Consider the following 115,028-nt stretch of genomic DNA (forward strand, 5'->3'; position numbering starts at 1 on the left):
GGTGCGCGGGGGCGGCGGTGTTTGTCTTTGTTTTTTTTTGTGGGGGGGGGGGGGGGGGGGGGGGGGGGGGGGGGCGCCCCCCCCCCCCCCCCCCCCGCCCCCCCCCCCGCTTCCCACGCCGGTCCTCTGAATCGTTCCTAGCGCCCTGCCGAACCGGCACGAGCAGGCGCCGTCCGCGTCGTTTCCGGCTGCGGGAGGGTCTGGTACCGCCGTGCCGCGGCATCCTGTCGCGCGCGGTAGAGCTGCTGCTCGCTCCGGTCGGTGGCGTCGAGCTGGTTGCGCAGGGTCGGATCGGTGGTGTTGGCGCGCTGCCTGTCGACATTGCCCTGGCGCAGTTGCTCGCGCAGCGCGTTCTGGTTCTGCCGATCCTGCAACTGCTGCCGGTCGACCTGCCGTTGCCACTGCTGGCTCGGGCTGGGCGTGGTGATCACGATCGGTCTGGGGCGCGGAGGCGGCGCGGTTTTCGCGGGCTGGGTCTGCGCGAGCGCCAGCGCGGGAAGCGCGACGGTGAGGAGACCCAGCAAGATGTTGCGTGATGAATTGGTCATCGGACTCGTCCATCATGGAAGGATTGTCTGTCTGAAACCCTACGTCCCCGCCCATGAACGCCACGTTGTCCCGCTGGAGCCTGCTGTTCACGCTGCTCCTCCTTCCGCTGGCCGGTTGCGCGCTGCGCGAGGCCGCGCCCGATGCGCGCCACGCCGTGCTGCTGGTCTCGATCGACGCCTTCCGCGCCGACTATGTCGAACGTGGACTCACGCCCCATCTCGCCGCATTGGCCCGCGACGGCGCGACCGCGGCGTACATGCTGCCGTCCTTCCCGTCGCTGACCTTCCCGAACCACTACACGCTCGTGACGGGCCGGGTGCCGGACCGCAACGGCATCGTGAACAACACGATGTGGGATCCCGCACTGGGCAAGTTCAGCCTGGGCAACCGGGACGCCACGAGTGACGGCCGCTGGTGGGCCCAGGCCGAGCCGATCTGGGTCACGGCACAGAAGCACGGCCTGCGCACGGCGACCATGTTCTGGCCGGGCACCGAAGCGGAGATCCATGGCGCGCGGCCCGACCACTGGATCCCGTTCGACGATTCGCTGACAGCACGGCAGCGCGTCGACAAGCTGCTCGCATGGATCGACCTGCCTGGCCCGCGCCCCCTCTTCGACACGCTGTATTTCGACGACGTCGACCATGCGGGTCACGAGTTCGGCCCCGACTCCAAGCAAGTGGACGAGGCATTACGGCGAGTCGACGACGCTCTCGGTTACCTCGTCGAGCAGCTGCGCCGGCGCGGGCTCTACGACGCGACGAACCTCGTCATCGTCTCCGACCACGGCATGGCCGACGTGCCGCGCGGGAACATCGTCTTCGCCGACGAGGAAACCGACCTCGACGCGCTGGATGCCATCTCCTACGGCGTGATGGCCACCTTCAACGCGAAGCAAGGCGTCGATGGCTCTCGGGCGGTTGCGCGCCTGTTGGGCCCGCACGCGCACATGCGCTGCTATCGCAAGGAGGCGCTGCCGGCCCGCCTGGACTATGGCAAGAACCCGCGCGTGCCGGCCTACCTGTGCCTCGCCGAAACGGGCTGGTCGATCACCAGCCATGAGGTCCTCGCGAAGCGCACCATGCCCATGTCGCGCGGCGAGCACGGCTACGACAACCTGGACCCGGCCATGCGCGCGCTGTTCGTGGCCCGCGGCCCGGACATCGGCCGCGGGGTCCGCATCGCGCCGTTCCCCAACGTGGACGTCTACCCCCTCCTGGCCCACCTGCTAGGCCTGCGGCCGCTGCCGAACGACGGCAACCTCGGCGACGTGAAGGGCGTGTTACGCGCGCCGGGCACGTCCGCGTCGTCCGCCGGCCAATTCCCGTAGAATCGCGGCATGCGCCAGATCTATACATCGCCCCGCCAGGACAACATCGACCGTATCGTCGCCCTGCTCACCGAGCACGGCATCGAGACGACGGTGACGAACCGCTCGAGTTGGAACCGTCCCACGTACCAGCGTTTCAGCTACTCGCAGCGCAATGACGACCGCGATGCCTGGCCGCAGGTCTGGGTGAAGGGCGCCGACGATTTCCCGAAAGCCCGCGCCTTGCTCAAGGATATCGGCATCGAGCCGGTGGTCCGCTTCCAGGAAGAACTGCAGCTGCACCGCCAGCCGGATCGCCGCGCGCCGGCGCAACGCACGGCCTCGCGCGTGCGCCTCATGGTGCTGGCCATCGTCGCCGGCGTCATGCTGGTGGTCGTGCTCAGGGCTACCCAGGTGCTTTGAATGGACGGCGCTCGCGCAGTCCATTCGCCGGCCCACATCGTCCTCCGCGAGTCCACGCGCGCCGCGCATGAAGCGGCGGAGGCGTCACCGCTCATGGTGCGGCTGCTGTCGGGGGATCTCGACGAGGGTGGCTATCGTCGCTTGCTCGACTTGCAACAGGCGTTGTTCCTCGAGTGGGAGAACCAGCGCGGTTCATGGTTGGCAGGCGCCGTCGCGAACGCCGGCTGGCGTTACGTGTCACGCGCGCAGTGCCTGGCGACCGACATCGGCAACTTCGGCAAGGCGCCCGGCCTGGTGCGGGAGCCGGCGCTAGCCATCGACGGCGAACAGGCTGCCTGGGGCGAGTTGTATGTCATCGAAGGCTCGGCCCTGGGCGGCCGATTGATCGTGAAGCGCCTCCGCGAACGGTTCCCGTCCCTTCCCCATCACTTCTATGCCATTGGCGAGAGCGACACGGGCTCGTGGCGCCGGTTCCAGGCCGTGCTCGATCGCGAGCTGGCCGGACCGGACGCGCTCCAGGCCGCCGTCGATGGCGCGCTGCGCATGTTCGCGCGCTTTCAACAAACTCTAAAGGACGATGCCGCGCATGGCTGAGCTTCCCGACCTTACCGCCTGCGATCGCGAGCCGATCCACATCCCCGGCTCGATCCAGCCGCACGGCGCCTTGCTTGTCGTGGACGCCACGACGCAGGCGATCCTGCAGGTCAGCGAAAACATCGGTGACATCATCGGGATCGACGTCGAAACGGTCCTCGACGCACCGTTGCACGAGGTGATCGATTTCCCCGGCAGCCTGTTCGGCGCGGAACGCCCGGCGCACAGCGCGTGGATGCCTGTGGATTTTCCCCACGCCCGCAAGACGAAGGCCTGGCATGCCGCCGTGCACGCGTACGAAACGCGCTGGCTGATCGAGATCGAGCCGCGCGAGACGTCATTCGACGACGATCCCGCGCGAGTCGCCCACGAGCTGGCGCTCCGGCTGGAGCACGATCCCAACGCGGAACGCGCCGGCGCGCGCATCGCGCGCACGATCCGCAGCCTGCTCGGCTACGACCGCGTCATGGTCTATCGCTTCGATCGCGATTGGCACGGCGAAATCATCGCGGAAGCGCGACGCGACGACCTGGAAGGCTACCTGGGCATGCACTACCCGGCCACGGATATTCCGGCCCAGGCACGCGCCCTGTACCTGCGCAACCGCGTGCGCCAGATCAGCGATTGCAAGTACGTGCCGGCGCGTATCCTGCCCGCGTACGATCCGGTCACCGCCGAAGCGACCGATCTCAGCGATGTCTCGTTGCGCAGCGTATCGCCCGTCCATCTGGAATACCTTGGCAACATGGGTGTCACCGCATCCCTCGTGGCCTCGATCATCGTGGACGGCACCCTATGGGGCCTCATCTCGTGTCACCACTACAGCCCCTTCTTCACTGACCACCGCATGCGCGAAGCCGCGGATGCGATCGCTCGTGCGTTCGCGGCGCGCGTCGCCGCGATCGAGGAGCTGGCGGAGATCGAGGTCGAGAGCACCCTGCTGACCGTGCGCGAGAAGTTGATCACGGCGTTCAACGAGAGCGACCGTATCGATCCGGACCTGCTGGCCCGATTGGCACCCGAATTGCTCGACGTGGTCGATGCCGACGGCGTCGCCATCTTCGCGGGCGACCGTGTCGTGCGGCATGGTCAGGTCCCCGACGAGGTGGCCCTGCGCCGTATCCGCGACGCCGCCACGGGACAGGGCAAGAACAGGGACAGTGTGCTGCACACGGACCGAATCGGCGCATGGGACGAGGAGCTTGCCGACCCGTCCATCGCGGAACTGGCCGCCGGCGTCATCTTCATGCCGCTGTGGCCCGATTCGTGGGATGCGGTGATGTGGACGCGCGCGGAACAAGTGCGCCAGGTACGCTGGGGCGGCAATCCCTCGCTGGCGAAGCTGGAGACCATTCCCGGCGCGCGACTGTCGCCGCGGCAGAGCTTCGAGGCGTGGCAGGAAACGGTGCGCGGTCGCTCGCGGCCCTGGTCGCGCCTGCACATCGCATCGGCACGGGAGCTGGGCGAACTGATCGAGCGATCGACCCGTGGAACCGGCCCGTAACGCCGCGGTGACGCGACGCGCGCAGGAGCGCTATAACATCGGGTCATGACCGACCGCGTCCGCCTCTTCCAGACCTTGCCGCACACCTGCGGCTACTTCGCCGAGCGGACGGCGCAGAACCTCGTGGTCGACCCCGGTGCGCCGCACCTCGACAGGCTTTACGGGCCTGCGCTGGCGAAGGGCTTCCGCCGCGCGGGTGGACACCTTTACCTCCCGCAGTGCACGGCCTGCCAGGCGTGCGTGCCCTGCCGCATCGACGTCGACAACTTCACCCCCGACCGCGGTCAGCGCCGCTGCCTGAAGCGCAACACCGATCTCACGGTGAGCGAGCAGATGCCGGGTTTCACGCACGAGCGGCACGCGCTCTACCAGCGCTACCTGCACGCGCGCCATAGCGGCGGCGGCATGGATGCGGCGGACGCGGAGGATTTCCAGCGCTTCCTCGCCGCGCCGTGGAGTCCCACGCTGTTCCTCGAGTTCCGCGAGGGCCGGCGGCTACTGGGTGTCGCCGTGACCGATATCGCCCTGGCGGGACTTTCGGCCGTCTATACGTTCTTCGATCCGGACGAAGACGCGCGCAGCCTCGGCACGTTCGGCATCCTGCAACAGGTGGAACTGGCCCGACGTCGCGGGGTGCCGTACCTCTATCTCGGATTCTGGATCGCCGGCCACCCGAAGATGGATTACAAGCGGCGCTTCAAGCCGCTTGAAATACGGCGGCACGGGCGTTGGATCCCGATGCCTTAAAGAAGCTCGCCAACCTTCAGGACTTCGCCCAACGCGCAATCACCGCGTGCAGCGCGTCGATGCCGTCGAAGAGTGCCGCGGGGCCGGGCTGGAGGATGATCGGCGACTTGATCTCGTGCAATTCCCCGTCGCGCACGGCGGGAACGTCGGCCCATCCGGGGCGTGCGGCGACGTGCTCGGGGCGGAAGCGCTTGCCGCACCACGAGCCGAAGACGATGTCCGGCGCGCGGCGCACCACCTCCATCGGATCGGCAAGGATGCGCTGCTTCGCCAGCGGCTCCTCCAGCAGTTCCGGAAAGACGTCGTCGCCGCCGGCGATGCGCACCAGTTCGCCTACCCAGCGGATGCCGGTGATGAGCGGCTCGTCCCATTCCTCGAAGTACACGCGCGGGCGCCGCGGCAACGCCGCGGCCTGTGCGGCGACCTGCGCCAGGTGTGCTTCGGCGCGACGCGCGAGGTCCTCGGCCTTCGCCGTCGCGCCGACCATGGCACCGAGGCGACGGATATACGCCACGATGCCATCGACGCTGCGGTGGTTGCTGATCCACACTTCCACGCCGGCGCGGATGAGTTCCTGCGCGATGTCGGCCTGCAAGTCGGAGAAGCCGATGGCGAGGTCGGGCTTCAGGTCGAGGATCTGGCCTATCTTCGCACTGGTGAACGCGGAGACTTTCGGCTTTTCCTTCCGCGCCCGCGGCGGCCGCACGGTGAAGCCGGAAATGCCGACGATGCGATGTTCCTCGCCGATGGCATAGAGGACTTCGGTCGGTTCTTCGGTAAGGCAGACGATGCGCTGCGGATAAGCGTCGGACATCAATGACCCGAAATAGTGACGGTGATCTTGCGTTGGTGCGCTTCGTGCCGATGCTCGTACAGGAACACGCCCTGCCAGGTGCCGAGGAGCGGCTTGCCGCCATGCACCGGCAGTGAAAGCGACACCCCGGTCAGCACCGAACGCACGTGGGCCGGCATATCGTCGGGCCCTTCGTCGCGATGCCGGAACAACGGGTCGCCATCGGGGACGAGTCGCGCGAAGAAGCGCTCGAGGTCGGCCACCACCATGGGATCGGCGTTCTCGCCCACGAGCAGCGACGCGCTGGTGTGCTGCACGAAGACGTGCGCGATGCCGGTGCCGACACCGCTTGCCACGACCGCCTCCGCGATGCGGTCGGTGATTTCACTGAGCGAGCGCCCGCGCGTGTGCACGGTGAAGGTGGTCTGCGCGACATGCTGGACGGGCTGGGCTCGGCTCATGGTCGACTCCTCGGTCGCTATGGATAAAGCAGGCGGCTCGACCAGCGTGTACCGTCCGCCGCGTGCACGATGCGTTCATGCAGGCGGAACGTCGCGCCGTACCAGAACTCCACGCGGTCAGGCTCCACGAGGTAGCCGCCCCAATGCGGCGGCCGGGGCACATCGCGGCCGGCGAACTCCTTCTCGAAGTGCGCCACGCGACCCTCGAACGTCTGCCGGTCCGGCAGCTCCTCGCTTTGCTTCGACGCCCAGGCGCCGATCTGGCTGCCACGGGGCCGTGTGGCGAAATACGCGTCGGATTCGTCGGCGGACGTCTTCGTGGCACGGCCTTCGAAACGCACCTGGATACCGTCGCGCAGCAGCTTCCAGTGGAAACACAACGCCACAGCGGCGTGCTGGGCGATTTCCTGCGCCTTGGCGCTTTCGTAGTTGGTGAAGAAGCGCAGCCCCTTCTCGTCCACGGCCTTGAGCAGCACGATGCGCGAGTGGACGCGGCCGCCGGCATCGACCGTCGACAGGTTCATCGCAGTGGGTTCGTTGTCGCCGCTGGCTTTCGCCTCGTCGAGCAGGGTGCGGAAGGTATCGAGGATCAGTGGGGTGAGCATGATGCGGCTATGCTGTCGGCCATGGAATCCACCGATGCTAGCACGCTGGCCACGACCGTCCTCGCCCGTTTCGGCTCCGCCGTCCAGCGGGCGGAACACCCTTTCGTGCTCGGCATCTCGGGCCTCCAGGGCAGCGGCAAGAGCACGCTGGCGCGCGGCCTCATCGACGTGGCGCGCGAGCGTGGCTGGGGTGCCGTTTCCTTGTCCATCGACGATGTGTATCTGACCCGGGTGGAACGCGAGGCGCTCGCCGTCAACCTGCACCCCCTCCTCCGCACCCGCGGCGTGCCGGGCACGCACGACCTCGCCCTGCTCGCGTCCACGCTCGATGCGCTGACCAAGGCTTCGCCGGAGAGGCCGGTACGCATCCCACGTTTCGACAAGAGCCGGGACGACCGGTACGACGCGGCACTCTGGCCCGCGATCGGCGAACCGCCGAAGCTGGTCGTCCTGGAGGGATGGTGCGTCGGCGTGGAACCGGCCACCGATCCGCACAAATTGTCCGAGCCGGTCAACGCGCTGGAACGGGACGAAGATGCGGACGGCCGCTGGCGACGGTAGGTCGATGTACGTCTGGCCGAGTATCGACCCATCTGGGAACGCCTCGATGCGCTGGTGCTGTTGCGCGCGCCGTCATGGGACGTCGTGGCGAGATGGCGGGACGAGGCCGAAGAGCCTTTGCGGGAGCACGGCGAGCCTGCCGCGATGGATGGACCGGCGTTGTCGCGCTTCCTGCAGCATTACGAGCGGATCAGCCGGCGAGCTTTGGCGACGCTAGACGCGAAGGCGGATCTGATCGTCGCCCTCGACGAGCATCGGCGCCCCTCAACCCTGTAGGAGCCGCGATAGCAGCTCCTACAAGGGAAGCAGGGCGGCGTAGCCGTCCCGCGCATCGGGCCACGCGCAGCGGAAGCCCGCGGCGCGCAGCCGCGCATTGGAGAGGCGCTTGTTGCCCACGCCCGCCGGGCCGGGCCCGTCCGGTGGCAATGGCGCGCCGATCAACCGCGCCAGGTGGTCGTAGAGGGCGTCGATCGGCAGCGGCGTATGGTCGACGCCGACATAGATGGCCTGCGGATCCTGCATATCCAACAGGAAGGCGAGCGCCGCCGCCGCGTCGTCGACGTGGATGCGGTTCGCATAGACCGGCTGGCCACGGGGAACCGCGGCCTTCCCCTCACGCAATCGCTCGAACAGTTGCGCGCGTCCCGGGCCGTAGAGCCCCGCGAGTCGCAGGGAAACGCCACCCACGCCACGTGAAGCGAGCAGGCGCTCCGCCTCGAGCAGGAGGCGTCCATTGAAACCCGGCGGTTCTGGCGGCGTGTCTTCATCGACCCAGCCGCCGCCGTGCTCGCCGTACACGGCTGACGAGGAGACGAAGAGCGTTCGCGCTGGCGGCGACGGCAGCGCGTCCAGCAGGTTCGCCAGGCCGTCGACGAAGACCGCGCGATACGCGGCCTCGTCTCGAGCGTCGGGTGTCGGCGAGAAGACCAATGCGTCGACGGCGGGCAAGCCAGCGAGCGTACCTGGCCGCGTGAGGTCGCCGCGGAGCCAGGCGATGCCGTCGCCGGGGGTGCCTTCGCCACGGCGCAAGGCGAAGACCTTGCGCCCCTCCGCGACCAGGCGGCGCGCCACCCGCGTGCCGACGTCTCCGGCACCGGCTACCAGGACGGTTCGAGAACGAGGCATATGATCAGCGCTTCCTGGTGTCATGACGATGCGACATTGGATCGGAGTGCCCCTATCATGAGCGCGATGAATCCTTCGCCCAACCTGTTCCTGGTCGGCCCCACGGGCGCCGGCAAGACCTCGATCGGACACCGCCTCGCGGCGCACTACGGCCTGCGTTTCGTCGACCTCGACGTCGAGATCGAGGCCCGTTGCGGCACCACGATCGCCGAGCTCTTCGCGAGCGAAGGCGAGGCGGGGTTCCGGGCGCGGGAATGCGCGCACCTCGACGAGTTTAGCCTTCGCGAGGGCATCGTGCTCGCCACCGGTGCGGGTGCGGTGCTCGATCCGGGCAACCGCGAGGCACTGATGTCGCGCGGTACCGTGCTCATGCTTCGCGTGGATGTGGACGAGCAGCTCGACCGCCTGCGCCACGACACCGTGCGACCCATGCTCGCCGGGGGCGATCGCCGTGAACGGCTCGCGTCACTGGCCGACGGTCGCAACCACCTGTACGAAGAGATCGCGGACCTGATCTTCCGCGGCCGCCACGAAAGCGTCGACGATGCCGTTCCCCGCGTCGTCGCGCTCCTCGACCGCCACTGGAAACGCACCTGATGGAAACCCTGCACGTCGACCTCGGGGGTCGCAGCTACCCGATCTGGATCGGCCCCGGCCTCCTGCGCGACAGCGCTCGCTGGCGCGCCCTCATCCGCGGCAGACACGTACTCGTGGTGAGCAACAGCACGGTGGCGCCGTTGTACCTCGACACGCTTGCGCAGGGCCTCGACGGATTGCGCTGGTCGTCCTTCCTCCTGGAAGACGGCGAGGCGCACAAGACCTTCGCGAACGTCGGCCGTGTACTCGAGGCGCTGGGCGAGCTCGGCGCGACGCGGGACGCCTGCGTGATCGCCCTCGGCGGCGGCGTCGTCGGCGACCTGGCGGGTTTCGCCGCCGCCTGCTGGATGCGCGGCATCGACTTCATCCAGGTACCGACCACGCTGCTGTCGATGGTCGATTCCTCGGTCGGCGGCAAGACGGGCGTGAACCTGCCGGTCGGCAAGAACCTGGCTGGCGCCTTCCACCAGCCGCGCGCCGTGGTGTCCGACATCGCCGTCCTGGACACGCTGCCGCAACGCGAATACCGCGCGGGCATGGCGGAGATCGTCAAGGGCGCCGCCATCGGCGATCCCGCCTTCTTCGCCTGGCTGGAAGCGAACGCCGATGCGCTCGCCGCGCGCGAACAGGCGCCCCTCATTGAAGCGATCGCGCGCAAGTGCGCGTACAAGGCGGGCGTGGTTTCGCGCGACGAAACCGAGCAGGGAGAGCGTGCCCTGCTCAACCTCGGCCACACCTTCGGCCATGCCATCGAGACCGCGGGCCATTACCGCGAACTGCTGCACGGGGAAGCCGTGGCCATCGGCATGGTGCTGGCCGCCAGGCTATCCGCGCGCCTCGGCATGTCGAGCGACGAAGACACCGGGCGCCTTGTCGCCCTCCTCCAGCGCCTCGGGCTGCCCACCGAACCGTCGAAGGCGCACGCGCCCGGCCGGCTCCTGGAACTGATGCGCCTGGACAAGAAGAACAGCGCCGGCACCCAGCGCCTCATCCTCTGGCGCGGCATCGGCAAGGCGGAAATCGTTTCCAACGTGCCGGACGACGATGTCCTCGGTGTCCTACAATGATCGGCCCTGCGCCTGTCACGGATCGCTGATGCGGATCTACCTGCAAACCATGCCCGAAGCGGGGGCGGAGTCGCCCCGCTACGTCCAGATCACGCTGGAGCAGGACCTGCTCGGCGGCTGGACCCTGTACCGCGAGAGCGGCGTGCAGGGCGGCAAGGCCATGCTCAAGCGCGAGGTCTTCGTCGACCGCGACGCCGCGCTGGCCGCGTTCACCAAGGCGCGCGACGCCCAGATCAAGAAAGGCTTCAAAGTCATGTTCAGCCAGGGACAGGAGTCGGCGCATGGCCGCTGAGCTTCGCAACGACCGCTTCCTGCGCGCCCTGCGCCGCGAACCCACCGACACCACGCCGATCTGGGTGATGCGCCAGGCCGGCCGCTACCTGCCGGAATATCGCGCCACGCGGGGGCGGGCCGGCAGCTTCATGGGGCTCGCGACGCATCCCGAATACGCCTGCGAGGTCACGCTGCAGCCGCTGGAGCGCTTCGAGCTCGATGCCGCCATCCTGTTCTCGGACATCCTCACGATTCCCGACGCGATGGGTCTGGGCCTCTCGTTCGAGCAGGGCGAGGGTCCGCGCTTCGCACGACCGCTGCGCGATGCCGCCGCCATCGAGGCGCTCGCCGTGCCGGACATGGATCGCGAGTTGCGCTACGTGATGGACGCGGTCCGCCTGATCCGCCAGGAGCTGGACGGACGCGTTCCGTTGATCGGCTTCTCGGGCAGCCCGTGGACGCTCGCCTGCTACATGGTGGAAGGCGAAGGCTCGCGCGATTTCGCGCGGGTGAAGGCGCTGGCCTGGGACCAGCCCGCCCTCGCCCATCGCCTGCTCGACACGGTGGCGCGGTCCGTCGCCGCTTATCTCATCGCACAGGCCCATGCCGGCGCGCAGGCACTGATGGTGTTCGACACATGGGGCGGGCTGTTGGGGCCGACCCCGTTCCGCGAGTTCTCGCTGCGCACCATGGCGCAGGTGGTCGACGCGCTGAAGGCCGACCCGGCCAGCCGCGACTTACCGGTGATCCTGTTCTCCAAGGGCGCGGGCGGCCAGCTCGAAGCGCTCGCGGACACTGGCTGTGCCGGCCTCGGCGTCGACTGGACGCTGGACATCGGTGAAGCCCGCCGCCGCGTGGGCGATCGCGTGGCGCTACAAGGCAACCTCGACCCGGCGGTGCTGCGGGCATCGCCGGAGGTCGTGGCGCGCGAAGCGCGCGCGGTGCTGGACGCCTTCGGCAACCACCCCGGGCACGTGTTCAACCTGGGCCACGGCATCACGCCCGAGGTGGACCCGGACAACGTGAAGGTGCTGGTGGATACCGTGCACGCGCACGGACGGGCGATCCGGACAGCCTGAGGACACCCATCGCCGACAGGGTCGGCGATTCGGCTACTCAGAAGCGGTTGGGCCCCGCGATGTGGCACTTCGCCAACTCGCCGCGCGCGCTGTTCGCGCCATTGGTGTCGCCGGCCTGGAGGCGCATTTCCACCATGGTCTGCCAGTTGCGGGCGCACAGGCTGCCGGACTTCGGGCCCATGTCGAACGACTGCTTCGCCAGCTTCTCGGCCAGCGGATAGTCCTGTCGGCGAATGGCGATTTCGGCGCGATCCTGGATCAGCTCCGGCGCCTCGGGGGCGAGCTTCAGCGCCTGCACCAGCTTCGCATCCGCATCGTCGTAGCGTCCGGCGCGTTCGTCGGCTTGCGCGGCCTGCTCGAGGCCCTGCACGCCGGGATCGCGCAGCGGCGCGACCTCGATGGCGGATTTCTCGCGCTCACCCGCGGCACGGACCTGGGCGACGATGTCGTACGTGGGCTTGCTGGGACGGGTGGCCTGCGGCGGAGCGGGCTGGCTGCAGGCGGCGACGAGCGTGACGGCGGCGATGGCACAAAAACGAAGGCGATGCATGGTCAATCCGTAGGATTACTGGGTACCGGGGGCACTTGGCCGGGCGCGGAAGGCTCGGCGTCGCCGCCGAACATACCCTTGAATCGCTGCCAGAAACAGCCCTCCTCCGCTTCCGGCGCGTAACCCGCCACGAACGGGAACTGGCGCGCGCCTTCACACGACGGATCAGTGCGCTTGCCGGTCTGTGGATTCACATACGCCATCTCCAGGCCGTCGCCCAGCGCCGTCGGCAGGGGACGGGTCGGCATCTTGCGGAACAGCTCCTGCCACACACGCATGCTGCCCGTGGCGCCATAGAGCCCGGTAGGCTTGTTGTCGTCGCGGCCCATCCAGATGATCGCGAGACGGTCGCCTGAGAAGCCTGCGAACCAGCTGTCGCGCTGGCTGTCGCTGGTGCCGGTCTTGCCCGCGGCATGCAGCCACGAGAGGCCCGAGTTGCCGATGGCCGCGGCGGTACCGCTGTTGACGACCTGCTGCATCGCCCATGTGGTGAGCCGGGCCGCGGTCTGGTACTCGCCTTCGCCGCCCTTCACTTCGTAACGCTTGATCGCCTGGCCTTTGGCGTCCATGACCCCCCGCACCGCCACCAGCGGCAGCGCGTGGCCATCGGCGGCGATGTATTCGTACAACTGGGCGACCTGGAGTGGCGAAAGGTCCACCGCGCCGAGCAGCAGCGAGGGGCTGGGGTTCACGTTCTCGAGCCCGAACGACTCGAGGAAGCCCTTGATCCGAGGTACGCCTACCTTCAGACCCAGGTTCACGGTGGCGAGGTTCCACGAATGCACCAGCGCGTCGAGCATGGGCACCTGGCCGTGGATCTGGCGGTCGTCGTTCTGCGGTGTCCACGGCGTGCCGTCGGGTTGGCGCATGTTGATCGGCAAATCGTCCACGATCGAGGCGAGCGACCAGCGCGACGGCTGCGCCAGCGCCACGAGGTAGACCAGCGGCTTGACCAGCGAGCCGATCGGCCGGCGCGCGTCGAGCGCGCGATTGAAGCCCTGGTCGCCCGGATCGCGCGAGCCGACCACCGCCAGCACGCTGCCGTTGTTGGTGTCGGTGACGACCGCGGCCGCCTGCGCGGCGGCGCCGCGCTTGCCCAGCGCCTTGGTCGTCGAGAGGATCGCCTGCTCGGTATAAAGCTGGGCGGCCGGATCGAGCGTGGTGAAGATCGAGAGGCTTCCATCACGCAACGCGGCTTCGTCGAAGTCGGCGGTGATCTGCGAGCGGACGAGTTGCATGAACGCGGGGAAGCGGTTGTGCGGCAGCTGCGCGTTGGACGCGATGCCCAATGGCGTGGCCTGCGCGGCCTTCGTCTGCGCATCGTCCAGCAGGCCCGTGTCGCGGAACTGCTGCAGGACGAGGTTGCGGCGTGCGAGCGCGCGATCCGGGTAACGACGCGGGTCGTAATAGCTGGGGCCCTTCACCAACCCGATCAGCAGGGCGATCTCCTGCGGACGAAGGTCTTCCAGGCGGCGCCCGAAGAAGAACTCGCCGCCGGCGGCGAAGCCGTGCACGGCCTGGTTACCCTGCTGGCCGAGGAAGACCTCGTTCACGTACGCCTCGAGGATGCGCCCCTTCGAGTAATGCGCTTCCATGAGCAGCGAGAGGATGGCCTCGTTGACCTTGCGCAGCATGTTCTGGCTGCGGTCGAGGAACAGGTTGCGCACCAACTGCTGGGTGAGCGTGGACCCGCCCTGCACGGTATGCCCCGCGCGCAGGTTCGCGAACGACGCGCGCAAGATGGCGGAGAAGTCGAGGCCGATGTGGTTCTTGAAGTCGCGGTCCTCGACCGCTTGCAGGCCCTGCACGAGCAGCGGCGGCACGTTCTCCAGGCGCACGATGCGACGCTCTTCCTGCTGCGCGCCATAAAGCGTGGCGATGCGCGCGGGGTCGAGGTGGATCGTCTTGATCGGCTTATCGGTCGCATCGTCGACAACGGAAGCCACCTGCCCGCTCGACAACGCGACGCGGATGCGGTGCGGCAATTCCCCACCGTCGGGCCCCGCGTAACCGTGCGAGGCGATCACGAAGCGCGAACCGTTCTTCGAATAGCTGCCCTGGATCTTCCCGCCACCTTCGGTGGTGTATCCCGCGAAGGTGAGTTCGAGCTCCAGCGCGGCCGGCGTCATCGGCACGCCCTGAGCCAGCGGCAGGGGCCGCGCATAGACGCGCGTGGGCACGGCGAACACGAGGTCGCTGAATCGGTCTTGCAGGCGCGCGTTGAGGATCAGCGTGTACGGCAGGAGGAAGCCGAACAGCAGGCCCATCAGCAGCCAGAAGGGGATGCGCAGCCAGGGCCAGCTGGCGCGCAGGAGGGAGCCGAGACGATTCAGGAAGGCCAACGCGGGGAGGTCCTGGGGAAAGAGACGTGCGGGGATGATAGGGGCACTCGCCCGGCGGCGATCTGAACGAACGCTGGCAAAGCGAGGGCGCCGACGGTCAGTCTCGCGGGCGCCATGTCCCGGGAACGGGGTGGAAAGGACGCGGATGGACGTCCAACACCCGCTCCAGTTCGTGATTGTCGGCAATCAGGTCGCTATCGAGCCGGTCCACCGGACCGCGCAAACCCGGCGACACCAGGGTGGCGAGGGTCAGCGCGAAACGGGGGATGGGCACCGGCAGGGCGAAGCCCCCTGCGCTCCGGCGGGTGCGGCGAAACATGTCCCTGGCGCTCATCCGCTCGCCGCCGCCGATCGGGAAGGTCTGTCCGCGCGCGAAAGGCGAGCCGAGCGCCGCCACGACGGCCGCCGCGATGTCGTCCGCGTGCACCGGCTGCCGTTGCCCTCGGCCGGCCGGGACCGGGAAGATCCGCCGCCGCAGGGCCGCGTGCACGATGGGCGTCAGACTCTTGTCCACGCCGGCGCCATAGATGAGCGTGGGCCGGAACAGCGTCCAGGGCATGCCGCGCGAAGCGCAGGTGGCGATCAGTGTGGTTTCCGCGTCGCGCAGCCGGCGCGACAGCTCGCGCTCGGCCGGGACATCCGACTCGCGCTTGGTTTCGGCGCTCATCGACGAGGTCGCGATCAGGTGCGGCGTGCCCGCGAGCCGCGTGGCGGAAAGCCACGGCGCGAGATGATCCAGCGGCCCGAGACTGACGACGGCGCGGAGCGGAGGGAACTCGGGCATGGCGTCGGGAAGGCCGCCCTGGATCCAGCGTGGGTCGCCATCGACCGGTTGCCGGCTCAGCGCCAGGTAGTCGTACCCAGCTTCGACGAGGCGGGGGAGCAGGAACTGGCCGATCTGGCCCGAGGCTCCGATCACCAGTACTGTCATGCCGCCCCGGCTCAACGTCCCGTCGCGATGCGCTCGTAGGCGCTTTGCAGACGCGGATCGTCCGGGACGTAGCGGCGTGCCCGCTCGAGTGCCTGGAAGGCACCCTGCCGGTCGCCTTGCCCGGCGCGCTGCAGGGCACTGTCGATCCAGGCGCTGCCGAGGCGATGACGCATCTCACCCTGGGCGGCGTCGCCTGGAGCGAGGTCGGACAGCGTGCCGTACAGGTTCTCCGCACGCTGCACGTTGCCGTTCGCCGCCGCTTGCTGCATCTGCTTTTCGACCTGGGTGGGCAGCCCTTGCAGGCCCGCGCGTGCGGCCGGATCGTTGCCGTCGATGGCGAGGGCGTTGCGGTAGAGGTCGTAGGCGCTGTCGCCGGGGGGATCCATGATGTCGCCGCGGGACGCCGCGGCCTGGGCACGACGCACGAGGTCGGCGACCTTCGCCTTTTGCTCCGGGCTGACGGCCAGCGAGGCTTCGGGGACGGTGTCGTCCCCCACGGCGCGGACACCGTCGCCGGAGGCTGCGGCCTTCGGCTCGCCGCCGCCCAGGCGAGCACGCGCCGCGGCCAGTTCGGCCGACTTCGGCGCGAGCTTCTCCGCACGGTCGAGCAGGCGCACGGCCTGTGCGTCGTCCTCGCTGTCGATCGCGGCATTGGCCTGCACGATCAACGCCTGTGCCACCCGGCCCAGACCCGCCTTAGCATCGGCGTTGTCGGGATCGGCGGCCAGCGCGGCCTGGAAGCGGGACAGCGCGTTGTCGTCGCCCTCGCCCGTGAAACGGCCGGCACGCAAGGCGTCGTTGCCTTGTTGGATGAGCGCGGCGACGGCCTGGCCATCCTGTTTCTTCGTTTCCGCCAGCGCCGCGCGCAGCGACGGCAAGTCGCCATAGCGCGGCACCAGGATGGCGATGCGATCGACGATCGCGTTGGCCTTCGCCTTGTCGTTCGCGGCGATGGCCTGGCGTGCCTGGGCGGCGAGCGCGTCGCCTACCTTGTCGAGGCCACGCGCGGCAACGGCGTTGGACTTATCCGCGTCGAGCACGCGTCGATACAGGGCACCCGCGCCGTCGTCGCCGTCCAGCTTGCCCGCTGCGAAGGCCTGCTGCGCCTGGTCGATCAAGGTTTCCGTATGGGTTTCCGGATTGCGAGCCTGCGAAAGACGCTGCGACAGCCGCTCCACGTCGCTACCGCCGCCAAGCAGTTCGCGGGCGACATTGAGCGCCGCCTCGGCCTCGTCGAGCTGGCCGGCGGTCAGCGCGGCATCGGCCTTCGCCACTTCCGCCTGGCCCACGCGGCGCAGGCCATCGCGTGCCTGGTCGCTATCCGGCTGCTGGTCGCGCGCCTTTTCGAAGAGTTCGCGCGCGCTGTCGCCATGGGTCCCGTCGAGACGGCCTTCATCGAGGGCACGGTTCGCCTGGGCGAGCGTGTCGTTGAGTTCGGTGGCGGGCACCAGGTTGCGCAGGCGATCCTGTTGCAGCCACAAGCCCGTGACCGCGGCGATGAGGACCAGCACGAGCACGGGAATGAGCCAGCCGCGTTTGCGCGGGCCGCGCGGCGACGCCGGTGGCGGCGCGGTGCGGCGACGCGGTTCGTCGACGACGATGCGAGGCAGGCCGTCGTCGACCGGCGGCGCCGGCTTGTCGAGGTCGTCGAGCCGGCCCAGGGTCGGTTCGGTGCGTCCGCGCGCGTCGCGGTCGTTGGAGTCTCTGCGTCCGCTCATGGGGTTGGATCGTCCATAGGAGCCTTGCAGCTTAACATTCAGGCGTGAACGGTCGTTGTAGACCGCCTCAGAGTTCCACCCGTATCCGACTCGCCGCGCGCGTGGCCTTCGCCAGGGCTTCCTCCACGGTCGCCGCCCGGGCGAGCGTGACGGCCATGCGCCGCCGGCCCCGCACTTCAGGTTTGCCGAAGATCCTGAGCATGGTGCCCGTCTCCGCCAGGGCCTCGGCCACGCCGTGGTAGGTGGGTGCCCGCCCTTCGCCTTCCACCAGTACGGCGCAGGACGCGGCGGGAGCGAAGAGGTGGATTTCGGGTATCGGCAGGCCGAGGATCGCGCGCGCGTGCAGCGCGAATTCCGACAAGTCCTGCGAGATCAGCGTGACCAGCCCCGTATCGTGCGGCCGCGGACTCACCTCGGAAAAAATGACCTCGTCGCCGCGGACGAAGAATTCCACGCCGAAGACACCGCGTCCGCCGAGCGCCGCGGTGATGGCGTCCGCCTGGCGCTCCGCGGACGCGCGCGCCGCGTCGCTCATCGGCTGCGGCTGCCACGATTCGCGGTAGTCGCCCTCTTCCTGGCGATGCCCGATCGGCGCGCAGAACGACACGCCGTCGCGATGGCGCACCGTGAGCAAGGTGATCTCGTAATCGAAGTGGACGAAGCCCTCGACGATCACGCGCCCCCGGCCCGCCCTGCCCCCCGATTGCGCGTACTCCCATGCGGCGTCGGCTTCGGCCGGTTCGCGGATGAGGCTTTGCCCCTTGCCCGAGGAACTCATCACCGGCTTGACCACGCACGGCGTGCCCAGCTCCGCCACGGCGGCGAGGAAGGCTTCCCGGTCGTCGCAAAACCGGTACGGCGACGTCGGCAGGCCGAGCTCTTCCGCGGCAAGGCGCCGGATGCCCTCTCGATCCATCGTCAGCCACGCGGCTTTGGCGGTAGGGATCACCTTAAGGCCTTCCTCCTCCATGGCGACCAGCGTCGGCGTATGGATGGCCTCGACCTCCGGCACGACGAGGTCCGGCTTCTCTTCCTCGATGAGCGCACGGAGCGCGGCGCCGTCGAGCATGTCGACGACATGACTGCGGTGCGCCACCTGCATCGCCGGTGCGTTCTCGTAACGGTCCACGGCCACCACCTCGACCGCGAACCGCTGCAGCTCGATCGCGACCTCCTTGCCGAGTTCGCCCGAACCGAGGAGGAGCACCTTGAAGGCGGTGTGGGTGTGCGGCGTACCGAAAGTTTTCACGAAACCGAGTCCTCGCAGGCGATGCACGGCATTCTAGCCCGCAAGGGACCGGGAGAATCGCTCACGCCACGGCCGCGCACGGTTGACGGCCAGGCGGAACGTGGGTCTCATGGAACGCATCGCCACAGGGACTTGCCGATGAGACGCAGGATCGCCGTCTTTCTTCTTCTTTCGTCGTTCGGTGCCGCGCAGGCCGCTGTCACCAGCACCTGGATGTCCGTCACCCTCGACGGCAGGAAGATCGGCAAGATGCTCATCGAGCGCGACGCCGGGGGCGAAAAGGTCGTCACATCCCAAACCATCGACCTTCGCGTCACCCGCGGAAAGACGCCGCTGGTCGTCCACAACGAAGTGGTGGCGACGGAAGGCACTCACGGTGAGCCATTGGCTTTCCAGTCACGCAGTCGATCGTCCGCGAGGGAGACACGGATCGATGCGCATCGCCGCGATGACGGCACATTCCAGGTCACCACGACCGTGGGCGGGCGATCGACGGTGAACCTGCTCACCTGGCCGGCGGGAGCGACGCTCGGCGAAGGGCAGCGGTTGGCGATCGTAGCCCATGGCTTCGCGCCCGGAATGCGCTACCAGATGCGGAACTTCGACGCCACGAAGCAGCAGGTCGCGACCCTCGATGTCGAGGTGGTCGGCGATGAAATCGTGGAGCTGCCGGGCGGCGACGAAACGCTGCACCATCTTCGGCAGGGCCTCGCCGGCTCCGACAGCTCGCGTCGCCTCGATATGTGGGTGGACGATCAGGGCAACCTGCGCAAGGGACTGTCTCCGATGTTCGGGCTGCACATGGAGATGGTCGCGTGCGACGAGGCGTGCGCCAGCGCGCCCGACCAGGACCTCGACGTCCTGCGGTCGTCGATGGTCCTCGCACCGCGCGCCATGGGAAACCTCCGGGTGCTTTCGCTGCGCTATACCGTCACGGTGCAAGGGGATGCGGCGAACCCGCTGGCCACCACCGACGAACAACAGGTGAAAGCCGTTCGCGAAGGCGTTTACGACGTGACGATCGGCGACGCGCAAGCGCACGAGGAAAGCGGCCCGACGCCCGAGGATCTCGCCGCGAATCCGTGGGTGCAGTCGAGCGCACCGGAGGTCCTCGCCCTGGCGACGAAGACCGTCGGCGATGCGGCGACCGACCTGCAACGCATGCGTCGGCTGCGCAGCTTCTTGAGCGACTACATCGACCAGACCGGACTCGACGTGGGCTATGCATCGGCACTCGAAACGCTACAGACGCGTCGAGGCGACTGCACGGAACACGCTGTACTTCTCGCGGCGCTGGGCCGCTCGCTGCACATCCCGACCCGGATCGTCACGGGGCTCGTGTACGCGGACCGCTTCGCCGGCGCATCGCGCGTCTTCGTACCGCACACCTGGGTGCAATCGTGGATCGACGACCGCTGGGTCAGCTTCGACTCGGCGCAACGCGGCTTCGACGCCACGCATATCGCGCTGGGCGTCGGCAGTGGCGATCCCTGGCGGTTCTTTTCCGCCATGGCATCCCTGGGGAGGATCCGGATCGAGCGGGTCAATCCTGTCGGCGGCATGCCCTTCATGCCGCCGCCTCCCGTGCTGCGCACGCCACCGCGGGAGCCGAACCGCAACTACCCGACGACCCCGCCGCCGCCTCGCCATTGAGCGCTACCCATCCATGACCAACGGGGGACTTGACTCGGGCCGCGAACGTGCTGTGATGGAGGTGTCCCCGACAATCCGGAAGTACGCTCATGAGACGCTTTCTTGTCGTCCTCGCCGTACTGTGCGCGATCCCCGCCGTTTCCATGGCGGAAGAGCGCTGGATGACCGTTCTCCTGGACGGCCGAAAGGTGGGCAGCTTGCGCATCGATCGCCAGCTCGACGCCGGCAAGGTCGTCACCTGGCAGGTGCTGGATTTCCGCATGACGCGCGCCCGCACCCCCCTCACGCTTCGCACCGAACTTCGTTCCACCGAGTCCGACGCTGGCGCCCCGCTCGCGTTTTACGCCAGCACGCGGATGTCGTCGCAAGAGAACCTCGCGACGGGTGAAGTGCGCGATGACGGCCTCTTCCAGGTCGCGAACACTGTCGGCGGTCAGTCGAAGATCAACCTCCTGATCTGGCCGACCGGTGCGACGCTCGCCGAGGGGCAGCGACTTGCGATGGTGGCCGAAGGCTTCAAGGCGGGTACGAGCTACCGACTGCGCAATTTCGATTCCGTGCGGCAACAGGTCGCGAATGTCGACGTCGACGTCATCGGCGACGAGATCGTGGTCATGCCGGACGACCGCCGCGAGACGCTTCACCACCTTCGTCAGTCGATCGCCAAGGGAGGCAGCGACCATTTCGTCGACATCTGGGTGGACGACGAAGGCTTCATCCGCCGCAGCATTGCGCCACTGCTTGGCTTCCGGCTGGAAATGGCGGATTGCAGTGCCGCCTGCGCGCAGGCACCGGACCAGGACATCGACCTGCTGCGCGCGGCCATGATCAGCTCGCCGCGACCCATGGTGTCCGCGTTACGTATCGCGCCGGTGCGATACACCATCACGGTTCGTGGCGCCGGCCCCAACCCTTTCATCGAAACCGACGAGCAGGCGGTGCGGTCGCTGGGGGACGGCGTCTACATCGTGGATGTGGGCTTCGGCATGCGCCATGGCGACGAGCCCGGCCCGCTTCCCGAGGACACGCAACCCAATGCATGGGTGCAGTCGGAAAGTCCGGAGGTGGTGGCGCTGGCACGCCGCGCCGCGGGCAATGCGCAAACGGACCTGCAACGCATGCGCCGGCTGCGCTCCTTCCTCTCCGACTACATTGATGCCAAGGGCATGGACGTCGGTTACGCGTCGGCGCTCGAAACGGTGCAGACGCGCCGCGGCGACTGCACCGAACACGCCGTGCTCCTGACCGCGATGGCCCGATCGCTCGGTATTCCTGCGCGGGTCGTGACCGGCATCGTCTATACCGATCGCATGGGCGGGGCGACCCGCGTGTTCGTTCCGCACGCCTGGACGCAGGCGTGGATCGGTAACCGCTGGATCAGTTTCGACTCGGCGCAGCGCCGGTTCGATTCCTCCCATATCGCGCTGGGCACCGGCAGCGGCGAGCCATGGCGCTTCTTCTCGGCGATGAACGCGTTGACGAAGATCCGCATCGACCGCGCCATCCCCAGCTCGAACCTGATGGACCTGCCGGCACCGAACGACGCGCCGGCAGCCAGCCCCGGTGGCCGCGGCGCGCCCTGAGGGGCCGCCATTCGGCCTATTGAAATCTGATATCACAATGATATCGTGACCCCTCCACACCAGGGGTCCATCCGCCATGAACGAACGTCCCGCCCCGTCGCTTCCGGGCATTCCTTCCCTCATCGGTTTCGTCGTCCTCATCCTGCTTGTCGCGGGAGGTGTGGTGACCAAGGTCGTGCACGATGGCAACCCACTGGCCGCAAGCGGGGTCGTGCTCGTTCCCTTTTTCGCGTTCCTCGCCAAGGGCTTCTTCCAGGTGCAGCCGAACCAGGGGCAGGTGATGCAGCTGTTCGGCAAGTACGCGGGGACCGAGCGGCGGGCCGGCCTGCGCTGGACCAATCCGTTCTATTCGCGGCGCCCGGTGAGCCTGCGCGTACGCAATTTCGAGAGCAGCCGGTTGAAGGTCAACGACAACGACGGCAACCCCATCGAGATTGCGGCGATCGTGGTCTGGCAAGTCGTGGATACCGCCGAAGCGGTGTTCTGCGTCGACGACTACGAGAACTTCGTGCAGATCCAGAGCGAGTCGGCCCTGCGGCAGATGGCGCAGAGCTACGCGTACGACGCGCACGACGATTCGAAGATCTCGCTGCGCAGCCACGGCGAGGAAGTGAACAACCACCTTCGCCAGGAAATCGAGGCGCGCCTGCAAAAAGCCGGCGTGCAGGTGGTCGAATCGCGGATCAGCCACCTCGCGTATGCCCAGGAAATCGCACAGGCGATGTTGCAGCGCCAGCAGGCCAGCGCCATCGTCGCGGCGCGCGAGCGCATCGTCGAAGGCGCGGTCGGCATGGTCGCGCTGGCGCTGGACCAGTTGCGCGCGCAGGGCGTCGTCGAATTGGACGAGGAACGCAAGGCCGCCATGGTCTCGAACCTGCTCGTGGTCCTCTGCGGCGACCGCGCCACCCAGCCGGTGGTCAACGCCGGCTCGCTGTACAGCTGAGCCCTGCGTGGCGGCCGAGAAGAAAGCCTATCCGCTGCGCATCAGCGCGCCCGTCCTCGAGGCCATGCAGGCATGGTCCGAGGACGAACTGCGTTCGCTCAACGCCCAGATCGAATACGTGCTGCGCGATGCGCTGCGGCGCACGGGGCGGTTGAAGGCACGCAAGGCCGATCCAGTGGAAGACCCTGACGACTAACGGTCAGCGTCGTGCGCGGAGCGCGGACACGACCGCCAGCCATCCCGCGATGAACGCCACGCCGCCGAAGGGCGTGATCACGCCAACCATGTGCGGGGCACCGAGTGCCAGCGCATAGAGGCTTCCCGAGAAAAGCACGATGCCGGCGGCGAACAGGCCGATGGCCCATCGGCGCGCCCTTCCCTCCGGCAACCCCGCGACCACGACGAACAGCGCCAGCGCGTGCCAGAAATGGTATTCGACGCCGGTGTGCCAGGCGACCAGGGCGCTGGCATCGAGCGTGCCGCGCAAGGCATGCGCGCCGAAGGCGCCGAAGATCACGGCCGAAGCGCCCGCCAAGCCGACGAGGAGGGCCGTGGACGTGCTGACAGGTTGTCGCATGCGCGTGCTTTTCCCGATGGGTCGTGCCTGTACGGCGGCACGGGTGGCGTATCCTGCGCAGGATATATCGCGGAGCGTCGCATGAAGCCATCCACCTGCCGCCGGGCCGTCATGGCCTTGCTCGCCCTCGTCGCCATGGCGTCGCTTGCCGCGTGCCAGCGCGAACCGCAGCCGGAGTGGCGGCTCAACGACGTATCGGGACACCTCCCCGACCTGGACTTCAAGCTCACCGACGACAACGGCAAGGCCGTCACCGGCGCCGATTACAAGGGCAAGGTCGTCCTCATGTACTTCGGCTACACGCATTGTCCGGATGTCTGCCCCCTGACACTCACCCAGTTGCACGTGGTGCTGGATCGCCTGGGCGCGCCGGCCGACAACGTGCGCATCCTGTTCGTCAGCGTCGATCCGGCACGCGATACACCGGCCGTCATGCATGCCTACGTCAATGCGTTCGACAAGCGCGCGGTCGGCCTTGTGGGATCGGACACGGCCGTCGAGGCGCTGGCGAAGCGCTATCGCTCCGCCTTCACCCGCGAACCGGATCGCGGCGACGGCAACTACGAAGTCAGCCATAGCTCGGCCATCTACTTCTTCGACCGGAACGGGAAGGCGCGCCTGCTCGCCACGCCGTCAGCATCGCAGGACGACATCGTCCACGACCTGCACCTGCTCACCTCGCTCCAGGACCGCCCATGATGCTTCGTTCGCTCGCCATCGCCCTGCTCCTCGTCGCCGGTGCCACGCATGCCGGCGATGCCACCAAGATCGTCGCCACCGGCGGTTGGGTCCGCGTGCTGCCAGGCAGCCTGCCCGCCGGCGGCTACCTCACCTTCGAGAACCGCTCGGACCGTGCCGTCTCGATCGTCGGGGCGCAGAGTCCGCAATATGCCGACGCGATGATCCACCGCAGCAGCACCGACGGCGGCATGGGCCGCATGGAAATGGTGGACAGCGTGGCCGTTCCGGCGAACGGCAAGCTCGTCTTCGGCCCGGGCGGCTACCACGTCATGCTGATGCAGCCGAAGCACGCGGTGAAGCCAGGCGACACGGTGACGGTGACGTTCACCTTGTCCGACGGGGCGTCGATTCCCGCGACACTGGTGGCTCGGCCGGCGAACGCCACGGGCCTCTAGAGGATGCGAAATTCCCCCGGCGCGTCGTGCACCCCGATGTCCTCGCGGTAAAACTCATTGACCTCGGCCTGCGGCGGTCCCTCGTGCAGCCAGGTCTCCATCCGGTCGATGTCCTCGCCTTCGCCGTAGACGACCACTTCCACGCTGCCGTCGGGAAGGTTGCGCGCGTGCCCGGTGAGCCTCAGCTCACCTGCCCGCTCCCGCGCCGAGGCGCGGAAGAACACGCCCTGGACCCTGCCTCTCACGATGAAGCGCGCGGCGCGCATCTCATGACCCCTTGGCGATCGCCGCATTGAGCTTCGCGGCGTCCACCGGACCAATGAATTGCTTGGCGACGCGGCCGTCCGGCGCGATCAGGTAGGTGGTGGGAAGGCCTTTCGGTGCATCGAAATCCTTCGGCGGTGCCGTGACGTCGACCTGCGCGATCGGATACGCGACCGGATGCTTGCCGAGGAACGCCTGGATGTCCTTCTTGCCGGTGTCTTCGAACGCGAGGCCGATGGCCCTCACGTCCTTGCGGCTCTTCACGAAGGCGGAGATGTCGGGCATTTCCTTGATGCAGGGCACGCACCACGTGGCCCAGTAATTGACGACGACCCACTTGCCGCGCTGCGCGGACAGATCGAACGGCTTGCCGTCCAGGGTGGTGACCTTGAGTTCGGGTGTCGTGGCCGTGGCGGCGACGACCGGCGCGGAAAGGGCCAGGGCGGCGACGGCGAGCAAACGGGGGATCATGCGGGGCTATCCTCGGTGGGGACGGGGACCGTTGGGGGCGGAAACAGCTTGTCGAGGCGCGCGCCGAGGGTGGCGTCGAGCGCTTCGGCCAGATGATCCAGCAAACCCAGCAGCTCCGGTGGTAACTGGATGCCGAGCCGCCGCACCTGCTCGCGCGGATGCAGCGGAAGGCGGTACTGCGTGCAACGGTACACCCGCAGCAGCTCCGTGGCGTCGAGACTGCGGCTGAGCATCCAGCCACCGGTCTCGCATCGCTGGATCATGTCGGCCCGCTGGAGGTCGTCGAAATAACATGCGATGACACTCGACGGAAGGTAGGCCTCGCGCAACCGGACGGTGGCGGGATCGACACTGTCACCGGTGCGCTGCGCGTCGACGAAATGCTGGAGCACCACGAGCAGGCCGATGAATTCCGCGCCCTCCGGCAAGGCGTCGTGCGGCACGGTGTATTCGAACGCGGAGATCGACGCCGCAATGGAGGCCCCCAGGATCACGATGATCCAGGACAGGTAGATCCACAGCAGGAAGATCGGAATGGCCGCCAGCGCGCCGTAGATTTCCTCGTAGTTGGGGGAATTGCGGATGAACTCGGCGAAGCCCCACCGCGCGAACTCGAAGAGGATGGCGCCGAGCAGTGCCCCCACCGCGGCATGACGCCAGGACACGCGCCGGTTCGGCACCATCGTGTACATCAGCATCAAGGTGACGAAGGTGATGCCGAAAGGCACCAGGTTGAGCAGGCGGCTCTGCGTGGCGATCTGGTCCGCCGCCTGGTGCATGAGTGGAAAGGCGGCGATGTACGACGACAACGCCAGTCCGCCGACGACGAGGATGGGACCGAGGGTGAGTGCCGCCCAGTACAGCAGCAGGCGCGACGTCCATCCACGCGGTTTGCGCACGCGCCAGATGCGATTCAGCCGATCCTCGATGCTGATCATCATCGACACGGCGCTGAACAGCATCACGAGGATGGATATGCCGGTGAGCTGGCTGGCCTTGTCGGCAAAGGCCAACATGTATTCCTGGATCTTCATGCCGGTGGCGGGCACGAAGTTCTGGAACGCGTAATTCGCCAACGAGCCGCGCCACTCGGCGAACACCGGGAAGGCGGAAAGCACCGCGAAGACCGCCACCGTGAGCGGCACCAGCGATACGAGCGTGGTATAGGAAAGGGCGCCGGCCGTCTCGAAGCACTTGTCGTCGAGGAAACGCAGCCAGGTGAAGCGCGTGAAGCTCAGGGCGCGGTCGCGATCGATGCGCAGCGGCATGTCCATCCTCATCGAAGTCCCGAACGATTGGGAACGCGTGGCAGTTCTGCGAGACTAGCGCCTTCGCAAAGGCGGCCCATCCATGTCCCACGACGTCCTCGTACTCTACTACAGCCGCAGTGGCCACACGGCCCAGCTCGCCCGCTTCGTCGCCCGTGGCGTGGAAGAAGTCCCGGGCATGCGCGCGCGGCTGCGCCAGGTACCACCCGTGGCGCCGGTCACCGAGACGGCCATGCCGCCCGAGCCCGAGGAAGGGGCCCCCTATGTCACGCGCGCCGACCTCGCCGAGTGCGTGGCGCTCGCCATGGGCAGCCCGACGCGCTTCGGCAACATGGCCGCGCCGCTGAAGTACTTCCTCGATACGACGGGGGCGGAATGGGCGTCCGGCGCGCTCGCGGGCAAGCCGGCCGCGCTGTTCACCTCCACGAGCACCATGCACGGCGGACAGGAAGCCACGCTGCTGTCGATGGCCCTGCCCCTGCTCCACCACGGCATGCTGATCGTGGGCATCCCGTATACGGAGCCGGCGCTCACCAGCACGCTTACCGGCGGCACGCCTTACGGCGCCAGCCACGTCTCGGGCGCGCGCGGCGACAACGGCGTCAGCGACCACGAGCGCGAACTCGCGCGAGCGCTCGGCAAACGCCTTGCCGATATCGCCCGCCGGCTGGGCACGCCGGCGTGAGCCGCCTCCGGCGCATCGGCCTGGCGGCGTGGGCCGGCCTGCTCCTGGTGCAGGTGCTCTGGTACGCCCTGTACACGCCGGTGTCGATACCGGCATGGGTGGCGTGGGCCCTCACGGTCCCGCCGCTGCTCCTGCCCCTGCTGTCCTTGCCCAACGTGACGCGCGCCCTGCTCTGGGTCGGCATCCTGGCGCTGTTTTATTTCTGCCACGGGGTCGCGGAAGCGTGGAGTTCCACCGGCGACCGCTGGCTGGCCTTTATCGAGATCGCGCTCACCCTGCTGCTCATCGGCAGCCTTGGCGCAGGCGTACGCCGACGCCGCTGATTTGTACCCCTTTCCGGGTCGGTGCAGGCTAAGGCCATCGATTCCTGAGGCGAGGACGCCACGATGGGTTTTGTGCAGGAGGCGCCCCGGTTGGCGCACCCCTTCCACGACGACCGCGTACTGAACGCGTGGCTGGCGCGCACGTTGCCAGCCGACCGATTGGCAGCGATGCGTCCCGACCTCGACGCGCTGGCGGACTACGCCGTCATGGCCTGGGACCGCCGCGGCCGTACGCCGCGCACCGAACCCGTACTCACCCAATGGGATGCGTGGGGCGCGCGCGTCGACCGGATCGCCCTCACCCCCGCCTGGGAGGAAGGCCCCGGCATCACCACGAAACACGCCGTGCTGGCCGCCGGACACGCCGGGTCGCCCTGGGCGCGTGTCGAAGAATTCGCCCGCGTGTACCTCTATCACGTCGCCAGCGAATTCTATTGCTGTCCGCTCGCGATGACCGACGGCGCGGCCACGGCATTGCATGCCTCCGGCAACCGCGCGCTCATCGAACGCGCCCTGCCCCGCTTCCTCAGCCGCGATCCAACGACATTCTGGTTGTCCGGGCAGTGGATGACCGAGACGCCCGGCGGCTCCGACGTCGGCCGCACGGAAACGGTGGCGCGACAGGACGCGAACGGCCAGTGGCACCTCCATGGCCGCAAGTGGTTCAGTTCCGCCGTCGTGGGCGAGGCAGCGCTCGCGCTCGCACGGCCCGAAGGCGCGGGTACCGGCACGGCCGCGCTGGCCCTGTTCTATGTCGAGACGAAGGACGAGAGCGGCGCATGGCGCGGCATCACGATCGATCGGTTGAAGAAGAAACTGGGCACGCACGAGCTGCCGACAGCCGAAATCCATCTCGACGGGTTGCCTGCCACGCCCGTCGGTCCACTCGACCACGGCGTACGCCAGATCGCGCCGATGCTCAACGTCACGCGCACGTGGAACGCCGTCTGCGCCGTGGCGAGCATGGCGCGCGCCATCTCGCTCGCCCGCGACTACGCGACTCGGCGCAGCGCCTTCGGGACGCGCCTGATCGACCAGCCCCTGCATGGACGCACCCTCGCGGACATGCAGGCGGAGTACGAGGCCGCCTTTTCGCTCACCTTTTTCGTCGCCGAACTGCTCGGTCGCGTCGAACATGGCGAGAACGAGGTGCACGAAGCCGCGCTGCTTCGACTGTTGACGCCCCTCGCAAAGCTCTGGACGGCCAAGGTGTCCATCCGCGTGGTGTCCGAAGCGCTGGAGTGCTTTGGCGGCGCGGGATACATCGAGGACACGGGCTTGCCGCAGCTGCTTCGCGACGCGCAGGTCTACGCGATCTGGGAAGGGACGACGAACGTCCTGTCCCTGGACATGCTGCGCGCGCTTTCCGGCGGCCTCGCGCCGCTTCGCCAGGCCGTGGATGCGCTTGTGCCGGACGATGGCGAACCCGCGCGGGCCGTGATCGTCTCGGCGCTCGATGCGGCGGAAGCCCTGCTCGGCGAGATCGCCGCCGACCGTGCCTCGCTGGAAGCCTCGGCCCGCGGCCTCGCCTTCACCCTGGCCCGGACGATGGCAGCGGCCCTGCTGCTGCGCTCGGCTCGCTGGGGCGCCGCGAGCGGCGATCCGCGCCCCGCTGCCGCCGCGAGGCGTTTCCTGGCGCGCGGCCTGGACCGCCTCGCGCTACCGGAGAACGAGGACGACGTCCTGCTGGCCTCGGACCGCGCGATGTAGAATGGCGGCCCGCTCCACCCGCTTCCCAGGCCCGACCATGCAGCAACTGACCATCGTGACCACCGGCGGCACGATCGACAAGGTGTACTTCGACGACAAGTCGGACTACCAGATCGGCTCGCCCCAGATCGGCGACATCCTCCACCAGCTGGGCGTGGCATTCCGCTTCGATGTCATTCCGATCCTGCGCAAGGACAGCCTGCACGTGACCGACGAGGACCGGGCGCTGATCCGCAGCACGATCGAGGCCCAGCCGCACCGGCACGTACTGGTCACGCACGGCACGGACACCATGGTGGAGACCGCGCGCGTGCTCGCCGGCATACCGGGCAAGGTCATCGTCCTGACCGGCGCCCTCAATCCCGCGCGCTTCCAGGGCTCCGACGCCGTGTTCAACATCGGTTGCGCCGTCGGCGCGGTCCAGACGCTGGCCGATGGCGTGTACATCGCCATGAACGGTCGCGTCTGGGATCCGGCCACGGTCCGCAAGAATCGCGACGCGAACCGCTTCGAAGCCGTCTGAGCGTCGCCACTCAGTAGCGGCCGCGATCCTCGACCACCGCGTCGACGGTCGCGCCCGCATCCATCAACCCGGCGCCGCAGCCCTTGGGGCACGGACCCGGTAACGGACGGGCGTTGTCGACCAGCTGCTGTGTCACCTGGTCGACCGTGATGTCGGGATCGGCCGAACGCATGAGCGCGACCAGCGCGGCGACCTGCGGCGCGGCAACCGAGGTGCCGCCGCGATAACCGAAGACCGAGCGCTCCCGCCCGCGCTTGCCGATGTCCCAGGTGGACAGGATGTCGTCCGCTCCCCGGTCGCCGATATGGCCCCCGGGTGCTGCGAGTGTGACGTTGCCGAAGTTGGAGTACGACGCCATGGCGCCGTCACGGCCGAGCGCGGCGACACTCACCACGCCCGGGCAATTGGCCGGCGTGTTCGTGTTCGCGTTCTTCTGGTCGTTGCCCGCCGAGGTGACGATGACGCTCCCGCGCGACCTCGCCTGTTCGATCGCGCGACGGAGCAGCGGACCGCAGGCACCGGTGGTGCCCATGCTGAGGTTGATGACATCGGCCCGCCGGGCAAGCGTGGGCACGCCGGGGACGTCCCCACCACTGGCCCAGACAATGGCGTCGGCGATATCGGAAGAACGGCCGCCGCAGCGACCGAGCACGCGTACGGGAATCAACTTGGCTTCCGGCGCGAGGCCCACGATGCCAGGCCGATTGCCCGCGCGCGCCGCGATGAGCCCGGCCATGTGCGTGCCGTGCCAGGTCGATGCCTTGCCTTCCGGCGAGTGGCATTCGCCCGGATCGCTCCAGTTGCCCATATCCGTGGGATCCGCGTCGCGCCCGTCGCCGTCCCTCGCCGCGCCCGCATCGCTGATGAAGTCGTAGCCGGGAAGCAACTGCCCGTCGAACTCGGGATGCGGGGTGATGCCCGTATCGAGGACCGCCACCACGGCGCCGGCGCCGCGCGTGTACTTCCAGGCTTTCTCGGCGTCCACACCCACTTTCGGGTCGTGCATGTACCACTGGCGTTTCCACAACGACGCCACCACGGTCGTCGGCTCGAACATCAGGTCTTCCTCAACCGCGTCGACACCGGGCAGCGCCGAGACACGTGACGCTTCGTCCGGTCCCAGTTCGAAGACTTCGCCACCGGCGGCAAGCGAGCGCAGGTGACGTGGTGCGTCGCTCAAGCGCCGCTCGGTCGGCGCGAACTGCGACGCGTGGGTAGCGGCACGAGCCGAGGCCGCGTCGGCGAAGTGCACGATGTAGCGATCGCTTGCGACGCTGGCGGTGGTCGATGCGGTGAATGCCGCGAGGGCGACGACGGGTGTGAATCGCATGGGGTGGTCCTTCGGAATCGCGGCGTGCCGCGGGTCCGATGAACCTAGGAGCATGACGGCATGGCTTGTACGCGGCACCGCCCGCGAGGCCGCGTGAGGATTTTCGCCCATACGGTCGACGACAGAAATCCGACCGATTTTTCAGAATTTTCCCGTAGTTCCTGTCGAAGTCGACGCCTAGTCTTTGCGCACACTTTCATCCGCAGGGAACATCGCATGCCATATCGCCGCTCGTCGCTCGCACGAATCACAACACTGGCGTTCGCGCTCCCCATCGCCCTCTTCGCAAGCGTCACCCAAGCTGACGATCGTGCGGTATCGCAAACGTTCCACCCGCAGGGCGCCGCGCTTGAGCATCGTCAACCGGTGGAGTGGAACCGCACCATGCCCCACCGTGCCCGGCCCGGCGATCTCGATCCGACCTTCGGCGAGAGCGGACGTGTCACCGTTCCGTCGAGGGGATTCGCACTCCCCACCGGCGACGGGAAGTATTGGGTGGTCGCCAAACGGGAGAACACGCCAGGACGCGTGGAGGTGCGACGGCTCCTCGACAATGGCGCGCCGGATCCGACCTTCCCCCTCGATGGGGCGGTCGTGGACCTCTACCCGGGCGCCCAGGACTTCGAGCTGTTCGCCATGCGGCGGCAGTCCAACGGCAAGGTCATTCTGGGCGGCCGCCTCTTCCTGGCCGACGGTACGACCGTTCCCCTCTTCGCGCGCCTTCGCACGGATGGGCAGCTCGACACCGCCTTCGGCCGGAATGGCATCGCGCTCGTCGACTTCGACGACGAGGCGCCCATCCGCTACCTCTACGGCATCGACATCCAGCGCGACGACAAGATCGTCGCCTCCACGCTGTCCGACATCGGAGGAAAGATCTTCCCGAGGCTCGTCAGGCTCGGCGCCGACGGGACGCAGGACCCGGGCTTCGGGCGCAACGGCGTCGTCTACGACATGCCGGAGGGCGTGATCTTCCTCAGCACGGCGGCCCTCGATGATGGAAACCTGCTCTTCGGTGGCATGTCCGAGCCGAACGAGAACGCCGTCGTCACCCGCCTCCGAAGCGACGGCACCGTCGACAACGCCTTCGGCGAAGCCGGCTTCGTCCACCTCGATCATCGGGACCACCCGGGCATGCGGGTCGGGGGCGCGGTGCAGGCCCATCGCGACGGCTCCGTCGTCGTGGGTGGAACCAGTCTGACGCCGACGTTGTCGGGTTGGGCCGCGCGACTCCTTCCGAATGGCACCCTGGATCGCCGTTTCAACAACGGATCGCCGCTCTTTGCCGAGTATCTGTCGGTGTATGCGATGGCGAAGCAGGATGACGGAAAAATCGTCCTCAGCGGCGCCAGCCGTATGCCGGACCAACGCTACATGGCCGTCGGCCGGCTCAACCAGGACGGGTCGTTCGACACGTCGTTCGGCCAGGAGGGCATCGCCCTGACACCGGCGCCCGCCCAGAACGCTTACTCCAACGCGTACTCGTATGTGGAGACCCAGGGATCGAAGTTGTTCGTCAGCGATGTGGTGATGACTAACGACATCTATGAGGTCCAGCTGCTTCGTTACGATCTGACGCACTGAGCCTCACCGCACGATAAAGGCCCGGGCGTCGCCGCCCGGGCCTCCTGTCGCACGTCTCGCCGGAGCCTTATTGCACGGCCTTCAAGGTCACTGCCGAGAACGAGGAGTAGCCACGCACCATGATGTAGTACGTCGCGGCGCTCGACACGGTGATCGTGCAGGTCTCGTTGTTGCCCGAGAGGTAGGGGCGGCAGGTGTACGAGGACGTCGTGGGCTGCGAGCCCCGACGCACGTACAGGTCCGCGTCGCCCGTTCCGCCGTTGATGGTCACCGTCAACGTACCCGCCGTGGCCGGCACGGAGTACTGGAGCTGGGTGCCGGAACTACCGGACAGGCCCGTCTTGTTGAGCAGCACGGTACCGCCACCGCCACCCGAGCAGGACACGCCCACGGCGGTGAACGCGGAGACGACATCGGCCGAACTGAAGCCGAGATCGGTCGCCGCGGACGCAACACCGCACGCGCCGCTGGCGAACGTGGAATTCGCCTGCCAGTACAGATCGTTCGCGCGCGCGAAGGCCTGGAACGCCTTCTGCGTGTTCCAGCCGGTTTTCTTCGCCAACGTGCAGAACGCCTTGTTGTACACACCCGACGAGTAATGTACGTCGAGGCCGTTGTAGTAATCCGCGGCATTGTCGATCGACGCGCCGTCCTGCGTGGGGTTGCACATATAGCGGAGCGCGCCGTTGCCCTTGAAGATCTCGGAGCCTACGAGCCAGTCATTGGACCCGTTGCGGTCGTAGTACTCGGCGGCTTCGCCCGCCATGTCCGAGAACGCCTCGTTCATGCCGCCCGACTGGCCGCTGTAGGTGAGGTTGGACTGCTGTTCGGTGAAGCCGTGGCTGATCTCGTGCGAGGTCACATCGAGGGAAACCAGCGGGTAGAACGTGCTGGCACCGTCGCCAAAGGTCATGGAGCTGCCGTCCCAGAAGGCATTCTCATAATTCGTGCCGTAGTGCACCTTCATGATCAACACCTGGCCGTTCACCAACGGCGGCATGCCCATGTAGGCCTGGTACATGTCATGCACCACGCCACCAAAGTGATGGGCGTCGTTGATCGGGCCATAGGCGCCATTCGCCGGTGAACCGTTGGAGGTCGGACAGGTGAAGCTCCACAACGTGCCACTGCCGGAGGTCGCGTGGTTCATGTTGTACGTGCGCACGTAGGTGTTCTGCATCGTGCAGGTGCTGCCCGACTGCGTCACGTTCAGTGCGGGAAGCCCGTTGGCGCCCCAGGTGTACTGACCGGTCTTCTGGTTACCGCCAGGACCCGTGGCGCTGGCATACGTGAGGCCGTCCCACTGCTCGATGATCTGTCCGGTGTTGGCATCGATGATCGCCGTTGGCCGGCTGGGATGCTCGCCACCCGAGAAGAACGAGGTGAGGTACACGAGGCGAGCCGGCGCGCCCTCTTGCGGGTAGACGTAGAGTTCGGCCTTGCTGCTTTCGGGCTTCGCGAGCCCACTGACGAACGAACTCGACTGCTTGACCAGCAACGCGACGGCCTGGTTCGTGTCGAAGCGTGGCGTCACCGATGCGATATCCACCTGCAGGTCCGACGACACGACGCCATTGGCGACCAGCGCGTTCCCCTGCGCATCCTGCTCCACCGCGATGGTGTGGCCGAAGACCGGGACGCCCTTGAAGGTCTGCTGCATGCGCACGGTGGTGGTGCCGCGAACCGTGGCGGCCGATGACTTCGGCACGAAGCCGTTGTCTGCCGTCAGGCCCAACCGCGACACGAGTTGCGACACCGGGGCGGCGCCGAGGCTCTGTGCGCGCAGCGCCTGCTGGGTTGCCGCCCCTGCGGTCGACGCGGCCACGATGGCCAGCGAAGCGGCCAGGAGTTTCAAGCGAACATGACTTGCCATTACGTTCCTCCTCCTGGAATGGGCCGCACGAAGCCATTGCGGCCGTGAGGACCACATTCCGAACGATGTGAAGTCGCGCCTTAGCGCGATGCCCGTTGCACTGCGGCCCCGTGTCGTCGCCTGCCGTCCCCTCCTCCTGCTCCCTCGGAAAGCGGCATGGACCTCAACCCGCGGAACCGACTGTCGGTCTCCCTGCCGAAAGTCATAGTCAACCTAACGCAAGAACTCGCGGTCGACTACCTAGGGATTTCCCTAGGGGCGGGAAAAACGCGATGCTACGCACGCCACGACCCACATGAACCTGCGAAAGGACACCGGATGAGCGAGCCTTCCGATATCGACTCCGACCTCCGGCGCCTCACGCCCTCGGTGCGCGCGGTGTTTCGTCTGACGTCGGAACGGCATGCGCTGGAACGGTTACTGACCGAGATCGAACTGCCAGGGGCGACCACCTGGCAGCGAGGCGAGAGCATCGCGTCGTCGGAACTGCAGCGCCGCGCGAACGGCTGGTGCTTCGAAGTGCCCTGGCAGCGCACTTACATGCTCGACGGACCGCTGGCGGAGTTGCTCGCGATGTTGGCCCCGCATCGCGAAACCATCGTCGATGCGATCCGCGCGCTCGAACTCGACGCGCACGTGGGCTTGCACGTGCGGATGTACGGTCAGGAAGTGCCGGCGTGCTTCTGTTCGCCGGCAAGCATCAAGGCGGTCGCCGCGTACCAGGCGGCGCTGGAAGTCGACATCGTTCCATCGACGCCTCCCGGGAACTGAAACATCCCGCGGCTAGAGCATGCCCGTTTCGAGCTTCGCCGCGTCCGACATCATCGAATGGTTCCACGGCGGATCGAAGACGAGGTCGACATCGGCTTCGAGGACGGTGGGGATGATCTCCAGCTTGGTGCGCACGTCGTCGACGAGGATATCGCCCATGCCGCAACCCGGCGCGGTAAGCGTCATCTTGACGTAGACCTTGCGCCCGCCCTCGTCCCCGGTTTCCAGGCTGACGTCGTAGACGAGTCCCAGTTCCACGACGTTGATGGGGATTTCCGGGTCGAAGCAGGTGCGCAATTGCTGCCACACGAGCTTCTCCACGTCCTCGTCGGAGGCGTCGTCGGAGAGCTCGATGGGTTTCGGCGGCTCCTTGCCCAGCGCGTCGGCATCGTTGCCCGCGATGCGGAACAGGTTGCCTTCGACGTACACGGTGAAGCTGCCACCCAGGGCCTGGGTGATATAGCCGATCTGCCCGGCGGGAAGCGTCACCGTCTCGCCCTGCGGCACCATGACCGCATGGCAGTCACGCTCGAGGGTGAAGGGCTCGCTGCTGAGGCTGAAACCGCTCATTGCTGTCCTGTAGGGGCCGGGGGCGCGGCCGCAAAGTCATCGATTATGCCCCACCGCCCCTTACGTCGGGGCTGGCGCCCGCTCGATCAACCGCTTCCCACAGCTGCCATGGCCGCTATCATGGCCGCTTTGCCCACGTCAGCGCCCTGATGCCCGATCCGAGCCCCCTCCTCCAGGCCGAGCGCTTCCGGCTCTCCGGCTTCCTCTTCGGCGTGCTCTGCGCGGCCATGTTCGGACTCGCCGTGGGCGCGGTCTGGATGGTGCCGTCGATGATGTTCGGCCGCGCCCTCCCCGCCCTGGTGCTGCCGGCCGGTTGGGTGCTGGGCGTCGTGGTGCGGCGCTGGCTGCGCTTCCGGGGCGTCGCGGGTGCCTTCCTCGCCGCCGGGGCCACCTTGCTGGCCGCGGCGTACACCGCCTGCCTCGTCGCCGCGGCGACGATCTCGGGAATGATGGGCATCGGGCTCGCCCAGGCGATGGGCGATGCCGGTCCGGCGATGCTCGTCGAGCTGGCCCGTCTCGCCCAGGGTCCGGGCGATATCGTCCTCGCCCTCGGTGGCGCCGTGCTGGCGGCCCTGGTGGCATGGCCGCTGCGCACCCGCGGCGGGCGCCCGCGGTGACTTCATAACCCATAAATATCAACGCCCGGAAGATATTGCGTCGAACGGGAGTCAACCGGCGGTCGCCGACCGCGTTTACCGGAGTGAACCAGGCTGTATGGAGCACGAGGATGCCGAAACCGACGAAGCGGAGAAGGCCGTGAACGCCTCGCTCGCGCTCGACAGCGCATCGCTCGACGACCTTCGCGAGGCCCCGGCCAGCATGGACGCGTTCCTGGCCTCCATCGAGCGCCGGGCATGGCGCATGGCGGAGATCCACCTGGGCAACCGGGAAGACGCGCTGGACGCGGTTCAGGACGCCATGCTCCGGCTGGTGCACCACTACGGCGGCAAGCCGGCCGGTGAGTGGACGCCGCTGTTCTGGGGCATCCTGCGCCGACGCATCGTCGATTTGCAGCGCCGCCGCAAAGTGCGCTCGATCGTCGTGGGATGGCTGGGCGGCGGCAAGGACGACGACGGCGACGAGCTTCCGCAGTGGGAGCCGGCCGACGACAGTCCGGACCCGTCGGCGCGATTGCAGGATTCGCAGGCGTACGCGGACATCGTCGCGGCCTTGCGCAACCTGCCGCGACGTCAGCGCGAGGCCTTCATGCTTCGCATCATGGAAGGCCTGGACGTCGCCGAGACGGCCGCAGCCATGGGCTGCTCTGACGGCAGTGTGAAGACCCATCTATCGCGCGCGATGCATGCGCTGCGCGATCAACTGGAGGCATGGCGATGAGCCAGCACGATCAGGAACTCGAACGTCGCGCCAGGGAGCTTTACCTGCGCGCCAGCCGGGATGTGGACCCGGCCATCGCGGGACGCCTGCGCGCGGCACGGCGCACGGCGCTCGCCCGTCCGCAACATGCGACGGCGCGGCGGCTGCTGTTGCCCGCCGGCGCCTTCGCGGTGCTGGCGCTCGCCACGCTGACGGTGTGGCAGCCAGGTGGTGGGCCGCCGGCGCCCACCGTGGTCGCCCAGCCAGGCGACAGCGAGCCGAACGATCTGCCGCCGGACGCCGACGTCGCCGACCCGGCCCTCTACAAGGACCTCCAGTTCTATAGCTGGCTGGCCTACAACGACACCCCGTCTTCGTCCCGCAAGTGATGCCCATGCGCCGCGCTCCGCTCCTCTTCGCCCTGCTGTTGGCCGCCGCGGCACCCGTCGCATCGGCGCAGGACCGTCCGCCGCCGCCGCCGCCTTCCGGCGAGCAGGCCCCCATGCCGGCGCCGCGCCCGTGGAAGGCCCTGTCGGCCGACGAAAAGGACATCCTGGCGCCGCTGGCACACGACTGGGATACCTTCCCGCCCCAGCGCCAATCGAAGATGCTGGACAAGGCGCAGCGCTGGCGCGGCCTGCCACCCGAGCGCCGGGCCGAGATCCGCGAGCGCATCGAGCGTTGGCAGCACATGAGCCCGGAGGAGCGAGCGGAAGCCCGCAGGAACCGGCAGAAGTTCCAGGACCTCTCGCCCGCACAGCGGGACAAGCTGCACGACGCCTTCGAGCGCTTCCGCAGCCTTCCGCCCGCACAACGCCAGGCGCTGATGGACAAGTGGCAGAGCCAGTCGCCCGACCAACGGCGCGACGCGGTCGACCACCTGGGTCCGAACGACGCGCTGCCACCCCCGCCCGACGACCACCGCCCGCCGGGCCGCCCATAGAACCATCGCCCCGGCTGAAAGCAGGCTCCGGTAAACTAGCGGGATGACCGCGAACGACCTCGCCTTCCTCAACGCCCGCCGTTCCGTGCCCTCGCGGCAGCTCGGCGAACCGGCGCCCGACGACAGCACCTTGCGCCGCCTGATCGAGGCGGCGCTACGCGTGCCCGATCACGGCAAGCTGGTGCCCTTCCGCATCCGCATCCTGCGCGGCGACGCGAAGCTGGCCTTCGGCCGCACGCTGGCGAAGATCGCCGAAGCGGCTAATCCCGACCTGTCGGAGGCCAAGCGCGAGAAGGAACGGCACCGCTACGAGCACGCGCCGCTCGTGCTCGTCGTCTCCGCGAAGATCGACGACGAGAGCAAGGTGCCGGAGATCGAGCAGACCCTCGCCGCGGGCTGCGTCGCCTATAACCTGCTCCTCGGGGCGCAGGCACTCGGCTACGGCGCGCAGTGGCTCACTGGGTGGGCCGCTTACGACCGCGACGTCGCGAAGTTGCTCGGCATGAAGAAAAGCGAACACGTCGTCGGTTTCATCCACGTCGGCACGCCCGGCATGGAGGCGCCGGAGCGCGACCGGCCGTCGTACGAGGACGTCGCGAGCGTGTGGACACCGTGAGCGGCGACTCGCTCGTCCACCTCGTCGATGGCAGCCTCTACGTGTTCCGCGCCTGGCACTCGATGCCGGACGAGTTCCACGACCACGAAGGCGAGCCGGTCAACGCGGTGCACGGCTTCACCCGCTTCCTGTGCGAACTGCTCGAGCGCAGCCGCGCGGAGCACATCGCGGTCGCGTTCGACGCGTCGCTCACCACCTCGTTCCGCAACGCCATCTACCCCGCTTACAAGGCGAACCGTGACCTGCCGCCGCCGCAACTGGTGCGCCAGTTCGCGCTGTGCCGGGAGATCGCGGCGGCGCTGGGACTCACGGTGCTGAACGATCATCAGTACGAAGCCGACGACCTCATCGGCAGCGCATTGTGGGGCCTGCGCTCGCACGGTTTCCGGGGCGTGATCGTCTCCGCGGACAAGGACTTCGGGCAGCTGCTCGGCGAGTTCGACGAGCAGTGGGACTTCGCGAAGAACCTGCGCTGGGGCGCCGCCGGCGTGTTCGAGCGCATGGGCGTGCATCCGCACCAGGTAGCCGATTACCTCGCCCTCTGCGGTGACGCGGTGGACAACATTCCTGGCGTGCCCGGCATCGGTGCGAAGACGGCCGCGGCGCTCCTCGCCCACTTCGGCAGCCTCGACGCGATCCTCGAACGCGTCGATGAAGTGCCATACCTGCGTTTCCGCGGTGCCGCCGCCTGCGCGGTGCGCTTGCGCGAACACGCGGAACAAGCGCTGCTGTGCCGCCGCCTGACCCGCATCGCGCTGGACATTGCCGTCGCGGAAACGGCAGACGCATTGAGCCGCCGCGCGGGCGATGCCACGGCCGTCGACGAGCTCTGCGAACGCATCCGCTTCGGACCGCTGACCCGTACCCGCCTCAAAGCCTTGATCTGACGCCGGGGCGGCACCGCAACGTCACGTCGACGCGATACCCTTGTAGGGATACTTCGCCGTCCCGCCAAGGAGCCGCCCATGCATACAAGCCCGCTGCCGCACGCCTCGCCCATTCCCGACGATGCTTCCGCGCCCGAGGAAACGTTGTACACGGGCAAATGGCTGACGATGAAGAAGCGCGGGCGCTGGGAGTACGCCGTGCGCAACAATCCGCGCGGCGCGGTGATCATCCTGGCGGTCACGCCCGAGGACAAGGTCGTCTTCGTCGAGCAATACCGCGTATCCATCCTCGCCAACACGATCGAGATGCCGGCGGGACTGGTCGGCGACCTCACGGGCTCCGAGGACGAGGACGTGCTGCTGGCGGCTCGGCGCGAGCTCGAGGAAGAAACCGGCTACGCCTGCGGCCGCATCGAGTTCGTGCACGAGGGACCCTCCTCGGCGGGCATGAGCACGGAAATGATCGCGTTCGCGCGGGCCTGGGACCTGGAGAAGGTCGGCGAGGGCGGCGGCGACGAGACCGAAAACATCATCGTCCACGAGGTGCCCCGCGCCGAGGCGGGCAAGTGGCTGTTCGAGCGGGCCAAGGAAGGGTTCTCGATCGATGCGAAGCTGTTCGCCGGGCTGTGGTTCATCGAGCACCCGGACGCGCACATGCGCTGAGACGGGGCGGGGCCTAGAAAAGAAGCCTGTCAATTCTTGTCCTGCGCGCTCCCGCCGGGGTAGCCTTCCCTCTGCCTCATCCGGCGCCGTCCATGTCCGTCCGTTTCGCCCATCTCCACCTGCACAGCGAATATTCGCTGGTCGACTCGACCATCCGCATCAAGCAGTTGGTCGCTGCCTGCGTGCGCATGGGGATGCCGGCCGTCGCGCTGACGGACGAGAACAACCTGTTCGGCCTGGTGAAGTTCTACAAGCAGTGCACGGCGGCAGGCATCAAGCCCATCGCCGGCTGCGACATATGGGTGTCCAGCCCCGACGATCCGCGGCCCTGGCGCCTCACCCTGCTCTGCCAGGACCGCGACGGTTACCTGAACCTCTCGCGCCTCGTCTCACGCGCCTGGCGCGAAGGCCAGGGCAGCGGGCGGGCGTTGGTCGAAGCCAGCTGGTTGCAGCCGGAGAGCGTGCGCGGCCTGATCGCCATCGCCGGGCGCGAGAGCGAAGTCGCGCGCGTCGCACTCGGCGCGGGGCTGCCGGCCGCCGGGCAGCGCCTCGGGCCGTTGCGCCGGCTCTTCCCCGACCGCCTCTACCTCGAGCTCACCCGCACTGGCCGGGAAAACGAGGAACACTGGGTACGCGCCGCCATGGCGCTTGCCGGCGAGCACGGCTTGCCCGTCATCGCCAGCAACGACGTGCGCTTCCTCGAGCGCGAGGGCTTCGAGGCCCATGAGGCGCGCACCTGCATCAACCAGGGCCGCGTCCTCGCCGACCCCAAGCGGCCGCGCGACTACAGCGAAGAGCAGTACGTCAAGTCGCCGGAGGACATGGAGGCCTTGTTCGCCGACATTCCCGAGGCCTTGGAGAATACGGTCGAGCTGGCGCGGCGCTGCAACCTGGAGCTTTCCTTCGGTACGTACTACCTGCCGAACTTCCCGGTGCCCGAAGGGCATACGCTCGACACCTACATCCGTGAGCAAGCGCAGAAGGGGCTGGAGGAGCGCCTCGCCACGCACCCGCTCGCCCCGGGCAAGACGCTGGAGGACTACCAGGCCCGGCTCGACCGCGAGGTCGACGTCATCATCCGCATGGGCTTCCCCGGCTACTTCCTGATCGTCGCCGACTTCATCAACTGGGGTAAGCAGAACGGGATTCCCGTCGGTCCCGGCCGCGGCTCGGGCGCGGGTTCGCTGGTGGCCTGGGTACTGAAGATCACCGACCTGGATCCGCTCCAGTTCGAGCTGCTGTTCGAGCGCTTCCTCAATCCCGAGCGCGTGTCGATGCCCGACTTCGACATCGACTTCTGCATGGACCGCCGGGACGAGGTCATCGACTACGTCGCGCGCAAGTACGGCCGCGACCACGTCAGTCAGATCATCACCTACGGTTCCATGGCCGCGAAGGCCGTGCTGCGTGATTCGGGCCGTGTACTCGGCATGGGCTACGGCCAGGTCGATCGCCTCGCGAAGCTCATCCCGAACCGCCCGCTCGACCTCACGCTGTCCGACGCGCTGGGCCGTTCGGAGAAGTCGAAGAAAGAATCCGATCGCGTCGTCAAGGAATTCTGCGACATCTACGAGACCGAGGAGGAGCCGCGTGCCCTCATCGACCTCGCGCTGAGCCTCGAAGGCCTCACCCGCAACGCCGGCAAGCACGCCGGCGGCGTCGTCATCGCACCCACGCCGCTGACCGACTTCGCGCCGCTGTATTGCGAACCGAGCGGCGAAGGTGTCGTCACCCAGTACGACAAGGACGACGTGGAGGCCGTAGGCCTCGTGAAGTTCGACTTCCTCGGCCTGCGCACGCTCACGATCATCGACTGGGCGGTGAAGGCGATCAACAAGCGACGCGAACGCGAAGGCGTCGAGCCGCTTGTGATCGAGTCGCTGCCGCTGGACGACCCCAAGGTCTACGACCTGCTCAAGAAGGCGCAGACGGTCGCGGTCTTCCAGCTCGAGTCGCGCGGCATGCAGGGCATGCTCAAGGATGCGCAGGCCGACCGCTTCGAGGACATCATCGCCCTCGTGGCGTTGTATCGCCCCGGTCCCATGGACCTCATCCCCAGCTTCTGCGCGCGCAAGCACGGCAAGGAGCCGGTCGAGTATCCCGATCCGCGCGTCGAGCCCATCCTGAAAGAGACCTACGGCATCATGGTCTACCAGGAGCAGGTGATGCAGATGGCGCAGATCGTCGGCGGTTACACGCTCGGCGGCGCCGACCTGCTTCGCCGCGCGATGGGCAAGAAAAAACCCGAGGAAATGATCAAGCACCGCGCGACGTTCCGCGAAGGTGCGGCCAAGGACGGCATCGACGGCGACAAGGCCGACGCGATCTTCGACCTCATGGAGAAGTTCGCCGGCTACGGCTTCAACAAGTCGCACGCGGCCGCCTACGCGCTGGTGTCGTACCAGACGGCGTGGCTGAAGGCGCACTACCCCGCCGAGTTCATGGCCGCGACGATTTCGTCGGACATGGACAACACCGAGAAGGTGGTTACCTTCCTCGACGAAACCCGCGCCATCGGCATCACCGTGCTGCCGCCGGACGTCAACGCGTCCGCATGGATGTTCGAGGCGGTGGAGCCGAAGGTGGTGCGCTACGGGCTAGGGGCGATCAAGGGCGTGGGCCAGGGCATCTGCGAGGAAATCGTCGCCGAGCGCAAGGCACGTGGTCCCTATCGCGGCCTCGTGGACTTCTGCCAGCGCGTCGGCTCCAACAAGCTCAACAAGCGCACGATGGAAGCGCTGGTGCAGTCTGGCGCCCTGGATGCGCTCGGCGAGAACCGCGCCACGCTCCTCATGCACATTCCGGAGGCGATGCGCGCCGCCGACCAGGAAGCGAAGAACCGTGCCTCGGGACAAGTGGACATCTTTGGCAGCGCCTTCGGCGCGGCCGAGGCGCCGAGCATCATCGAGCTGTCGGGCTCGGTGCCGGAACGGCCGCTCGAGCAGTTGCTGCAAGGCGAGCACGATACGCTCGGCCATTACCTCTCCGGCCATCCCACCGATCCGTGGAAGGCGGAACTGGCGCAGCTGTCCAGTTGCCCCATCGGCGAGATCCCGCAGCGCTACCAGCCGCCGAAGCCGCGGCGCAACGACGATGACGAGAACGGCAACCGCTTCCGTCGCGGCCCGGAAACACCCTGGACCGTCGCCGGCATGGTCGTGGGCATGCGCAAGCGTGGCGAAAGCGACGCCTTCGTGCAGATCGAGGACGCGACGGGCCTGCTGGAAACCAGCTTCTTCCGCGAGGTCTTCATGGAGGCCGCGCCGCTGCTCACGCGCGGCAACCTGATCGTGGTCGAAGGCGGCCTGCGTATCGACGACTTCGCCGGCGGCTACCAGTTGCGCGCGCGAAAAGCCTATTCGCTCTCCGATGCGATGGAACATTTCGGGCGGCTGCTCACCGTGAAGCTCAACGGAGTCGGCCAGGAGTTCCCACAACACCTGCGGCAGGCCCTGATGGGGTATCGCGGCGGCCGGACTCCGCTGCTGCTCTCGGGTTACCGCAATGCCGTGGGCCAGGCGAGCCTCGAACTCGGCGACGCCTGGCGCGTGCGTGCGTTACCGGACCTGCTGCGCACCTTACGCACACTGCCCGGCGTGCTGGGCACGGAACTGCGCATGGTGCGTCCTTCCGAATGAAAACCGCCGCCCGCGCACGGGCGGCGGCGAGACTCAAAGTACCTCGACTGCGTCGGCGGGCGCTTCCACGAGATAGACATCGTCCACATGGATGGCGGTCGCTGGCCCTTCCACGTTAGTGATCTCCACCAGCACGTGGGCCGGCGGGGGGAACGGCTTCCCGTTCGCCACCAGTTCGACCACCTGCCAACCGCCACCCGAGACAGTCGTCGTGGTGGAACCGATCGGCTTCTTGAACTGGCCGTTGGCGTCGCTCATCGAGAGGGCGACGTGGACCTGCGCGTCGCCCGAGGTCGAACGCACCTTGAAGCGCAAGGCGTAGGCGGCGCCGTCCCACTTGTAGAACATCGCGTAGACGGACTGCTGGAGGGCGCTTCCGTAACCGAGCAGGGCGTACGAGTTATCCGCTTCGGTCCCGATGGCGATCCGCCCCAGGGTTTCCCAGCCGGCAAGGCTTTCGAAGTCGCCACTCTTCACGGGCAGCAGGCAGGTGGCGTCCGCTTCGATGAACGAATGGCAGCGCGGCAGGTGGGTGGGGTCCGGCATGTTGCCGGCCAGGGCGGGGCCTGCGAAGAAAAGCGCGGCGACGGCGGCCGCCCGATATGAGCGGCGGAACGATGGCAAGAGTTTCATGATGCTCCTTGACGTAGTTGATCGGCATGCGGATGCCGGCGGAATCCCATTCCGCGGCGAGTATTTGAGCGCAGCCGCCGTCCCATTTGGGCGCGGCCTACGACCAGCAAGAGGCTTTCCTACGCCAGGCGTCGCCCAAGGTCGCAGCCCGTTGCTCCAACGCCATGCATATCAGCCACTTAAGTCCCGCCGATCCCGACCATACCCGGACGCACACCGCCCAGCCCGTCACTCGGTATAATCAGTGGTCTTGCCCGGATCACGCGACTTCATGAATCCCAACTTCCTCGATTTCGAACAACCCATCGCCGAACTGGAAGCGAAGATCGAAGAACTGCGCCATGCCAGCAGCGGGCAGGCGTTCAATATCGACGAGGAAGTGGGCCGCCTGCGCGAGAAGCTGAAGATCAAGACGGCCGAGATCTTCCGCAACCTCACGCCGTGGCAGATCAGCCAGGTCTCCCGTCACCCGGCGCGTCCCTACACCCTGGACTACATCCAGGGCATGTGCGAGGAATTCCACGAGCTCAAGGGCGACCGCATGTTCGCGGACGACCAGGCCATCGTGGGCGGCCTTGCGCGCATCAACGGCCGTTCGATCATGATCGTCGGCCACCAGAAGGGCCGCGACACCAAGTCCAAGGTGAAGCGCAACTTCGGCATGCCGCGTCCGGAGGGTTACCGCAAGGCGCTGCGCCTGTTCAAGATGGCGGAGCGCTTCGCGATCCCCGTCTTCACCTTCATCGATACCGCGGGCGCATGGCCCGGTATCAACGCCGAGGAACGCGGTCAGTCCGAGGCCATCGCGCGCAACCTGCTGGAGATGGCCGAGCTGCGTGTGCCGATCATCTGCACGGTCACCGGCGAAGGCGGTTCCGGCGGCGCGCTCGCCATCGGCGTGGGCGACCGCACGCTCATGTTGCAGTACTCCACCTACTCGGTGATCACGCCGGAAGGCTGCGCCTCCATCCTGTGGAAGAGTGCCGACAAAGCCAAGGACGCCGCCGAGGTCATGGGCCTCACGGCACCGCGCCTGCTGGAAAACGGCCTCATCGACAAGATCGTGCGCGAGCCACTGGGCGGCGCGCACCGCGGCCCGCAGTCCATGGCAACGCGCCTGAAGGCCGTGTTGCTCAACGAACTGGAAGCCCTCGAGGCGATGCCGATCGAGCAACTGCTCGAGAAGCGTTACCACCGCCTGCGCGGCTACGGCGCCTTCAGCGAAGGCTGAGCCATGGCGATCACCGGGCTCGCGCATGTGAACATCCGAGCATCGGAAGCCCTGGTCGAACGCGTGCGTCGTTTTCATGCGGACGTCCTGGGTCTCGTGGAAGGCCGCCGTCCCCCGTTCCAGTCGCGCGGGTACTGGCTCTACGCGGGCACTCTCGACATTATTCACCTCACCATCGATCCGTCGATGGATGAAGACGCGCCAGCACGCACCGGTTGGCTGGATCATTTCGCCTTCGCCGCCGCCGATCTCGAAGGCACCCTGGCCCGGCTCGATGCCCACGGCGTCGCTTACCAGGTCGAGCAGGTGCCCGTTTCGGGCGAGGTCCAGGTGTTCACGAGGGATCCCGCCGGCATCGCCATCGAGCTGAATTTCGCCGCCTGACCGCCACGTGCAGGTCGCAGTACCATGGCGGTACTGCCGCATCTGGAGCCTTCGATGGCCAATGACGTCACCGTGAAGCTCGCCGTGTTGATCGATGCCGACAATGCGCGCGCCGCGATTGTCGACGGATTGCTCGCCGAAGTCGCGAAATACGGCACGGCGCATGTAAAGCGGATTTACGGCGACTGGACCGGGCCCAACCTCGGCGGGTGGAAGAGCGCCCTCCTCGATCATTCAATCCAGCCGATCCAGCAGTTCGCTTACACGTCCGGCAAGAACGCCACGGACTCGGCGATGATCATCGACGCGATGGACCTGCTCTACGCCAATCGCTTCGACGGCTTCTGCATCGTCTCCAGCGACAGCGATTTCACCCGGCTCGCCTCGCGCATTCGCGAAGCGGGCCTGATCGTCTATGGGTTTGGCGAGCGCAAGACGCCGCAACCCTTCGTCTCCGCCTGCGACAAGTTCATCTATACCGACCGCCTGGTCGGTACGGTGGAGAGCGAGCCGGAAGAGCCCAGGGCGAAGAAGTCGCCGAGTGAGCTCCGTGGCGATACGAAGCTCATGAACCTGCTGCGCAATGCCATCGATGCCGCGTCCGACGAGAACGGCTGGGCGGCATTGGGCGCGGTCGGCAACATCGTCAGCAAGCGATCGCCGGATTTCGACTCGCGCGACTACGGCTATTCCAAGTTCAGCGGCCTCATCGCCGCGGTAGGGCTGTTCGAGATCGAGGACCGACAGTTCGGCAACGCCAGGCATCCTTACGTCCGTAACAAACCGCGGAGCAAATGAGCGCTAGCCTCGCCACCCACCTCGACCGCGCGCTGGACGATGCAGGCGACGCGCCGCTGGTCGTGGCGTATAGCGGCGGCCCCGACTCGACCGCGCTGCTGCATGCCCTCGCCATGCGGTCGCCACGGCCCTCGCTCCGCGCGTTGCATGTAGACCACGGTCTGCATGCGGAGAGCGGTGTTTGGGCCCTGCATTGCAGGCGCTTCTGCGAATCGCTGGACGTGCCTTTCGAAACGGTTCGGGTCACGGTGGACCTCACTCGCGGCGAAGGCGTCGAAGCAGCGGCGCGACGCGCTCGCCGTGCCGCTTTCGCCGCGACGCTGACACCCGGCGAACGGCTGGTGCTGGCACACCATCGCGACGACCAGGTCGAGACGGTGCTGCTCAAGCTGTTGCGCGGCGCGGGGCCGGAGGGTCTCGCCGGGATGCGGCCGCTGCGACCGCTTGGCGCCGGAACGCTGTGGCGCCCCTTGCTCGACCTGCCGCGCATCGCCCTGCTGGATTACATCGCCGAGTTCGCCCTGGATACGGTGCACGATCCGTCCAACGACGATCCGCGTATCGCCCGCGGCTACTTGCGTGGCACCGTCATGCCGGCATTGGCCGCGCAGTGGCCCCAGGCTGCCGTGAGCATCGCGCACAGCGCCCGCCTTTGTGCCGAGGCCGCGGAAAGCCTGCGCGACGCGTGGATGGATGCGCTCGGCCTGTTGCACGACGATCGCGGGACCCTCGACGCCGCCGGCTGGCTGGCGCTACCTCCCGCCTGGCGCTCCCCCCTCCTCGACCACTGGCTGCATGCGGTGGGCCTTTCCGCGCCAACCACGGCGCAGCGCGAGACGCTCGAGCGGCAGGTTCGCGAGGCCGCGGCGGAACGCCTGCCATTGGTGGGCTGGGGGGACACCGAGGTGCGCGTCTGGCGGGGACGACTGTGGGCCATGCGTCGTCGCGGCGACTTCGACCACGGCTGGACCGCGCCGTGGCGAGGCGAACCCGTCGCCCTGCCGGGCGGGGGGACGCTGGCACTCTCTGGGGGACGTCTGGCGACGCCCTTGACCGTGCGTTATCGCCACGGCGGCGAAACCCTGCGCCCGCATGGCGACCGGCACACACGTGAACTGCGCGACCTCTTCCAGCAAGGCGGGGTGCCGCCCTGGGAGCGCCCGCGCATGCCTCTCGTGGATGCCGGCGACCGCCTCATCGCAGTAGCCGACAAGTGGCTGAGCGACGAGGGAAAAGCACTCTTCGATGTGGCGGGCGGACGCCCGGTGTGGCATCGCGACGATTGATCGAAATCGCTGTGTGAGCTAGTTTTGCGGCCATGCCGAAGTCTTCCGACACCCCCGCGCCCGTCTCCTCGATTGCCGAATTCGAGCACTCGCTGGACGAGCTCGAACAGCTGGTCACGCGCATGGAAGGCGGAGAGCTCAGCCTCGACGACTCCCTGAAATCGTTCGAGCGCGGCATCGGCCTTTACCGTCATTGCCAGACGGCGCTGGAGCAAGCGGAATTGCGCGTGCGCCTGCTGCTCGACCCCCAAGCTCCCGATACCGCCGAACCCTTTGACTCCCGCATCGACTGACCTGCCGGCGCCGCTCAAGGCGCTGGTCGGCCGGGCGGACGACGCCCTTGCGCGCGTCCTGCCCGGCGAAGACCTGCCCCCGAGCGACCTGCACCGGGCCATGCGCTATGCCGTGCTCAGTGGCGGCAAACGCCTGCGCCCCCTGTTCGTCTACGCGGCCGGCCACGCCTTGGGCTGCGACGGCGCCGTGCTCGACGCGCCGGCCTGCGCGGTGGAAATCATCCACGCCTATTCGCTCGTGCACGACGACCTGCCGGCGATGGACGACGACGCGCTGCGCCGCGGCCGGCCGACGTGCCACATCGTGTTTGGCGAAGCCATGGCGATCCTCGCCGGCGACGCCTTGCAGGCGCTGGCGTTCGAGATCCTCGCCACGGCATCGGGCGACGACGACGTGCAACGGCAGATCGCCATGCTCCGCGCCCTGGGCGCCGCCTGCGGCGCGGAAGGCATGGCCGGTGGCCAGGCCTTCGACCTCGCTGGCGTGGGAAGGAAGCTGTCGCTGGAAGAACTCGAGCGGATGCACGCCTATAAGACGGGCGCCCTCATCCGCGCCTCCATCCGCCTGGGTGCGCTCGCCGCCGGCTGCGGCGATGCGGGCATGCTCGAACGACTCGACCGCTACGGCCACGCCGTGGGCCTGGCTTTCCAGGTCCGCGACGACATCCTGGATGTCGAAGGCGAATCCGCGGTCATCGGCAAGACCGCCGGCAAGGACGCGGCCGCCGACAAACCCACCTTCCCGTCCATCCTCGGCCTCGAGGCCTCGCGTGCCCGGCTGGCGAACCTGGTCGACGAAGCCCTGCAGGCCATCGCGCCGCTCGGCGACCGTGGCGAGTGGCTGGCCGAACTGGCGCGGTACTCCGCCCGGCGCGGGCACTGACCGGCTACCGCCTGTAGGAGCCGCCATCGCGGCGAGGACGCCGCCGTGGCGCGGGTTTTTCTCGCCGCTATAGCGGCTCCTACACGGCGAGACGCAAAAAAAAAGGCTCGCGCGGGCGAGCCTTCTTTCAACCAGGATACGGGTGCTTCAGGCGATCAGCCGCAGCGTGAACGGGTAACGATAGGTACCGTCCGAGCTGACGCGGATCGCGGCGATGATGCAGAAGATCAGGTTGAACAGCCACAGCAGCGGCGTGAGGAATGCGCCGATGATGACAAAGGCGAGGATCCAGCAGATCACGTAGCCAATCAGCACGGTGATCTGGAAATTCAGTGCTTCCTTCGCCTCGGCCACGAGATAGGTCTTGTCGGCGCGGTCCTTGTGAACGAGCCAGACGATCAGCGGCACGATGATGCTGAAGATGATGCCCGAGAGGTGGGTCAGCATCGCGATGTTCTTGTCGTCCGTATTGACCGCCGCCTGGGTAGGCTCATACGGCGGCGGGCTCGGCGGGGGCGACGGCGGGATCTGGTCGGACGGCGTGCTCATGGCGAAACTCCGTGGACGGTGTCGGCGCCCACTCTCCGATCCACTCGTGCCGCTGTCAAGCAGACGTTCGGCACAGACGGCTGCCGCGCCTGCCGGCGGCGGGTCATTCCCCGGCGATCGTCATCTTCTCCACCAGCCAGGAGCCGGTGAGGATGTGCGAGCGGCGGTCCACGTCCTTGCCCACGGCGACCAGGTTCGCGTACATGTCGCGCAGGTTCGCCGCGATGGTGATTTCCTCAACCGGGTAGGCGATCTGTCCGTTCTCCACCCAGAAACCCGAGGCACCGCGCGAATAGTCGCCGGTGACGATCGATACGCCCTGCCCCATCACTTCGGTCACCAGGAGACCGGTGCCCAGCTTGCGCAGCATGCCGGCGAAGTCGTCGTCGCCCGTTCTGACATAGAGGTTATGCACGCCGCCGGCGTTGCCGGTGGAGGACAGGCCCAGCTTGCGGGCGGAATAGCTGCCCAGGATGTAGCGCTGCAGGACGCCGTCCACGACGAGCGGCGCGTCGATGGTGGCGACGCCCTCCGCGTCGAACACCGATGACCCATGCCCACGCGGCACCAACGGCTTTTCGTCGATGCGGAACCACGACGGCAGGATCTGCTTGCCGACATGGTCCACCAGGAAGCTGGAGCGGCGGTACAGCGAGCCGCCGCTCACGGCGCCCAGCAAGTGACCGAGCAGCGAGCGCGACACTTCGGGTGCGAACAGCACGGGCGCCTGCCGCGTGCCCAGGCGGCGCGCGCCCATGCGCGAGAGCGTACGCTCGGCGGCCTTGCGCCCGATCTCGGCGGCGTCCATGAAGTCGTTGGCGTTGCGGACGCTGTCGTACCAGTAATCGCGCTGCATTCCGTCGTCGTCGCCCGCGATCAACGCGACCGACAACGAATGCCGCGTGCCGCGCTCGCGACCGAGAAAGCCGTGCGAGTTCGCGTAGACGGAAAGGCTCTGCCCCGCGTTCACGCTGGAGCCGTCGGAATTGGTGATGCCCGCGACGGCTCGACCGGCGTCCTCGATGTCCTGGCCCAGCGCAATGGCGCTGCCGACATCGAGGTCCCAGGGGTGCCAGAGGTCCAGGTCCGGGAAGTCCTTCGCCATGCGCTCGGCGTCGGCCAGGCCGGAGGCCGGGTCTTCTTCGGTGAACTTCGCGATGGCGCAGGCCTGCTCGATGGTGGCCTGGATCGAATCCGGATGCAGGTCCGCGGTACTCGCCGAGCCCTTGCGCTGACCGAAATACACGGTGAGGGCGAAGCCGCGGTCGCGGGTGTGCTCCACCGTCTCTACCTCGCCCAGCCGCACGTTGACGTTGAGGCCCACGTCGATGCTGGCGGACACCTCCGCCTGGCTCGCCCCGGCGGCGCGGGCGCGCCGAATCGTGTCCTCGGCCAGTTCGGCGAGGCGATCGAGGTCCTGGTGGCTGGTGTCGGGGGCGGCAACTTGGCTCACGTGGGCGTCCTGGGGTCTGGGCGGTTAGAATATCGGGCCGTACGCGGCCAATCTCCATCAAATGGGGCCGCGTGGCCCGATCAAAAGCAAGGGCACCGCCCATGGTGCCATGGAACCCCTTATGAGCGTCCGAGTCGGCTACTACCGCCACTTCAAGGGCATGCCTTATCGCGTGCTGGGCAGCGCCCTGCACAGCGAGACGATGGAAGAACTGGTCATCTACCAGGACCTCTACGACCAGCGGCGTTTGTGGGTGCGCCCTGCCGCCATGTTCGCCGAAACCGTGGAACGGGACGGCAAGACCTTTCCCCGCTTCGCCTTCGAACGCGACGCCGACGATTTCCAGTCCATCACGGATGCCATGCCATGAAGCCTTCCGACGACCGCCCGAACGACGCGCACGACGAGGACGACTTCGGCCCGAGCCGCAGCGAGAAACGCCGCAATGCGCTCGACATCCTGAAGCTCGCCGGACAGCTCATGGAACTGCCGCCCAGCCGCATTCCGAAGCTCAACCTGCCCGAGGACATCGTCGACGAGATCGGCCGCACGCGGAAAGTCACGGCGCACATCGCCCGCAAGCGCCAGCTCGCCTTCCTCGCAAAGCAGATGCGCAGGCACGGCGACGAGGCCTTCGTGGACGCGCGTGCCGCGCTGGGCGAAGACCGCGATCGTCAGCGGCAGGAAGCGGCGCACATGCATCGCCTCGAGGCGGCGCGAGAGAGGTTGCTGGAGGGCGGCGACACCGCGCTCGGTGAGTTGTTCGACCGTCACCCCGAACTCGACCGCCAGCACCTGCGCTCGCTGGTGCGCCAGGCGAAGGCCGAACGCGATGCGAACAAGCCGCTGCACGCGTTCCGGGAGATCTATCGCATCCTGAAGGAATTGGAGGCGTCCCCGGCCGCCGAATAGCGCGCGCCGTTTGGTGGGCAAAGCACGGCGGTATGTGGCGATACTCCAAAAAGAAAGGGCGGTGGATTACTCCACCGCCCTTCTTCGTTCCGTACTACTGATCCCTTACCAGCCGATCCCGAGTTCGAGATGTTCCGGCTGGGTCTCGATCAGCGTCGAGCTCTGGTCCGAGACGTCGTCGTACGCGAAGCCGTAGGCCTTGCCGTTGACACCGTGCAGGTGCCAGAAGCGCGCGTAATAGTTCGTCGGCGACTGCTGGTAGAACGATCCCGCGTCCTTCCACAGGCTCGTATCTTCCACGACGTGGCGGTTGAACGCGGCGCAGAGCTGCGCCTCGAGCTGGCCTTCCACGCCCCACGGATCCGTGGACCGGGCCAAAGCGCCCTTGCCTTCCAGGACATCCTGCGTGCTGGGCTTGCCGACCTTGAACAGCATGCCTTCCGGCTCGTCCTGTTCATGCGTATCGGCCCAGTTGGTGTGGGTGAAGGTCAGCACCCCGTCGATGACGGTGCCTTCGAACTGCTTGTTGCCGATCGTCATCTCGAGCACGTGGTCCTGGTAGAACGCCCACGACTGGTCGATGTAATCGTCGAAGTAATGCTCCTGCGGCTTGCCCACGTCGAACGCTGCCTTGCCCGGTGCCAGGATACGGATGGGATCGGCCTCGGAAAGCTGGAACTCGGCCGGAACCTCCTGGTTGTACTGGGCGAAGATCTGCGCACGCGTCTGCGTGATACCCGAGGACTCGTGCCTGGTCTTGTCGCCGCCATACACGTCGAGCGACAGCGGGATCGAGAACTGATCCACCTGCGTCGTGTTGATGAAGATGGCGTTGTCGTTCCAGGTGAACTCGTACCAGTCGTAGTGCACGTCGATGTTCGGATCGGTCGCATTGAGCGGGTTCGGACCCGCGAAGCCGATCGAGCCGTCTGCCGCCTTGAGGATCTTGATGTACATCGGCTCGCCGACCGAGACGAAGATCCGGCCCGAGTCCAACTTCGGCAGCTTGAGCAGCTTGGCCTGCGCCAACGTGAAGAAGTAGTTCGGGTAGTTCTGGCCGTTCTTGGTCAGGTGGCCGGTGCCATCGTTATCCGCTTCCGATGCGGCCGTCACCGTGCCGTCCGGCTTGACCCACGAGAACACCTGCGACACCGGGTCGCGGCCGATGACGGCGACGAAGATCTGGTCGTCACGCCACGTGCCGTTGGTCGTGTTGCGCAGCTGTGTACCGATGAAGCCGGGATACGTCGTGTAGTCGAAACCCTGTGCCGGATCGTTCGCCTGCGGATTTTCCGGCGGCGTGCCACCGTCGTTGCCGTCCGCCGCATACACGCCCATCTCCCACAGCGAATACCCGTAGGGACTGGAGCGCTTGAGGCCGCTCATCCGCACGTATTGCGCCGAGATCGCCGGGAAGGTGACGGTTTCCGTACCACCCTGGCTGTTCTCGTTGTCGTACGCGAGGTTCCAGGTCTTCCCGTCCGTCGAGACTTCGATGCGGTAGGCGAGCGCATGCGCGTTCTCCCACGACAACACCACCTTGCCAATGGTCTGCACGGAACCGAGATCGACCTGGAACCACTGGTCGTCGGTGAATCCGGAAGACCACCGCGTGCCGGCGTCGCCGTCGACCACGTTCTCCGGCTTGAAAGCCACCGGGTTCTCGCTGTCGGAGGCGAGCACCGTGCGGTGCAGCGCGAGGTTGCCGCTCGTGGGAACCGTCTGTTCCGGTTGTTGCGGAACCTGCGGTTGCGTCTGCGCGGGTTGGTCGTTCACCGGCTGCTGAGGCTGCGTCGTCGTGGCAGCGTATACCTCGAATTCGAACATCGAATTGCCATAGCCCGTGTTCCGCTTCGTGCTGTTCATGCGCACGTAGCGAGCGGTCTGCGCCGTGAACGACTGCGTGTCCACGCCGCCCTTGCCCACGATCGGGCCCTTGACGGTGTTCCAGTGCGTACCGTCGTCCGAGGTGTCGATCGTGTACTGCGCGGACGAGGCATTCTCCCAACGCATGATCACGTGGTCGAAGGTCTTCGGCGTGCCGAAGTCCACGACCAAGTCGGCCGGATCGATGCCCGGTGCCGACGCCCAGCGCGTGTCGAAGCTGCCGTCGATGGCGGCAGACGGGCCGAGGTCACCGCGTTCCGGGTCCACGGATGACGACGCGGTGGCACCCTTGGCGATGTTCACTCCGCCCTTGCCGTCACCCGGTGTACCGGGGCTCGGCGGATTGCCGCCACCGTTGTCACCGCCGTTGTCGCCATCGCCGTTACCGGGTTGCTGCACGGGCGGCGTGCCGAAGACGGGGTCGGAGCCGTCGCCGGAGTTGTCGACCGCCAGGATGACGTCATTGCTGGTCGTGGAAAGGCCTTGGGCACTGACCACCCTTACGCGCAAGCGGGCGCCGTTATTTGCCGCCACGAGCGCCGGGGTGGCATACGTGCCATCAGGGGTGCTCGAGAGGAACGACTCCACGTCGCTGCCGTCCGCGTCCTTGCCGACGTCGTACCAGTCGTAGCTGAGCGGACCCACGCCCGTCGCCACCACCGTGAAGCGCGCCGAACGACCCACGCCGGCCTTCTGGCTGGCAGGCTGTCCCGTGATCACCGGAGCGACCGCACGCGCACCCTTCACGCACAACACGTGACCCGGATTGTTCTCCGCGACCTCGCGGCTCTTCACACCGAGCGAGTTCACCTGGAAGGCGAACTGCGGGTCGCTCGGATCCTGTCCTTCGGTCCAGGTCGTCCATGCGCCGGGGAAGGCCGCCGTCGAGTAGTTCTGCCCACTGATAGCCAGTGCTTCGTCGACGGTCGGAAGACGCATGCCGTCCTTCGCGCATTCGGCGATCGCCTTCGACTGGGTGAACTGCGCGCCCTGGTCCGTGAAACCGCGCTGGGTACGATCCCACTGCAGGCCGCTCAGGGAATCCGTCACCAGGGCGGAGCCGGAGACCGTGGTGTAGCGATCCGTGACCGCGCAGCAACCGGCGGAGTCGTAGACCTCGAACTCATAAAGCGAATAACCGTAGTCGGTGGCGCGCTTGATGCCCTGCATGCGCACGTACCGACCGGTGACCGGACGGTCGAAGGTGAAGTCTTCCGTGCCGCCGTTACTGGTCTCGGCGTGGTACGCGTCCTGGAAGCCTGAGTCCGGGCTGTCCGAGTACTGGATCTTGTACTCCGCCGCGTGGGCGTTCTCCCACTTGAGCACCACACGGTTGAACGTCCGCGACGACCCGAGGTCCACGGTGATGAACGCCGTGTCGTCACCGATCTTCGAACCCCAGCGCGTGGTCTCGTCACCATCCACCGCCTGCCATGCCGCGGTGCCCTGCGGGTTTTCCACCTCGCTGGACAACGTTGCCTTCTGGCGGGCCAGGTTCGCGCCCGGCGGGGCGAGCGTCAGTTTTGCCGATGCCGTCACGGCGGCCGCATCGCCCGTGATGTTGGTCACGGTGACGCTATACGTTCCGACGTCCGCCTGTTGCACGGACGGGATGGTGAACGTCGGAAGGTCGTCGCCGACCGGCTGGTCGCCGTGCGACCACTTGTAGTGGAACGGCGAGGTACCGGCCACCAGCTTCGACACGTCGAACGTCGCGGGCTGCCCGGGGTTGGCACGGACATCCGCCACCGCACCGGTGAACACAGGCGGCCGCGCGGCATTGACCGTGAGGAGCACCTCGGTCGAGAGCTGCTGGCTGCCCGAGTTGCTGATGAACACGGCGTACTTCTTTCCGTTGTCCGCCTGCGTGAGTACCGGCGTGTCGTAGGTCGGACCCGTGGCGTTGGCGATGGCGACGCCATCCTTCATCCACTTGTACTGCACCTTCGGCGAACCGGAGGCGACCACGGCGAAATGTGCCGACTGGCCTTCATCGACGTTCTGCGCTGTCGGCTGGGCCGCGATGACCACGGGCTTGAACGGGAAGACATGGAGCACGGCCGGCGCCGACTCCTGGTCCGGACCCTGTCCGTGCACGACCACCGTGTACTTCGCACCGTCGTCGCCGAGGCTCGTGGCCGGCGTGGTGTAACTGGCACTGGTGGCACCTGGGATCTCGGCACCATCCTTCTTCCACGTGAAGCTGAGCGGCGGCGCGCCGGAAGCGGTCACGGAGAAGTGGCCCGTGTCGCCCACGGTGACGCTGTCGTCGACTGGATTGGCGATCACCGACGGCGGGCCGGACGGCGTCGGCGCCTTGGGCACGGCAGAGATCGCGAACGACGTGTGGCCGGTGAGGAGCCCGGGCGCGGACGCGCTGACCGTCACCGTACCCGTGTCGAACTTCGTGCGCAGGGCGATCTTCTGCAGGCCGCCTTCGAACTGGAGCTCGTGCGAACCGGGCGAATGGTAGTAATGGTGCGGCTCGGCAATGCCGCCGTTCTGATCGGGCGTTTCGCCGTCGCTGTAATCGACGTACTGCTGCGTGCCACCGTTGAAGCTGACCAGCGATGCCCCGCTGTCGACTTCGAAGTCCACCTTCTGCGCCGCGTCGGGAACGAGCACGCCATTGGCGTCGACGACCTTCGCCACGATGAAGGCGGCATCCGAGCCATTGGCGGTGATCTGGAACCGGGTGCCGTCGGGCTTGACGATGGGATCGGCCGTGTTCACCACCTCGAGCTCGATGTGATGCGCGGGACCCGCCGTGGCCAGGGTGTCTTCGACGTTCGCGCCGTTGGCATCGGTGCGGACGTTACCGACGTTGTCCAGGCACTGCGCCACCGCCGTGCCCGACTGCCAAGTCACATTCCAGTGCACCTGCCCCGGCAGCTTCGTGGTCTTCTGCGCCTTGTCTGCGCCCACGATCTTGCCGGTCAGGTGGTCCGTTTCACCGTTCTCGAGGTTGTACGAGGCCTCGTCGATCGTGTCCCAGGTGTTCGGCACCTGGTCGGTTCCCTGTTGCACGCCGTTGACCAGGAGGCGAACCTTCGGGCAATTGCTGAAGGCGTTGACCTGGATGTCGCCGGCGCGATTCCAGTTATGCGCCAGCTTGACCACCGGGCGCAGGTCATACGGCACCCACACCGATTCGTAGATGTAGTACAGCATGCGCGGGAAACGGTTCGCATCGGTCATCGACGCGTTGTTGCCCCGGGCGTTGTGACGGAAGCCCTTGATGGGCGTGCCGTCGTCGTGCGTCGCGACGCTGCCGTCGGGATTGCGTTGGAACGTCCAGTGCGTGGCGTCCTCGAGTCCCTCCACCATCTCGATGGTTTCACCCGGCGTGTCCGACGTGTACCACTGCGCCATGCCAAAGGTGCCGACCTTACGGGCCTGCGAATACGGCACGAGGTAGTTGAGTGCGAAGGCCAGCTCGTAGTCGTACGAATGACGCAGCGTGCCCGGACCCCAGTATTCCGCGCCCCAGGCGGGCTTGTTCGGGAACTCGGTCGAGTGCAGGTAAGTTTCGCAGCCGGCCTTGGAGCAGCTCAGGATGTCGCCGTTCGCGGCATTGGGCGTGCGATCGGCCGCCGCGCGGGGCGCAATGCTGTCCCAGCTCCTCGCCATCGCGCGCAGCTCCTGCGCGAATGGCGTGTTCATCGCGCCGTTGTCGTGTTCCCAGGCAAGGATGGACGGGTGACTGCGATCGCGGATCACGATGTCGCGATGCACTTCGCGCTTGATCGTCCACATGTCCTGGCAGGCTTGGTCGCCCGCCGTGCAGGCGTTGGCGAAGCCGTTCTCGCCGTCGCCGCTGGGCTGGACGATGAACACGCCGAGGGCATCGGCGGCCTCGACGAACTCGGGGCTCGATGGCGAATGACCGGGACGCCAGAGGTTGCCGCCGGCCTCGGCCAGCAGTTTCAGGTCGCGCCACTGCTGCTCTTCGGGCACGGAGGAACCGAGTGCGGGATAGTCGTAACGACCCGAGCCGCCCCACATGTACTGCTTCTTGCCGTTGATGTACGGGAAGTCCTTGTCCCAGGTAATCGTGCGGATGCCAAGCGTGCTCTGCTTCGCATCCACCACCGTGCCGTCGATGCTGACGGTATGCAGCACCTTGTACAGGTAGGGCTTGCCGTCGAGGCTGTTGTTCGGATACCAGAGCGTCGGGTTGTTCACCGTCAGCGTCTCGTCGAACACCGGGTTCTGGTCGCCCGGCACCACATGCGGCGCGAGCGTCCCCTCGCGCTGGTCGCTGGCGACGAGGTTGCCGCTGGCGTCGACGATCTGCGTCGTCAGCGTCACCGCCTGCGGCGCGTCGGTCTCGTTGACCACATTGGTCTGGACGCGGACCGTTGCCTGCTTATGGTCCGCGCTGATGGCTTGCGTACCGACGTACGTACCCCAGGTGTTCTGACCGGCGTAGACGTTCTCCGGAATGTGCACGAGGTTGGTGACGTGCAGCTTCACCGGCCGGAAGATGCCCGCCTCGGCCTGTCCGAAGCGGAACGAACCGGAAAAGCCGGGATCCTGGAAGAACCCGCCGCCGCTGCGGCTGACCTTCACCGCCAGCACATCGGTGCCGTCGAACTTCAGGAGCGGGGTGAGATCCACGATATGCGGCAGGAAGCCGATGACGTGGGTGGCCTGGGCGTCCGGTTGGCCCGGTTGGTTGAGTACGCCCGTACCCGGAATGAAGTGCCCGTTGACGTACACGCGGTCGCCCGTGTGTGCGCCCTCGAACTCCACCATGACCTTCTTGCCGCGGTACGACGCGGAATCGGTGAGTTTCGTGCGATACCAGCTTGTCTCGCCGTCAAGACTGCCCTGGCCGCCGCCGGATTCCTGGTTGATGAACGTCGTGAAGTCGTTGGCCGCGTGCGGCAGGCCGACCGTTAGCCAGTTGCTGTCGTTGAAATTGACGGCGGCGCCTTCGTCCCCGTTGGGCAAGGGCGCATAGACGACCGGATCGTTGGGATTGACGATCGATTGCTTGGTGTACTTCCACGGCTGCGCGCCAAGATTGATGTCCTGGCGATCCGACGGCGCGAGGGTGACGGCCTGGGCCGTCGCGGTCGCGCCGAGGAGCGCGAAGGCAAGCAGGCTGGAAAGCCTGGCCAACCGGGGCGTACCGCGGGATGGTGCGGGATGTCGCTTCATTGGATTTGGGTCCCCTGTCTGGGCCACGTTGGGATACGGCCGCTTTCCCATCGCGCACGAACGAGCAGCCGGCGCGCGATGCGCCGGCTTTTCGACCGTAATGCGATGAGTGGACTGTTCGCCCTGGTGCCGGTCTGTGCGAGCCCCTGCAGGCCAACCGGGTTTAGCCGTCCATACGCCGTCGCCGCGGATCATCCGCCTGCGGGATGACAGTCACAATACCAATACGGGTGACTGGCCCAAATTTTCGCACCATACGTTCGCGTTCCGTGATGCGCGTCCGGTTTGGAGCGTGGTCGAGGCGAATGGATAGGATTGGACAAGACGCCCGAAGGCAGCAAACGCGTCACTACGACGTTGTGCTCGACGCGCGCGTTCAACGTCACGCGTCAAGTTTGCGACACCTTGGCAGCGGGCTATGCCGCGGTGCCACCCACCGTCATGCCGTCAACGCGAAGCGTCGGCTGGCCCACGCCGACGGGCACGCTCTGGCCATCCTTCCCGCAGACACCGACGCCTTCGTCCAGCGCCAGGTCGTTGCCGATCATCGAGACACGGGTGAGCACCTCGGGACCGGAGCCCACGAGCGTCGCGCCCTTCACCGGGCGCGTGATCTTGCCGTCCTCGATGAGGTAGGCCTCGCTGGCCGAGAACACGAACTTGCCGTTGGTGATGTCGACCTGGCCGCCGCCGAAGTTCACGGCATAGAGGCCGCGCTTCACCGAGCGCAGGATTTCTTCCGGATCACGCTCGCCGGCGAGCATGTACGTATTGGTCATGCGTGGCATCGGCAGCTGCGCGAACGATTCGCGGCGGCCGTTGCCGGTGGACTTCACGCCCATCAGGCGTGCGTTGAGCTTGTCCTGCATGTAGCCCTTGAGGATGCCGTTCTCGATCAGCGTGGTGCACTCGCTGGGCGTGCCTTCGTCGTCGATGCTCAGCGAGCCGCGGCGGCCCGGCAGCGTGCCGTCGTCGACCACGGTCACGCCTTCGGCCGCGACACGCTGGCCGATGCGCCCGGCGAACGCGGAGCTGCCCTTGCGATTGAAGTCGCCTTCGAGGCCGTGGCCGATCGCTTCGTGGAGGAGGATGCCGGGCCAGCCGGGGCCGAGGACCACAGTCATGCTGCCCGCTGGCGCGTCGACCGCCTCGAGGTTGACCAGCGCCTGGCGCACGGCTTCCGCGGCGAAGGCATGCGCGCGTCCGTTCTCGATGAGTTCCCGATAACCATAACGGCCACCGCCGCCGGCATGGCCCTGTTCGCGGCGGCCATTCTGCTCGACGATCACCTGCACGTTGAGGCGTACCAGCGGTCGTACGTCGGCGGCCAGCGTGCCGTCGGATGCGGCGACGAGGATCGTGTCCATCGTGGCGGCGAGGCTCACCACGACCTGCTTTACCCGCGGATCGCGCGAGCGCGCATAGGCGTCCACGTCGCGCAGCAAAGCGATCTTGTCTTCGTTCGGCAGGCTCTCGACCGGGTCGATCGCCGGATACAGGCCGCGACCCGTGGCCAGCGCCAGCGGCTTGCCCGCGCCCGCGCCGCCCTGGGCGATCGCACGCGCGGCGCGCGAGGCTTCGAGCAGCTGTGGCAGGACGATCTCGTCCGAGTACGAAAAGCCGGTCTTCTCGCCGGAGATCGCACGCACGCCCACGCCCTGCTCGATCGAATGGCTGCCGTCCTTCACGATGCCCTCCTCCAGCACCCAGGACTCGCTGCGCGAATGCTGGAAGTAGAGGTCGGCGGCGTCGATCGATGGGCCCATCAGCTGGGAGAACACCCGGTCCAGGTCGTTGGCGGCGAGGCCACCGGGCGTGAGGAGGCGACGTTCGGCGAGGGAGATCAGGGAATCCATGGGGCTGCCGGTTGGGGAACGGGTGACCCCATATCTGGGGGCGTGGTGGGTTGGCTTAAAGCCGGAGGGTACTGCGTCGCCGCGTTGTTGGCTTCTCGCCGCTATTGCGGCTCCTACAGCGAGCTTTTATTGCTCGGGGGAGCGGTCGAGGGTTGGCCTTTGTCGATGGGGGTGAAGACAGGTTTGTCCCAGCTGCCGGTCACGTGGTATCGCTTGCGAGCGGCCTGGTTCAGGCCCCTGCCGAGGATGCCCTGCACCGCAAGTCCCGCGGCGGCGCCGACCGGGCCGCCGGCCAGAGCGCCCACCACGGGCAGGCTGTTGCCGACATGCGGCACGATCAGCACTTCCTGGTCGTAGTCGCGTGCCTTCAGGCCGGCGCGACCGGTGATGGTGATTTCGGCGGCCGGCGCGCGGATCGTCAGGTTGTTCGTCGTGGCGTTGGCGTCGGCGAACCGGAAGTCACCCTTGATCGAGTCGAAGCCGAAGCCCTTGCCCAACACGTCGCCAAAATCCAGCGAGAGGCGGCGCGGCAGTTCGGTGACGGAGATGAGGCCGAACAAGCGGCCGACGCCGGGCTGCACTTCGAGGATGCGGCCATTGGCGACGTCCACCTTGAGCGTGCCGTCCATGTTCGCCAGCGCGAGCGCCGACGGCCCGCCCGGCCACGTGGCGTCCAGCCGCGCGGAGGTGCGCCCCCCCTGCAGGATGCCCGCGAAACCAAGCGCATCGAACATGCGCGCCACGTCTTCCGAGGCGAAATCCATGGTCAGGTGCGTGCGGCTGCGTTTATCGTCGCCGTTCCAATCGCCGGACGCGGTGATCTGCACGTTCTTCGACTGTGCACGCAACTGGTCGATGTGCATGCCTTCATCGGTGGGCCAGGTTTCCAGGCGCGCTTCCCCGAGGCGTGCCTTGCCCAGGCGCATGTCGCTGACCTGCAAGTGCAGCGGTGGCAGGCTCGAAGGCGCCACGCCAGCCTCGTTCGCATCGGGTGGTTTCTTGGTCGCCGTTGGATCGACCTTCGCGTCCTCGGACTTGGCCACCGTTGCCGCGGTGGTCGCCGCGGCACCGACGGCGGCCTTGCCCTTCTTCGCTGTCGCCGCCGCCGCGTCATCGGCCGCCGGCCACCACAACCGATCCATGCGAGCCGTGATGCCACGGCGTCGCAGTTCGTCGTTGGGCACGGTCAGCGCGCCCGCCATGCCGTCGCTGTCCACGCGCAATGACAGTTCCTGCGGACCCGGCTTCGCGACGATATGCATGTTCGCGAAATGCTGGCCGAACACCTCGGCGTCGTCGGTCGTCACATCCAGGGCGGAGAGCCCCGGACCTGCTTCCCCCGTCGAGAGCCCGACGACGTACTGGACCCACCCCGAAGCGTCCAGCTTGGCCGCATGTCCGCCGATGAGGTAACCCTGTGCGGGCATCGCCGCCGGCGCGGCGGTGCCCAGGTTGAAAGCGGCGGCGATCGGTTCGCGGGCGGTGGGCAAGCGCAGCCTGCCACGCACGACGTCGCCTAGCGCGATGTCCAGCCGCGCGCCGTCCACCGGCAAGCCGACGCTCACCGAGAGCGGCGTCACCATGTTCGCGGGCTTCTTGACGGGTATGGGCATCGCCAGCTCGACACCGCTCAGGTCCGAATCCACGCGCAGCGTCTGCGCCGTGGCGTCGCCCTCGCCCGTCTTACGAAGGTCGAAGCCCACGCGGAAACGGCCCCGACCCTTGGCGACGTCGGCCAGCCATTTGAGGTTCTCGAAGTCGCCGACCATCTCGCCCACGGTGAACGCGCCGCTGACCGACGCGTCGAGGACCTTCGCGGGATCGCCGGTCGCGCCGGCAATGGCGACGTCGAGCTGCGCCGGCTGACCATGGAACGACGTGTTCAAGCCCTTCGCGCTGAAACCGGTGCCGTCGAAGCTCATCGGCCCGGTGATCTTGTCCAGGCGCAGCTTCCATTCGTCGGCGACGAGGTCGGCATCCTTGATCGTTGCCTTGCCCTGTAGCGTGAAGTCCTTCGCGCTTTTGAGCGGCATCAGCAGGTTGAAGCCGAATTCGCCAGTACCGCCGAGCTTCATCTTGTCGAGTACGTCGCGGCTGCGGCTGGCGACCGGGCTGTTCTTGATGAAGTCGAGATAGCTGCTGCCCGTGCCGGCGCCACTTACCTTGAGATCGAGGACGCCGTCCGCGAAATCGGGAATGGCCGCCGACGCCGCGCTGACCGCGTTACCCAGCGCATGCCCCGCGCTCGCCTCCACATACATGCCATTGCCGATGAAGTCGGCGACGGCGGAGATGCCTTCGCCGCGCGGCCAGCCGGTGCCGTAGTCGAGCACCAGGTCCTCGAGCATCGCGCGGCCCTCGAATCGGCCTTCCTGGTTCTTGAAGGGAAAGTCGCGAAGGTTGCCGCGGAGCAGTGCCGAGCCCCCCGCGATCCGGCCGGAAACAAGGCCGCGGTTCAGCCAGTTCTGCGCGCCCTCGGACATGGAGTGGATCGGCCAGAACAGCTTCGCCGCCGGCACCTCGCCTTCACCGAGCGCCACATACATATCCATGAAGGGGCCACTATCGCCCGCGGGCAGCACCACTTCGCCGCGTGCCTGTCCGCCGTACCCCTCGCCACGGAAATCCAGCGGATCGACGCCGATGTGCCAGTCGTCGCCGTCCTTGTACACGGCGACGTCGCCACCGAGCGACGACATCGCGAATGGCTTGCGGAACACACCTGTGGCGTCGATGGTCGTGGCCTGGCTGGGTAGGCTCAGCGCCAGCGCCTCGCCGTCGCCGAAGACCTCTCCCTTCATCGACGTCACGCCCGGCAGGCTACCGCTGGCGTCGATGCCAAGCCCGGAAAATGTGGCGTGAAGGAAGCTCATGCCCGTGTCGGAGTTCCAGTCGGCCCGCGCCTGGTCGAAGCGCCCACGTGGACGGCCTTCGCCGAGCCAGCGCGCCAGCGATGGCGATACCTGCGGCAACACGCCCGCCCACGGTAGCAAGGGCGCGAGTTCGAGCTTGCGGGCAACGACGGTTCCCTCCGTGCGTTCGCCCGAGCGGCGCAGGATGAGCGCGAGATCGCTGCCGTCACTCCCCGCCCAATCGAAGCGGTCGCCTTCCGCCGTGCGATGCAGATCGACGACGCCGTGCAGGCCCGCTGTCCGGACCGTGCGGGCAGGGCCGCGCACGGCGAGATTGTCGAGGTCGACGCGCCAGGTGGCGCGCACGACGCGGGCGTCGCGCCAATCCAGCCAACTCTCGAAGCTGCCCTTGCCGCCGGCCAGCGCATACCCGTCGATGTCGAAATCGCCCGTGAGGGCCGCGAAGTCGACATCCGCGCCCTTCACGTAGATGCGCCCGCTCGAACCGTCTTCGGCGAACTTCCCGGCGGCCGTGAGCAAGCCGACCGTCTTCTCGCGCCGGAGGCTGCCGCCGAAACGGATGGCGTGGCCCCGCAGGCTGATCTGCAATTGGTCGGCGATGAGGCCATAGTGCCGCCGCGACGTGTCGTCGACGATGTCGAGGCGCAGGTCGCCGAGCCAGAGGTCCGCCGAGAGGTTACCGAGCGAAACTTTCTGCGTGCTCCCACCCGCACCGAAGCCATCGATGCTCCATCGGCCGTCGGCCGCGCGACGCAAGCCGAGGCGAAGGCCCTGCAGGCGCAGGTTGATGAGGTGTCTCGACGGCAGCACGAATGCGCCGAAGTCGAGCTTCACCGCTGCCTGGGGCAGGTGGAGCGGTTCGCCACCCTCGCTCGGTGCGAGGGTGACGTCGCGCATCACGAAAAGCGGGCCCGACGGTCGCCAGAATCCCTCCAGCGAGGCGAACCGCACGGGCCGGTGCAACCGCTCGCTGAGCAGGGCCGCCACGCGCTCCGGGTAATGCGCCGCCAGCGGGAGCAGCAGTTGACCGAGCGCCATCAGTATCGCCAACGCGACCAGCAGGCTGCCGAACAATCCCAGCAAGACGAACCGCAGGCGTCTCGCGCGGTGGCGCCATCCGCCATTCACCGGCAGGCGGACTCAGAGAAGGACGACATCGAACTGTTCCTGCGAGTAATGCTCTTCCGCCTGGAAGCGGATGCTCTTGGCGATGAATTCCTCGAGTTCTGCGACCGCCGCGGATTCCTCTTCGAGGATGCGGCCGACCACCTTGGGGCTGGCCATCACGAGCAGCTTCTGCGCGTTGAACTGGCGCACCGCGCGGGTGATCTCACGGAAGATCTCGTAGATCACCGTCTCGGCCGTCTTCAAGGTGCCGCGTCCGCTGCAGGCGGGGCACGGTTCGCAAAGCTGGCGTTCCAGGCTTTCCGTCGTGCGTTTCCGCGTCATCTCGACGAGGCCAAGCGCCGACATCGGGTAGACGGTCGTCTTCGCGTGGTCCTTCGCGAGTCCTTTTTCGAGCATGCGCAGTACCTGGCGCTTGTGCTCGTCGTCCGTCATATCGATGAAGTCGATGATGACGATGCCGCCGAGGTTGCGCAGGCGCAGCTGGCGCGCAGCCGCCTGCGCTGCCTCGAGGTTCGTCCGGTAGACGGTTTCCTCGAGGTTGCGGCTACCGAGGTAGCCGCCCGTGTTGACGTCGATGGTGGTCATCGCTTCGGTCTGGTCGACGATCAGGTAGCCGCCTGACTTCAGCGGCACTTCCTTGCGCAACGCACGCTGGATCTCGTCTTCCACGCCGTACAGATCGAAGATCGGGCGCTCGCCGGCGTAGTGCTCGATGCGGTCGGATAGCACGGGCATGAACTTGTGCACAAACTTGACCGTCTTCTCGAAGGTCTCGCGCGAGTCGACGCGGACCTTCTCGATGCCGTCGTTGAGCGAATCGCGCAGCGAGCGCAACGGCAACGACAGTTCCTCGTAAACGCGCTCCCCCACTTTCGCCTTCTGGATGTTCTCCTGCACCACGCGCCAGACCTTGCCAAGGTACGTCACGTCGAAGGCCAGCGATTCTTCCGACTGCCCCTCCGCATTGGTGCGGACGATGTAGCCGAGGTGGTTCTCGCCGATGAGCGGGTTGATGATGTCCTTCAGGCGCTGGCGCTCGGCCTCGTCCTCGATGCGCACCGACACGCCCAGCGTGCGCGAGTGAGGGAGCAGCACGAGGTAGCGCGACGGGATCGACAAGTGCGTGGAAAGACGCGCGCCCTTGCTGCCGATCGGATCCTTCACGACCTGTACGACGATTTCCTGGCCTTCGTGCACCAGTTCCGAAATCGGCGGCACGGGACCGTGCCCGTTACCCTTGCCTTCGACGGGCGCATCGGTCGGCGGCAGCGGCGGTCGCACGATGTCGGACGCGTGCAGGAACGCGGCGCGCTCCAGCCCGATCTCGACGAAGACCGCCTGCATGCCCGGCATCACCCGTTGCACGCGGCCTTTGTAGACATTGCCCACGTAGCCACGCTTCTGGGCGCGCTCCACATGGACTTCCTGGAGCATGCCGTTCTCGACGATGGCCACGCGCGTCTCACGCGGAGTGACATTAATCAGGATTTCCTCGCTCACCGCGCTGCCTTTTCCTTCGGACGACCTGCTTTATAGCCCGCGCATCGACGACCTGTCACTGGCCGCGAAGAAGCTGGGAGGTTTCGAACAGGGGCAAGCCCATGACGCCTGAATAACTGCCGGAAAGGTGTGCCACGAAGGCGCCAGCGCGTCCCTGGATGGCATAACCGCCGGCCTTGCCCATGCATTCGCCCGTGGCGACGTACGCGACGATGTCGCTCTCGGAGAGTGTGTCGAACCGCACCGTCGACACCGAGGTCGCACGGCGCTCGCCGCTGGCATCCACCAGCCACACAACCGAGACCACCCGGTGCTCCCGACCCGCCAGGCGGCTCAGCATGGCCTTGGCGTCATCGGCGTCCCGCGGCTTGCCGAACACCTCGTCACCGAGTACGACCTCGGTATCGGCGCCAAGCACGCGGGCACTGTCCTCGCCGGCCACGAGGGCGAAACCGGCACGCGCCTTGTCGAGGGCCACGCGGGCGACATAGGCGTCCGGCGCTTCGCCAGGCTCCCGGGCCTCCGCGACGTCGACATCCAGCGTGCGGTGGGGCTCGCCGAGCTGGTCGAGGAGTTCGCGACGGCGGGGCGATTGCGAGGCCAGGTACAGCACGGCGGGTCCTTCAGGCGCGGTGGTAGGGATGCCCGGCCACGAGGGTCGTGGCGCGGTAGAGCTGCTCGGCCAGCACCAGGCGGACGAGCATGTGCGGCAAGGTCAGCGGCCCCAGCGACCAGCGCTGGTCGGCGCGGGCGAGGACGTCGGGCGCGTGCCCGTCGGGGCCTCCGATGAGGAAGGCGATATCGCGGCCACCCATGCGCCATTGCTCAAGCTGCTGGCCCAGGTCTTCGCTCGACCAGGCCTTGCCGCGGCCATCGAGTGCGACGACGTGGATATCGCGCGGAAGCGCCGCCAGGATCGCGGCGCCTTCGTCGAGGGTGGCTTTCGCGTCGTCGCGACCCTTGCCGCGCGTGCCCGGCTTGATCTCGATCAGCTCGAGAGGAAGGTCATGCGAAAGCCGCTTGCGGTATTCGGCGAAGCCCTCGGCCACCCAGGCCGGCATGCGCTCGCCGACAGCGATGAGGCGAGCCCGCACGGGAGCTTAAGCGTTCGCGGCTTCGGCGCCGTCGTCGCCCACGGTCCACAGGCGTTCCAGGCCATAGAACTCGCGGATGCGCGGCATCATGACGTGCACGATGATGTCGCCCAGGTCGACCAGCACCCATTCGGCCTCGGTCTGGCCTTCCACGCCCAGCGGCATCACGCCCGCTTCCTTGGCGAACTTGATGACTTCGTCGGCGATGGATTTGACGTGCCGGGCGGAGGTGCCCGAAGCGATGAAGAGGATGTCGGCGATGGAGGTCTTGCCGCGGACGTCAATTTCACGAACGTCCTTTGCCTTGAGGTCTTCGAGGGCGGCTACCACGCGCAGGCGCAGGTGCTCGTTACTGGCGGCGGACTTGGCCTTGCGGGATGCAGTCGAACTCAAGATGCGGAACCCTCGTACGGCAGGATGCCGGGGTTGGGGGCAGTATAACGCCCGAGCGATCCGGGCGCGTCAAATGTCCTGGCAGGTAAAGGCATGGCCGACCCTGTCGGCGATTAGCGTCCGAGGGCGCGATAGGGCGCCAGGAGCGCCTCGTCGTCGAAGCAGGCCGTCGGCAGCAGGAACCGCGGTTCATTTCCCGCGGCGAAGGACTCGCGGATGGCCGTGGCGGCGATGTCGAGAGGGGTGATGGCGATGTCCACCACGCTTCCGGCGGGGCCATGCACGCGCGGCGCCCGACGCCCCGCGACGAAGGCAGCCAGAGCGCCGGCGGGCGCCGGGACGGCGCCCGGCCGGCTCAGCACACCGAGGTGGGCGAAGGTGAAGAGGTCCTGCCACAGGTGCCACGAGGCCAGGCCGGCAAAGGCGTCGGCGCCCACCAGGAGCACCAACGGCCTGTCCGGACCGACGTCGGCCCGCAGCGACGCGAGGGTATCCACGGTATAGGAGGGCCCGTCCCGCTCGAGTTCGCGCGTATCGATGGTCAGGCGGTCCTGGCCCGTGAGCGCGGCCCGGAGCAAGGCCACACGTCCGGCGGCATCGGCCACCGGCGGTGGGCGGTGCGGCGGCGTGCGGGCGGGCACGAGGCGCACTTCGGCGCCGAGTGCCTCGGCCGCTTCCCACGCGGCACGGAGGTGACCGTGGTGGACCGGGTCGAAGGTGCCGCCGAGAATCGCGAGCGGAGGCACCCCACTCATCCGAAGGCCACCGCGGCGCGGGGTTCGGCGATGGCGGCGACGAGACGCTCCGCCTCGAGCCACGGATCGCCCTGCTCCCGCCCCTTCGCCATGCGGTCGATCCGCGCGGCGCGGGCGAGACAGGCCATCCAGTGCTCGCGTGGCGCTCGGCGCAGGGCCTTTCGAAACAGCTGTTCGCGCGCCGGCCACAGCCGTTCCGCCTTGGCCTGCGCCGCGAAGTCGCGCGCGTTCGCCAGGCGCATGGCCAACTGCAATTGGTTGACCAGCCAGCCCATCAGCGCGATGAGTTCGTCACCTTCGGCGCGCAAGCCGGCGAGGATGCGCAAGGCGCGCGCGCCATCGCCCGCGAAGGCCGCATCGGTGAGCTTGAAGGCATCGAAGCGCGCGCTGTCGGCGACGAGGCCCTCCAATGCCGTAGCATCCAGCGGCCGATCGCCAGCGAGGACCACGAGCTTGTCGATCTCCTGGGCCGCGGCAAGCAGGTTCCCTTCGACCCGCTCCGCGAGCATCGCGACTGCGTCCGGCGTGGCCTTGAGGCCCCGCGAGGCGAGCCGCGCGCCGATCCACTGTGTCCATTCGTGCGGCCGCGGCGCATTGAAAACCACCTGCACGCCGCCTTGGTCGACGTTCTTCGTCCAGGCGCCTTCGTGCTTGCTGCTCCACTCGGTGGCGGTGATCAGCAGCGTCGTGTCGGGGGGCGGATCGGCGACGAAGGCCGAGATGGCCGCACCGCCGTCCTTGCCCGCGCGACCGCCGGCCAGGCGCAGGTCGAGCAGGCGTTGTGTGGCGAATAGCGACAAGCCGGCCGAGGCCCGCGCCAGGTCGTCCCAGTCGAACCGGCTGTCGGCCTCGAGCACCTCGCGTTCGCTGTAACCCAGGCGCCGCGCCATGGCACGCATGGCATCCGCGGCTTCGAGCACCAGCAGCTCCTCGCCCACCAGCAGGTACACCGGCGCCATGCGGTCGCCCGCGAGGTGCTTCTGCCACTGGACGGGATTCAGGGGCACGCCGCTGACCGTATCAGCGGGAGGTCGCGGGCGCCGGCGCCGCCGCGGGCGCCGCCACGGCGGGGTGTTCGGCGGCTGCCTGCAGGCGGAACAGGATGGCCTGGACCATGTCGCCGATGAGGCTGCGCTGCAACTCCTCGGTCTGGCTGGCAGTGCCGATGGTGTTGGTCGCGTCGTAACTGAACTCGCGGGACATGTCGACGGCCTGCGAGGGAATGATCACGGTACCGTCTGCCGCCTTGGCGTTGAAATCCACGTGGTAGCGCACGGCATATTCCGTGACGCGCGCCGTACCGCTCACGGTGAGCGAGTCGGTGCGGAACGTGTTGGAAGTGATCGTCAGCTCCGCCGCATCCGGCGAGGGCTCGCTCACCACTGTCGCGTCGGAGTTACCCAATGCCCGGCTCAGCTCGCGCTCGAGCTTGCCGCCACCGGACACGGTGAGGTGGATCTTCTTCATCCCCGGCGGCAACGCCGCCGTCTGCCGCAGGTGGAATCCGCAGCCGGCGAGCAAGGCAACGGCCGAGAGGAGCGCGGCGACGCGAAGCGAACGAAGGAGGTTCGGGCTCATGGTTATCCTGCGACGATGTTGACGATCTTGCCGGGCACGACGATCACCTTGCGCACGGTCTGGCCTTCCAGCAGGCGGGCCACGTTCGGCTCGGCCCGCGCCATCGCCTCCGCCTCTTCCTTCGAGGCCGACGCCGGCAGCTCGATGGTAGCGCGAAGCTTGCCATTCACCTGCACGGCATAGGTCAGGGAGTCACGGACCAGGGCCGAAGGGTCCACCTCGGGCCAGCCGGCGTCCTCGACCAGGGTTTCCCCATGCCCGAGGACCTGCCACAGCGCATGCGCCACGTGCGGGGTGAACGGATTGATGAGCTGCACCATCGCCGTGAAGGCTTCCTGGCGCAGCGCCACGCCGTGGGCGCTGGCATCGTCGAACTTGCCGAGCGCGTTGAGCAGTTCCATCAGCGCCGCGATGGCGGTGTTGAAGGACTGGCGGCGGCCGATGTCGTCGCCGACCTTCTGGATCGTCTCGTGTAGCTGCCGACGCAGGGCCTTGCGGGCCCCTTCATCGCCTGGGACGTTCGCCGAAACGGAATCCGCATGGGCGTTGACGTCGCGCCACAGCCGGCGCAGGAAGCGCGCCATGCCTTCGACGCCCGCCTCGTTCCATTCCAGCGACTGGTCCGGCGGCGCGGCGAACATCGAGAAGAGGCGCACGGTGTCCGCGCCGTACTTCTCGACCATGGACTGGGGGTCCACGCCGTTGTTCTTCGACTTCGCCATCTTCTCGATGCCGCCGATCTCCACGGGCTTGCCGTCGGCGCGCAATACGGCGCCGACGATGCGCGCGCGCTCGTCGCGCCGCACATCGACATCCGCGGGGTTGAACCAGGTCAACGAGCCGTCGGCCTCCTTACGGAAGTAGGTTTCGGCGATCACCATGCCCTGGCAGAGCAGGTTCGTGGCCGGCTCATCGCTGTCGACCAGGCCTTCGTCGCGCATGAGCTTGTGGTAGAAGCGGAAATACAACAGGTGCAGGATCGCGTGCTCGATGCCGCCGATGTACTGGTCCACCGGCGTCCAGTACTTCGCGCGCTCGTCCACCTGGCCGTTGGCACCGGGACTGGTGTAACGGGCGTAGTACCAGCTGGACTCCATGAAGGTGTCGAAGGTGTCCGTTTCGCGCTCGGCGGCGCCGCCACAATGCGGGCACGTGGTCTTGCGCCACTCGGGATCGGCCTTGATCGGCGACTGGACGCCCGAGAACGCCACGTCCTCGGGCAGCACCACCGGCAACTGGTCTTCCGGCACCGGCACGGCGCCGCACTGCGGGCAGTAGATCACCGGGATCGGGCAGCCCCAGTAGCGTTGGCGGCTCACGCCCCAGTCGCGAATACGCCAGTTGACCCGGCGCTCGCCGCGCCCGCTGGCCGCCAGCTTCGCCGCGATCGCCTCGAACGCCTCCTTGAATTCCAACCCGTCGAACTCACCGGAATTCACGAGGGTGCCGTACTCCGTATAGGCCTCGACGGCCTGGATACGGTTTTCGAAGGTCTTGATCGTCTCCACGGCGGCGGAGGACTGGTAGGCGTCCGACGAGCCGCCGTCCAGGGCATTCTGCACCGTGTCCGTGCCCTCGGCGGCGAGGTCTCGCTTCAGTTCCGCCACGGCGTCCACGACGCCGCGATCGACCACCACCATCTTTATCGGCAACGAATACTTCTGCGCGAATTCCCAGTCGCGCTGGTCGTGGCCCGGTACGGCCATCACGGCGCCGGTGCCATAGCCCATCAGCACGAAGTTGGCGACCCACACCGGCAGCTTTTCGCCGGTGATCGGATGCGTGGCATCCACGCCGGTGTAGTAGCCGCGCTTTTCCTGCGTCTCCACCTCGGCCTCGGACACGCCGCCGGCCTTGCAGCCCTCGATGAACTCCGCCAGGCCCGCGTTGCCTTCGGCGGCGCGCGTGGCGATGGGATGTTCGGCCGCCACCGCGAGGTAAGACACGCCCATGAGCGTGTCCGGCCGCGTGGTGAACACGGTGAGCGGTTCGCTCCAGCCGTCCACGTCGAAGGAGATCTCGAGGCCCTCGGAGCGGCCGAGCCAGTTGCGCTGCATGGTCTTCACGGCATCCGGCCAGCCGGGGAGCGCGTCGAGACCGTCGAGCAGTTCCTGCGCGTAGGCGGTGATCTTGAGGAACCACTGCGGGATCTCGCGCTTCTCCACCAGCGCGCCGGAGCGCCAGCCGCGGCCGTCGATCACCTGCTCGTTGGCGAGCACCGTCTGGTCGACGGGGTCCCAGTTCACCACGCTGTTCTTGCGGTACACCAGGCCCTTCTTCATCAGCCGGGTGAACATCTGCTGTTCCCAGCGGTAGTACTCGGGCTTGCAGGTGGTGACTTCGCGGCTCCAGTCATAGGCGAAACCCATGCGCTTCAGCTGCTCGCGCATGTGCTCGATGTTCTTGTAGGTCCACTTCGCCGGCGCCGTGCGATTCTTGATCGCGGCGTTCTCGGCAGGCAGGCCGAACGCGTCCCAACCCATCGGCTGCAGCACGTTCCTGCCCTGCTGGCGCTGGAACCGGCTGATCACGTCGCCGATGGTGTAGTTACGCACGTGGCCCATGTGCAGGGCGCCCGACGGGTATGGGAGCATCGAGAGGCAGTAGTACTTCGGCTTGCCCGAATCCTCGGTCACCTCGAAGGCGCGGGTTTCGTTCCAGAAGCGCTGTGCGGCCGTCTCGACGACGTCCGGGGCGTAACCGCCCTGCTCGCGCGTGCCCTGATCGTGGGTGTCCTGCATGGTGTTCGGTACCGGTGGGGATGCTCGGGTGGCCGCGCGGAAAGCACGGCGCTCAGTCGCGGGAGACTATCCCACAGGGGCGGGAAGGCCAAGCCCGGGCGCCCCGCGACGGGCGGATGCAAGACCTTTGCAAGCCGCTTCAGCGGCGATGCAAGGACCCATCGCCGACAGGGTCGGCTCCCACCCGGCGGGCCATAGGAGGTGCTCTCAGCGCTGGTTACTGGCAGTTCGCCGTCTGGCCGGCCGCCACGGAACGGACCGCTGCGGCCACCTGGTCCGCCACTTTGCCCAGCGCGCGTTGGTGCGCCTCGACGAGGCCGTCGTAGCCCGAGCCAGCGGGCTCGGTGACGCGCGAGGCGCAGTTCGCCGCCGCCGGCTCCACACCGCGCACGGACCAGGATGCCTCCAGCGTGGCGTTACCGCCCAGCTCCGAATCGAAGCGACGAACGTCCAGCTGCACGCGGACGACTTTCGCGTCCTTCGCGCGCGGCAGCCCGTGGACGTCGTGCGTGCCGAGGCGGGCCGCGAGGTCGGCCGACAGCGCGCCGCGAATTTCGTCTCCAAGGGGCGACGCCCAGCGCTCGCCATCGAGCACGGCGATGCCGCTCGTTCCCTGGCGCAGCACGAGCGCGGGCTGGTCCACTTGTGGCGGCACGCCCACGGGCAACACATCGATGACGAAGGGTGCCGAGGCTGCTGCCAACGGCGCCGACGGCGGCACCAGCGTGTGGAAATGCGTCGGTGCGGAAGCGCATGCGCCGAGAACGGCGACGACGAGGGCGACACCGACGAGGCGGAGGGAGTGGATCATGGCTTTTCTTCCTTGCCCTGCTTCGTGGACGGGGTGGCGATGGCCGGCGGCGCGTCCGCACCGCGACCGCGCAGCAGCGCTTCCGGGTGACGGCCGAGGTAATCGGTGAACGCCCGCACCGAACGCACGGTGCGCTGCAGTTCCTCGAGCGTGTTGGCGATGTTCTGCTGCAACGGCGAATTCTCAGAGAGGGCCTCGTTCGCCGTGCCCATCGTATGGTTCACCCCCTGCAAGGTCTTCTTCGCCTCGGGCAGGAGATCGCCATTCACCTGCTTCAGGGTGCCGTGCAGTTCCTTCAGGCTACCGTCGAGGTTCCGGCCGATCGAGTCGAACGGGATCTTTTCCACCTTGTCGACGATGCTCGAAATCTGCTCCTGCAGGTGGTCGAAATCGCCCGGCGTGGTCGGCAACTCCACCGGCTTCGCGTTCACGTCGAAGGCGACCTTCGGCGCCTTTGGATCGAAGTCGAGCGCGATGTAGAGCTGGCCCGTGAGCAGGTTACCGCTGCGCGCCTGTGCACGCAGTCCGTGCGCCACCAGGCCGCTCATGATGCGCGGGAACAGGCTGTCGTCGTCGCCGCCGACCGCCTTCGCCAACTTCTCGTGCGCCTGACCAAGGCGCTGCGGATAAACGAGCGCGCCCACGATGACCGGGAAGGTCTGCGTCTTCGGGTCGTAATCCAGGTTCACCGACACGACACGGCCGACCTTGACGCCCAGGAACTCCACGGGCGCATCCACCGCCAGGCCGCGCAGAGAATGGGCAAAGCGCATGCGGATGTAACGCGGTTTGCCGTCCGGAGGCGCCAGCGCCGTCGCCTGGTCATTGAACAGGGTGTACTCCGCCATCTCCGGCGCCGGCACCGCCTCGTGCGGTCCGGGTGGGTCCTGGAAGGCGACGCCACCGGCGATCACCGTGGCCAGCGACTGCGTATTCATCCTGAGACCATCCGCCCCCAGCGACACGTCGACGCCGCTGGCGTTCCAGAAGCGCGAGTCCTTGGAAACGAAGCGGTCGTTAGGGCCGTCGATGAAGAGCTGCAGCGACACGCCCTTGCCATCCTTGTCCAGCTCATAGGACACGATGCGGCCCACCTGGATGCGACGGTAGTAAACGGGCGAGCCGATATCGAGCGAGCCCAGGTCCGCGGCATGCAGCACGAAGCGCCGGCCGGGCGCGCCATGGGTCACGGCCGGCGGCGTTTCCAGGCCGGTGAACTCGCTCTGTTCGTCCTCTGAATCGCCGGCGTCCGCGCCGATGAAGGCACCGGAAAGCAGCGTATCGATGCCGGACACGCCGCTGGCGCCGATGCGCGGCCGTACGACCCAGTAGCGCGTGCCCTTGGTGGCGAAGGCGCGGGCGTCCTTGTCGAGATCGATCATCACGGTGATGTGGGTGCGGTCTTTCGACAGCCGCATGGTGGTGACCTTGCCGATCACCACGTTTTTGTACTTCACCTGCGTCTTGCCGGCTTCGATGCCCTCGGCCGTCAGGAACGACACGGTGATCTGCGGACCCGCGGACATGAAGTGACTGACCAGCAGGGAGATGCCCACCAGCGCCGCCAGGATGGGCACGAGCCAGACCAGCGAGAAGCCGAGCTTCGACTTGCGCACCACCGGTTGCGGCAAGTCATCTCCCGGAGGCGTGTTTCCTGCGTTGGCGTCGCTCATTGCGATTTCCTGTTATCCCAGATCAGGCGGGGATCGAAGCTCATGGCCGACAGCATCGTGAGCACCACGACCACGCCGAAATAGACCACGCCGGGCAAGGGCTCGACGCGGCTCAGTATCTTGAAATGGACCAGCGCGGAAAGGATCGCCACGACGAAGACGTCGAGCATCGACCAGTAACCGACCAGTTCCACGAAACGGTAAAGCTTGGCCCGCTGCCTGGCCACGAGCGCGCTCGAGCGCTGCACCGAAACCAGCAGGTAGCCAAGGATGATGAACTTCAGCATGGGGACGATGATGCTGGCCGTGAAGACGATCACCGCCAGGCCGGGCGACCCCGCCCGCCACAGTTCCATGATGCCGCTGAGGATGGTGTTGTCGTCCCGCGACGAGATGCTCTGCGTGCGCATGATGGGAAACACGTTCGCCGGGATGTAGAAGATCGCCGCGGCCAGCAGCAGCGCCCAGGCGCGCGTGATGCTCCCGTGCTTGCGGGCATGCAGGACGCTCCCGCAGCGCGGGCAATGGGCGTGGGGATCGTCCGTGTACGCCGTGACCAGCCGGCAGACGTGGCAGGACATCATGCCGAGGTCCTGGGCCCGGGGCGGCGCGTTCACGCGGCCTCCTCGCGGGTCAGGTTCCAGAGTTCCCGCGGGTCCAGGCTTGAGAACACGGTGATGAGCAGGGTCAGGAACCCAAAGGCCCAGATGCCCGGCCCCGGCACCACGTCGAAATACGTGTGCGCCTTGACCACCGCGACCAGCGTGCCGAGCATGAACACCTCGATCATGCTCCACGGCTTGACCCTGACCAGGGCCGACATCGCCTGGGCGAATCCGGGCGCGCGACGGCCCGTGCGGGCAAACCAGAGCACCCAGCCGAAAATCAGTATCTGGGCGAGCGGGAAGAAGAACAGCGTCATCGCGCTGAGAAAGGCGACCAATTGGGCGCCATCGCTCCACATGGCGATGACGGCACCCCACAACGTGGTGGCCGCGGTCATGCCTGAGAGGCCCAGGGTGACGATCGGCGACACATTGGCGATGACGAAGACGATGAAAGCGGCCGCGATCAGCGCGAACTGCGCCTCGACGCCGAGCCACTGGTGACGTTCCAGCACGGCCCCGCACACTTCGCAATCGGCGACCTCGCCACGCGCAAGGCTCCGCCTCCGATAGACGGAATCGCAGTGTTCGCAGACGATCAGGTCCTGGGCGTTATGCATGCCTTCCCGTGGTCGAAGGCCGCAATGGGCCCGTCTCTTATGATCGCAAATCCGCGTAAACGGCGCATGACGGGAGCCTCCCCTACCCGCCCTGGGGCGCGGCGGACCTTGATATCCTCCTTCGCTTCCCCGACTTACGGGGCATCGACCCCGGCCCCCAGGAGCATCCCGTGAGCAGCGCCCAGACCCCTAGCGAACACGTCTTCGACGCAACCACGGCAGGCTTCGAGAACGACGTCATCAAGGCCTCGCTCGAGACGCCCATCCTGGTCGACCTCTGGGCCGAATGGTGCGGCCCATGCAAATCGCTCGGGCCGATCATCGAGAAGCTGGCGGTCGAGTACAACGGCGCGTTCCGTCTCGCGAAGATCGACGTCGACGCCGAGCAGCAACTCGCCGCCATGTTCGGCGTGCGCAGCATCCCCACCGTGATCCTCATCAGCGGCGGCCAGGTCGTCGACGGATTCGCCGGTGCGCTCCCGGAAGGCCAGATCCGCGAATTCCTCGCCAGTCACGGCGTGCAGCCGGCGGAAGGCGACGGCGGCGGCGAAGCGGCGCGTGCTCCGGCCGAGACGCCGGAAGACGCGATCAATCGCCTGCAGCAGGCCATCGCGGCCGAGCCGGATCGCGCCGAACTGAAACTCGACCTCGCGCTCGCCCTCATGCGGGCCGGACAGGTCGATCCCGCGCAAGCGGAACTCGACGCCCTGCCCGCCAACCTCGCCACCGACGCGCGTGCCGTGCGCCTGCGCAGCCAGCTCGAACTCGCCCGCGCGCTGGCAGGCGCGCCGTCGATGGACGAGCTGCGTTCCCGGGTGCAGGCGAACGACGCCGACTGGGAAGCGCGCGACCTCCTCGGCGTGCGCCTGCTCATCGAAGGCGACGTCGCCGCCGGGCTCGACCAGTTCCTCGACATCCTCAAGCGCCAGCGCGACTGGCAGGACGGCCAGGCGAAGAAGCGTCTCCTCGCCGCCTTCGCGACGATCGACGACGCGGAACTGGTGGGCAGTTACCGCCGGAAGATGGCGTCGCTGCTTTTCTGAGCGGGGCTTCGCGCTTCTACGGAGCCGCCGATTTCGGCTTCTTCCGACGCACGTAGAGTTGCTTGCGCACCGTTGCCACCAGTTCGCCGGAGGCGGTGCGGATATCCGTGTCGAACCAGCGCAGGCACTTCTCGCCATTCGCGGTGGCGGCTCGTAGTTCGTCGAGCACGGCGTCCTCGATGCGGAATTCCGCGAAGACGTCCTCCCTGCCCGGCGAGACGAAGCGAATTTCCCCCGCCTGGTCCCACACGATGTAATCGTTGCCCAGGCTCTGCAACGTCATGATCATCCAGAAGGGATCGGTCATGGCGAACAGGCTGCCGCCGAAGTGCGTGCGCACGTAATTGCGGTTGTACCACGTGAGCTTCAGCCGGACCTTCGCATAGCGATAGTCGTCCAGCGTGACGACACGGATGCCGGTGAAGAGGAAGGGCGGCCAGGCGTTGAGGATGCGCCGCATCGTGCGAGCTTTCATGGCCGCCATGCTAGCGATGCGATCGGCATGCGCGAAAGTCCCCCGTTTCAAACGCAACCATCCGGTCCATGACCTATGACACACGTCCCCGCCGTCGACGGACGCCGACTATCGGAGGTCGACAACCGCCAGGGGATCCGAGCCATGCGCCATCCGCTCCGCCGCGCCACCCTCGCCGCCGCCGTCGCTTCCGCGATGGTTTTCTCCGCCTCCCAGGCCGTGGCCGCCGACTTGCCGGCCGCCGCGGACCAGCCCTACCCCGGCACGTTGACGCTTCACGTGGACCTTTCGGACGCATCGAAGCACCTCTATCACGTGCGCGAGACCATCCCGGTGACCGCGGGCCACGCGATCCTGTACTACCCGAAATGGATCCCCGGCGTGCACGCACCCTCGGGCCCGCTTTCCAACGTGGCGGGGTTCGTTGTCACGGCAAACGGCAAGCGCATACCCTGGCGCCGCGACCTGAAGGAGATGTATGCCTTCCACGTGGACGTGCCCGAGGGCGTGGACACGCTGGACCTGGCGTTCGAATACCTCGCGCCGGCGACGCCGAACTACGTCCCGCTGTCGTTCAACGAAGTCGCTTTCTATCCTGCCGGCCATTACACCAGCCGGATCACGATCGAGCCGACGGTGAAGCTGCCCACCGGGTGGAAGTACGCCTCGGCGCTGGAGACGGCGTCGCAGTCGGGCGACGAAGTGCGCTTCAAGCCCGTCAGCTTCGAGAACCTGGTCGACTCGCCCGTCATGGCCGGCCAGCACTTCAACCGCATCGACCTCGCGCCGGGACAGTCCACCCAGGTGCACCTCAACATCACCGGCGACACGGCCGCCGGCGTCAAGGCCACCGACGAGCAGATCGCAAAGCAGCGCGCGCTCGTGGTCCAGGCCAACAAGCTGTTCGGCGCGCACCACTACGGCCACTACGATTTCCTGCTGGTCACATCGGACCACACCAACCATTTCGGCCTGGAGCACCACCAGTCCAGCGACGATCGCCTCTACGCGAACTTCCTCACCGACCCGGACGTGAACGTGGCGGCGGGCACCCTCCTCCCCCACGAATACATCCATTCGTGGAACGGCAAATTCCGACGTCCCGCCGACCTGTGGACACCCAGCTTCGCCGAACCGATGCAGGACGACCTGCTATGGGTTTACGAAGGGCTGACCGACTATTGGGCGGGCGTGCTCACCGCGCGTTCCGGCATCTGGACCACCGCGCAGTGGCGCGATTCGCTCGCCGGCATCGCAGCGGACATGTCGGCCCGCACCGGGCGCTCGTGGCGTTCGCTGCAGGACACCGCGGACGGCATCCCGCTGTCGTCGCGCGGCAGCCGGGGCTGGGCGAACCGGCGCCGCGGCTCGGACTATTACCCTGAAGGCCAGCTGCTCTGGCTCGACGTCGACACGAAGATGCGCGACCTCTCGGGCGGCAAACATACGCTCGACGAATTCGCGCGCGCGTTCTACGGCATGGACAACGGCAGCTACACGCCGAAGACCTATACCTTCGAGGACGTCATCGCCACGTTGAACGGGGTCCAACCCTATGACTGGGCGACGTTCCTGCGCCAGCGCCTCGACTACACCGGCGATACGCTGCCCGAACACGGCATCGAGGGCGGCGGGTGGAAGCTCGTGTACGACGACACGCCCACGGCGTTCGCCAAGACAGCCGAGAAACTCCGCAAGACGGTGAACCTGGCTTATTCGCTGGGCATCCAGGTGTCCGACAAGGGCGAAGTGACCGACTCGCAGTGGGACGGCGTCGCCGCGAAAGCCGGCATCGTGCCCGGCATGACGATCGTCGCGGTGAACGGCAAGGACTATTCGCCGAAGGTGCTGAAGGATGCGGTGACGGATGCCAAATCGTCGAGCGGGCCGATCGAGCTGCTCATGAAGGATATCGAGGCGTATTCGACGGTGAAGGTCGATTACCACGGGGGCCTGAAGTATCCGCACCTCGTGCGCGGCGAGGGCAAGGACCTGATAGGCGCCATCGCGACGCCGAAGAAGTAACACCCTGTAGGAGCCGCTATAGCGGCTCCTACACAAGGTTCGTCAGTGGTTCTCGCGTGCGGACTCGAAGAGGAACCATACGCGGCGTTCGGCCTGGTCGATCCAGTTCTCGATCAGGCTGGCCGTCGCCACGTCGCCGTACTCGTCGCAGACGCCGTGCACTTCGCGCAGGAAACCCACGAAGCGCTCGTTGTCGTCACGCAGTTCCGCCAGCATGTCCTGGGGCGTGACGAAGTCCGCGTCGTTGTCGGAAAGACGCTTGAGGCGCGCGGCATGACCGAGCGAGCGGAGCGTGGTGCCGCCGATCTTGCGCGCACGCTCGGCGATGTCGTCGGTGATGGCGAAGATTTCCGTCGCCTGCTCGTCGAGCAGGAGGTGCAGGTCGCGGAAGTGCGGCCCGGACATGTGCCAGTGGAAATTCTTCGTTTTCAGGTACAGCGCGAAGGCGTCCGCGAGCAAGGCGCTCAGGGCGCCGGAGATGTCGCGGGTCGCATCGGCGCCCAGGCCGGTCGGTGTCTTCAGCGCGGCCTTGCGCAGGGTCTTGGCGGCTTGGGGGTTCTTCATCGTGGTGCGCTCCACAGCTATTGGGGCTCCCGAGGATGCGCCTGCCGGCGTACCGGGGATTGGACGAAACACGCACGCGATTCAGGCCAGGGGCAGGCTCACTTGTACGCGCAGGCCCGAGCCGCCATCCCGATCCAGCAAACGGATGCTGGCCCCATGCAGTTCGACCGCGCGCTGCACGATCGACAGGCCGAGGCCATACCCGCTTCCCTGTGTATCGAGGCCGCGCTGGAAGCGTGTGAACATCGCCTCGCGCCGCTCGGGCGGAATGCCGGGACCGTCGTCCACGACCTCGATCAGCGCCTGTCCTTCCCCGCGCCGGATGGATAGCTCGACATGGCCGCCCGGCGGCACATGGCGGAACGCATTCTCCAGCAGGTTGCGCAGGAGCGAGCGCAAGGCCGCGCCATAGCCCTCGACCACGAGTCCGGCGCACAGGTCGATACCCAGTTCGACCCTGCCCGCGCCGATCAGCGGGGTCAGCTCGTCGACCACGCCCAGCGCCAGTTCACCCAGGTCCACCCGATGACGCGGACCGGAAGCGGCGCCGGCCTCCAGCCGGGCCAGCGCGAGGAGCTGCTCCGTGCGGCGGGCCAGCGACACCAGGCATTCCCGCGCCGCCTCGAGCGCGGCCTGCGCCTCGTCCGGTTGTGCGGAGGCCATGGCGTCCTCGAGGTTGATCATCGTAGACGCCAGCGGCGTGCGCAGTTCATGCGCCACGTCGGCACTGAAACGCCGTTCGCGCTCGAGCGCTTCTTCAAGACGCTCGATCTGATCGTTCAGGGCGGTCAGCACCGGCTGCAGCTCGGCCGGCGCGGCAGCGAGGTGCACCGGCTCGTGGCTTCCCGGCTTGCGCCGCGACAGGGCCCGGGCCAGCGCGTCCAGCGGGCCGAGCCCACGTCGGATGGCCCATCCGACGAGGAAAGCCATGAGCGGCAGGCCGAGCAGCATCGGGAGGCCGTGCTCGATCCACAAGGCGCGGGTGATTTCGTTGCGGCTGTCGTAGCGCTCGCCTGCGCGGATGGTGATGCCATCGCGCTCCATGACCAGGGTGAAGACGCGCCATTCGTACTTGCCCTTGCGGATGTCCTTGAACGCGCCGTCCGCCGCGGGGGTATTTGGCACCGCGGCCAGGTTCTCCGTCGCCAGCAGGAGCGTCCCGTCCCGGTCGAAGACCTGGAACCCGACTTCCGACTCGAACGTGCGCCCCTGAACCGTCAGCTCCTGCGGATGGTTCGACACGCTCGGCACGAGCAGGCGCGAGGCGCGCTGCTCGCGCAGCTGGTCCACACCGATGCGGCCGACGAGCACCTCCAGCGTCCGCGCGGCTTGGGCGAGGCGTCCATCGGACAACTCATCCACTTCCTCCAACGTGTGTTTCGCGCTCAGGAACCCGAGCGGGAGGAGGACGGCGGCCACCACCAGGACGATCAGCACCAGCAGGCGCGAGCGCAGGCTGGGAAAGGTCATTGCGGCTCCCGCGGCAGCATGTAGCCGAATCCGCGTACGGTCTGGATCGCGCCATGGCTCAACTTGCGCCGCAACGAATGCACGAGCACCTCCAGGGCGCTGGTGCTCATGACGTTGTCGGGCCCGTAGAGCGAGGTCTCGAGCGACTCGCGGCGGACGATACGGCCGGCGCGCTCCATCAGCGCCTGCAGCAGCGCGAATTCGCGCCGCGTCAATTCCACCCTTTCGCCGTGCCAGGTCACCTCGAAGGTCCCGAGGTCGAGGCTGAGCGCACCGGCTTCGAGGCGATTCACCGCCGCGCCGCGCACGCGCCGTGCGAGCGAGCGAATGCGCGCGGCGAGTTCGTCCAGGTGGAACGGCTTGACGAGGTAGTCGTCAGCGCCAGCGTCCAGCACGCTGATGCGGGAGTCCACCGCGTCCCGCGCCGACATCACGATGACCGGCGTGGTCACCCTCAGGCGCCTGGCCTCGATCAGGACGTCCATGCCGTCCTTCCCCGGCAGGCCCAGGTCGAGCAGGACCAGGTCGGCGTCGTGGTCGCGCAACGCCAGCAGGGCCTCGTTGCCGTTGCGGAACCAGCTGATCGTATAGGCCAACCGCTCCAGGGCCCGGCGAATGGCTTCGCCGAGCTGGACGTCGTCTTCGACGAGGATGATGTGCAAGGCGTTGCCCCATGCCACTGGCGGACCGACATTATCCTTTCGCGGAGCTTAGCGTGTCCTTACGCAGGCGCACCGGCCGTGTTCATCCCCCGGCCGACCGCACCGGCTCCTTCGGTGCGTCCGGCTGCAGGCCCTGGTCGGGGGCAGCCGAGCCCTCCGCCCGTGCAGTGGCGGGCTTGAACCCCAAGCCGATCGCCACCTCGGTGAGGTCATGCATCCGCATCGCCGACAGGGCGGAGGGCAATGGCGCCTTTCCTTCCGACAGCCAATCGTAAGGCGGTGCGAAATAGCTCATGTAATCCCGCCGAGCGGTACGCGTTTGGAGCCAATCCAGCCCGGCGTGCCGAACAGCCTCGCCGGCCGCATGACGGCGGCGCATGTAGTCGACGTAGCGGGCTTCGGAAATCGGATCGTTACGCGGGTTCCACAGGTTCGGTCGTATTGGCATGTCGAGCCATCGTTCGGTGAACGCGAGCGGCGACTCCCGCTGTTCCACACCCATCGGCCCGAACCGCCTCATCGAGACGCCTTCCGTCTCCCATCGCCGGGCGATCTGGCGCACAAGTTGCGGATACGCCTCCACGCCAACTCTCACGCCATACATGTCGTCGACGATGACCGTGCCCGCTGGCAGGTCGCGTACGAGCACGCCATCGGCGCCGTGCGTCGCGACGAGGTCGAGGGTCCGATCGTTCACCGGCATGGCGAGGGTGACCACGTGGTCGGGCGTGGCACCGACCACCACGATGTGGGAGTCCTCGCGCAGCATGCCGCGCAGCCGGCGCGTGTTCACCAGGGCCTGGACGTGCCGATCCAGCATCTCCGCACCGATGAAGGCGCTCACCGGGCGTTCCGCCCGCACCAGCGCTTCGTAGATCGCGGGGTCCTGCGTCGGGCCGTGTCGTACGCGGCCCGTGCCCTCCGGCAGCGGAACGGCGACATGGTGGTCCTGCGGACGCGGGAAGGCGGGAGCGGCCGTGGCGGATGCGCCGGACGAGGTGTGCCGGGGTTCTTTCCAGGTAACCGGCCTACCGCGAACGTCCACACGCGTGGCGAAGGTCAAGGCGGCCCTCGACACGGGGTGCTGGACGGCGAAGTCGAGACCGCCGTCGCCCGCGACCTCGATGCCGGTGAGGGACGTGCGTACGAACCGCACCAGCGGCTGCGGGATGCTGTCGACGACACGTTCCACGTTCGTCAAGTCCCCGTCGACGGCGGCGGGCATGTGAGTGGCGACGGCAGCCAGCGTCTCGGCGTATTCCCGGGGATCGACAGGTGTCCAACCCTCCCGCAGGTCCATTTCGGGATACCACATGCCGTCCACGTCGACGACGTGCCTGCCGGTGGCGCGATCGGCGGCGTCGCCGGGCGCGAGGATCTCGCGGTGGCCGCCGGGTCGATCATGGCTCGTCTCGACGATTTGCGCACGTCCATCGAGGTGTCTCAGCCGAACGTAGTGGCGATCGCCCTCGCTCCATTGCTCTCCTTGCCTGTTCGCCGCATCGGCAAGGGTCGCGGCGTCCTTGACCGTCAGGTGATCGAGTCCGTCAGGGAGCAAGGCACTTTCCGCCTTGACGATCTCGGACAGGAGCTGAATCGGATCCGTGTGCGCAAGGGCGCCGCTCGACGGAACCATGGCGACATCCTTTCCTGCCTTGTCGAGCCAACGCTGCTGGCTCTCGGTCAACGCGTCACGCCGTTCGATCAAGGCGTGGCGCAGCCGCGAGAGACGCCTCAGGGCCTGCCGCTCATGGGGCGAACGAGCGACCGGATCGAGCCACAGCCGGTGCATGCGCGCGAGGTGCGAGCGGCTCGACGCGGATTCGAGCGATGCCGCCAGCCTGTGGCGCAAGCGGACTTCCCGCAGCGCGGCAGTCGCTGCCGCGCCGTCCGAAGCGATGGGTGTGTTTTCGGCGACGGCGGCAAATGCCGATGCGTACTCGACGCTTTGGCCCGAGCGGGGCCCGAGCACGAAATAGTGGTTGCCGCGCCGCTGCAGGCGCAGCGCATCGGCCGGGACACGATGGGCGGACACCTCCGTGCCGTCGGGCGCGACGCCGGAATGGAACGTTCCGTCGGCACGGTAGAGTGCGATGGCTGTCCCTGCCTCATTCGCCATGACGGGGGCGAGCAGCGCCAGCTCCCGCAGGCTCCACGAAACCGCCGTTGTATCGCGCAGTCGAGCGGGCAACGTCTCGATGAACGCATGTCCGAGTGCCAGGACGAGCAAGGGCTCCGCCGCGTTCGCGTCGCCGTCGGTACGGACGCGTGCGCCCAGCGTGGCTTCAGGCAGGCCGAACTGCGCCAGCACCGTCGCCGCGCGATGCAGCGTGCGAGGGTCGGCGGTGAAGTCGGGCCTGACGATCTCGGCAAGGACGCTACCGTCGAGGTAATCGTGTTCCTCGAACGCGAGCTCCCACGTGCCGCCGTCGCGTCGCTGCAAACGAGGCCCCGCGCTGCCGTCATGAAGCCGGAGGCGCCAGCCGCCGGCATCGGCAAGGACACGCGCCGCTCGCAGGCCACGTCCATGGATGATCAGTTGCACGAAGCGCGCATGGTCGTGGACCAGGACACCATCCGTCCGCAACGCCGCGTCCTGGGGAAGCCGCACCATGTGCTGCTCCGCTTCCGCCGCCACCCATAAGCCAGGAGTGCCGTCCCGCCGCCGGTAGAGTCGGTTGACCAGGTCGGCCTGCCAACCCGGTGGGACGGTGGGTCCCAGGGGATAACCCACCCGGCCATTCACCTCGCGCGGCGGCACGAAGGCGGGCCGCACCTCCTCCGGCCTCGAGCCGGCGGCGCCTCCCCTCTCCTTCCCGACGCCGTGGAAGACCGTTCCCAAGGGCACGCTGTAGAGAACGGTCGACACGGCGCCTTCCGCTCCGCTCTTTCGATCCTCGGCGGTCCTGCCGTCGATGGCTTGCTCGATGCCCGAGGCGCCGCCGGTCACGCCGCTGAGCACCTGCACGGGAATCGCCAGCGGTGGAAGGAACCCCAGGGGCGCCAGGAGCGTCGCGCCGCGGTCGATCGTGGTCCGCCAGGCCTCCCAGGCCGTGCTCGCCTGCACCCGCGCGTCGTCGCGCAATCGCTTCTCCATCTGGGCCCGCATGTCGTCGAACACGTCGCCCGCGACGATCGCGTCCGCACGATCGATGGTGGCGCCATCAGCCTTCCATTGCCCGTCGGCGAGGTTTTCCAGGCCGTGCTTCACGCCGGTCCAGAACAGGCCGTCCTGGCCGTCGTAAACGGAGAAATGCGCCAGCAACGCGTCCAGGGCCTCCGCATCCTTCGCTTGCGCCAGGGCCCACGCGCGAAGCTCGCTTTCGTTCCGGGCGACCACGAATGACGGTTCGCCGCCGGGTATATAGAGCACCTCGCTCCCGTCGGCTGCGATAAAGCGCACGAGATCACTGGCGGCATAGCCGTTGATGTCGAAGCGCCGCACGCGCACTGTCGTGTCCGGCGCCGCGACCGCCAATTGGGCAAGCGTGAGCGAGCCCGTCAGCGGCACGCGAGGTGCGCCGCCGCGCATGACGAGCCGATAGGACGACTCGCTCAATTCCCCCGTATCCCTCGCGCGCCGTGCCTGCTGCACGAACTCGTAGCGCGCCAGCACCGGCCAATCGCCGCTCACCTGCTGCCAATACCGGTCCAGGTCGTCTTTCAGTTTCCGCACGTACGGAAGCTCCGCGAAGGCACCCGGCGCCGCGAACACCTCCACGAGTTGCGACACCCTGAGCGGACTCGCGTACTCGCTCGTGAAGCCGCCTGATCGATACACGTCGAACGCCTCGTCCAACGGCCTCGCGTCTTCACCGACCGTCTCGACGACGTTGCCCGGGGCGAAGAAGGTGTCGTAGAGGTAGCCCGGCCCGGTCCGGCTCCAAAGGAAGCGGCCCACGTTGGCGAAGGCGTGCTTCGCGTCGCCACCATGCACCAGACCGTCCAGCCACGGCACAAGGCTGGGACTGCCGCGCCCACCCGCAAGGATGCCACCGACGCCGTCCGAGAGCCCGGCGAAGAAGCTGTGGCGGGAATGATCGGGAAACGCCTCCATCAAGGCATCCGTCAGCGGCAGCGCGTGGTCCGGCGCGCCCCGCGCCCGGTCCTCCGCCGTTGCGAAGTGCGCCACCATGCAGGCATCGCCTTCGACGTGCAGGCGCTCGCGGAGGAACGCGTTCGCCAGCCGGCGCGCATCCGGCGTGGGCATCGCGCGCGCCTTTTTCGACATGGTCTGGAAGGTATCGAGGTCCGCCGCGGTGGCGAACTGGACGGCTACTGGCGATACCAGCTCAGGCGTCGCGCCTTCCACGTGGTAGTGCGTTGCAGCGGTGTAGCCAGGCGTGGCATCGACCGTGGCCGCCGTCGCCTGCCTGTCGGGCAGGAGCGCCACCGCGACCATCCAGGCGATGCGTGTGCGACGGCGCGCGACGTGCGTTAGGCGCAACATCACGGGCGCGGTGCCGGAGGACGCGCGGGCACGGCGATCGGTCGAAGGCTGGCGTCGATCGCCGTCTCGGCCAGTTCGTACATGTTCGAGGCGGCGAGGTCGTTCGCAGGCGGGGCAGTGCCATCCGGAAGCGCATCGTGTGGCGGAGCGAAGTAAGCCATGTAATCACGCCGCGCCTGCCGGGTTTCGAGCCAGTCCAGTCCGGCGTGCCGCACCGCTTGGCCGTTGGCGTGGCGTCCGCGCATGTAGTCGACGTATGCCGTCTCGGAAATCGGGTCCTTGGAAGGGTTCCACAGGTTGGGTCGCACGGGCGAGGACAGCATGCGTTCGACGAAAGCCACGGGCGATTCCCGCTCCTCGCTACCATTGCGAAGGACTTTCCGGATTCTCCCGCCGGCTGACTCCCACTGGCGCGCGACCGCGCGTACGCGGGCTGGATAATCCGCCGCTGTCGCCCTCACGCCGAACATCTCGTCGACAATGACCGTCCCTGCCGGCAGGTCGGTCACGAGGTTTCCCATCGAACCACCTGGCCGAACCAGGCTGATCGTCTCCGTGTTCACCGGCATGAGCAGGGTGAACGCATGTTCCGGTGTGGCACCGACGATCGCGAGATGAGAATCCTCGCGCAACATGCCGCGCAGCCGGCGGGTGGTGACCAGCGTCCGGATATGCCGATTGCCGATGCCTGCCTCGATGAAGGCACTGATCGGGCTGTCCGCCCGCAGGAGATCGATGAAGATCGCGGGGTCGGGGCGAGGTCCGAAGCGGACGATCCCGACACCTTCCGGCACGGGCAAGGCAAGTTGCGTGTCGGCCGCGATCGCTCCCGACGGCGCGGGGCCGGCGTCCACCGGGCGCACGGGCGGAAGCGCGTTCCCGGCCATGTCCACGCGCGTCATGAATCGCTTGAGCGATCCCGATCCGGGATGGCGGATGGTCAGCAGGAATCCGGTGTCGTCACCCATGTCCACGGCCGTGAGCGGTGCGGCGAAGTAGCGAAGCAGCGGCTGCGGAATGCTGTCCACGATCCGCTTGCCGAGCGAAAAATCATCCCGGGTCACGGCGTGCCAGCGCGCCGCGACCGACGCGAGGGTTTCGGCGTACTCCCTCGGATCTACCGGGGCGAGACCGTCGCGCAATTCGGGCTCGGGATACCACATGCCGCCTCGATCGACGACATACCGGCCCGTCTCGCGATTAGCGCTCGCCGTTGGCACCAGGATCTCGCGGTAGGCGCCACGTTGGTCCCCCTGCTCCGCCGCCGTCTCGACCACCTGCGTACGCCCATCCAGGTGGCGCAGACGCACGTAATGGCGCCCGCCTTCCGTCCACTGGTCCGACGCTTGGTACCGGGCTGACGACAAGATGGCTGCGTCTTGCACGAGAAGGTGCCCGAGCCCCGTGGGCAGGAGTGCGCTCTCCTCGTCGAAGAGCTTCGCAAGGACGCCCTTGGCGAGCTCACGCCAATTGCGCGCGTTGGCGTCGATCGCGGCACGCAGTTCCGCACCGCCCGCGGCACGCAGGCGTTGCTGCTGCGCCGCCGTCAATGGGTCGCCATGGAAGATCGCGTGACGCAGACGGGACAACGCGATGAGGAGCTGTAGTTCGCGTGGAGGCAGGCCCATGCGTTGGATCCACAGTTGGTGCACGCGCTCGAGTTCCAATCGTGTCGACCTGACGTCGATCGCATCCGCGAGCGCCTTGCGGAAGGCGATCTCCCGTTCCACGCCCGTGCTCGGCTCCATGCTGCCCGGCGCGCGATTGGCCTCCGCCGCCGCGAAGAGGAGGGTGGGGAATTTACGCAGGAGCCGGACGGGCCCAAGGACGACATAGCTGCCTTCATGACGCTGCAACCGCAACGCCGTCGGCGGCAGTGGGGCCGCCGAGAGCTCCGTGCCATCCTCGGCCGCCGCCCATTCGAGCGTGCCGTCTTCCCGGAAGAGAGCCACGGGACGGCGGAGTTGGCGGGCAATGGTCGGACCAAGCAACCACGATTCGGAGCTCGACCATTCGGTACCGGCCGGATCGCGCAAGCGGGCGGACAAGGTCTCGATGAAGCCGTGCCCCAGCGACAACATCACCAGGGGACTCAGGGAGCCGGATCGTCCGCCGCGCCCGGCGCCTGTACAGCGGCTTCGGACGAGCCCCATTGCTCCAGGACCTGCGCGGCGCGATGCAGCGCCCGCGGGTCGACAGTCAGGCGATCCGGCACGAGATGGGCGAGGACGCTCCCCTTGACGTAGGCCTGTGCATCGGTGGCCAGCTCCCAGGCGTCGCCGCTTCCGCGCTCGACGATGGGGCCGACCGCCTTGTTCTTGAACAGGAAGCGATACCGGCTGCCGGAAGCGACGACGCGCGCGACCCGTCCCGTGTTGCTCCAGGGCACGAAGAGCTCGTCGTCACGCACATACATCCCGTCCGGACGGGCTGCGCCATTGGCCGGGAACCGGCTTATCGTTTGTCCCGGCACGTCCGCTGCGACCCATCGGGCGATCGATCCGTCGAGTCGTCGGTAAAGGCGGTTCACCGTCGTGGTACGCCAGCTGGGCGGCGTCATCGGGCTCAGCGGGTAGCCGACCTTTCCGTTCACCCGTTTCGGGGGAACGAAAGCGATGCCACCCTCCTTCGTCGCGTCGCCTTTGCGCATCCCGCCGAAGAGGGCGCCGATCGGCAGGTTGTAGATGGCTGTCGTCAGCACCTGCTCCGCGCCCGCCTTCCTCTCGTCCGTCGTCCTGCCGTCGAGCTCCTGGTCGAGGCCGGTCCCGGCGCTGGCTACACCGGTGATGACTTGCACCGGCATGCTGAACAGCGGCACGAATCCCAGCGGACTGGCCACGGCAACGCCACGGTTGATCGTCGTGCGCCATGCTTCCCACGCCGTCGCCATCTGCATGCGCGCGTCGTCACGCAGGCGCTCTTCCGACTGCTTGCGCATGTCCTCGAATACGTCGCCCGCGATGACCGCGCTCGTGCGGTCGATGGCATGGGCATCCGCCTGCCACTGACCATTGCCCACGTTCTCGAGCCCATGCTTCACGCCAGTCCAGAACACACCGTCCTGGCCCGCGTAGGTGGAGAAATGCAGCAGGAGGTCGTCCAGCTTCCGGCGATCCCTCGCTTGTTGCAAAACCCACTGGCGGAGTTCGCGCTCGCTGCCGGCCACGACGAAGGCAGGGTCGCCGCCGGGGATGTACATCACTTCGCTCCCATCGCGCGCGACGAAACGCACCAGGTTGCTGGCCGCATAACCGTTGATATCGAAGCGTCGCGCGTCGACATCCGCGCCAGGAAGCGACGGGCCCAGCTGCGCCAGCGTGATCGGACCGGTCAGCGGGACGCGTGGCGCGCCGCCAAGCATGACCCGCTCGTACTCGATGTCCGTCAACAGTCCCTGCTCGTGGGCGTGGCGTGCCTGACGGACGAATTCGTAGCGCGCCAGGAGGGGCCAGCTGGACTGGCTGGCTTGCCAATACGCATCGAGTTTGCGCTTCACCTCCTTGACATAGGGGAGCTCGGCGAACGCTGTCGGGGCGCCGAACGACTCGACCAGCTGCGAAAGCGTGAGGTGACTGCGGTACTCGGCCGTGAAGCCACCCACGCGATAGATGCCGAAGGCTTCGTCCAACGCCCGCCAGTCCTCACCGACCGTCTCCCGGACGTTTCCTTTGGCGAAAAGCGTGTTGTAGACATAGCCCGGGCCCGTCCGGCTCCACAGGAACGACCCGAGCGTCCTGAAGACATCCTTCACGTCGCTGGCGCGAGCCAGTTGGTCACCAAGGCGAACCAGGCCTGGGCTCTGCTCCCCTCCTCCCATGACGCCACCGACGGCATCGGCGGCGAGTGGAAACCACGCGTGCCGGGAGTGGTCCGGAAACGCTTCCATCAACGCATCGACGAGCGACTGGGTGCGATCCGGCACGCCGCGCGAACGGTCTTCCGCCGTGGCGAAATGCGCCACCACGTAAGCTTCCCCGTCGATGCCCAACGTGTCATGGACGAAGGCAGCGGCGATGAGGCGGGCGTCGGGTACCACCGTCGTGTACGCCTGCCGCCAAAGTGTCGCGAAAGCGGTGGCGTCGTCGGCCGTGGCGAATGCGACGACATCCGGCGAGGTCGTTCTCGACAGCGTGCCGTCCCTTTCCACGACACGATCGTACGCGCCGTCGTCGCCACTGATGTAATAGCTCGCATCCGGCAGTCCTGCGGCGTGGACGGCGGGCGATGCCGCGGTGGCAGCCAAAAGGAGCCGGGCGACCCGCTTGCGCGAGGTCGGACAGAAGTGAGTCATCGCAAGAACCTGTCGGAGTAGAAGCAGAGCCCGCGACAGTAGCCCGCGTTTGCGGATGGCGATGCCGGCACGCGCCCCGCTTCTTGTGCGGGGATTGGCTGAAGATTCCGTCGGATGCCTACAATGCAGGCTTCACTCGCCGTGCCGATCCTTCTCCCGATGAATCCCCATGCCATGCCTGCGACACGCACCCTTCGCCTTCTCTTCGCGCTGATCGCCATCGTCCCGATGACGCTCCACGCGAAAGAGCGCTGGACCACGCCCGCCGAGGCGTCGTCGTTCCGCACCACGCCGTCCTATGCCGACACCGTGGCCTTCCTGCACCGGCTTGCCGATGCCGCACCGGACACGATTCGCGTGGAATCCTTCGGCACCTCGCCGGAAGGCCGCCCCATGACCGTGGTCATCGCGGCCAGGGATGGCGACCTGACGCCCGAGCGCGCACGCGCCGCGGGAAAGCCGGTCGTGCTGTTACAGGCTGGCATCCATCCCGGCGAGATCGAGGGCAAGGATGCCGGCCTCATGTTGCTCCGCGACTTCGCGGCGACCGGACGCTTGCCCCACCTGCTCGACCATGCGGTGCTGGTGTACATCCCCGTCTACAGCGTGGATGGCCACGAGAACTTCGGGCCGTACTTCCGGATCAACCAGAATGGCCCGGAGAAGATGGGCTTCCGGGGGCAATCGCAGTACCTCAACCTCAACCGCGACTACGTCAAGGCGGACGCACCGGAGACGCGTGCATGGTTGAAGCTCTGGAACACCTGGCGGCCGGACCTGCTCATCGACATCCACACCACCGATGGCGCGGACTACCAACCCGACCTGACGTGGTATGCGGAGGATCCGCATAAGCTGCCGCCCTCGATCGCCACGTGGCAGGCCCACGCCTTCGCCGGCGACGCCATCCCTCGCTATGAAGGCTACGGGCATCTCGCCTCCTCCTACCTCGAGTTCCGGGACGGCCGCGACATCACGAAGGGCATCGAGAACTTCGGTTCCGGCCCGCGCTTCTCGACCGGCTATGCCGCTATCCGCAATCGTGCCGGCCTGCTGGTCGAGACGCACATGTTGAAGCCCTACGAGGTGCGCGTGCGCGGTACGTACGATGTCGTGCGCAGCGTGCTCCAAACCGTCAACACGGATCCTGCCGCGCTGCTGAAGGCGTCCCGCGAGGCTGATGCCTGGGCCGCGTCCCAGTCCGCGCGCCAAGACGCCACGCTTCCCGTCACCTTCAAGGAAAACCCCGTCGCCAAGCCGCTCACGCTGCAGGGCTATGCGTTTACGCAGACGAAGAGCGACATTTCGGGCGACCTCTGGGTCCGCTACGACCGTTCGAAGAAGAAGACGTACACGCTGCAGAGCTGGAACGACCTGCTGCCGGACGTCGTGGCCCCGCTCCCCGCCGCCTGGGCCATCCCGCCGCAATGGACGGTGGTGATCGACCGCCTGGATGCCCATGGCATCGCCTATACACGCCTCGCCAAGGCCATCCGCGTGGGCGTCACCCGTGACGAACTCACGCAGCCGACTTGGGCCGAGAAACCGTTCGAGGGCCACCACATGCTCAAGGGCGTCGCGATCGCGCCTACGCGGAAGGAGGTCGAGCTGCCGGCCGGGACGGTGATTGTGCGCGCCGACACCGTGGACGCTGTCCTCGCACTCAACCTGCTGGACGCCCGCGCCCCGGATTCCCCGCTGCGCTGGGGCTACCTCGATGCCATCTTCGAGCCGAAGGAGTATGGCGAGCCCCGCGTGGTGGAGGCGCTCGCACGGGACATGATCGCCAAGGATCCCGCGTTGAAGACCGAGTTCGAGGCAAAGCTAAAAAGCGACCCGGCCTTCGCGGCGAACCCGCGCGCGCGGCTGTCGTTCTTCTTCGAACGCAGCCCTTGGTACACGGCCCAAGCCGTGGGGGCTTACCCGGTCATGCGCCTGGATGCGGCGGCACTACAACATCTTGCCCGCTGACCTCTGTAGGAGCCGCTATAGCGGCTCCTACAAGAATGATTCCCGCACAACAACGCGTCACACCACCTCGAACGGCCGCATCATCTCGTTCGCCTCGTGCTCCGCCAGGTGGCAATGCCAGGCGTAGCGCCCTGCGTAGCCATCGAACGTGGCGACGATGCGGGTGACCATGCCCGGGTGCGCCTGCACCACATCTTTCCAACCGCGTTCGTGCGGCGGCGGTTCCTCGGCCGGCCCGACGTAACGCAACGTCTTGTTCGCCACGTAGGCGTCCACGTCGAAAGGGCGGCGGTCCAGGATCTGGAAACGCACCAGGTGCAGATGGATCGGGTGGGTGTCCTCGGTGAGGTTCACGAGACTCCACGCCTCCGTGCTACCGAGCTTCACCGTTTCCGTTACCGGGTCGTGCCAGCGCTTCCCGTTGAGCAGCATCAGCATCGGCGTGGCCACGCAATCGCTGTATTCGTCCAGCGTCAGTTCGCGCGCCGTCGCTGCGCTGGCTTCCGTCATTCTCGGTAGATCGCGCAGCTTGTCGGGCAGCGCGGAATCGTCGCGCGCGACACCGTTGCCCACGGCGAAGCGCATGAGCGGTAGCGCGTCGTTCATCAACTCGACCGCACCGCCGCGCACGTCCGCGAAGTCCACGACGATGTCGCTGCGCTCGCCCGGCGCCAGGAAGATCGAGGTCATCCGGACCGGCGTCGCGAGCAAGCCCTGGTCGGAACCGATGACGTGGAATGGGCGGCCGTCACGGAAACGGAGGTGATAGAAGCGTCCGTTGGCCGCGTTGAGCACGCGCAGGCGATAACGGCGCGCCTGCACGTCGGCACGGGGAAGGATCGCTCCATTCACCAGCGTGAGGTTGCCGAAGACCTCCGGCACCCAGGGCGCCTTCGCGTCGCCGGAGTCCGGGTAATAGAGGCGACCGTCCTCGCGAAGCAGCCGGTCGGCGAGCACCAGCGGCAGCTCCTGCTCTCCCGATGGCAAGCCCAGGGACGCTTCATGCTCATCCCGCAACAGGTACAGGCCCATCAGGCCCGCGTACATGTTCAGGCGGTTTATGCCCATCGCGTGGTCGTGGTACCAGAGCGTGGCGGCGTCCTGCGCATTCGGATAATGGTGCCTGCGCGACGTGCCAGGGACATACCAGTCTTCCGGATAGCCATCGTCCTTGCGTGGGACCTTCGCGCCATGCAAGTGCACGATGGCGCGCACGTCGGGCTTGTCGGCCTCCGCGCCGCAGATGGCGTGGTCGACGGGCAGGAAGTGCTTCTTCGGCAGCGCGTTCTCCCATACCACGTCGATGGGCTGTCCGCGACGTGCCTCGATCGTCGGTCCGGGATACGTTCCACCGTAGGTCCAGAGCGTCGTCGGTGGCAGATCGCGATGCAGTTTCTGCGTCGTCTCCGCCATGCGTACATGCAACGTCTTCCCCTGCTCCGCCCGCAGCACCGGAGGTACCGGAAGCGCGTCCACGAAAGGTGCCAGCTTGGCCGGATCGAGGAGACCCGGCAGCCGGGTGACGTCGCCCATGGCATGCATGCAAAGGTCATTCCCGACCTGGCCGACCGACGGCGCCCTCATCGATCGCATGTCGTGCGCGAGGAGCCGCGACGGGAACCATCCCGCCGCGGCCACCCAACCCGCCGTCGTCAGGAAACGGCGGCGATCAACCATGCCCGCCATTCCCGAACGGCCAGGACGGCCACCCGCCGCGCTGCTTCGGCTGACCCGTCGCTTCGTCGAGGATCAGCTTGCGCTCGAAGAGACGAGGCAGGAAGAAGTCGAACATGCGGTCGAGGCGCCCTGCCTGCGCATCGCTGGACCCTCCGCCGATGCGCTTGCCGTCGAGCCAGTTGTCCTCGATGAAGCGCGTGATGGAACTCTGGTCGGTCACCGAGTGGTCGACCATGTTCTCGCGCGCCCACGGCGAGACGACCAACAGCGGCAGGCGCGGGCCGAATCCGCAGCGGCCCTGTGCCGGCGTCTTTCCATCGAGGCCGGGCAAGGTGCCACGACCCTTGCACAGGCCGTCGCCGTCGAGCGCATCCGTGGTCCCCCGCGAGGCGTTGACGTGCGGCGGTTCCTGGTGGTCGTACCAACCGTCCGAGTCGTCGTAGGCGATGACGACGGCGGTATCTTTCCATTCACCGCTCTGCTGCAAGGCATTGATCACGTGCACCACGAATGCCTGTTCGTCGAGCGGATCGGAGTACCCGGCGTGGCCATCCTGGTATGCCGGCGCCTTGAGGAAACTCACCGCGGGCAGGTTGCCGGCGTCGAGGGCGTCGTAGAAGTCCTCGATGTCGTACTGGTGATTCGCGGCGTCGCCACTATGACCGATCGCAGCAACCGACGCGGGCCGCGCGTGCGTCGGATTGGCCGTGGAGGGGTAGTACTGGAACGGCGCATGGTGCGGGCTGTAATCGTTCGAGGTGCTGTTGGTCACCTTCGACAGCGTGCGCCGCGCGCATCCCATGCTCCCATCGGCATTGCTACGGGTGAGATCGAATCCGCCCTGGAACCAACCCCAGGTAATCTCCCGGTCGTTGAGCAGGTCGCCGATGTTGCGGCCTCCCATCGTGACCTGGCTGGCGGTCGGCGATGAACAGACATCGCCGATGGGATCGGGGTCGCCGATCATCGTGCGGCCACCGTTGCCGTCGTCCGTCGTCGAGCCGGTGCCGTTAAGCGTCGCCGTCACGCCGGCCGTCTGGCCCGAAACGAGGTTGATCGCGCCCGGCGAGGAGGGACCGAAGGTGGTGCCATAGCTGTTGTCGCTCATGGCGAAGCTCTGCGCATAGTTCCAGAAGGCCGTGACGGTGTTGCCGTCGTAATAGCCCATCACCTGGCCCTTGCCTTCTTCGGACGGATCGCCCCCCGGCAGTGCTTCTCCGCGTCCCGTGTACTTCGGGAACAGGTCCATCCGGCCACCATCGAACGCACGCTGCTCCGAGGTGTAGCCATGGTCCTGGTCCGCCGTGGCCGCCTGCGCACGGGTGAGCCGGAAAGGATTGACCGCCCCGTCGGCATTGTCGGCATTACCCGCGTTCGGATTCTTCGTCAGCAGCCGGTGCGTGAGGCCGTTCACCGGCGGCGTGAAAGGACGCGCGTAGAAAGCGGGCTCACCCTTCGGATTCTCGGCATAGGGATAGGTGCCGAAGTAGTGATCGAACGACACGTTCTCCTGGAAGATCACGACCAGGTGCTTGATCGGTGTGGCGGTACGGGGGTCGCCGTGCCCGTGGTCGCCGTGGCCGGAGCCGAAGCCCATGGCGGGAACCTCGGCCTGCCCCGCGATCACGATCGACGCGGCGGAAAGGGTGAGCACGCAGGCGATGCCCGCGGCCAATAGCTTGCGCATGACGGATGCTCCTCATGGTGGGATCGTTGTGGCTTGCCCTGGGCCGCATCCCCTGTCATGCGGTCGTCGCAGCGTAGGAAGCCGGTGTGACAGGCGCGGGACATTCGCCGCGAGATATTGCGAAATGTGGACAACCATGACTTTCGTCACAGTCCGCCCTGCACGGCGGCCGCAGCCGCTATGCTCGGAGGCCTGCGGCGCCGGGGGCGCCGTCAGTCACTAGCTAGAGGGAAACCCATGACCAAGCAGTATCTGAAGCCGCTCGCGCTGGCGCTCGGCGTCGCGCTCGCCGGCACGGCGTGCAGCAAGCACAACGATGCCGACACGGCGGTGCCGGGGGGCAACCAGCCCTCGCCGGCGTCCACCGCGGCACCGGCCACCAGCGGCACCACGGCGTCGGCTCCGGCCGCACCGTCGTTCAACATCGCCGACATCGACACCGGCATCGACGCCTGCAGCGACTTCAACGGCTTCGTGAACGCGAAGTGGGTCGCCGCCAACCCCATTCCGGAAGATCGCACCCGCTGGGGCGCGTTCGACCAACTGGCCGAGAACAGCCTGAACACGCAGCACGACATCGTGGATGCGATGGACAAGGGTGCCGCCAACGCCAAGGCCGGTTCGATCGAACAGAAGATCGGCCTCCTCTATCGTTCGGGCATGAACGAGGACGCCATCGAGAAGGCCGGCGTCGAACCGCTGAAGCCGGAACTGGCGAAGATCGACGCCCTCAAGACGTCGCAGGACATCGTCGACTTCCTCGACACCAGCTTCAACGAAGGCGACGGTTACGTGTTCGGCTTCGGCTCGGGCGCGGACTTCCAGAACGCCAAGGTCCAGATCGGCTACGCGCAGCAGGACGGCCTGGGCCTGCCCACCCGCGATTACTACACCGATCCGAAGCAGGCCGACAATCGCAAAGCCTACGTCGCCTACATCGCCAAGACGCTGACCCTCGCCGGCGTGCCAGAAGCCGACGCGAAGAAGCAGGCGGACGAGGTCATGAAGTTCGAAACACAGCTCGCCGCCGCGTCGCTCGCGCCGGTGGAACTGCGTTCGCCGGAAAACCAGTACCACTTCGTCACCGTGAGCGACGCCGACAAGGTCACGCCGCACTTCAACTGGGAAAAGTTCTTCGCCGCCCAGGGCGTGACGATCGACAAGGGCTTCTCGCTGTCGCAGCCGAAGTTCTTCAAGGAGTTCGACAAGATGCTGGCGTCCACGCCGGTGTCGACCTGGCAGGCGTACCTGCGCTTCCATGCGATCGACAGCGCGTCGCCGTACCTGTCGAAGTCCTTCCAGGACAACAAGTTCGACTTCTACGGCAAGACCCTGGCCGGCCAGCCCCAGCAGAAGCCCCGCTGGAAGCGCGTGCTCGGCACGGTCAACAGCTCGATGGGCGAAGGCCTTGGCCAGCTCTATGTCGCGAAGGTGTTCAAGCCGGAAGCGAAGCAGCGCGCGAACGAGCTCGTCGACAACGTGCGCAATGCCCTCAAGGCGCGCATCGAGAAGCTCGACTGGATGAGCGACGAAACCAAGCAGAAGGCCATCCAGAAGTGGAACACCTTCCTGCCGAAGATCGGCTACCCGGACAAGTGGCGTGACTGGTCGGGCCTGGAGGTCAAGGGCGACGACTATTTCGCCAACGTCGAGGCGGCCAGCAAGTTCAACTACCACTACGACATCGCGAAGATCGGCAAGCCGACCGACCGCCTCGAGTGGGGCATGACGCCGCAGACGGTCAACGCCTACTACAACCCGACCGACAACACGATCAACTTCCCGGCCGCGATCCTGCAGCCGCCGTTCTTCGATGCCCACGGCGACGACGCGATCAACTACGGCGGTATCGGCGCGGTCATCGGCCATGAAGCCAGCCATGGTTTCGACGACGAAGGCAGCCAGTTCGATGGCGAGGGCAACAACAAGAATTGGTGGACCAAGGAAGACCGCGCCAAGTTCGACGAGCGCGCCGGCAAGCTGGTGGCGCAGTTCAACGACTACGCGCCCATCAAGGACCACCCGGACCTGCACGTCAACGGCAAGCTGACCCTGGGCGAGAACATCGCCGACCTGGGCGGCCTCAACGTCGCTTATGACGCCCTGCAGGAAGCCCTGAAGAAGAACCCGCAGGAAGCCCAGGCGAAGATCGACGGCTACACCCAGGACCAGCGCTTCTTCCTCAACTGGGCCCGCGTGTGGCGCGGCAGCGTCCGCGAGAAGCAGGCGATGCTGTACCTCAACGTCGACCCGCACGCACCGGCGTCGCTGCGCGCCATCGGCGCCCCGTCGAACATGGAAGCCTTCGCCACGGCGTTCCAGTGCAAGCCGGACGCGAAGATGGTCCGTGCGGCGGACAAGCAGGTGAAGATCTGGTAAGGCATTGATTGCCGAGTGATGGACCGGAGGCGTCGCACTCACGTGCGGCGCCTTTTTCATGGTCCGACGTACATTTCTTCCATGACTACTGAGCCAGAAACCGATCAGCTAAACCGGAGGTTGTCAACGATCAAGGTCATCGGATTATTGTCATTGGTATAGATTCTGAACTCATTGAACGGAGCAACGTTCGATTGGCCGAACGTTTGCCCAGTCGGTACACCTCTGAATGTCCAACCATTGCTACCGGCTATCAATTGAACCGAGCCATCGGCCTTGATACCAAGCTGGAAGCTTGTCGCCTGACGTGCAAGGGTGATCAATGCGCCTCGAATGTCGGCACCTACGTCCTTCTTCTTCACGGCCAAGCACATAGCATTCAAGTAGGGCGGAAGATGTTGTTCGACGATCGACATCCCGTCTTTCGATGAAACCATAGAGGCAGCTCCACCTGCGAGTATGACCTTCTTTCCCGCAGAAATGGCCTGGGGGAGGAGGTCCTCGAAATCGATCAGAATGCCTTTGCGCAGCGTAAACGGCCCTTCTGGAAACTGCTCCGCGTCGTCCCGTTCTGTCTGATCCCCGAAGCACGCCCACAGTTGAACCGTAAGCACCGACCCGTCGTTCAACGTTTCTAGCCAGCTGCGCGGCAGTTCGACATGAAGACCGTGAACGACCTCGCTCGCCGTCAGCGGGTGGCTCGACAGCAGGATGACGCTCGCGCCGTGATTGCCCCCGGTGCCGTGCACTTCGAGCCACACATGGTTGCCCGCCACAGCCCCCGGCCAGCCGGCAACGGACACATGGGCGGCGACTCCGAGGGTCGCCAGGTCGACGGTGCCGTTGATGGCTTCGACGATGCCCGGTACAGGACGGGATAACGTACTGGGCGGGGAAGCGCTTTCGGCCGAAGCGGTCGGCTCGGAGCTTGCCTCGATCGTGTTCATGACGACTCCTTGTCGTTGTTGCACCTGGATCACAACGCTACGCCACCGACGCCTGGGGTGACATAAGCCTTGCGTCGTAGGTGCCTTCCATCGCGATTGCAAATCGTTCTCATTAAATTTACGATACGCGTCCAGACGGGTCCCGTGCCCGCGCTCGCCTCTATCCAGGGACAACAGGAGTCCTTCCCACCGCAACCGCACTGCGGCGCGAAGGATGGCGCATGCGCGAACGAAGGCCGTTCCCTTCATTCGTCCAGACCGCACAAGGAATTGACCCATGGCCTTCATCAAAAGCCGCCGACATGCCGCTCCCGCCGCGCGCACCGTCGGCGCCGCTGTCCTCCTCACCCTCGCCCACGGCGCCGCCGCCACCGACGTTCCCGTCGACGTCGCTGCGCCCCCGCAGCAGGCCAAGGTGAACGACGCGCAGGCACTGCCCGGTTTGAAGGTCGAAGCCGATCGCTCCAGCGATTACCGCGTCGACAAGGTCTCCTCCCCGAAATTCACGCAGTCGCTGCTCGACACCACACAGACCATCCAGGTGATCGGCAAGGAACTGATCCAGCAGCAGGGCGCCACGACGCTGACCGAGGCGCTGCGCAACAGTCCGGGCGTGGGCACCTTCTTCGTTGGCGAGAACGGTTCGACGAACACCGGCGACTCGATCTACATGCGCGGCTTCGATACGTCGGGCAGCATCTTCGTCGACGGTGTGCGCGACCTCGGCACCGTGTCGCGCGACGTCTTCAACATCGAGCAGGTCGAAGTCACCAAGGGTCCCGACGGCACGGAATACGGGCGCACGGCGCCGACTGGTGCAGTGAACCTCGTGACCAAGCAGCCCGTGCTCGGCAACGGCATCTCCGGCTCCGTGCAGGTCGGCAGCGGCCAGCGCCGTCGCGCCACGGCCGACTGGAACCAGTCCATGGGCGCGACCGGCGCGTTCCGGCTCAACGTGCTGGGCCAGGAAAGCGGTGTCTACGGCCGCGATCAGGTGGAAACCAATCGCTGGGGCGTTGCGCCCTCGCTGGCCTTCGGGCTCGGCACGCCCACTCGCGTCTACCTCGATTACCTGCACATCAAGCAGAACAACGTCCCCGACGGCGGCGTACCTACCATCGGTCTGCCCGGCTACAGCAGTCCGGACGCGCGTGCTTTCCTCAATGACGCGCGCAAGATCGGCCAGGACAACTTCTACGGGACGAGCCAGGACCACGACCATGTCACCCAGGACATGTTCACGGTGATTGTCGAGCACGATTTCAACGACACACTGGCACTGCACAACACGTCGCGTGTCGGACGCACCGCGCAGGACTACCTGCTCACCGCGTTCATGGGTTCCTCGGCGAACCTGCTGACACCCGACCCGACCGACCCGTCCACCTGGACGATCGCGCGCAGCAATCCGACCTTCAAGCACCAGTCCAACCGCATCGCCACCAACCAAACGAACCTGACCGCATCGATCGGCACGGGCCCGGTGACGCAGGACATCAGCACCGGCATCGAGCTGACCCAGGAGCGCGCCCGCACGATCGGCATGGGCGCCCTCGGTGGCAGCACCTGGCCTGCGGCGAACCTGTACCGGCCGTATGCCGGCGTCGGCGGATTGCGCTACGGCGAGACCGGCGCGACCAGCCAGGGCAAGACCAACACTGCGGCGGCCTACTTCTTCGACACGGTGAAGTTTGGCGAACACTGGCAGGTGAATGCCGGCGTGCGCCTCGACCACTACAAGACCGACTTCAACAGCAGCGTGGTGTGTGGCGGCCGCGGCGCTCCCGTCTGCGGCCCTCTTCCCACCGGCAGCGTCGTACCGGGCGTCGATGCGAAGAAGAGCGACAACCTGGTCAACTACAAGGTCGGCGTGCTGTACAAGCCGGTTTCCAACGGCAGCATCTACGTCAACTTCGCGCAGTCGCAGGAACCGCCGGGCGGCAACACGCTCACCTTGTCGTCGTCTGCCAACAGTGCGGACAACCCCAACTTCGATCCTCAGAAGGCACGCACGGCCGAGATCGGCACGAAGTGGGACTTGCTCGACGAGAAACTGCTGCTTACCGCCGCGCTCTACCGCACCACGGTCACGAACGAGCTGGTGCAGGATCCGACGGACCTCCTGTACTACCAGATCGGCAAGAAGCGCGTGCAAGGCGTCGAAATCTCCGCACTTGGCAAGCTCACGGACGACTGGGCGGTAAGCGCCGGCTTCACGACCATGGATGCCACGGTCGAAAAGGGCGCGGGTGTCACCGCGAATGGCTCGGGCGACCTCGCCTATACGCCGAAACGCGCCTTCACGGCCTGGACGACGTACCACCTGCCGTTCGACCTCACCATCGGCGGCGGCGCACGCTACTCGGGCGAACTCCAACGCGGTACCGACGGTGCCGTCGGCACCCCGGCCTATACGGAGGCTTACTGGGTGTTCGATGCGATGGCCAGCTACCCGATCAACCGCCACTTCGACATCCAGCTCAACGTCTACAACCTGTTCGACAAGACCTATGTCGCGGCGATCAACAAGAGCGGTTACCGCTACACTCCGGGCACGCCGCGCTCGGCCATGCTGACCGCCAACGTCCGTTTCTGATCCAACGAAGGAACCCTGCCGCCATGCTGATGCACATTCCGGACGTCCTGAGCAAGGCACAGGTCGCCGGGATGCGACTCGCACTCGATGGCGCCGAGTGGACCGACGGTCGGCAGACCGTCGGTCCGCAAGGTGCGATGGTGAAACGGAACCTGCAGCTTCCGGAAGCCTCGGCCTTGCGCCGTGAACTGGGGGACATCGTGGTGGCGGCGCTCGCTCGCCACCCGGCCTACCACGCGGCCGTGTTGCCCTTGCGCACGCTGTCGCCGCGCTTCAACCGGTACGAGGGGGGCGGCGAATACGGCTTCCACATCGACGGCGCGGTCATGGCCGGCGGCGAGACCGATGCGTACATTCGTAGCGATGTCTCCTGCACGCTCTTCCTCAGTGAGCCGGAGGAGTACGACGGTGGCGAGTTGATCGTCAGCGATACGTATGGCGAGCACGAGGTAAAGCTGCCCGCCGGCGATGCCATCATCTACCCGTCCTCCAGCCTGCACCGCGTCACCGCGGTCACGCGGGGTGCCCGCATCGCCTCGTTCTTCTGGGTGCAAAGCATGGTTCGCGACGACGGCGCCCGGCGCCTGTTGCTGGAGATGGACACGGCCATCCGCAACCTGTCGGCCAGCGGTGCCGACCAGGCCTCGATCCTCCAGCTCACCGGCGTCTACCACAACCTCCTGCGCCGCTGGGCCGAGACCTGAGATTGCTGAGATTGAGGTAGGCACGGGGGGCCCCGGGAGCGGATAATTGGCGCCCCCCTGATGTATCGGCTCCCCAACGCATGTTCCAACCCGGTCAACGCTGGATTTCCTCTGCCGAGCCCGAGCTCGGCCTCGGCACCATTCTTCGCGTGGAAGGACGCAGCGTGCAGGTGCTGTTCGCCAAGTCTGGCGTCCTTCGCCCTTACGCCATTGATAGCGCGCCCTTGATCCGCGCCGAATTTCGTGCCGGCCAGCGCGTTTCCGGCAAGGGCATCGCCTTCCTCGTCGAGCGCATCGAGGAGCGCGAGGGCCTCTTCGTCTACCGCGGCGAAGGCCGCGAGCTCGAGGAAGGCCAGCTCGACGACGAGCAGGCGCTGTCGCAGGCGGACGACCGCTTGATCGGGGGCCGCACCGATCCGAACGATCGCTTCGACCTGCGCCTGGAAGCCCTTCGCCGCCGCGCCGATGCACGGCGCTCCGCCGCCTGGGGCCTCGAGTCCGCGCGTATCGGCCTCGTACCGCACCAGCTGCGCGTGGCCGGCATCGCGGCGGCGCGGCGCCCACCCCGGGTGCTGCTCGCGGACGAAGTGGGCCTCGGCAAGACGATCGAAGCCGGCATGATCCTTGCCCGCCAGCTGGCCACTGGTCGCGCGGGCCGTGTCCTCGTGCTGTTGCCCGAAACGCTGGTCTACCAGTGGTTCGTGGAACTGCTGCGGCGCTTCAACCTGTCCTTCTCGATCTTCGACGAGGAACGCTGCGAGGCCATCGAGCAGGCCAACGACGGACGCAATCCGTTCGAAGACGAACAGCTGGTGATCGCCGACTTCGCCTTCCTCGAATCGTCGCCGAAGCGCGCGGCCCAACTCGCCGAGGCGGGCTGGGACCTCATCGTGGTCGACGAGGCGCACCATCTCGAATGGACGCCGGAAGGCGCCAGCCCACGCTATCGCCTGGTGGAAGAACTGGCCTCGGCGACGCCTGGCGTGATCCTGCTCACCGCCACGCCCGAGCAACTCGGCCGTGCGGGCCATTTCGCCCGCCTGCGCCTGCTCGATCCACAGCGCTACGCCGACCTCGACGCCTATCTCACCGAATCCGCGGGCTACGCCGCGCTGTCCGACATCGCCAGCACGCTGGCCGCGGGCAAGTCGCTCGACGACGCCCAGCGCGAGACGCTGGCCGAACGTTTCAAGGGCGATCGTGAACTCGCCGCGCTGCTGACACGCAGCGATGCGAGCGATGAACTCCTCGCCGCGCTCATCGATCGTCACGGTACGGGTCGTGCCATGTTCCGCAACCGCCGTGCGGGTATCGGCGGCTTTCCGCGACGCATGCCGGACGTCCTGCCCATCAACCCGTCGACGCTCGACGCGGGCCGGCGCGAGGCCCTTTTGGCCGAGTTCCGCTCGGACATCCAGCAACCGCCGGCCGCCCTCGAGTTCGACTATGCCAACGACCCACGCCTTGCCGCGTTGATCGGCCTGCTCGACGCCCACCCGAACGATAAATTCCTCCTGATCTGTCGCAGCCAGGCGAAGGTGATGGCCATCGAGGACGCGCTGCGCACCCGCAGCGGCGTCGGCGTGGCACGCTTCCATGAAGGGCTCGGCATCATCCAGCGCGACCGCAATGCGGCCTTCTTCGCCCAGCCGGATGGCGCACGCCTGCTGTTGTGTTCGGAGATCGGTTCCGAAGGACGCAACTTCCAGTTCGCCCACCGCCTGGTGATGTGGGACCTTCCGCTGGATCCGGACCTGCTCGAGCAGCGCATTGGCCGCCTCGACCGCATTGGGCAGAAGCAGGACATCGTGATCCACGTACCGGTGCTCGAACAGAGCGCGCAGCACGTCCTCGCACGCTGGTACGACGAAGGCCTCGATGCCTTCCGCAGCAGCCCCGCCGACGGTCGCGAACTGCTGCGCCGCTTCGGCACCCTGCTTGCCACCCTTGCCGACGAGCACGCGCGCGAGGACGACGATCGCGACCAGGAACTGGATGCGCTGATCGCCGAGACACGCGGCGCGCACGAAGAACTGTCCGCGCTGATCCACGCTGGGCGCGACCATCTGCTCGAGCTCGCCGCCAGCCGCGATCCCCACGCCGGCGACCTTGCCGGCAGCTTCGCCGCGGAAGACGAGGATCCGCTACGCGACCTCTTCGTCCAGCGCCTGTTCGAAACCTACGGTGTGCACACCGAGGAACTCGCGCCCGGCGTGGTACTGCTCGATCCGCAGTACCTGTCGACGGACGGCCTGCCTGGCTTCGCCGACGGTCCCCTTTCCGTGACCTTCTCCCGCGACGTCGCACTCGCTCGCGAGGACCTGCCCTTGCTCCGCCTCGACCACCCGATGGTCGCGGCGGCGGTGGACTTGCTCGTCTCCGGAGAGGACGGAAACGCCGCCTTCCTCGTCGACGATGCCCTGCCCGTGCGCACCGCGTTGCTGCAAGCGGTGTTCGTGCTCGAGATCGTGGCCGATCGCACGCTCGATGCTGGCCGCTTCCTGCCGGCGACGCCGCTCATGCTCACCGTGGACACGAAACTCGGCGAACGTTCGCAGTTCCGCCCGAGCGATGTCGCGCTACGCCGCGCGCCCGATCGCAACATCGAAGTGCCGCGCTACCGCAAGTTCCTGTCCAAGCTTGTACCGCCGATGCTGGAACGCGCGCAGGACCTCGCCTCGGCACGCGCCGACGTCATCAAGGCCGAGGCGCTGGAAGCGGCGCGCCGGGAACTGGACGCGGAGCACGCGAGGCTGGTCGCCCTGCACTCGGTCAATCCCTCGATCTCCGACGAGGAAGTTGATGCCATCGCCGGCGAGCGCGATGCCCTGCTGGCCGCCATCCCCGAGGCGCGCCTGCGCCTGGACGCGGTCCGATTCGTCGTCAGCCCGGATTTCCTCGCGCTACGCTGAGCTAGAACGAGCGGCGTGGCGGCGGCCTGACGCCCCACGCCCAGAGCAGGCACAGACCCGCCACCAGCCCGCCGAGGTGGGCGAAGTGGGCGATGCCGGAAAGCGTGCCGGTGACGCCGAAGATCAATTCGGCGGCGCCGTAGAGCGTGACGAACAGCCACGCGGGAATACCGATGGGTATCGGTATGAGCATCAGCTTTTCGCGCGGGAACAGCATCGCGAACGCCCCCAGCAGGCCGAACACCGCGCCCGAGGCACCGACCGTCGGGTACATGCGGTCGGGCTCGAACAGGTACACCACCGCCAGCTGCGCCACCGCGGCGGCCACGAGGCAGGTGAAGTAGTAGATGGTGAAGCGCCGAGTGCCCATCACCCGCTCGATCAAGCCGCCGAACATGTACAAGGCATACATGTTCAGGAGGATATGCATGACGTTGCCGTGCATGAAGCCGTAGGTCACGACCTGCCAGATCCGGAACCCGATGCCCGCGACATCGCCGCCGCCAAGGTCGACGGCGATGTCGTGGCCGTAGGGCCACAGGGCGAACCAACGCGTCAACGCCAGCGTGTCCTGGTCGCGCAAGAGGTACTGCAGAGCGAACACGAGGATGTTCGCGATCAGCAGGTTCCGGGTGACCGGCGGCAGGTTTGTCGGCATCGTCTTGGCATCGGGGGACAAGGCCAGAGGGTGGCTGCTTGGCCCGCCCAATTCAACCCACCGCGCGCTAAGGCGCGGAGCCCATCCCGATCGCCGTCTCGGCAAGCTCATACATCGTCCTCGCCGGGAGGTCCGTGGACGGGGGTGCGTCCCAATTCGGCATGACATCGTAAGGCGGGGCGAAATACGCCATGTAGTCGCGCCGCGCCCGGCGGGTCTCCAGCCAGTCGAGCCCGGCACGGCGTACGGGTCCGCTGGTCAGGAAGAGGCGCCGCATGTACCTGGCGTAACGGACTTCGGAAATGGCATCGCCGGCAGGATTCCACAGGTTCGGCCGCACGGGCGTCGCCAGCAGCCGTTCGGCGAAGGCAACGGGCGATTCGGTGGTTTCGCTTCCATCGCGTTCGATCCGCCGCATGCGGATGCCTTGGGTCTCCCACTGGGCGGCGACGGCACGCACGCGGGAGGGATATTCCGCCGCGGTGGCCCGCACGCCGAACATCGGGTCGACAATGACCGTACCGGCAGGCAGTGATCCGACCAGGCGTCCACTCGCTCCCTGGGACGCCAGGAATCCGACCGACTCGGCGTCGACCGGCAGCACCATCGTGAAAGCGTGTTCCGTCGTGGCGCCGATGACGGCCATGTGCGTGTCCTCGCGCACCATGCCGCGCAGGCGACGGGTCTGCACCAGCGCCTTGATGTGTCGGTCGGCGTAGCCCGTTTCGATGAAGGCACTGATCGGCCGTTCCGCGTGGAGCATGCCGATGTATCTCGCTTTGTCGGCGGCCGACAGCGGGCTCGTGCTTCCCTCGGGCGCGGGCATCACCAGGTGCTGGTCAGTCGTCGGCGTCGCCGGCAGGTCGGGGATGATCGCCACGGGTCGTGCGCGGGGCACCGGTTGTCCGGCGGTGTCGAGCCGCGTGGGAAACGTCAGGCGCCGTCCCGACCGTGGGTCCAGGATCGAAAAGTCCACCGACCCGTTGGGGGTAAGTTCGGCGGTGGGAAGGGATGTCCCAACGAGTCGCAGGATGGGCTGCGGGATGCTGTTCACCATGTGCTCGATCACACCCAAATCTTCCTCGACGTCCGGTGGCGGTCGTGCGTCGATCGTCACGAAGGCCTCCGTGTCCTTCAAGGGCGGCATGAGCGCGAAACCGTCACGCAAGCCTGCTTCCGGAAACCACGTGCCGCCAATGTCGACGACGTAGCGGCCCGTGCCGCGACCCGCCCCGGCGCCAGGGCCAAGGATCTGCCGATAGTCACCCGCATAGGACGGCTCCGTCTCGACCACCTGCGTACGGCCGTCCAGGTGGCGCAAGCGGATGTAGTGGCGATTGCCCCAGGTCCACTCGTCGAGCGCCTGGCTTGCCGCGTAAGCCACGACGGCGGGATCCTTCACGACCAGATGATCCAGCCCGCGGGGAAGCAATGCGTCGTGTTCGTCGGAGACCCTCGAAAGAAGCTCGCCCAGGTAGGCCGCTTCAGCGGGTGCCAACCGCTTGTCGGGGCCGTCGATCTTCGCCATGACGTCATCGAACGCCGGGAGGGCGTCGGCCTCGCCGGGCAACATGCCCAGTCGCCACGCGTCGTCCGCCCGGCGCAGCTTCGCCACGTGTTCGAGCGTCGGCCCGAGATCCCGGCCGAAGACGGCCTGGCGCAACCACGAAAGCTCCTTGAGAACGGCACGCTGCGCGTCGGGGATCGCCATCGGATCGATCCAGCGCTTATGGATGAGGTCGAGTTCCATGTTCGTCGAGCGGCCATCGATGCTGTCGGCCAACCTCCGGCGGAACACGCCATCCCAATCGAACTGGGGCTTTACCCTGCCCGCTTCCTTTCCGACGATGTGGAAGACGGACCGCCAGGTGTTTGCCATCGCGCCGGCAATCTGGCTACGCAAGACATACTGACCGCGGACGAGCTGCAAGTGGATCGTATTGGAGAGCAGCTGTCCTTCGTCGCATTCCGCGCCGTCAGCCGATACGCCGAACCGGAACGCGCCATCCTCGCCGTGCAATGCCAGGGCGCGTTGCAAATCCCTCGCCATGGACGGCGCAAGCAGTTCGATTTCTCGCGGGGTCCACACGATGGCCCGCGGATCGCGCAAGCGGTCGGCGAGTGTCTCGAGGAACGCATGTCCGGTGGCCAACGTCGCCAACGGCCCCGCCTCCTTGGCCTCCGCCTCGACCAGGTCGGCCTCCGAGGATCCGAACTGGTCGAGGATCTCCGCGGCACGATGGAGCGTCTCCGGATGCGACGTGTATGCCTCCGCGACCTGGGCGAGGATGCTGCCTTTGACGTAGTTGTCGTCCGTGAAGGCGAGTGCCCAGTTGCCGCTGCGCTGCCTGACGACGCGAGGGCCCGATGTGCGGTTGTTCAGGAGGATGCGGTAGCCGTCACCGTCGCTCACGATGCGTGCCACCCTCCCGCCTTCCATGCGAACGAACTGCCGCGGCCCGAACTTGAAGATCCCGTCCGCTCCTCGCAACGTCTTGCTGGGGATATCCACTACGGTTTGCACTACCGCGTCGGCGGCCGCCCAGTGTGCGAGGTGGCCGGCCGGGTCGCGATAGAGCCGGGTCACTGCATCGGTGGGGAAGCCGGGAGCACGGGTCGGGCTGAGCGGATAGCCAATGCGCCCGTTGATCCGTCGCGGCGGATTGAGGAGGGGCTGACGTTCCGGCGATGGCACCGGCTTTTCGGTCGGCCCGCTGTTGCCGGTCCGGCCGAAGACGCCTCCGAGCACGACATTGGAAACGATGGTCAAACCGGCTTGCTCCAACCCGCTTTTCCGTTCTTCCAACGTCCTCCCGTCGATAGCCTGTTCGGTGCCCGTGCCGACCTGCGCGATGCCGAGACCCACCTGCACCGGTATCGCGAGGGGGCGCACGAATCCCAGTGGAGAAAGCAGCGCCGCCACGCGATTTATCGTGGCCCGCCACGCCTCCCAGGCAGTGCCGCGTTGCATGGAAGCATCCTGCTGCATCCGCAGTTTCGTCGCCTCCCGCATGTCTTCGAAAACGTCGCGGCCAATCGTGGCATTGGCGTGATCGATGGCACTCCCGTCGGCATGCCAGCGGTCGTTGGCGATGTTCTCCAGGCCATGCTTCACGCCGGTCCAGAACACGCCGTCCTGGCGGTTGTATACGGAGAAATGGGAGAGCAAGGCGTCGAGGCTGCGAGGATCCTTCGCCTGCGCCAACACCCACTGGCGAAGCGCGGCCTCGTCGCCGGCCGCCACGAATGCCGGCTCGCCGCCGGGAACGTACATCACCTCGCTACCGTCGGTCGCGATGAAGCGGACCAGATTGCTGGCCGTATGGCCGTTGATGTCGAAGCGCTTCACTTCGACGCTGCCGCTCCACCGCGTGTTGCGCAATTGGGCCATGGTGATCGGACCGTCGAGCGGCACGTTCTGTGCTCCCCCACGCATCACCAGTTCGTACTGGTCCGGATCGAGCAGGCCGGATTCCCGCGCCAGCCGCGCCTGCAGCACGAACTCGTAGCGAGCGAGGATCGACCAGTCGGAGATGTTCCGCGTCCAGTACGTTTGGAGTTCGGCGTCGAGCTTCTTGACGTAGGGGAGTTCCGAGAACGCGCCGGGCGCCTTGAACTCGTCGACGAGTCGCGAAAGCCAGAACGGGCTCGCATGGTCCGCTGTGAAACCGCCTTTCCGGTAGATGCGGAAGGCATCGTCGAGGTAGCGGCTCTCTTCGGCCACCGTTTCGATGACATTTCCTTTCGCGAAAAAGGTGTTGTACAGGTACCCGGGGCCGGTCCGACTCCACAGGAACTTGCCCAGGGCCACGAACGCGCTCTTCGTGTCGCTGGCGTGCACGATGCTCTCGCCGAGGCCCACGATGCTGGGGCTTTCGCGGCCGCCGCCCTGCACGCCACCGACCGCGTCCGCGAGCACCGCGAACGTGCCATACCGGGAGTGGTCCGGAAACGCCTCCATGACGGCCTCGGTAAGCGACGTGACGGAGTCGGGTTTGCCTGCCTCCCTGTCGTTGGCGGAAGCAAAGTGCGCGACGACGTAGTCATCGCTTTCGATGCCCAGGTGCTCCTTGATGAACGCTCGAGCCACGCTCTGCGCATCCGGCGGCGGCAAGGCATTGGCTTTAGCGGCGATGGCGTCGAACGCCTGGGCATCGTCGGCGGTGGCGAATTCGAGGGCGACTATCCAGGCGGACGGCGCCGCCGTCGGCGCTGCCGATGCATGCTCGTCGGTGGCATAGGCGGGGACATGGGTCCCGGTTGCGCCTGCGACCTCGTAGTGGCTATCCGCGACGGTCTCGTAGCGCTGCGCATCGGTGAGCACCACCTGGGCGGACGTCACCGTACTGGCCGTTGCCAGCACGGCGCCGATCGTTCGCAGGCGCGTCGGTACGAAGGGGTTCGTCATCGTGTCGCTCTCTCAGGGGAGGGCTGACGACTGTAGGAGTCCTCCCCTGCGCGAAAATGCCGTTCGAAAGCGAAACGAAGGTGGGCCTGCGCCCCCGACGGGCGTCGGCACTGGCATGCCCTCCCCTCGCGGACTCATCGGCCACAACGATTAGCGTGAGTCGTCGTGCCCCAGCGACAGCAGGAACAACACCGCGGCAAGCGCTCCGTACGCGGCGACGAAAGGCCAGACCAGGGCCTGCGCGGCGGCGTCCAGCATCCACGGCAGATACATGGCGCCGACGGGCTCCACGGAGTGGATCAGGCCGAAGGCCGTCAGCACCGCGCCGAGCGCAACGATGCCCGCCGCCTTGCGCACGTGTCCGTCGATCATCGCCACGACGAAGCTCGCCCAGACCATCGAGGTGATGATGAAGCCGTTCCCGAGGATCACGATGACCGCCATCGTGGGAAGGCCGTGGCTTGCGTCCGCATACAACGTCGCGAAATGCGCCGGATCGACGACGGCGGGATCGCCCAGCTTGATCGCGAGCATCCGCGCGATGGCCGGAAAGAAACTGAAGACCACCGCGCCCGCATAGCGCAGTGGCGTCGCCTCGAACGCCTGCGTAGTGATGCCGATGGAGACGAAGACCAGGATCGGCGCAAGCACGGCCACTGGCAGCAACTCGACGAGGTTCGACAGGTAACCGAGCACGCCACCCAGTCCGATGACGAGTCCCGTGACCAGTGTGTAGCCGGTGCGCGCACCCATGGCCTTGTAGGCTGGCTGTCCGATGTAGGGCGTGGTCTGCGCGACGCCGCCGCAGACGCCCGCCACCAGCGTCGCCAGCGCCTCCACGAGGAGGATGTCGCGCGTGGGGTAATCGTCGCCCGCGGCACGAGCGCTCTCGGTCACGTTGATGCCGCCGATGACCATCAGGAGTCCGAACGGCAGGATCAGCGGAAGGTAGGGCACGGTCGCAGGCAAGCCTTGCAGGAAACCGAGGTTCGGCCACGGGAAGCCCAGCCGCCACTGCCAATGATCCGGCGCGTCATAGCCCGAACCCAGGAGGCCCAACGGACCCAGTCCGTAATAGAGCAGCACGCCCACCAGGAACGCGCCTAGCACCCCCGGTACGCCGAACGGCAAGCGGCGTTTCGCCACCAGGCCATAGAGCACGATGCCGAGCCCCGCGAAGCCCACGACGGGCACGCGCATGATCTCCACCAGGGGCAGGAAACCCATCAGCACCAGCGCGATACCGGCGATCGAGCCCAGCAGTCCCGCGCGCGGCACCGAGCGTTGCACCCACGCGCCGAAGAACGAAAGCACGAACTTGAGCACGCCCATGACGACCAGGGATGCCATGCCGAGACGCCACGTCGCCTCGCCCGCGGCCATCTCGTCCAGACCGGCGTGCCGGTAAGCGACGAACGCCGGGCCGAGCACCAGCAAGGCCATGCCGATGCTCGTCGGCGCGTCGATGCCCAGCGGCATCGCCGTGACATCCGATCGACCCGTGCGCGCCGCGAGCCGGTGCGCCATCCACGTGTAGGCGAGGTTACCCAGCAGGACGCCGAGCGCCGTCCCCGGGAACATCCTTCGGAAGACGATGTCCGCCGGCATGCCGAAGATGCCGACCAGCGCGCCCGCCATGAAGGCGAGCAGCGAGAGATTGTCCACGACCAGGCCGAGGACACCATTGAGGTCTCCGCCGCCGAACCGACGACGCTGTACGGATGTAGTCATGCCGAGCCCTGTTTGCTGTGGAAGCAAAAAAAAGCCCGGCTTTCGCCGGGCTCCTTTTTGTTGCTACCGATCTTGCCAGGATTACTGCTGGACCTGCAGTTCCGTGCGACGGTTGCGAGCGCGGCCTTCGGCCGTGTCGTTTGTGTCGATCGGGTTGTTCTCGCCGTGGCCGATCGGGCCTTCCAGACGATCCGCACCAATGCCGTGCGAGGTCAGGTAGTCGAACACGATCTTCGCGCGACGCTCGGACAGGCCCTGGTTGTAGGCGTCCTTACCGACGCTATCCGTGTAACCGGCAACCGTGACCTTGACCTGCGGGTAACGCTGCAGGGTGTCGACAGCCTGGTCGAGGACGCCCAGCGACTCGCTGGTCGGCTCCTGCAGGGTCGGGCCGATGTTCGTCTCGCCCTTCTTCGGACGGTCGAACTTGAAGTTGACGCCGCGCAGGTCGATGACGACCTTCTGCGGGCAACCATCCGGACCGACGATCGTGCCAGCCGGCGTGGCCGGGCACTTGTCGTCGCAATCGTTCACGCCGTCGCCGTCGGTGTCGAGCGTCGAGCAATCCGGAGCAGCCGGGGCCGGAGCAGCGGCCGGAGCCGGAGCAGCCGGCGGCTCGCCGAAGCGCGAGACGATCGAGAAGCCGAGGAACCAGTCGCCGTAGCCGTTCTCGCTATCGGTGGTCTTGTCGTCCCAGTCGTAACGGTAGCCGGCTTCCACGCGGAAGTCGGAGCTGTCGGTGATGGTCTTCGACACGCCGACGCCGAGCTGGGCAGCCGGGGACCAGCCGTTATCCGACGGGTTGTGGTGGTAGGAACCCATCACGCCGGCGAGCAGGTACGGACGCCAGCTGTCCCACGCACCAGCGTAGAAGCGGGCGGCAACGCCGTAGCTGTTGTTCGACCAGTGGCCAACGCCATCGTTGTCGCGCTTGGTGCGGTCGGCAAAGATGTCGATCGACGCGTTGCTGGAGATGAACTTGCCGAAGCCCAGGCCGTAGTAGACCTGGCGGCTGTTGGTGTTGCGGTCGGTGTCGTTGTAGTAGCCGCCAACCGTCGGGGCGATGTACCAGCGGCCGTCATAGCCGTTACCCGCGGTGTCAGCGGATTCCTGCGCGTGAACGGCACCCACGCCGCCCAGGGCCAAGCCGATCAGCAAAAACAAGCCCTTACGTTTCATCGGTGTCTCCTCATTATTGGTATTCGCGTCCGCGCTCCACCCCAGACGGAAATCGCGCGTAGAACTCTTGTCGAATCCGGGGACTTCAGCCGTCCCTCGCTTTCATACCCCTTCAACGGGCGGCGGCAGTTTAGCAAAAATCAAACAATTGGGCACATGCCCAAAACCGCCGTTCATACTCGAGTCACGGCGATTATCAAGCCGTGAAGAGTGTCATGAACTCGTGAATGGGCATGGCGTCCAGTTTCTCCGGCGATGCGGTGACTGCCAGTACCTTCTCCACGCGCTCCGC

The 115,028-nt window shown here is 67.0% G+C and carries 96 protein-coding genes (1 of these 96 running past the window's edge); 46 read left to right on the forward strand and 50 right to left on the reverse strand.

Features of this window, described 5'->3' with window-relative positions; genetic code table 11:
- Positions 1-137: 137 nt before the first annotated feature.
- A complete protein-coding gene (locus ACQKIE_RS12080) occupies positions 138-548 on the reverse strand; it encodes a hypothetical protein (protein ID WP_427459375.1) in 411 nt (136 codons plus the stop codon).
- Positions 549-601: 53 nt separating this feature from the next.
- Here ACQKIE_RS12080 and ACQKIE_RS12085 point away from each other — a divergent pair, with 53 nt between their 5' ends.
- The 5 genes from ACQKIE_RS12085 to ACQKIE_RS12105 are packed head-to-tail and all read left to right on the forward strand — an operon-like array spanning position 602 to position 5,126.
- Positions 602-1,879, forward strand: coding sequence for an ectonucleotide pyrophosphatase/phosphodiesterase (locus ACQKIE_RS12085; protein WP_427459377.1), 1,278 nt, complete (start codon positions 602-604; stop codon positions 1,877-1,879).
- 9 nt (positions 1,880-1,888) lie between these two features.
- Complete coding sequence (locus ACQKIE_RS12090) at positions 1,889-2,281, forward strand: hypothetical protein (RefSeq protein ID WP_427459379.1); 393 nt, start codon at positions 1,889-1,891, stop codon at positions 2,279-2,281.
- Positions 2,282-2,875, forward strand: a complete 594-nt coding sequence (locus ACQKIE_RS12095; protein ID WP_427459381.1) for a biliverdin-producing heme oxygenase — start codon at positions 2,282-2,284, stop codon at positions 2,873-2,875.
- The gene (locus ACQKIE_RS12100; RefSeq protein WP_427459383.1) at positions 2,868-4,379 is read left to right on the forward strand and encodes a GAF domain-containing protein; all 1,512 of its coding nucleotides are present in this window, start codon (positions 2,868-2,870) and stop codon (positions 4,377-4,379) included. The genes ACQKIE_RS12095 and ACQKIE_RS12100 overlap by 8 nt, the downstream gene beginning before the upstream one ends.
- Positions 4,380-4,424: 45 nt before the next feature.
- Entirely contained in the window at positions 4,425-5,126 is a 702-nt protein-coding gene (locus ACQKIE_RS12105) for an arginyltransferase (RefSeq protein WP_427459385.1), read from the forward strand.
- 16 nt (positions 5,127-5,142) lie between these two features.
- On the opposite strand, the gene ACQKIE_RS12110 is transcribed toward ACQKIE_RS12105, so the two are convergent.
- Genes ACQKIE_RS12110 through pdxH form a run of 3 tightly spaced genes read right to left on the reverse strand, consistent with a single transcriptional unit; the run spans position 5,143 to position 6,985 of the window.
- Positions 5,143-5,940: an ABC transporter substrate-binding protein gene (locus ACQKIE_RS12110; RefSeq protein ID WP_427459387.1), complete on the reverse strand. Its 798-nt coding sequence runs from the start codon at positions 5,938-5,940 to the stop codon at positions 5,143-5,145.
- Positions 5,940-6,380, reverse strand: a complete 441-nt coding sequence (locus ACQKIE_RS12115) for a secondary thiamine-phosphate synthase enzyme YjbQ (protein ID WP_427459389.1) — start codon at positions 6,378-6,380, stop codon at positions 5,940-5,942. Before ACQKIE_RS12115 ends, ACQKIE_RS12110 begins: the two co-directional genes overlap by 1 nt.
- A 17-nt stretch (positions 6,381-6,397) precedes the next feature.
- The gene (pdxH, locus tag ACQKIE_RS12120) at positions 6,398-6,985 is read right to left on the reverse strand and encodes a pyridoxamine 5'-phosphate oxidase (protein WP_427459391.1); all 588 of its coding nucleotides are present in this window, start codon (positions 6,983-6,985) and stop codon (positions 6,398-6,400) included.
- 21 nt (positions 6,986-7,006) lie between these two features.
- Between pdxH and ACQKIE_RS12125 the strand changes: the two genes are divergently transcribed.
- Positions 7,007-7,546, forward strand: a complete 540-nt coding sequence (locus ACQKIE_RS12125) for a hypothetical protein (RefSeq protein WP_427459393.1) — start codon at positions 7,007-7,009, stop codon at positions 7,544-7,546.
- A 54-nt stretch (positions 7,547-7,600) separates the two neighbouring features.
- A complete protein-coding gene (locus tag ACQKIE_RS12130) occupies positions 7,601-7,822 on the forward strand; it encodes a hypothetical protein (protein WP_427459395.1) in 222 nt (73 codons plus the stop codon).
- 18 nt (positions 7,823-7,840) lie between these two features.
- On the opposite strand, the gene ACQKIE_RS12135 is transcribed toward ACQKIE_RS12130, so the two are convergent.
- The gene (locus tag ACQKIE_RS12135) at positions 7,841-8,671 is read right to left on the reverse strand and encodes an NAD-dependent epimerase/dehydratase family protein (RefSeq protein WP_427459397.1); all 831 of its coding nucleotides are present in this window, start codon (positions 8,669-8,671) and stop codon (positions 7,841-7,843) included.
- Positions 8,672-8,728: 57 nt separating this feature from the next.
- On the opposite strand from ACQKIE_RS12135, the gene ACQKIE_RS12140 reads away from it, so the two are divergent.
- The 4 genes from ACQKIE_RS12140 to hemE are packed head-to-tail and all read left to right on the forward strand — an operon-like array spanning position 8,729 to position 11,687.
- A complete protein-coding gene (locus ACQKIE_RS12140) occupies positions 8,729-9,268 on the forward strand; it encodes a shikimate kinase (RefSeq protein WP_427459399.1) in 540 nt (179 codons plus the stop codon).
- Positions 9,268-10,335 carry a 3-dehydroquinate synthase gene (aroB, locus tag ACQKIE_RS12145; protein WP_427459401.1) on the forward strand — a complete coding sequence of 356 codons (1,068 nt, stop codon included), beginning with the start codon at positions 9,268-9,270 and terminating at the stop codon, positions 10,333-10,335. Before ACQKIE_RS12140 ends, aroB begins: the two co-directional genes overlap by 1 nt.
- 28 nt (positions 10,336-10,363) lie before the next feature.
- The gene (locus ACQKIE_RS12150) at positions 10,364-10,627 is read left to right on the forward strand and encodes a WGR domain-containing protein (RefSeq protein ID WP_167022376.1); all 264 of its coding nucleotides are present in this window, start codon (positions 10,364-10,366) and stop codon (positions 10,625-10,627) included.
- Complete coding sequence (gene hemE, locus ACQKIE_RS12155; protein WP_427459403.1) at positions 10,617-11,687, forward strand: uroporphyrinogen decarboxylase; 1,071 nt, start codon at positions 10,617-10,619, stop codon at positions 11,685-11,687. Before ACQKIE_RS12150 ends, hemE begins: the two co-directional genes overlap by 11 nt.
- A gap of 37 nt (positions 11,688-11,724) precedes the next feature.
- Here hemE and ACQKIE_RS12160 read toward each other — a convergent pair whose 3' ends face one another.
- The 5 genes from ACQKIE_RS12160 to purT form a co-directional block, all read right to left on the reverse strand.
- A complete protein-coding gene (locus ACQKIE_RS12160) occupies positions 11,725-12,237 on the reverse strand; it encodes a tetratricopeptide repeat protein (RefSeq protein WP_427459405.1) in 513 nt (170 codons plus the stop codon).
- A gap of 2 nt (positions 12,238-12,239) precedes the next feature.
- Positions 12,240-14,579 (reverse strand): penicillin-binding protein 1B, encoded by a 2,340-nt coding sequence (gene mrcB / locus ACQKIE_RS12165; RefSeq protein ID WP_427459407.1) that lies wholly within the window; start codon positions 14,577-14,579, stop codon positions 12,240-12,242.
- 97 nt (positions 14,580-14,676) lie between these two features.
- Entirely contained in the window at positions 14,677-15,510 is an 834-nt protein-coding gene (locus tag ACQKIE_RS12170) for an SDR family oxidoreductase (RefSeq protein WP_427459409.1), read from the reverse strand.
- 11 nt (positions 15,511-15,521) lie between these two features.
- A complete protein-coding gene (locus ACQKIE_RS12175; RefSeq protein ID WP_427459411.1) occupies positions 15,522-17,228 on the reverse strand; it encodes a hypothetical protein in 1,707 nt (568 codons plus the stop codon).
- A gap of 67 nt (positions 17,229-17,295) precedes the next feature.
- Positions 17,296-18,477, reverse strand: coding sequence for a formate-dependent phosphoribosylglycinamide formyltransferase (gene purT, locus ACQKIE_RS12180; RefSeq protein WP_427459413.1), 1,182 nt, complete (start codon positions 18,475-18,477; stop codon positions 17,296-17,298).
- Positions 18,478-18,615: 138 nt separating this feature from the next.
- On the opposite strand from purT, the gene ACQKIE_RS12185 reads away from it, so the two are divergent.
- The 4 genes from ACQKIE_RS12185 to ACQKIE_RS12200 all read left to right on the forward strand — a co-directional run bounded on the left by ACQKIE_RS12185 (position 18,616) and on the right by ACQKIE_RS12200 (position 22,852).
- On the forward strand, positions 18,616-20,130 hold the full coding sequence (locus ACQKIE_RS12185; protein ID WP_427459415.1) for a transglutaminase-like domain-containing protein: 1,515 nt from the start codon (positions 18,616-18,618) through the stop codon (positions 20,128-20,130).
- An 89-nt stretch (positions 20,131-20,219) separates the two neighbouring features.
- The gene (locus ACQKIE_RS12190) at positions 20,220-21,713 is read left to right on the forward strand and encodes a transglutaminase-like domain-containing protein (protein WP_427459417.1); all 1,494 of its coding nucleotides are present in this window, start codon (positions 20,220-20,222) and stop codon (positions 21,711-21,713) included.
- A 76-nt stretch (positions 21,714-21,789) separates the two neighbouring features.
- On the forward strand, positions 21,790-22,656 hold the full coding sequence (locus tag ACQKIE_RS12195; RefSeq protein ID WP_427459419.1) for an SPFH domain-containing protein: 867 nt from the start codon (positions 21,790-21,792) through the stop codon (positions 22,654-22,656).
- A gap of 7 nt (positions 22,657-22,663) precedes the next feature.
- Positions 22,664-22,852 carry an Arc family DNA binding domain-containing protein gene (locus tag ACQKIE_RS12200; RefSeq protein ID WP_427459421.1) on the forward strand — a complete coding sequence of 63 codons (189 nt, stop codon included), beginning with the start codon at positions 22,664-22,666 and terminating at the stop codon, positions 22,850-22,852.
- Between the two features lie 3 nt (positions 22,853-22,855).
- On the opposite strand, the gene ACQKIE_RS12205 is transcribed toward ACQKIE_RS12200, so the two are convergent.
- Positions 22,856-23,233, reverse strand: coding sequence for a DUF423 domain-containing protein (locus ACQKIE_RS12205; protein ID WP_427459423.1), 378 nt, complete (start codon positions 23,231-23,233; stop codon positions 22,856-22,858).
- Between the two features lie 81 nt (positions 23,234-23,314).
- Here ACQKIE_RS12205 and ACQKIE_RS12210 point away from each other — a divergent pair, with 81 nt between their 5' ends.
- Positions 23,315-23,932 carry an SCO family protein gene (locus ACQKIE_RS12210; protein WP_427459425.1) on the forward strand — a complete coding sequence of 206 codons (618 nt, stop codon included), beginning with the start codon at positions 23,315-23,317 and terminating at the stop codon, positions 23,930-23,932.
- Positions 23,929-24,369, forward strand: coding sequence for a copper chaperone PCu(A)C (locus ACQKIE_RS12215; protein ID WP_427459427.1), 441 nt, complete (start codon positions 23,929-23,931; stop codon positions 24,367-24,369). Before ACQKIE_RS12210 ends, ACQKIE_RS12215 begins: the two co-directional genes overlap by 4 nt.
- Here ACQKIE_RS12215 and ACQKIE_RS12220 read toward each other — a convergent pair.
- From ACQKIE_RS12220 to ACQKIE_RS12230, 3 genes are read right to left on the reverse strand one after another with little or no spacing between them, the layout of a single operon-like run.
- Positions 24,366-24,635: an acylphosphatase gene (locus ACQKIE_RS12220; protein WP_427459429.1), complete on the reverse strand. Its 270-nt coding sequence runs from the start codon at positions 24,633-24,635 to the stop codon at positions 24,366-24,368. The genes ACQKIE_RS12215 and ACQKIE_RS12220 overlap by 4 nt on opposite strands.
- Before the next feature lies 1 nt (position 24,636).
- Positions 24,637-25,104 (reverse strand): TlpA family protein disulfide reductase, encoded by a 468-nt coding sequence (locus tag ACQKIE_RS12225; protein WP_427459431.1) that lies wholly within the window; start codon positions 25,102-25,104, stop codon positions 24,637-24,639.
- On the reverse strand, positions 25,101-26,372 hold the full coding sequence (locus ACQKIE_RS12230) for a YihY family inner membrane protein (RefSeq protein WP_427459433.1): 1,272 nt from the start codon (positions 26,370-26,372) through the stop codon (positions 25,101-25,103). Before ACQKIE_RS12230 ends, ACQKIE_RS12225 begins: the two co-directional genes overlap by 4 nt.
- A gap of 82 nt (positions 26,373-26,454) precedes the next feature.
- Between ACQKIE_RS12230 and wrbA the strand changes: the two genes are divergently transcribed.
- The 4 genes from wrbA to ACQKIE_RS12250 all read left to right on the forward strand — a co-directional run bounded on the left by wrbA (position 26,455) and on the right by ACQKIE_RS12250 (position 29,613).
- Entirely contained in the window at positions 26,455-27,057 is a 603-nt protein-coding gene (gene wrbA / locus ACQKIE_RS12235; RefSeq protein ID WP_427459435.1) for an NAD(P)H:quinone oxidoreductase, read from the forward strand.
- The gene (locus tag ACQKIE_RS12240; protein WP_427459437.1) at positions 27,054-27,380 is read left to right on the forward strand and encodes a DUF2069 domain-containing protein; all 327 of its coding nucleotides are present in this window, start codon (positions 27,054-27,056) and stop codon (positions 27,378-27,380) included. The genes wrbA and ACQKIE_RS12240 overlap by 4 nt, the downstream gene beginning before the upstream one ends.
- A gap of 63 nt (positions 27,381-27,443) precedes the next feature.
- Positions 27,444-29,090: an acyl-CoA dehydrogenase family protein gene (locus ACQKIE_RS12245; RefSeq protein WP_427459439.1), complete on the forward strand. Its 1,647-nt coding sequence runs from the start codon at positions 27,444-27,446 to the stop codon at positions 29,088-29,090.
- Positions 29,091-29,127: 37 nt separating this feature from the next.
- Positions 29,128-29,613, forward strand: a complete 486-nt coding sequence (locus ACQKIE_RS12250; protein ID WP_427459441.1) for an asparaginase domain-containing protein — start codon at positions 29,128-29,130, stop codon at positions 29,611-29,613.
- Positions 29,614-29,623: 10 nt separating this feature from the next.
- Here the strand turns inward: ACQKIE_RS12250 and ACQKIE_RS12255 are convergent, their stop codons facing one another.
- On the reverse strand, positions 29,624-30,943 hold the full coding sequence (locus ACQKIE_RS12255) for a S8 family peptidase (RefSeq protein WP_427459443.1): 1,320 nt from the start codon (positions 30,941-30,943) through the stop codon (positions 29,624-29,626).
- A gap of 216 nt (positions 30,944-31,159) precedes the next feature.
- Here ACQKIE_RS12255 and ACQKIE_RS12260 point away from each other — a divergent pair, with 216 nt between their 5' ends.
- The gene (locus tag ACQKIE_RS12260) at positions 31,160-32,527 is read left to right on the forward strand and encodes a hypothetical protein (RefSeq protein WP_427459445.1); all 1,368 of its coding nucleotides are present in this window, start codon (positions 31,160-31,162) and stop codon (positions 32,525-32,527) included.
- 67 nt (positions 32,528-32,594) lie between these two features.
- Here the strand turns inward: ACQKIE_RS12260 and ACQKIE_RS12265 are convergent, their stop codons facing one another.
- Positions 32,595-34,400: a M4 family metallopeptidase gene (locus ACQKIE_RS12265; protein WP_427459447.1), complete on the reverse strand. Its 1,806-nt coding sequence runs from the start codon at positions 34,398-34,400 to the stop codon at positions 32,595-32,597.
- 318 nt (positions 34,401-34,718) lie between these two features.
- Between ACQKIE_RS12265 and ACQKIE_RS12270 the strand changes: the two genes are divergently transcribed.
- The gene (locus ACQKIE_RS12270) at positions 34,719-35,171 is read left to right on the forward strand and encodes a DUF4279 domain-containing protein (RefSeq protein WP_427459449.1); all 453 of its coding nucleotides are present in this window, start codon (positions 34,719-34,721) and stop codon (positions 35,169-35,171) included.
- 12 nt (positions 35,172-35,183) lie between these two features.
- Here ACQKIE_RS12270 and sufT read toward each other — a convergent pair whose 3' ends face one another.
- Complete coding sequence (sufT, locus tag ACQKIE_RS12275; protein ID WP_427459451.1) at positions 35,184-35,741, reverse strand: putative Fe-S cluster assembly protein SufT; 558 nt, start codon at positions 35,739-35,741, stop codon at positions 35,184-35,186.
- Between the two features lie 149 nt (positions 35,742-35,890).
- Here sufT and ACQKIE_RS12280 point away from each other — a divergent pair, with 149 nt between their 5' ends.
- The 8 genes from ACQKIE_RS12280 to dnaE all read left to right on the forward strand — a co-directional run bounded on the left by ACQKIE_RS12280 (position 35,891) and on the right by dnaE (position 43,805).
- Complete coding sequence (locus ACQKIE_RS12280; protein WP_427459453.1) at positions 35,891-36,358, forward strand: hypothetical protein; 468 nt, start codon at positions 35,891-35,893, stop codon at positions 36,356-36,358.
- Positions 36,359-36,455: 97 nt separating this feature from the next.
- Positions 36,456-37,079 carry an RNA polymerase sigma factor gene (locus ACQKIE_RS12285; protein ID WP_427459455.1) on the forward strand — a complete coding sequence of 208 codons (624 nt, stop codon included), beginning with the start codon at positions 36,456-36,458 and terminating at the stop codon, positions 37,077-37,079.
- On the forward strand, positions 37,076-37,447 hold the full coding sequence (locus ACQKIE_RS12290; RefSeq protein WP_427459457.1) for a hypothetical protein: 372 nt from the start codon (positions 37,076-37,078) through the stop codon (positions 37,445-37,447). The genes ACQKIE_RS12285 and ACQKIE_RS12290 overlap by 4 nt, the downstream gene beginning before the upstream one ends.
- A gap of 5 nt (positions 37,448-37,452) precedes the next feature.
- Positions 37,453-38,001 carry a DUF3106 domain-containing protein gene (locus ACQKIE_RS12295; protein WP_427459459.1) on the forward strand — a complete coding sequence of 183 codons (549 nt, stop codon included), beginning with the start codon at positions 37,453-37,455 and terminating at the stop codon, positions 37,999-38,001.
- Positions 38,002-38,044: 43 nt separating this feature from the next.
- Positions 38,045-38,617 carry a nitroreductase family protein gene (locus tag ACQKIE_RS12300; protein WP_427459461.1) on the forward strand — a complete coding sequence of 191 codons (573 nt, stop codon included), beginning with the start codon at positions 38,045-38,047 and terminating at the stop codon, positions 38,615-38,617.
- A 62-nt stretch (positions 38,618-38,679) separates the two neighbouring features.
- Entirely contained in the window at positions 38,680-39,504 is an 825-nt protein-coding gene (locus tag ACQKIE_RS12305; protein WP_427459951.1) for a 5'-3' exonuclease, read from the forward strand.
- 78 nt (positions 39,505-39,582) lie between these two features.
- On the forward strand, positions 39,583-40,167 hold the full coding sequence (locus ACQKIE_RS12310) for an NUDIX hydrolase (protein WP_427459463.1): 585 nt from the start codon (positions 39,583-39,585) through the stop codon (positions 40,165-40,167).
- 92 nt (positions 40,168-40,259) lie between these two features.
- Positions 40,260-43,805 carry a DNA polymerase III subunit alpha gene (gene dnaE, locus ACQKIE_RS12315; protein ID WP_427459465.1) on the forward strand — a complete coding sequence of 1,182 codons (3,546 nt, stop codon included), beginning with the start codon at positions 40,260-40,262 and terminating at the stop codon, positions 43,803-43,805.
- Positions 43,806-43,838: 33 nt separating this feature from the next.
- On the opposite strand, the gene ACQKIE_RS12320 is transcribed toward dnaE, so the two are convergent.
- Entirely contained in the window at positions 43,839-44,438 is a 600-nt protein-coding gene (locus tag ACQKIE_RS12320) for a hypothetical protein (RefSeq protein ID WP_427459467.1), read from the reverse strand.
- Positions 44,439-44,709: 271 nt separating this feature from the next.
- Between ACQKIE_RS12320 and ACQKIE_RS12325 the strand changes: the two genes are divergently transcribed.
- Genes ACQKIE_RS12325 through ispA form a run of 6 tightly spaced genes read left to right on the forward strand, consistent with a single transcriptional unit; the run spans position 44,710 to position 49,313 of the window.
- Complete coding sequence (locus ACQKIE_RS12325; protein WP_427459469.1) at positions 44,710-45,669, forward strand: acetyl-CoA carboxylase carboxyltransferase subunit alpha; 960 nt, start codon at positions 44,710-44,712, stop codon at positions 45,667-45,669.
- Positions 45,670-45,672: 3 nt separating this feature from the next.
- Positions 45,673-46,053, forward strand: a complete 381-nt coding sequence (locus ACQKIE_RS12330; RefSeq protein WP_427459471.1) for a VOC family protein — start codon at positions 45,673-45,675, stop codon at positions 46,051-46,053.
- A 54-nt stretch (positions 46,054-46,107) separates the two neighbouring features.
- On the forward strand, positions 46,108-46,851 hold the full coding sequence (locus ACQKIE_RS12335; RefSeq protein WP_427459473.1) for an NYN domain-containing protein: 744 nt from the start codon (positions 46,108-46,110) through the stop codon (positions 46,849-46,851).
- Positions 46,848-48,137 carry a tRNA lysidine(34) synthetase TilS gene (gene tilS / locus ACQKIE_RS12340; RefSeq protein WP_427459475.1) on the forward strand — a complete coding sequence of 430 codons (1,290 nt, stop codon included), beginning with the start codon at positions 46,848-46,850 and terminating at the stop codon, positions 48,135-48,137. The genes ACQKIE_RS12335 and tilS overlap by 4 nt, the downstream gene beginning before the upstream one ends.
- A 32-nt stretch (positions 48,138-48,169) precedes the next feature.
- Positions 48,170-48,430, forward strand: a complete 261-nt coding sequence (locus tag ACQKIE_RS12345) for an exodeoxyribonuclease VII small subunit (RefSeq protein ID WP_427459477.1) — start codon at positions 48,170-48,172, stop codon at positions 48,428-48,430.
- A complete protein-coding gene (gene ispA / locus ACQKIE_RS12350) occupies positions 48,411-49,313 on the forward strand; it encodes a (2E,6E)-farnesyl diphosphate synthase (RefSeq protein ID WP_427459479.1) in 903 nt (300 codons plus the stop codon). Before ACQKIE_RS12345 ends, ispA begins: the two co-directional genes overlap by 20 nt.
- A gap of 147 nt (positions 49,314-49,460) precedes the next feature.
- Here ispA and ACQKIE_RS12355 read toward each other — a convergent pair whose 3' ends face one another.
- Positions 49,461-49,862: a DUF4870 domain-containing protein gene (locus ACQKIE_RS12355; RefSeq protein ID WP_427459481.1), complete on the reverse strand. Its 402-nt coding sequence runs from the start codon at positions 49,860-49,862 to the stop codon at positions 49,461-49,463.
- Positions 49,863-49,965: 103 nt separating this feature from the next.
- Positions 49,966-51,315, reverse strand: coding sequence for a metalloprotease PmbA (gene pmbA, locus ACQKIE_RS12360; RefSeq protein ID WP_427459483.1), 1,350 nt, complete (start codon positions 51,313-51,315; stop codon positions 49,966-49,968).
- Positions 51,316-51,436: 121 nt separating this feature from the next.
- Here pmbA and ACQKIE_RS12365 point away from each other — a divergent pair, with 121 nt between their 5' ends.
- Both ACQKIE_RS12365 and yjgA read left to right on the forward strand, forming a co-directional pair.
- Entirely contained in the window at positions 51,437-51,685 is a 249-nt protein-coding gene (locus ACQKIE_RS12365; RefSeq protein WP_427459485.1) for a DUF1653 domain-containing protein, read from the forward strand.
- Complete coding sequence (gene yjgA / locus ACQKIE_RS12370; protein ID WP_427459487.1) at positions 51,682-52,227, forward strand: ribosome biogenesis factor YjgA; 546 nt, start codon at positions 51,682-51,684, stop codon at positions 52,225-52,227. Before ACQKIE_RS12365 ends, yjgA begins: the two co-directional genes overlap by 4 nt.
- A gap of 105 nt (positions 52,228-52,332) precedes the next feature.
- Here the strand turns inward: yjgA and ACQKIE_RS12375 are convergent, their stop codons facing one another.
- The 15 genes from ACQKIE_RS12375 to ACQKIE_RS12445 all read right to left on the reverse strand — a co-directional run bounded on the left by ACQKIE_RS12375 (position 52,333) and on the right by ACQKIE_RS12445 (position 76,907).
- Positions 52,333-59,280, reverse strand: a complete 6,948-nt coding sequence (locus tag ACQKIE_RS12375) for a beta-1,3-glucanase family protein (RefSeq protein ID WP_427459489.1) — start codon at positions 59,278-59,280, stop codon at positions 52,333-52,335.
- A gap of 416 nt (positions 59,281-59,696) precedes the next feature.
- Positions 59,697-61,136: a metalloprotease TldD gene (tldD, locus tag ACQKIE_RS12380; RefSeq protein ID WP_427459492.1), complete on the reverse strand. Its 1,440-nt coding sequence runs from the start codon at positions 61,134-61,136 to the stop codon at positions 59,697-59,699.
- A 113-nt stretch (positions 61,137-61,249) separates the two neighbouring features.
- Positions 61,250-65,137, reverse strand: a complete 3,888-nt coding sequence (locus ACQKIE_RS12385; protein ID WP_427459494.1) for a YhdP family protein — start codon at positions 65,135-65,137, stop codon at positions 61,250-61,252.
- A 12-nt stretch (positions 65,138-65,149) separates the two neighbouring features.
- A complete protein-coding gene (rng, locus tag ACQKIE_RS12390) occupies positions 65,150-66,637 on the reverse strand; it encodes a ribonuclease G (RefSeq protein ID WP_427459496.1) in 1,488 nt (495 codons plus the stop codon).
- A 55-nt stretch (positions 66,638-66,692) separates the two neighbouring features.
- The gene (locus ACQKIE_RS12395; RefSeq protein WP_427459498.1) at positions 66,693-67,250 is read right to left on the reverse strand and encodes a Maf family protein; all 558 of its coding nucleotides are present in this window, start codon (positions 67,248-67,250) and stop codon (positions 66,693-66,695) included.
- 10 nt (positions 67,251-67,260) lie between these two features.
- Positions 67,261-67,731 (reverse strand): 23S rRNA (pseudouridine(1915)-N(3))-methyltransferase RlmH, encoded by a 471-nt coding sequence (gene rlmH, locus ACQKIE_RS12400; RefSeq protein ID WP_427459500.1) that lies wholly within the window; start codon positions 67,729-67,731, stop codon positions 67,261-67,263.
- 6 nt (positions 67,732-67,737) lie between these two features.
- Entirely contained in the window at positions 67,738-68,124 is a 387-nt protein-coding gene (gene rsfS, locus ACQKIE_RS12405) for a ribosome silencing factor (protein WP_427459502.1), read from the reverse strand.
- A 113-nt stretch (positions 68,125-68,237) separates the two neighbouring features.
- The gene (gene nadD, locus ACQKIE_RS12410) at positions 68,238-68,879 is read right to left on the reverse strand and encodes a nicotinate-nucleotide adenylyltransferase (RefSeq protein WP_427459504.1); all 642 of its coding nucleotides are present in this window, start codon (positions 68,877-68,879) and stop codon (positions 68,238-68,240) included.
- Positions 68,876-69,838, reverse strand: coding sequence for a DNA polymerase III subunit delta (gene holA / locus ACQKIE_RS12415; RefSeq protein ID WP_427459953.1), 963 nt, complete (start codon positions 69,836-69,838; stop codon positions 68,876-68,878). The genes nadD and holA overlap by 4 nt, the downstream gene beginning before the upstream one ends.
- 61 nt (positions 69,839-69,899) lie before the next feature.
- Entirely contained in the window at positions 69,900-70,457 is a 558-nt protein-coding gene (lptE, locus tag ACQKIE_RS12420) for an LPS assembly lipoprotein LptE (RefSeq protein WP_427459506.1), read from the reverse strand.
- Positions 70,458-70,459: 2 nt separating this feature from the next.
- Entirely contained in the window at positions 70,460-73,198 is a 2,739-nt protein-coding gene (gene leuS / locus ACQKIE_RS12425; RefSeq protein ID WP_427459508.1) for a leucine--tRNA ligase, read from the reverse strand.
- A 217-nt stretch (positions 73,199-73,415) separates the two neighbouring features.
- Positions 73,416-74,009 carry a PqiC family protein gene (locus ACQKIE_RS12430; protein WP_427459510.1) on the reverse strand — a complete coding sequence of 198 codons (594 nt, stop codon included), beginning with the start codon at positions 74,007-74,009 and terminating at the stop codon, positions 73,416-73,418.
- Positions 74,006-75,682: an intermembrane transport protein PqiB gene (locus ACQKIE_RS12435; RefSeq protein WP_427459512.1), complete on the reverse strand. Its 1,677-nt coding sequence runs from the start codon at positions 75,680-75,682 to the stop codon at positions 74,006-74,008. The genes ACQKIE_RS12430 and ACQKIE_RS12435 overlap by 4 nt, the downstream gene beginning before the upstream one ends.
- The gene (locus ACQKIE_RS12440) at positions 75,679-76,299 is read right to left on the reverse strand and encodes a paraquat-inducible protein A (protein WP_427459514.1); all 621 of its coding nucleotides are present in this window, start codon (positions 76,297-76,299) and stop codon (positions 75,679-75,681) included. The genes ACQKIE_RS12435 and ACQKIE_RS12440 overlap by 4 nt, the downstream gene beginning before the upstream one ends.
- A complete protein-coding gene (locus ACQKIE_RS12445; protein ID WP_427459516.1) occupies positions 76,296-76,907 on the reverse strand; it encodes a paraquat-inducible protein A in 612 nt (203 codons plus the stop codon). The genes ACQKIE_RS12440 and ACQKIE_RS12445 overlap by 4 nt, the downstream gene beginning before the upstream one ends.
- Before the next feature lie 170 nt (positions 76,908-77,077).
- On the opposite strand from ACQKIE_RS12445, the gene trxA reads away from it, so the two are divergent.
- Positions 77,078-77,950, forward strand: a complete 873-nt coding sequence (gene trxA / locus ACQKIE_RS12450; RefSeq protein WP_427459518.1) for a thioredoxin — start codon at positions 77,078-77,080, stop codon at positions 77,948-77,950.
- 16 nt (positions 77,951-77,966) lie between these two features.
- Here the strand turns inward: trxA and ACQKIE_RS12455 are convergent, their stop codons facing one another.
- Positions 77,967-78,425 carry a DUF4442 domain-containing protein gene (locus ACQKIE_RS12455; protein ID WP_427459520.1) on the reverse strand — a complete coding sequence of 153 codons (459 nt, stop codon included), beginning with the start codon at positions 78,423-78,425 and terminating at the stop codon, positions 77,967-77,969.
- Between the two features lie 144 nt (positions 78,426-78,569).
- Between ACQKIE_RS12455 and ACQKIE_RS12460 the strand changes: the two genes are divergently transcribed.
- Positions 78,570-80,450, forward strand: coding sequence for a M61 family metallopeptidase (locus ACQKIE_RS12460; RefSeq protein ID WP_427459522.1), 1,881 nt, complete (start codon positions 78,570-78,572; stop codon positions 80,448-80,450).
- 42 nt (positions 80,451-80,492) lie between these two features.
- Here ACQKIE_RS12460 and ACQKIE_RS12465 read toward each other — a convergent pair whose 3' ends face one another.
- The 6 genes from ACQKIE_RS12465 to ACQKIE_RS12490 all read right to left on the reverse strand — a co-directional run bounded on the left by ACQKIE_RS12465 (position 80,493) and on the right by ACQKIE_RS12490 (position 91,887).
- Positions 80,493-81,014: a Dps family protein gene (locus ACQKIE_RS12465; protein WP_427459524.1), complete on the reverse strand. Its 522-nt coding sequence runs from the start codon at positions 81,012-81,014 to the stop codon at positions 80,493-80,495.
- Between the two features lie 81 nt (positions 81,015-81,095).
- Positions 81,096-82,484 (reverse strand): sensor histidine kinase, encoded by a 1,389-nt coding sequence (locus ACQKIE_RS12470; RefSeq protein WP_427459526.1) that lies wholly within the window; start codon positions 82,482-82,484, stop codon positions 81,096-81,098.
- Entirely contained in the window at positions 82,481-83,146 is a 666-nt protein-coding gene (locus tag ACQKIE_RS12475) for a response regulator (RefSeq protein ID WP_427459528.1), read from the reverse strand. The genes ACQKIE_RS12470 and ACQKIE_RS12475 overlap by 4 nt, the downstream gene beginning before the upstream one ends.
- Positions 83,147-83,228: 82 nt before the next feature.
- Positions 83,229-87,596, reverse strand: a complete 4,368-nt coding sequence (locus ACQKIE_RS12480) for a dermonecrotic toxin domain-containing protein (RefSeq protein ID WP_427459955.1) — start codon at positions 87,594-87,596, stop codon at positions 83,229-83,231.
- The gene (locus ACQKIE_RS12485) at positions 87,596-89,680 is read right to left on the reverse strand and encodes a hypothetical protein (RefSeq protein WP_427459530.1); all 2,085 of its coding nucleotides are present in this window, start codon (positions 89,678-89,680) and stop codon (positions 87,596-87,598) included. Before ACQKIE_RS12485 ends, ACQKIE_RS12480 begins: the two co-directional genes overlap by 1 nt.
- An 8-nt stretch (positions 89,681-89,688) precedes the next feature.
- The gene (locus ACQKIE_RS12490) at positions 89,689-91,887 is read right to left on the reverse strand and encodes a dermonecrotic toxin domain-containing protein (RefSeq protein ID WP_427459532.1); all 2,199 of its coding nucleotides are present in this window, start codon (positions 91,885-91,887) and stop codon (positions 89,689-89,691) included.
- A gap of 123 nt (positions 91,888-92,010) precedes the next feature.
- On the opposite strand from ACQKIE_RS12490, the gene ACQKIE_RS12495 reads away from it, so the two are divergent.
- Positions 92,011-93,858: a M14 family metallopeptidase gene (locus tag ACQKIE_RS12495; RefSeq protein WP_427459534.1), complete on the forward strand. Its 1,848-nt coding sequence runs from the start codon at positions 92,011-92,013 to the stop codon at positions 93,856-93,858.
- A gap of 57 nt (positions 93,859-93,915) precedes the next feature.
- Here ACQKIE_RS12495 and ACQKIE_RS12500 read toward each other — a convergent pair whose 3' ends face one another.
- Both ACQKIE_RS12500 and ACQKIE_RS12505 read right to left on the reverse strand, forming a co-directional pair.
- Positions 93,916-95,535 (reverse strand): multicopper oxidase family protein, encoded by a 1,620-nt coding sequence (locus ACQKIE_RS12500; RefSeq protein ID WP_427459536.1) that lies wholly within the window; start codon positions 95,533-95,535, stop codon positions 93,916-93,918.
- Positions 95,528-97,222, reverse strand: coding sequence for a phospholipase C (locus ACQKIE_RS12505; RefSeq protein WP_427459538.1), 1,695 nt, complete (start codon positions 97,220-97,222; stop codon positions 95,528-95,530). The genes ACQKIE_RS12500 and ACQKIE_RS12505 overlap by 8 nt, the downstream gene beginning before the upstream one ends.
- 237 nt (positions 97,223-97,459) lie before the next feature.
- Between ACQKIE_RS12505 and ACQKIE_RS12510 the strand changes: the two genes are divergently transcribed.
- Positions 97,460-99,601 carry a M13 family metallopeptidase gene (locus tag ACQKIE_RS12510; protein ID WP_427459540.1) on the forward strand — a complete coding sequence of 714 codons (2,142 nt, stop codon included), beginning with the start codon at positions 97,460-97,462 and terminating at the stop codon, positions 99,599-99,601.
- Between the two features lie 104 nt (positions 99,602-99,705).
- Here the strand turns inward: ACQKIE_RS12510 and ACQKIE_RS12515 are convergent, their stop codons facing one another.
- Positions 99,706-100,548, reverse strand: coding sequence for a hypothetical protein (locus ACQKIE_RS12515; RefSeq protein WP_427459542.1), 843 nt, complete (start codon positions 100,546-100,548; stop codon positions 99,706-99,708).
- Between the two features lie 277 nt (positions 100,549-100,825).
- On the opposite strand from ACQKIE_RS12515, the gene ACQKIE_RS12520 reads away from it, so the two are divergent.
- The 3 genes from ACQKIE_RS12520 to rapA all read left to right on the forward strand — a co-directional run bounded on the left by ACQKIE_RS12520 (position 100,826) and on the right by rapA (position 106,760).
- Complete coding sequence (locus ACQKIE_RS12520) at positions 100,826-103,144, forward strand: catecholate siderophore receptor Fiu (RefSeq protein ID WP_427459544.1); 2,319 nt, start codon at positions 100,826-100,828, stop codon at positions 103,142-103,144.
- 23 nt (positions 103,145-103,167) lie between these two features.
- Positions 103,168-103,848, forward strand: a complete 681-nt coding sequence (locus tag ACQKIE_RS12525) for a Fe2+-dependent dioxygenase (RefSeq protein WP_427459546.1) — start codon at positions 103,168-103,170, stop codon at positions 103,846-103,848.
- Between the two features lie 80 nt (positions 103,849-103,928).
- Positions 103,929-106,760: an RNA polymerase-associated protein RapA gene (gene rapA / locus ACQKIE_RS12530; protein WP_427459548.1), complete on the forward strand. Its 2,832-nt coding sequence runs from the start codon at positions 103,929-103,931 to the stop codon at positions 106,758-106,760.
- A gap of 1 nt (position 106,761) precedes the next feature.
- On the opposite strand, the gene ACQKIE_RS12535 is transcribed toward rapA, so the two are convergent.
- The 5 genes from ACQKIE_RS12535 to ACQKIE_RS12555 all read right to left on the reverse strand — a co-directional run.
- The gene (locus ACQKIE_RS12535) at positions 106,762-107,418 is read right to left on the reverse strand and encodes a rhomboid family intramembrane serine protease (protein WP_427459550.1); all 657 of its coding nucleotides are present in this window, start codon (positions 107,416-107,418) and stop codon (positions 106,762-106,764) included.
- A gap of 67 nt (positions 107,419-107,485) precedes the next feature.
- Positions 107,486-111,826: a dermonecrotic toxin domain-containing protein gene (locus tag ACQKIE_RS12540; RefSeq protein WP_427459552.1), complete on the reverse strand. Its 4,341-nt coding sequence runs from the start codon at positions 111,824-111,826 to the stop codon at positions 107,486-107,488.
- A gap of 150 nt (positions 111,827-111,976) precedes the next feature.
- Positions 111,977-113,557: a hypothetical protein gene (locus ACQKIE_RS12545; protein ID WP_427459554.1), complete on the reverse strand. Its 1,581-nt coding sequence runs from the start codon at positions 113,555-113,557 to the stop codon at positions 111,977-111,979.
- 81 nt (positions 113,558-113,638) lie between these two features.
- Positions 113,639-114,736, reverse strand: a complete 1,098-nt coding sequence (locus ACQKIE_RS12550; RefSeq protein ID WP_427459556.1) for an OmpA family protein — start codon at positions 114,734-114,736, stop codon at positions 113,639-113,641.
- A gap of 196 nt (positions 114,737-114,932) precedes the next feature.
- A protein-coding gene (locus ACQKIE_RS12555; protein ID WP_427459558.1) for a bifunctional 2-methylcitrate dehydratase/aconitate hydratase crosses the window boundary here: on the reverse strand, positions 114,933-115,028 show its 3' portion. 1,356 nt of this gene lie beyond the right edge of the window; only the last 96 of its 1,452 coding nucleotides appear in the window; its start codon lies off the right edge, out of view; it ends in the stop codon at positions 114,933-114,935.

It is taken from the genome of Luteibacter sp. NPDC031894, from assembly GCF_050273135.1.
Lineage (GTDB): Bacteria > Pseudomonadota > Gammaproteobacteria > Xanthomonadales > Rhodanobacteraceae > Luteibacter.

Bases quoted from the DNA above. Each gene is read 5' to 3' on its own strand.
- wrbA (WP_427459435.1), top strand. From the start codon at position 26,455: ATGTCCCACGACGTCCTCGTACTCTACTACAGCCGCAGTGGCCACACG.
- ACQKIE_RS12455 (WP_427459520.1), bottom strand. From the start codon at position 78,425: ATGAAAGCTCGCACGATGCGGCGCATCCTCAACGCCTGGCCGCCCTTC.
- ACQKIE_RS12135 (WP_427459397.1), bottom strand. From the start codon at position 8,671: ATGCCTCGTTCTCGAACCGTCCTGGTAGCCGGTGCCGGAGACGTCGGC.
- ACQKIE_RS12110 (WP_427459387.1), bottom strand. From the start codon at position 5,940: ATGTCCGACGCTTATCCGCAGCGCATCGTCTGCCTTACCGAAGAACCG.
- ACQKIE_RS12520 (WP_427459544.1), top strand. From the start codon at position 100,826: ATGGCCTTCATCAAAAGCCGCCGACATGCCGCTCCCGCCGCGCGCACC.
- rapA (WP_427459548.1), top strand. From the start codon at position 103,929: ATGTTCCAACCCGGTCAACGCTGGATTTCCTCTGCCGAGCCCGAGCTC.
- dnaE (WP_427459465.1), top strand. From the start codon at position 40,260: ATGTCCGTCCGTTTCGCCCATCTCCACCTGCACAGCGAATATTCGCTG.
- ACQKIE_RS12305 (WP_427459951.1), top strand. From the start codon at position 38,680: ATGCCGGACGAGTTCCACGACCACGAAGGCGAGCCGGTCAACGCGGTG.
- ACQKIE_RS12245 (WP_427459439.1), top strand. From the start codon at position 27,444: ATGGGTTTTGTGCAGGAGGCGCCCCGGTTGGCGCACCCCTTCCACGAC.
- ACQKIE_RS12545 (WP_427459554.1), bottom strand. From the start codon at position 113,557: ATGACTACATCCGTACAGCGTCGTCGGTTCGGCGGCGGAGACCTCAAT.
- aroB (WP_427459401.1), top strand. From the start codon at position 9,268: ATGGAAACCCTGCACGTCGACCTCGGGGGTCGCAGCTACCCGATCTGG.
- ACQKIE_RS12505 (WP_427459538.1), bottom strand. From the start codon at position 97,222: ATGCGCAAGCTATTGGCCGCGGGCATCGCCTGCGTGCTCACCCTTTCC.
- hemE (WP_427459403.1), top strand. From the start codon at position 10,617: ATGGCCGCTGAGCTTCGCAACGACCGCTTCCTGCGCGCCCTGCGCCGC.
- ACQKIE_RS12270 (WP_427459449.1), top strand. From the start codon at position 34,719: ATGAGCGAGCCTTCCGATATCGACTCCGACCTCCGGCGCCTCACGCCC.
- ACQKIE_RS12300 (WP_427459461.1), top strand. From the start codon at position 38,045: ATGACCGCGAACGACCTCGCCTTCCTCAACGCCCGCCGTTCCGTGCCC.
- ACQKIE_RS12085 (WP_427459377.1), top strand. From the start codon at position 602: ATGAACGCCACGTTGTCCCGCTGGAGCCTGCTGTTCACGCTGCTCCTC.
- pdxH (WP_427459391.1), bottom strand. From the start codon at position 6,985: ATGCTCACCCCACTGATCCTCGATACCTTCCGCACCCTGCTCGACGAG.
- ACQKIE_RS12175 (WP_427459411.1), bottom strand. From the start codon at position 17,228: ATGAGCGGACGCAGAGACTCCAACGACCGCGACGCGCGCGGACGCACC.
- ACQKIE_RS12535 (WP_427459550.1), bottom strand. From the start codon at position 107,418: ATGCCGACAAACCTGCCGCCGGTCACCCGGAACCTGCTGATCGCGAAC.
- ACQKIE_RS12250 (WP_427459441.1), top strand. From the start codon at position 29,128: ATGCAGCAACTGACCATCGTGACCACCGGCGGCACGATCGACAAGGTG.
- ACQKIE_RS12105 (WP_427459385.1), top strand. From the start codon at position 4,425: ATGACCGACCGCGTCCGCCTCTTCCAGACCTTGCCGCACACCTGCGGC.
- ACQKIE_RS12515 (WP_427459542.1), bottom strand. From the start codon at position 100,548: ATGAACACGATCGAGGCAAGCTCCGAGCCGACCGCTTCGGCCGAAAGC.
- ACQKIE_RS12285 (WP_427459455.1), top strand. From the start codon at position 36,456: ATGGAGCACGAGGATGCCGAAACCGACGAAGCGGAGAAGGCCGTGAAC.
- ACQKIE_RS12320 (WP_427459467.1), bottom strand. From the start codon at position 44,438: ATGAAACTCTTGCCATCGTTCCGCCGCTCATATCGGGCGGCCGCCGTC.
- ACQKIE_RS12280 (WP_427459453.1), top strand. From the start codon at position 35,891: ATGCCCGATCCGAGCCCCCTCCTCCAGGCCGAGCGCTTCCGGCTCTCC.
- leuS (WP_427459508.1), bottom strand. From the start codon at position 73,198: ATGCAGGACACCCACGATCAGGGCACGCGCGAGCAGGGCGGTTACGCC.
- ACQKIE_RS12345 (WP_427459477.1), top strand. From the start codon at position 48,170: ATGCCGAAGTCTTCCGACACCCCCGCGCCCGTCTCCTCGATTGCCGAA.
- sufT (WP_427459451.1), bottom strand. From the start codon at position 35,741: ATGAGCGGTTTCAGCCTCAGCAGCGAGCCCTTCACCCTCGAGCGTGAC.
- ACQKIE_RS12140 (WP_427459399.1), top strand. From the start codon at position 8,729: ATGAGCGCGATGAATCCTTCGCCCAACCTGTTCCTGGTCGGCCCCACG.
- ACQKIE_RS12470 (WP_427459526.1), bottom strand. From the start codon at position 82,484: ATGACCTTTCCCAGCCTGCGCTCGCGCCTGCTGGTGCTGATCGTCCTG.
- ACQKIE_RS12330 (WP_427459471.1), top strand. From the start codon at position 45,673: ATGGCGATCACCGGGCTCGCGCATGTGAACATCCGAGCATCGGAAGCC.
- holA (WP_427459953.1), bottom strand. From the start codon at position 69,838: ATGGCGCCGGTGTACCTGCTGGTGGGCGAGGAGCTGCTGGTGCTCGAA.
- ACQKIE_RS12185 (WP_427459415.1), top strand. From the start codon at position 18,616: ATGAGACGCAGGATCGCCGTCTTTCTTCTTCTTTCGTCGTTCGGTGCC.
- yjgA (WP_427459487.1), top strand. From the start codon at position 51,682: ATGAAGCCTTCCGACGACCGCCCGAACGACGCGCACGACGAGGACGAC.
- ACQKIE_RS12365 (WP_427459485.1), top strand. From the start codon at position 51,437: ATGAGCGTCCGAGTCGGCTACTACCGCCACTTCAAGGGCATGCCTTAT.
- ACQKIE_RS12510 (WP_427459540.1), top strand. From the start codon at position 97,460: ATGACCAAGCAGTATCTGAAGCCGCTCGCGCTGGCGCTCGGCGTCGCG.
- nadD (WP_427459504.1), bottom strand. From the start codon at position 68,879: ATGAGTGGGGTGCCTCCGCTCGCGATTCTCGGCGGCACCTTCGACCCG.
- ACQKIE_RS12205 (WP_427459423.1), bottom strand. From the start codon at position 23,233: ATGCGACAACCTGTCAGCACGTCCACGGCCCTCCTCGTCGGCTTGGCG.
- ACQKIE_RS12540 (WP_427459552.1), bottom strand. From the start codon at position 111,826: ATGACGAACCCCTTCGTACCGACGCGCCTGCGAACGATCGGCGCCGTG.
- ACQKIE_RS12375 (WP_427459489.1), bottom strand. From the start codon at position 59,280: ATGAAGCGACATCCCGCACCATCCCGCGGTACGCCCCGGTTGGCCAGG.
- ACQKIE_RS12195 (WP_427459419.1), top strand. From the start codon at position 21,790: ATGAACGAACGTCCCGCCCCGTCGCTTCCGGGCATTCCTTCCCTCATC.
- ACQKIE_RS12080 (WP_427459375.1), bottom strand. From the start codon at position 548: ATGACCAATTCATCACGCAACATCTTGCTGGGTCTCCTCACCGTCGCG.
- ACQKIE_RS12290 (WP_427459457.1), top strand. From the start codon at position 37,076: ATGAGCCAGCACGATCAGGAACTCGAACGTCGCGCCAGGGAGCTTTAC.
- ACQKIE_RS12295 (WP_427459459.1), top strand. From the start codon at position 37,453: ATGCGCCGCGCTCCGCTCCTCTTCGCCCTGCTGTTGGCCGCCGCGGCA.
- ACQKIE_RS12215 (WP_427459427.1), top strand. From the start codon at position 23,929: ATGATGCTTCGTTCGCTCGCCATCGCCCTGCTCCTCGTCGCCGGTGCC.
- ACQKIE_RS12500 (WP_427459536.1), bottom strand. From the start codon at position 95,535: ATGGTTGATCGCCGCCGTTTCCTGACGACGGCGGGTTGGGTGGCCGCG.
- ACQKIE_RS12325 (WP_427459469.1), top strand. From the start codon at position 44,710: ATGAATCCCAACTTCCTCGATTTCGAACAACCCATCGCCGAACTGGAA.
- ACQKIE_RS12260 (WP_427459445.1), top strand. From the start codon at position 31,160: ATGCCATATCGCCGCTCGTCGCTCGCACGAATCACAACACTGGCGTTC.
- ACQKIE_RS12150 (WP_167022376.1), top strand. From the start codon at position 10,364: ATGCGGATCTACCTGCAAACCATGCCCGAAGCGGGGGCGGAGTCGCCC.
- ACQKIE_RS12465 (WP_427459524.1), bottom strand. From the start codon at position 81,014: ATGAAGAACCCCCAAGCCGCCAAGACCCTGCGCAAGGCCGCGCTGAAG.
- ACQKIE_RS12355 (WP_427459481.1), bottom strand. From the start codon at position 49,862: ATGAGCACGCCGTCCGACCAGATCCCGCCGTCGCCCCCGCCGAGCCCG.
- ACQKIE_RS12255 (WP_427459443.1), bottom strand. From the start codon at position 30,943: ATGCGATTCACACCCGTCGTCGCCCTCGCGGCATTCACCGCATCGACC.
- ACQKIE_RS12495 (WP_427459534.1), top strand. From the start codon at position 92,011: ATGCAGGCTTCACTCGCCGTGCCGATCCTTCTCCCGATGAATCCCCAT.
- ACQKIE_RS12445 (WP_427459516.1), bottom strand. From the start codon at position 76,907: ATGCATAACGCCCAGGACCTGATCGTCTGCGAACACTGCGATTCCGTC.
- ACQKIE_RS12210 (WP_427459425.1), top strand. From the start codon at position 23,315: ATGAAGCCATCCACCTGCCGCCGGGCCGTCATGGCCTTGCTCGCCCTC.
- ACQKIE_RS12125 (WP_427459393.1), top strand. From the start codon at position 7,007: ATGGAATCCACCGATGCTAGCACGCTGGCCACGACCGTCCTCGCCCGT.
- ACQKIE_RS12100 (WP_427459383.1), top strand. From the start codon at position 2,868: ATGGCTGAGCTTCCCGACCTTACCGCCTGCGATCGCGAGCCGATCCAC.
- ACQKIE_RS12095 (WP_427459381.1), top strand. From the start codon at position 2,282: ATGGACGGCGCTCGCGCAGTCCATTCGCCGGCCCACATCGTCCTCCGC.
- ACQKIE_RS12430 (WP_427459510.1), bottom strand. From the start codon at position 74,009: ATGATCCACTCCCTCCGCCTCGTCGGTGTCGCCCTCGTCGTCGCCGTT.
- ACQKIE_RS12090 (WP_427459379.1), top strand. From the start codon at position 1,889: ATGCGCCAGATCTATACATCGCCCCGCCAGGACAACATCGACCGTATC.
- tldD (WP_427459492.1), bottom strand. From the start codon at position 61,136: ATGGATTCCCTGATCTCCCTCGCCGAACGTCGCCTCCTCACGCCCGGT.
- tilS (WP_427459475.1), top strand. From the start codon at position 46,848: ATGAGCGCTAGCCTCGCCACCCACCTCGACCGCGCGCTGGACGATGCA.
- ACQKIE_RS12220 (WP_427459429.1), bottom strand. From the start codon at position 24,635: ATGCGCGCCGCGCGCTTCATCGTGAGAGGCAGGGTCCAGGGCGTGTTC.
- ACQKIE_RS12230 (WP_427459433.1), bottom strand. From the start codon at position 26,372: ATGCCGCTGCGCATCGATCGCGACCGCGCCCTGAGCTTCACGCGCTTC.
- ACQKIE_RS12310 (WP_427459463.1), top strand. From the start codon at position 39,583: ATGCATACAAGCCCGCTGCCGCACGCCTCGCCCATTCCCGACGATGCT.
- ACQKIE_RS12460 (WP_427459522.1), top strand. From the start codon at position 78,570: ATGCGCCATCCGCTCCGCCGCGCCACCCTCGCCGCCGCCGTCGCTTCC.
- ACQKIE_RS12550 (WP_427459556.1), bottom strand. From the start codon at position 114,736: ATGAAACGTAAGGGCTTGTTTTTGCTGATCGGCTTGGCCCTGGGCGGC.
- ACQKIE_RS12225 (WP_427459431.1), bottom strand. From the start codon at position 25,104: ATGATCCCCCGTTTGCTCGCCGTCGCCGCCCTGGCCCTTTCCGCGCCG.
- ACQKIE_RS12160 (WP_427459405.1), bottom strand. From the start codon at position 12,237: ATGCATCGCCTTCGTTTTTGTGCCATCGCCGCCGTCACGCTCGTCGCC.
- lptE (WP_427459506.1), bottom strand. From the start codon at position 70,457: ATGAGCCCGAACCTCCTTCGTTCGCTTCGCGTCGCCGCGCTCCTCTCG.
- ACQKIE_RS12335 (WP_427459473.1), top strand. From the start codon at position 46,108: ATGGCCAATGACGTCACCGTGAAGCTCGCCGTGTTGATCGATGCCGAC.
- ACQKIE_RS12265 (WP_427459447.1), bottom strand. From the start codon at position 34,400: ATGGCAAGTCATGTTCGCTTGAAACTCCTGGCCGCTTCGCTGGCCATC.
- ACQKIE_RS12190 (WP_427459417.1), top strand. From the start codon at position 20,220: ATGAGACGCTTTCTTGTCGTCCTCGCCGTACTGTGCGCGATCCCCGCC.
- ACQKIE_RS12115 (WP_427459389.1), bottom strand. From the start codon at position 6,380: ATGAGCCGAGCCCAGCCCGTCCAGCATGTCGCGCAGACCACCTTCACC.
- ACQKIE_RS12435 (WP_427459512.1), bottom strand. From the start codon at position 75,682: ATGAGCGACGCCAACGCAGGAAACACGCCTCCGGGAGATGACTTGCCG.
- ACQKIE_RS12480 (WP_427459955.1), bottom strand. From the start codon at position 87,596: ATGTTGCGCCTAACGCACGTCGCGCGCCGTCGCACACGCATCGCCTGG.
- ACQKIE_RS12490 (WP_427459532.1), bottom strand. From the start codon at position 91,887: ATGACTCACTTCTGTCCGACCTCGCGCAAGCGGGTCGCCCGGCTCCTT.
- ACQKIE_RS12170 (WP_427459409.1), bottom strand. From the start codon at position 15,510: ATGACAGTACTGGTGATCGGAGCCTCGGGCCAGATCGGCCAGTTCCTG.
- ACQKIE_RS12525 (WP_427459546.1), top strand. From the start codon at position 103,168: ATGCTGATGCACATTCCGGACGTCCTGAGCAAGGCACAGGTCGCCGGG.